Annotated in this window: 107 protein-coding genes and 3 pseudogenes (1 of these 110 only partly in view); 45 read left to right on the top strand and 65 right to left on the bottom strand. The window is 68.8% G+C overall.

Going from position 1 to position 112,898, the window contains the following annotated elements; translation table 11 throughout:
* Positions 1-364, bottom strand: partial view of a DNA topoisomerase IV subunit A gene (parC, locus tag H609_RS0112900; RefSeq protein ID WP_018881548.1) — the 5' end (the start) only. 1,898 nt of this gene lie to the left of the window's left edge; 364 of the gene's 2,262 nt are visible here — the first part of the coding sequence; its start codon is at positions 362-364; the stop codon falls past the left edge of the window.
* Positions 365-507: 143 nt separating this feature from the next.
* Between parC and cls the strand changes: the two genes are divergently transcribed.
* Positions 508-1,929 carry a cardiolipin synthase gene (cls, locus tag H609_RS0112895; protein ID WP_028485109.1) on the top strand — a complete coding sequence of 474 codons (1,422 nt, stop codon included), beginning with the start codon at positions 508-510 and terminating at the stop codon, positions 1,927-1,929.
* Positions 1,930-2,125: 196 nt separating this feature from the next.
* Positions 2,126-5,002, top strand: a complete 2,877-nt coding sequence (locus H609_RS0112890; protein ID WP_028485108.1) for an EAL domain-containing protein — start codon at positions 2,126-2,128, stop codon at positions 5,000-5,002.
* Between the two features lie 7 nt (positions 5,003-5,009).
* On the opposite strand, the gene H609_RS0112885 is transcribed toward H609_RS0112890, so the two are convergent.
* On the bottom strand, positions 5,010-6,740 hold the full coding sequence (locus H609_RS0112885; protein WP_028485107.1) for a diguanylate cyclase domain-containing protein: 1,731 nt from the start codon (positions 6,738-6,740) through the stop codon (positions 5,010-5,012).
* A gap of 158 nt (positions 6,741-6,898) precedes the next feature.
* Between H609_RS0112885 and H609_RS13480 the strand changes: the two genes are divergently transcribed.
* The gene (locus H609_RS13480) at positions 6,899-7,426 is read left to right on the top strand and encodes a DUF3293 domain-containing protein (RefSeq protein WP_038036328.1); all 528 of its coding nucleotides are present in this window, start codon (positions 6,899-6,901) and stop codon (positions 7,424-7,426) included.
* Here the strand turns inward: H609_RS13480 and H609_RS0112875 are convergent.
* Positions 7,423-7,890, bottom strand: a complete 468-nt coding sequence (locus H609_RS0112875) for a CopD family protein (protein WP_018875849.1) — start codon at positions 7,888-7,890, stop codon at positions 7,423-7,425. The genes H609_RS13480 and H609_RS0112875 overlap by 4 nt on opposite strands.
* A gap of 150 nt (positions 7,891-8,040) precedes the next feature.
* Between H609_RS0112875 and H609_RS0112870 the strand changes: the two genes are divergently transcribed.
* Positions 8,041-8,430: a RidA family protein gene (locus H609_RS0112870; protein WP_018878288.1), complete on the top strand. Its 390-nt coding sequence runs from the start codon at positions 8,041-8,043 to the stop codon at positions 8,428-8,430.
* Positions 8,402-10,516 carry an ATP-dependent DNA helicase RecG gene (gene recG, locus H609_RS0112865; RefSeq protein ID WP_081659452.1) on the top strand — a complete coding sequence of 705 codons (2,115 nt, stop codon included), beginning with the start codon at positions 8,402-8,404 and terminating at the stop codon, positions 10,514-10,516. The genes H609_RS0112870 and recG overlap by 29 nt, the downstream gene beginning before the upstream one ends.
* Positions 10,517-10,773: 257 nt before the next feature.
* On the opposite strand, the gene H609_RS0112860 is transcribed toward recG, so the two are convergent.
* The 3 genes from H609_RS0112860 to H609_RS0112850 form a co-directional block, all read right to left on the bottom strand.
* On the bottom strand, positions 10,774-11,316 hold the full coding sequence (locus tag H609_RS0112860) for a DJ-1 family glyoxalase III (protein ID WP_028485104.1): 543 nt from the start codon (positions 11,314-11,316) through the stop codon (positions 10,774-10,776).
* Between the two features lie 31 nt (positions 11,317-11,347).
* A complete protein-coding gene (locus H609_RS0112855; RefSeq protein WP_018867159.1) occupies positions 11,348-12,625 on the bottom strand; it encodes a S41 family peptidase in 1,278 nt (425 codons plus the stop codon).
* Positions 12,626-12,745: 120 nt separating this feature from the next.
* On the bottom strand, positions 12,746-13,927 hold the full coding sequence (locus H609_RS0112850; RefSeq protein ID WP_028485103.1) for a murein hydrolase activator EnvC: 1,182 nt from the start codon (positions 13,925-13,927) through the stop codon (positions 12,746-12,748).
* Between the two features lie 73 nt (positions 13,928-14,000).
* On the opposite strand from H609_RS0112850, the gene H609_RS0112845 reads away from it, so the two are divergent.
* The 6 genes from H609_RS0112845 (at position 14,001) to H609_RS0112820 (ending at position 17,451) form a co-directional block, all read left to right on the top strand.
* Complete coding sequence (locus H609_RS0112845) at positions 14,001-14,336, top strand: helix-turn-helix transcriptional regulator (RefSeq protein ID WP_018867157.1); 336 nt, start codon at positions 14,001-14,003, stop codon at positions 14,334-14,336.
* Between the two features lie 28 nt (positions 14,337-14,364).
* A complete protein-coding gene (locus tag H609_RS0112840) occupies positions 14,365-14,793 on the top strand; it encodes a rhodanese-like domain-containing protein (protein WP_018867156.1) in 429 nt (142 codons plus the stop codon).
* A complete protein-coding gene (gene grxC, locus H609_RS0112835; protein ID WP_018881631.1) occupies positions 14,793-15,083 on the top strand; it encodes a glutaredoxin 3 in 291 nt (96 codons plus the stop codon). Before H609_RS0112840 ends, grxC begins: the two co-directional genes overlap by 1 nt.
* A 106-nt stretch (positions 15,084-15,189) precedes the next feature.
* Positions 15,190-15,714 (top strand): protein-export chaperone SecB, encoded by a 525-nt coding sequence (secB, locus tag H609_RS0112830; protein WP_018867154.1) that lies wholly within the window; start codon positions 15,190-15,192, stop codon positions 15,712-15,714.
* 66 nt (positions 15,715-15,780) lie between these two features.
* The gene (locus H609_RS0112825; protein WP_018878283.1) at positions 15,781-16,773 is read left to right on the top strand and encodes an NAD(P)H-dependent glycerol-3-phosphate dehydrogenase; all 993 of its coding nucleotides are present in this window, start codon (positions 15,781-15,783) and stop codon (positions 16,771-16,773) included.
* A gap of 99 nt (positions 16,774-16,872) precedes the next feature.
* Positions 16,873-17,451: a hypothetical protein gene (locus tag H609_RS0112820; protein ID WP_018867152.1), complete on the top strand. Its 579-nt coding sequence runs from the start codon at positions 16,873-16,875 to the stop codon at positions 17,449-17,451.
* A gap of 23 nt (positions 17,452-17,474) precedes the next feature.
* Here the strand turns inward: H609_RS0112820 and H609_RS0112815 are convergent, their stop codons facing one another.
* From H609_RS0112815 to rluD, 8 genes are all read right to left on the bottom strand, one after another.
* Complete coding sequence (locus tag H609_RS0112815) at positions 17,475-17,759, bottom strand: hypothetical protein (RefSeq protein WP_018867151.1); 285 nt, start codon at positions 17,757-17,759, stop codon at positions 17,475-17,477.
* Between the two features lie 370 nt (positions 17,760-18,129).
* On the bottom strand, positions 18,130-19,788 hold the full coding sequence (locus H609_RS0112810) for a BCCT family transporter (RefSeq protein WP_028485102.1): 1,659 nt from the start codon (positions 19,786-19,788) through the stop codon (positions 18,130-18,132).
* A gap of 56 nt (positions 19,789-19,844) precedes the next feature.
* A complete protein-coding gene (locus tag H609_RS0112805) occupies positions 19,845-20,996 on the bottom strand; it encodes a putative zinc-binding metallopeptidase (RefSeq protein WP_019583930.1) in 1,152 nt (383 codons plus the stop codon).
* 107 nt (positions 20,997-21,103) lie between these two features.
* A complete protein-coding gene (locus tag H609_RS0112800; protein WP_028485101.1) occupies positions 21,104-22,414 on the bottom strand; it encodes a hypothetical protein in 1,311 nt (436 codons plus the stop codon).
* A 68-nt stretch (positions 22,415-22,482) separates the two neighbouring features.
* Positions 22,483-22,848 carry a 5-carboxymethyl-2-hydroxymuconate Delta-isomerase gene (locus H609_RS0112795; RefSeq protein WP_028485100.1) on the bottom strand — a complete coding sequence of 122 codons (366 nt, stop codon included), beginning with the start codon at positions 22,846-22,848 and terminating at the stop codon, positions 22,483-22,485.
* 139 nt (positions 22,849-22,987) lie between these two features.
* Positions 22,988-25,570 (bottom strand): ATP-dependent chaperone ClpB, encoded by a 2,583-nt coding sequence (gene clpB / locus H609_RS0112790; RefSeq protein WP_017940397.1) that lies wholly within the window; start codon positions 25,568-25,570, stop codon positions 22,988-22,990.
* A gap of 190 nt (positions 25,571-25,760) precedes the next feature.
* Positions 25,761-26,543 carry a peptidoglycan editing factor PgeF gene (pgeF, locus tag H609_RS0112785; RefSeq protein ID WP_028485099.1) on the bottom strand — a complete coding sequence of 261 codons (783 nt, stop codon included), beginning with the start codon at positions 26,541-26,543 and terminating at the stop codon, positions 25,761-25,763.
* Entirely contained in the window at positions 26,536-27,495 is a 960-nt protein-coding gene (gene rluD, locus H609_RS0112780; RefSeq protein ID WP_028485098.1) for a 23S rRNA pseudouridine(1911/1915/1917) synthase RluD, read from the bottom strand. The genes pgeF and rluD overlap by 8 nt, the downstream gene beginning before the upstream one ends.
* Positions 27,496-27,574: 79 nt before the next feature.
* On the opposite strand from rluD, the gene H609_RS0112775 reads away from it, so the two are divergent.
* Entirely contained in the window at positions 27,575-28,417 is an 843-nt protein-coding gene (locus H609_RS0112775) for an outer membrane protein assembly factor BamD (protein WP_028485097.1), read from the top strand.
* A 278-nt stretch (positions 28,418-28,695) separates the two neighbouring features.
* On the opposite strand, the gene H609_RS0112770 is transcribed toward H609_RS0112775, so the two are convergent.
* The 12 genes from H609_RS0112770 to H609_RS0112715 all read right to left on the bottom strand — a co-directional run bounded on the left by H609_RS0112770 (position 28,696) and on the right by H609_RS0112715 (position 39,194).
* Complete coding sequence (locus H609_RS0112770) at positions 28,696-29,034, bottom strand: P-II family nitrogen regulator (RefSeq protein ID WP_017940393.1); 339 nt, start codon at positions 29,032-29,034, stop codon at positions 28,696-28,698.
* A gap of 420 nt (positions 29,035-29,454) precedes the next feature.
* Positions 29,455-31,149 (bottom strand): NAD+ synthase, encoded by a 1,695-nt coding sequence (locus tag H609_RS0112765; RefSeq protein WP_028485096.1) that lies wholly within the window; start codon positions 31,147-31,149, stop codon positions 29,455-29,457.
* A gap of 7 nt (positions 31,150-31,156) precedes the next feature.
* The gene (sucD, locus tag H609_RS0112760) at positions 31,157-32,026 is read right to left on the bottom strand and encodes a succinate--CoA ligase subunit alpha (protein WP_018878278.1); all 870 of its coding nucleotides are present in this window, start codon (positions 32,024-32,026) and stop codon (positions 31,157-31,159) included.
* A complete protein-coding gene (sucC, locus tag H609_RS0112755; RefSeq protein WP_028485095.1) occupies positions 32,023-33,183 on the bottom strand; it encodes an ADP-forming succinate--CoA ligase subunit beta in 1,161 nt (386 codons plus the stop codon). Before sucC ends, sucD begins: the two co-directional genes overlap by 4 nt.
* Positions 33,184-33,253: 70 nt before the next feature.
* On the bottom strand, positions 33,254-33,634 hold the full coding sequence (panD, locus tag H609_RS0112750; protein ID WP_026280257.1) for an aspartate 1-decarboxylase: 381 nt from the start codon (positions 33,632-33,634) through the stop codon (positions 33,254-33,256).
* A gap of 265 nt (positions 33,635-33,899) precedes the next feature.
* Positions 33,900-34,778 (bottom strand): pantoate--beta-alanine ligase, encoded by an 879-nt coding sequence (gene panC / locus H609_RS0112745; protein ID WP_018867138.1) that lies wholly within the window; start codon positions 34,776-34,778, stop codon positions 33,900-33,902.
* A 15-nt stretch (positions 34,779-34,793) separates the two neighbouring features.
* Positions 34,794-35,588 (bottom strand): 3-methyl-2-oxobutanoate hydroxymethyltransferase, encoded by a 795-nt coding sequence (panB, locus tag H609_RS0112740; protein ID WP_018881638.1) that lies wholly within the window; start codon positions 35,586-35,588, stop codon positions 34,794-34,796.
* 35 nt (positions 35,589-35,623) lie between these two features.
* A complete protein-coding gene (locus tag H609_RS0112735) occupies positions 35,624-36,274 on the bottom strand; it encodes a deoxynucleoside kinase (RefSeq protein ID WP_018867136.1) in 651 nt (216 codons plus the stop codon).
* Positions 36,271-36,813 (bottom strand): 2-amino-4-hydroxy-6-hydroxymethyldihydropteridine diphosphokinase, encoded by a 543-nt coding sequence (gene folK, locus H609_RS0112730; RefSeq protein ID WP_018875868.1) that lies wholly within the window; start codon positions 36,811-36,813, stop codon positions 36,271-36,273. Before folK ends, H609_RS0112735 begins: the two co-directional genes overlap by 4 nt.
* Entirely contained in the window at positions 36,810-38,237 is a 1,428-nt protein-coding gene (gene pcnB / locus H609_RS0112725; RefSeq protein WP_028485094.1) for a polynucleotide adenylyltransferase PcnB, read from the bottom strand. The genes folK and pcnB overlap by 4 nt, the downstream gene beginning before the upstream one ends.
* A 52-nt stretch (positions 38,238-38,289) precedes the next feature.
* Positions 38,290-38,757, bottom strand: coding sequence for an NUDIX hydrolase (locus H609_RS0112720; RefSeq protein ID WP_017940404.1), 468 nt, complete (start codon positions 38,755-38,757; stop codon positions 38,290-38,292).
* Complete coding sequence (locus H609_RS0112715; protein ID WP_017940403.1) at positions 38,754-39,194, bottom strand: RNA-binding S4 domain-containing protein; 441 nt, start codon at positions 39,192-39,194, stop codon at positions 38,754-38,756. Before H609_RS0112715 ends, H609_RS0112720 begins: the two co-directional genes overlap by 4 nt.
* A 115-nt stretch (positions 39,195-39,309) precedes the next feature.
* Between H609_RS0112715 and H609_RS0112710 the strand changes: the two genes are divergently transcribed.
* A complete protein-coding gene (locus H609_RS0112710) occupies positions 39,310-39,999 on the top strand; it encodes a glutathione S-transferase family protein (protein WP_028485093.1) in 690 nt (229 codons plus the stop codon).
* Positions 40,000-40,976: 977 nt separating this feature from the next.
* On the opposite strand, the gene fur is transcribed toward H609_RS0112710, so the two are convergent.
* On the bottom strand, positions 40,977-41,402 hold the full coding sequence (fur, locus tag H609_RS0112705; RefSeq protein ID WP_017940353.1) for a ferric iron uptake transcriptional regulator: 426 nt from the start codon (positions 41,400-41,402) through the stop codon (positions 40,977-40,979).
* Between the two features lie 98 nt (positions 41,403-41,500).
* On the opposite strand from fur, the gene H609_RS0112700 reads away from it, so the two are divergent.
* Positions 41,501-41,863: an outer membrane protein assembly factor BamE gene (locus H609_RS0112700; RefSeq protein ID WP_017940352.1), complete on the top strand. Its 363-nt coding sequence runs from the start codon at positions 41,501-41,503 to the stop codon at positions 41,861-41,863.
* A gap of 45 nt (positions 41,864-41,908) precedes the next feature.
* On the opposite strand, the gene H609_RS0112695 is transcribed toward H609_RS0112700, so the two are convergent.
* The 3 genes from H609_RS0112695 to H609_RS0112685 are packed head-to-tail and all read right to left on the bottom strand — an operon-like array spanning position 41,909 to position 44,089.
* Positions 41,909-42,262, bottom strand: coding sequence for an RnfH family protein (locus tag H609_RS0112695; RefSeq protein WP_051074742.1), 354 nt, complete (start codon positions 42,260-42,262; stop codon positions 41,909-41,911).
* Positions 42,263-42,290: 28 nt separating this feature from the next.
* A complete protein-coding gene (locus H609_RS0112690; protein ID WP_018878811.1) occupies positions 42,291-42,731 on the bottom strand; it encodes a type II toxin-antitoxin system RatA family toxin in 441 nt (146 codons plus the stop codon).
* The gene (locus tag H609_RS0112685) at positions 42,731-44,089 is read right to left on the bottom strand and encodes a sodium-dependent transporter (protein ID WP_017940349.1); all 1,359 of its coding nucleotides are present in this window, start codon (positions 44,087-44,089) and stop codon (positions 42,731-42,733) included. The genes H609_RS0112690 and H609_RS0112685 overlap by 1 nt, the downstream gene beginning before the upstream one ends.
* 197 nt (positions 44,090-44,286) lie before the next feature.
* Here H609_RS0112685 and smpB point away from each other — a divergent pair, with 197 nt between their 5' ends.
* Entirely contained in the window at positions 44,287-44,766 is a 480-nt protein-coding gene (smpB, locus tag H609_RS0112680; protein ID WP_018879902.1) for an SsrA-binding protein SmpB, read from the top strand.
* Between the two features lie 363 nt (positions 44,767-45,129).
* Here smpB and H609_RS14315 read toward each other — a convergent pair.
* The 4 genes and pseudogenes from H609_RS14315 to H609_RS0112665 form a co-directional block, all read right to left on the bottom strand.
* Positions 45,130-45,335 (bottom strand): annotated as a pseudogene (locus tag H609_RS14315) (hypothetical protein).
* A 394-nt stretch (positions 45,336-45,729) separates the two neighbouring features.
* A complete protein-coding gene (dnaQ, locus tag H609_RS0112675) occupies positions 45,730-46,440 on the bottom strand; it encodes a DNA polymerase III subunit epsilon (RefSeq protein WP_028485092.1) in 711 nt (236 codons plus the stop codon).
* A gap of 11 nt (positions 46,441-46,451) precedes the next feature.
* Complete coding sequence (gene rnhA, locus H609_RS0112670; RefSeq protein ID WP_018867128.1) at positions 46,452-46,913, bottom strand: ribonuclease HI; 462 nt, start codon at positions 46,911-46,913, stop codon at positions 46,452-46,454.
* Complete coding sequence (locus tag H609_RS0112665) at positions 46,906-47,667, bottom strand: hypothetical protein (protein ID WP_028485091.1); 762 nt, start codon at positions 47,665-47,667, stop codon at positions 46,906-46,908. The genes rnhA and H609_RS0112665 overlap by 8 nt, the downstream gene beginning before the upstream one ends.
* Here H609_RS0112665 and H609_RS0112660 point away from each other — a divergent pair.
* Positions 47,666-49,246 (top strand): LysM peptidoglycan-binding domain-containing protein, encoded by a 1,581-nt coding sequence (locus H609_RS0112660; protein WP_026280509.1) that lies wholly within the window; start codon positions 47,666-47,668, stop codon positions 49,244-49,246. The genes H609_RS0112665 and H609_RS0112660 overlap by 2 nt on opposite strands.
* Before the next feature lie 91 nt (positions 49,247-49,337).
* Here the strand turns inward: H609_RS0112660 and H609_RS0112655 are convergent, their stop codons facing one another.
* The 8 genes from H609_RS0112655 to H609_RS0112620 form a co-directional block, all read right to left on the bottom strand.
* Entirely contained in the window at positions 49,338-50,762 is a 1,425-nt protein-coding gene (locus H609_RS0112655) for an MBL fold hydrolase (protein ID WP_028485090.1), read from the bottom strand.
* Positions 50,763-51,203: 441 nt separating this feature from the next.
* Positions 51,204-52,535, bottom strand: a complete 1,332-nt coding sequence (gene hflX, locus H609_RS0112650; protein WP_018878744.1) for a ribosome rescue GTPase HflX — start codon at positions 52,533-52,535, stop codon at positions 51,204-51,206.
* 18 nt (positions 52,536-52,553) lie between these two features.
* Entirely contained in the window at positions 52,554-52,808 is a 255-nt protein-coding gene (hfq, locus tag H609_RS0112645; RefSeq protein ID WP_018141991.1) for an RNA chaperone Hfq, read from the bottom strand.
* A 127-nt stretch (positions 52,809-52,935) separates the two neighbouring features.
* A complete protein-coding gene (miaA, locus tag H609_RS0112640) occupies positions 52,936-53,904 on the bottom strand; it encodes a tRNA (adenosine(37)-N6)-dimethylallyltransferase MiaA (protein WP_028485089.1) in 969 nt (322 codons plus the stop codon).
* Positions 53,904-55,796: a DNA mismatch repair endonuclease MutL gene (gene mutL / locus H609_RS0112635; protein WP_028485088.1), complete on the bottom strand. Its 1,893-nt coding sequence runs from the start codon at positions 55,794-55,796 to the stop codon at positions 53,904-53,906. The genes miaA and mutL overlap by 1 nt, the downstream gene beginning before the upstream one ends.
* A gap of 115 nt (positions 55,797-55,911) precedes the next feature.
* The gene (locus tag H609_RS0112630) at positions 55,912-57,219 is read right to left on the bottom strand and encodes an N-acetylmuramoyl-L-alanine amidase (RefSeq protein ID WP_051074658.1); all 1,308 of its coding nucleotides are present in this window, start codon (positions 57,217-57,219) and stop codon (positions 55,912-55,914) included.
* Positions 57,220-57,433: 214 nt separating this feature from the next.
* Positions 57,434-57,916 (bottom strand): tRNA (adenosine(37)-N6)-threonylcarbamoyltransferase complex ATPase subunit type 1 TsaE, encoded by a 483-nt coding sequence (gene tsaE / locus H609_RS0112625; protein WP_018876126.1) that lies wholly within the window; start codon positions 57,914-57,916, stop codon positions 57,434-57,436.
* Entirely contained in the window at positions 57,913-59,400 is a 1,488-nt protein-coding gene (locus H609_RS0112620) for a bifunctional ADP-dependent NAD(P)H-hydrate dehydratase/NAD(P)H-hydrate epimerase (RefSeq protein WP_028485086.1), read from the bottom strand. The genes tsaE and H609_RS0112620 overlap by 4 nt, the downstream gene beginning before the upstream one ends.
* 56 nt (positions 59,401-59,456) lie before the next feature.
* Between H609_RS0112620 and queG the strand changes: the two genes are divergently transcribed.
* The 3 genes from queG (at position 59,457) to H609_RS0112605 (ending at position 64,037) form a co-directional block, all read left to right on the top strand.
* Positions 59,457-60,587 (top strand): tRNA epoxyqueuosine(34) reductase QueG, encoded by a 1,131-nt coding sequence (gene queG / locus H609_RS0112615; protein ID WP_028485085.1) that lies wholly within the window; start codon positions 59,457-59,459, stop codon positions 60,585-60,587.
* A gap of 121 nt (positions 60,588-60,708) precedes the next feature.
* The gene (locus H609_RS0112610; protein WP_028485084.1) at positions 60,709-63,141 is read left to right on the top strand and encodes an EAL domain-containing protein; all 2,433 of its coding nucleotides are present in this window, start codon (positions 60,709-60,711) and stop codon (positions 63,139-63,141) included.
* 104 nt (positions 63,142-63,245) lie between these two features.
* Positions 63,246-64,037 carry a ferredoxin--NADP reductase gene (locus H609_RS0112605; RefSeq protein ID WP_018876122.1) on the top strand — a complete coding sequence of 264 codons (792 nt, stop codon included), beginning with the start codon at positions 63,246-63,248 and terminating at the stop codon, positions 64,035-64,037.
* A gap of 18 nt (positions 64,038-64,055) precedes the next feature.
* On the opposite strand, the gene H609_RS0112600 is transcribed toward H609_RS0112605, so the two are convergent.
* Together H609_RS0112600 and H609_RS0112595 are read right to left on the bottom strand one after the other, a co-directional pair.
* Positions 64,056-64,667 carry a DNA-J related domain-containing protein gene (locus tag H609_RS0112600; protein ID WP_028485083.1) on the bottom strand — a complete coding sequence of 204 codons (612 nt, stop codon included), beginning with the start codon at positions 64,665-64,667 and terminating at the stop codon, positions 64,056-64,058.
* Positions 64,664-65,071 carry a YchJ family protein gene (locus H609_RS0112595; protein WP_369773674.1) on the bottom strand — a complete coding sequence of 136 codons (408 nt, stop codon included), beginning with the start codon at positions 65,069-65,071 and terminating at the stop codon, positions 64,664-64,666. The genes H609_RS0112600 and H609_RS0112595 overlap by 4 nt, the downstream gene beginning before the upstream one ends.
* A gap of 131 nt (positions 65,072-65,202) precedes the next feature.
* Between H609_RS0112595 and H609_RS0112590 the strand changes: the two genes are divergently transcribed.
* Entirely contained in the window at positions 65,203-66,048 is an 846-nt protein-coding gene (locus tag H609_RS0112590; protein ID WP_018876120.1) for an SDR family oxidoreductase, read from the top strand.
* Between the two features lie 965 nt (positions 66,049-67,013).
* Positions 67,014-69,791: a valine--tRNA ligase gene (locus tag H609_RS0112585; protein ID WP_028485081.1), complete on the top strand. Its 2,778-nt coding sequence runs from the start codon at positions 67,014-67,016 to the stop codon at positions 69,789-69,791.
* Positions 69,792-70,026: 235 nt separating this feature from the next.
* Here H609_RS0112585 and H609_RS0112580 read toward each other — a convergent pair whose 3' ends face one another.
* Both H609_RS0112580 and H609_RS0112575 read right to left on the bottom strand, forming a co-directional pair.
* Positions 70,027-70,698, bottom strand: coding sequence for a YdcF family protein (locus H609_RS0112580; RefSeq protein ID WP_028485080.1), 672 nt, complete (start codon positions 70,696-70,698; stop codon positions 70,027-70,029).
* Between the two features lie 10 nt (positions 70,699-70,708).
* Positions 70,709-72,067 (bottom strand): NAD(P)/FAD-dependent oxidoreductase, encoded by a 1,359-nt coding sequence (locus H609_RS0112575; RefSeq protein WP_018865743.1) that lies wholly within the window; start codon positions 72,065-72,067, stop codon positions 70,709-70,711.
* Positions 72,068-72,240: 173 nt separating this feature from the next.
* Between H609_RS0112575 and H609_RS0112570 the strand changes: the two genes are divergently transcribed.
* The 13 genes and pseudogenes from H609_RS0112570 (at position 72,241) to H609_RS0112510 (ending at position 83,466) form a co-directional block, all read left to right on the top strand.
* Positions 72,241-72,513, top strand: a complete 273-nt coding sequence (locus H609_RS0112570; RefSeq protein WP_026279160.1) for a phosphopantetheine-binding protein — start codon at positions 72,241-72,243, stop codon at positions 72,511-72,513.
* Entirely contained in the window at positions 72,510-73,124 is a 615-nt protein-coding gene (locus tag H609_RS0112565; protein ID WP_018878773.1) for a hypothetical protein, read from the top strand. The genes H609_RS0112570 and H609_RS0112565 overlap by 4 nt, the downstream gene beginning before the upstream one ends.
* A gap of 17 nt (positions 73,125-73,141) precedes the next feature.
* Positions 73,142-74,470: an AMP-binding protein gene (locus tag H609_RS0112560; RefSeq protein WP_028485079.1), complete on the top strand. Its 1,329-nt coding sequence runs from the start codon at positions 73,142-73,144 to the stop codon at positions 74,468-74,470.
* 14 nt (positions 74,471-74,484) lie between these two features.
* Positions 74,485-74,820, top strand: a complete 336-nt coding sequence (locus H609_RS0112555; protein ID WP_028485078.1) for a hypothetical protein — start codon at positions 74,485-74,487, stop codon at positions 74,818-74,820.
* On the top strand, positions 74,817-75,716 hold the full coding sequence (locus H609_RS0112550; protein ID WP_018865748.1) for a lipid A biosynthesis acyltransferase: 900 nt from the start codon (positions 74,817-74,819) through the stop codon (positions 75,714-75,716). Before H609_RS0112555 ends, H609_RS0112550 begins: the two co-directional genes overlap by 4 nt.
* 58 nt (positions 75,717-75,774) lie before the next feature.
* The gene (locus H609_RS0112545) at positions 75,775-76,320 is read left to right on the top strand and encodes a LolA-related protein (protein ID WP_038036326.1); all 546 of its coding nucleotides are present in this window, start codon (positions 75,775-75,777) and stop codon (positions 76,318-76,320) included.
* A gap of 14 nt (positions 76,321-76,334) precedes the next feature.
* Entirely contained in the window at positions 76,335-78,719 is a 2,385-nt protein-coding gene (locus H609_RS0112540) for an MMPL family transporter (protein WP_019559085.1), read from the top strand.
* 69 nt (positions 78,720-78,788) lie between these two features.
* A pseudogene (locus tag H609_RS13475) lies at positions 78,789-79,987 on the top strand (beta-ketoacyl-ACP synthase).
* Positions 79,984-80,763 carry a beta-ketoacyl synthase chain length factor gene (locus tag H609_RS0112530; protein WP_028485076.1) on the top strand — a complete coding sequence of 260 codons (780 nt, stop codon included), beginning with the start codon at positions 79,984-79,986 and terminating at the stop codon, positions 80,761-80,763. Before H609_RS13475 ends, H609_RS0112530 begins: the two are co-directional and overlap by 4 nt.
* Before the next feature lie 31 nt (positions 80,764-80,794).
* Complete coding sequence (locus H609_RS0112525) at positions 80,795-81,256, top strand: hypothetical protein (protein ID WP_019584111.1); 462 nt, start codon at positions 80,795-80,797, stop codon at positions 81,254-81,256.
* A complete protein-coding gene (gene fabG, locus H609_RS0112520; RefSeq protein ID WP_028485075.1) occupies positions 81,253-81,975 on the top strand; it encodes a 3-oxoacyl-ACP reductase FabG in 723 nt (240 codons plus the stop codon). Before H609_RS0112525 ends, fabG begins: the two co-directional genes overlap by 4 nt.
* Positions 81,976-81,982: 7 nt before the next feature.
* Positions 81,983-82,711, top strand: coding sequence for a glycosyltransferase family 2 protein (locus tag H609_RS0112515; protein WP_028485074.1), 729 nt, complete (start codon positions 81,983-81,985; stop codon positions 82,709-82,711).
* Positions 82,712-83,070: 359 nt separating this feature from the next.
* Positions 83,071-83,466, top strand: a complete 396-nt coding sequence (locus tag H609_RS0112510; protein ID WP_018865756.1) for a hypothetical protein — start codon at positions 83,071-83,073, stop codon at positions 83,464-83,466.
* A gap of 274 nt (positions 83,467-83,740) precedes the next feature.
* Here H609_RS0112510 and H609_RS0112505 read toward each other — a convergent pair whose 3' ends face one another.
* Positions 83,741-84,214 carry a YhcB family protein gene (locus H609_RS0112505; RefSeq protein ID WP_026279162.1) on the bottom strand — a complete coding sequence of 158 codons (474 nt, stop codon included), beginning with the start codon at positions 84,212-84,214 and terminating at the stop codon, positions 83,741-83,743.
* Positions 84,215-84,320: 106 nt separating this feature from the next.
* Here H609_RS0112505 and H609_RS0112500 point away from each other — a divergent pair, with 106 nt between their 5' ends.
* Together H609_RS0112500 and H609_RS0112495 are read left to right on the top strand one after the other, a co-directional pair.
* Entirely contained in the window at positions 84,321-84,872 is a 552-nt protein-coding gene (locus H609_RS0112500) for a hypothetical protein (protein ID WP_018879928.1), read from the top strand.
* Positions 84,873-84,878: 6 nt separating this feature from the next.
* Positions 84,879-85,508, top strand: coding sequence for a hypothetical protein (locus H609_RS0112495; protein ID WP_019584109.1), 630 nt, complete (start codon positions 84,879-84,881; stop codon positions 85,506-85,508).
* A gap of 223 nt (positions 85,509-85,731) precedes the next feature.
* Here the strand turns inward: H609_RS0112495 and dacB are convergent, their stop codons facing one another.
* The 3 genes from dacB to efp form a co-directional block, all read right to left on the bottom strand.
* Complete coding sequence (gene dacB, locus H609_RS0112490; protein WP_028485073.1) at positions 85,732-87,141, bottom strand: D-alanyl-D-alanine carboxypeptidase/D-alanyl-D-alanine-endopeptidase; 1,410 nt, start codon at positions 87,139-87,141, stop codon at positions 85,732-85,734.
* A 156-nt stretch (positions 87,142-87,297) separates the two neighbouring features.
* Positions 87,298-88,263 carry an EF-P lysine aminoacylase EpmA gene (gene epmA / locus H609_RS0112485; protein WP_018879931.1) on the bottom strand — a complete coding sequence of 322 codons (966 nt, stop codon included), beginning with the start codon at positions 88,261-88,263 and terminating at the stop codon, positions 87,298-87,300.
* Between the two features lie 24 nt (positions 88,264-88,287).
* Entirely contained in the window at positions 88,288-88,851 is a 564-nt protein-coding gene (gene efp, locus H609_RS0112480) for an elongation factor P (RefSeq protein ID WP_026279163.1), read from the bottom strand.
* Positions 88,852-88,928: 77 nt separating this feature from the next.
* Here efp and epmB point away from each other — a divergent pair, with 77 nt between their 5' ends.
* The 3 genes from epmB to H609_RS0112465 all read left to right on the top strand — a co-directional run bounded on the left by epmB (position 88,929) and on the right by H609_RS0112465 (position 94,053).
* On the top strand, positions 88,929-89,957 hold the full coding sequence (gene epmB / locus H609_RS0112475) for an EF-P beta-lysylation protein EpmB (protein ID WP_028485072.1): 1,029 nt from the start codon (positions 88,929-88,931) through the stop codon (positions 89,955-89,957).
* Between the two features lie 134 nt (positions 89,958-90,091).
* Positions 90,092-91,984 (top strand): hypothetical protein, encoded by a 1,893-nt coding sequence (locus H609_RS0112470; protein WP_018879934.1) that lies wholly within the window; start codon positions 90,092-90,094, stop codon positions 91,982-91,984.
* Positions 91,981-94,053 (top strand): EAL domain-containing protein, encoded by a 2,073-nt coding sequence (locus tag H609_RS0112465; RefSeq protein ID WP_018882470.1) that lies wholly within the window; start codon positions 91,981-91,983, stop codon positions 94,051-94,053. Before H609_RS0112470 ends, H609_RS0112465 begins: the two co-directional genes overlap by 4 nt.
* Positions 94,054-94,545: 492 nt before the next feature.
* On the opposite strand, the gene dnaJ is transcribed toward H609_RS0112465, so the two are convergent.
* The 4 genes from dnaJ to hrcA all read right to left on the bottom strand — a co-directional run bounded on the left by dnaJ (position 94,546) and on the right by hrcA (position 99,649).
* Positions 94,546-95,694, bottom strand: a complete 1,149-nt coding sequence (gene dnaJ, locus H609_RS0112460) for a molecular chaperone DnaJ (protein WP_028485071.1) — start codon at positions 95,692-95,694, stop codon at positions 94,546-94,548.
* A gap of 121 nt (positions 95,695-95,815) precedes the next feature.
* Positions 95,816-97,747 (bottom strand): molecular chaperone DnaK, encoded by a 1,932-nt coding sequence (gene dnaK / locus H609_RS0112455; RefSeq protein WP_028485070.1) that lies wholly within the window; start codon positions 97,745-97,747, stop codon positions 95,816-95,818.
* A 137-nt stretch (positions 97,748-97,884) separates the two neighbouring features.
* Positions 97,885-98,469, bottom strand: coding sequence for a nucleotide exchange factor GrpE (grpE, locus tag H609_RS0112450; protein WP_018865768.1), 585 nt, complete (start codon positions 98,467-98,469; stop codon positions 97,885-97,887).
* Positions 98,470-98,590: 121 nt separating this feature from the next.
* Positions 98,591-99,649 (bottom strand): heat-inducible transcriptional repressor HrcA, encoded by a 1,059-nt coding sequence (gene hrcA, locus H609_RS0112445; protein ID WP_018876094.1) that lies wholly within the window; start codon positions 99,647-99,649, stop codon positions 98,591-98,593.
* 400 nt (positions 99,650-100,049) lie between these two features.
* Between hrcA and H609_RS0112440 the strand changes: the two genes are divergently transcribed.
* Together H609_RS0112440 and recN are read left to right on the top strand one after the other, a co-directional pair.
* A complete protein-coding gene (locus tag H609_RS0112440; RefSeq protein WP_028485069.1) occupies positions 100,050-100,928 on the top strand; it encodes an NAD(+) kinase in 879 nt (292 codons plus the stop codon).
* Positions 100,929-100,935: 7 nt separating this feature from the next.
* Positions 100,936-102,597 (top strand): DNA repair protein RecN, encoded by a 1,662-nt coding sequence (gene recN, locus H609_RS0112435; RefSeq protein WP_028485068.1) that lies wholly within the window; start codon positions 100,936-100,938, stop codon positions 102,595-102,597.
* Positions 102,598-102,695: 98 nt separating this feature from the next.
* On the opposite strand, the gene H609_RS0112430 is transcribed toward recN, so the two are convergent.
* The 4 genes and pseudogenes from H609_RS0112430 to H609_RS14060 form a co-directional block, all read right to left on the bottom strand.
* The gene (locus H609_RS0112430; RefSeq protein WP_028485067.1) at positions 102,696-103,178 is read right to left on the bottom strand and encodes a gamma-glutamylcyclotransferase; all 483 of its coding nucleotides are present in this window, start codon (positions 103,176-103,178) and stop codon (positions 102,696-102,698) included.
* Positions 103,179-103,186: 8 nt separating this feature from the next.
* On the bottom strand, positions 103,187-103,699 hold the full coding sequence (locus tag H609_RS0112425) for a YcgN family cysteine cluster protein (protein WP_018865773.1): 513 nt from the start codon (positions 103,697-103,699) through the stop codon (positions 103,187-103,189).
* Positions 103,692-104,393, bottom strand: coding sequence for a hypothetical protein (locus H609_RS0112420; protein ID WP_028485066.1), 702 nt, complete (start codon positions 104,391-104,393; stop codon positions 103,692-103,694). The genes H609_RS0112425 and H609_RS0112420 overlap by 8 nt, the downstream gene beginning before the upstream one ends.
* A gap of 120 nt (positions 104,394-104,513) precedes the next feature.
* A pseudogene (locus H609_RS14060) lies at positions 104,514-104,756 on the bottom strand (DnaJ domain-containing protein); the annotation flags it as partial.
* 156 nt (positions 104,757-104,912) lie between these two features.
* Between H609_RS14060 and H609_RS0112415 the strand changes: the two are divergent.
* From H609_RS0112415 to H609_RS0112405, 3 genes are all read left to right on the top strand, one after another.
* A complete protein-coding gene (locus H609_RS0112415) occupies positions 104,913-106,043 on the top strand; it encodes a hypothetical protein (protein WP_028485065.1) in 1,131 nt (376 codons plus the stop codon).
* 90 nt (positions 106,044-106,133) lie between these two features.
* Positions 106,134-106,349 (top strand): hypothetical protein, encoded by a 216-nt coding sequence (locus tag H609_RS0112410; protein WP_018865776.1) that lies wholly within the window; start codon positions 106,134-106,136, stop codon positions 106,347-106,349.
* A gap of 53 nt (positions 106,350-106,402) precedes the next feature.
* Complete coding sequence (locus H609_RS0112405) at positions 106,403-106,840, top strand: hypothetical protein (protein ID WP_018865777.1); 438 nt, start codon at positions 106,403-106,405, stop codon at positions 106,838-106,840.
* A 249-nt stretch (positions 106,841-107,089) separates the two neighbouring features.
* Here H609_RS0112405 and H609_RS0112400 read toward each other — a convergent pair whose 3' ends face one another.
* A complete protein-coding gene (locus tag H609_RS0112400; protein WP_019584100.1) occupies positions 107,090-107,767 on the bottom strand; it encodes a tetratricopeptide repeat protein in 678 nt (225 codons plus the stop codon).
* A 206-nt stretch (positions 107,768-107,973) separates the two neighbouring features.
* Between H609_RS0112400 and H609_RS0112395 the strand changes: the two genes are divergently transcribed.
* Positions 107,974-108,228 carry a hypothetical protein gene (locus tag H609_RS0112395; RefSeq protein ID WP_028485064.1) on the top strand — a complete coding sequence of 85 codons (255 nt, stop codon included), beginning with the start codon at positions 107,974-107,976 and terminating at the stop codon, positions 108,226-108,228.
* A gap of 96 nt (positions 108,229-108,324) precedes the next feature.
* Here H609_RS0112395 and H609_RS0112390 read toward each other — a convergent pair whose 3' ends face one another.
* The 6 genes from H609_RS0112390 to H609_RS14415 all read right to left on the bottom strand — a co-directional run bounded on the left by H609_RS0112390 (position 108,325) and on the right by H609_RS14415 (position 112,748).
* A complete protein-coding gene (locus H609_RS0112390; protein WP_018876089.1) occupies positions 108,325-108,513 on the bottom strand; it encodes a hypothetical protein in 189 nt (62 codons plus the stop codon).
* 229 nt (positions 108,514-108,742) lie between these two features.
* Positions 108,743-110,881 (bottom strand): TonB-dependent receptor domain-containing protein, encoded by a 2,139-nt coding sequence (locus H609_RS0112385; protein ID WP_019584099.1) that lies wholly within the window; start codon positions 110,879-110,881, stop codon positions 108,743-108,745.
* Between the two features lie 233 nt (positions 110,882-111,114).
* A complete protein-coding gene (hemP, locus tag H609_RS14055) occupies positions 111,115-111,288 on the bottom strand; it encodes a hemin uptake protein HemP (protein ID WP_018865782.1) in 174 nt (57 codons plus the stop codon).
* A complete protein-coding gene (locus H609_RS0112375; protein ID WP_018865783.1) occupies positions 111,285-111,701 on the bottom strand; it encodes a biopolymer transporter ExbD in 417 nt (138 codons plus the stop codon). The genes hemP and H609_RS0112375 overlap by 4 nt, the downstream gene beginning before the upstream one ends.
* 3 nt (positions 111,702-111,704) lie before the next feature.
* Entirely contained in the window at positions 111,705-112,454 is a 750-nt protein-coding gene (locus H609_RS0112370; protein WP_018865784.1) for a MotA/TolQ/ExbB proton channel family protein, read from the bottom strand.
* A gap of 42 nt (positions 112,455-112,496) precedes the next feature.
* Positions 112,497-112,748: an energy transducer TonB gene (locus H609_RS14415; RefSeq protein ID WP_051076889.1), complete on the bottom strand. Its 252-nt coding sequence runs from the start codon at positions 112,746-112,748 to the stop codon at positions 112,497-112,499.
* Positions 112,749-112,898 lie beyond the last annotated feature (150 nt).

The following is a 112,898-nucleotide window of genomic DNA, read 5'->3' as shown; positions in this document are numbered from 1 at the left end:
TGGGATCGTCCGGCGAGCCCCAGTTGCCCTGCCCGTCGACGAACGGGTAGCGGTAGGAGAAGGGCTGCGCCATCAGCACCATCGCCTCGTAGCACGCCGAGTCGCCATGCGGATGGAATTTGCCGAGCACATCACCCACGGTGCGCGCGGACTTCTTGTACTTGGCCGTGGCCGAGAGCCCCAGCTCGCTCATGGCGTAGATGATGCGGCGCTGCACGGGCTTGAGCCCGTCGCCGATGTGCGGCAGCGCACGGTCCAGGATCACGTACATGGAGTAGTCCAGGTACGCCTTCTCGGTGAAGTCCTTCAGCGGCAGCTGCTCGCCGCTGTTGGCGAACAGGCTGGGGGTCTCGATATCGCTCATCGGCGCTCTCGCGAATGATGGGTGGCGCGGGCTTTTACCCCGGACCGGGCCCGCGTACTGTAGCGGGCACGCGCCCGCCATTCCACGGGGTCACGGGAAAACCGCCGAACCGGGGAGCGGAGAAGCCCCGGAGGAGTCCGTTCGTGCTGGATACAGGCTGGATCGCCAGTATCGCTGCCGTCGCCGTGTTTGCCCTCGCGGCGATCAGCGTGGTGCACGCCCTGCTGCAGCGCCGCGACACCGGGACCATCATCGCCTGGGTCGGGCTGATCGTGCTGCTGCCGCTGGGCGGCTCGGTCCTGTACTGGCTGTTCGGGGTCAACCGCATCCGCCGGCGCGCCCACGCCCTGCGCGAGGGCTATCTGATCGCCGACCCGAGCGCCGGGGGCGCCACCCTGAGCGAGCCGCCGGAACGCTGGCAACGCCTGCTGCACTCCGGCGACCGACTGAGCCCTTTCCGCCTGGTCGGCGGCAACGCGATCGAACCGCTGTTCGACGGCGACCGCACCTATGCCCGCATGCTGGACGCCATCGACAGCGCCCGTCACAGCATCACCCTGGCCACCTATATCTTCGACTACGACCGGGTCGGGGAACGCTTCGTGGACCGCCTGCAGCAGGCCCAGGACCGTGGCGTGCAGGTGCGCGTGCTGATCGACGCCATCGGCGCCCGCTACAGCCGCCGCAACACCCTGCGCCGACTGCGCCGAGCGGGGATCCCGGCCACCACCTTCATGCCGGTGCACCTGCCACGCAGTCTGGCCGCCTTCAACCTGCGCAACCACCGCAAGATGCTGGTGATCGACGGCCGCCAGGCCTTCACCGGGGGCATGAACATCCGCCGCGGCCACAGCCACGCCGATCCGGGCCCCCACCCGATACACGACCTCCACTTCGAGCTGCGCGGCCCCGCCTGCACGCAACTGCAGCGGGTGTTCACGGAGGACTGGCAATTCGCCACCGGGGAACGTCTGGACGGCCCGCGCTGGTTCCCGGATACCGTTGCCCCGGCCGGGGCCCGTGCCTGTCGCGGCCTGCCGGACGGCCCGGACGAGGACTTCGAGGTCCTGAACTTCACGCTGCAGTCGGCCCTGGCCGAGGCCCGCGAGCAGGTCACCATCATCACCCCGTATTTCCTGCCGGACGTGACGCTGACCGGCGCGCTCAAGGCCGCCGCCCTGCGGGGCGTCCGGGTCGACATCCTGATCCCGGCCCGGAGCAACCTGCGGCTGGTGGAATGGGCCAGCCGCCCGCAACAGGGCGAGCTGCTGGAGCGCGGCTGCCGCCTGTGGCTCACCCCGCCGCCCTTCAACCACGCCAAGCTGATGCTGGTGGATCGCGAGTGGGCCCTGGTCGGCTCCGCCAACTGGGATCCGCGCAGCCTGCGCCTGAATTTCGAGTTCAATCTGGAATGCCTGGATGCCGGCCTGGGTGGCGAACTGGCCAGCTGGGCCGACGCCCTGCGCGCGCAGTCGCACCTCCTGACCCTCGACGAGGTCCGCGCCCGTCCGCTCCCCGCGCAGCTACGCGACGGAGCCGCCCGCCTCCTCACTCCCTACCTGTAACGCGGGGCGACACTCCCCGGCCGGCGTGCAGACAGCGTTAGCCGGCCCCCATGCACCGCCCCCCCGAATGGGGGCGGCGGCCTGCGGTCTTTTGTACTGTAGGCGATGTCACGCGAATACCCGACGGGGCCCGATTCGCTTCGCCGCAGGGGAGTAAAGGGATGTTACGACGCGCGGAAACCGCAAAGGGACATCGATGAACGGGGTCCTGGTGCCGTCGCTCTATCTGGCCGCCGGCCTGGCCGCCTACGCCAGTCTGAGCCACCTGCTGCACAGCCGCCAGAGTGCGCGGCGCACCGAGCACCGCCTGTTCGCCACGATGTGCGCCCTGATGGTGGTGGTCGCCATCGGATCGGCCCAGACCTACCAGGCCGACAGCGTCGCGGCCTACACCCGCGCCCTTACCCTCAACATCTACCTGCTGGCCCCGTTCTACGTCCTGTTCGCCGCCTTCGTCGCGGCCCATACGCGGACGCCCGCACGCGGCCTGATGACCGGACTGCTGGTACTGCTGGGCATCACGTGGGTGGTCAACACCCTGCAGCCCTACAGCATGCAGTACCGCCACATCGAGGAGTTGCGCATCCTCGAGCTGCCCTGGGGCGAGAACGTGGCCCTGGCCGTGGGCACGATCAGTCCCTGGTTCGGCTTCGGCGTCCTCGCGGTCTTTCTGGTGTTCGGCTTCGCGCTGGTCACGTTGATCCGGCATTACCGCCGCCACCGCCAGGCCACCACCCTGCTCCTGCTGGGCGGGATCGGGGTCTTCGTACTGTTCACCACTCAGGGCGTGCTCGCCCGTGCCGGCGTGCTGGAGATGCCGCAGCTCGCACCGTTCGGCTACGTGGTGATGGTGGTGATGATGAGCCTGGTGCTGAACCGCGAGACTGGCGAACGCCTGCGCGACTCCGAGAGTCGCTTCCGCGCGCTGGTCGAGCAGTCCCCCATCGGCATCCAGGTGCTCACGCCGGAAGGCGAGATCCGCCAGACCAATGCCGCCTGGGAACGCATGCATGGCAGCGACGCCTCCCGCCCGGGCGGGAACGTCCTCGAGCGCCCGGATCCGATCGACCAGAAGCTCCTGGAACCGCTCGCGGATGCCGTGCGCGGGCACTACCGCGAGATCGGCCCGCTGGCCTACACCCCGCCGGCGCCTGCCGACACCGGGACCGGGGAAGGCCCCGCCGGCCCGCCCGGGGAGCGCTGGCTACGGGGCTGTATCTACCCGTTGCAGGATACGCAGGGTGAGGTGCAGGACGTCATCGTGATGCAGGAGGATGTGACCGCCGCGCACCGCAGCGAGGATGCCCTGCGCCTGATCGCCGAGGGCCTGCAGGCACGCTCGCGCGAGGAGTTCTTCCAGCAGCTGGTGCTCAAGCTGAGCAACCTGTTCGATGCCGACTATGCCCTGATCGGCATGGAAGACCCGGAGCACCCCGGCGTCGTCGAGACCGTCGCCCTGTGCGCCCGAGGCCGGATCGTCGACAACCTGCGCTACGACCTCGCCGAGACACCCTGCGAACGCGTGCTGGAGATCGGCACCTGTATCTATCCCTGCGACGTGCAGCAGCGTTTCCCGGAGGATGCAATGCTGGTGGAGATGGATGCCGAGAGCTACCTCGGCGCCCCGTTGCTGGACAGCCAGGGGACGCTGCTCGGGCATATCGCGATGGTCAACCGCCATCCGGTCGAGGATGTCGACAAGGCGATGGAGATCCTCGGGATCATGGCCGACCGCGCGGGCGCGGAACTGGAGCGGCTGCATACCGAGGAGCACATCCACGCGCTGGCCTACCACGACGCCCTGACCGGGCTGGCCAACCGTACCCGCCTGCACGACGACCTGACCCGGCATATCGAGGAGGCCGTCGTGGGGGACCTGCACGGTGGCCTGATCCTGATCGACCTGGATCACTTCAAGACCATCAACGATGCCCTCGGTCACGCGGTGGGCGACACCGTGCTGGGGGCCGTCGCCGAACGCCTGCGGGCCCATGCCCCGGAGGGCGCGCTGATCGTCCGCCTGGGGGGCGACGAGTTCGCCGTGGTGCTGCCGCCCCGCGATGGGGCCCGCGAGGCACTCGAGTCCGACCTGCACGCCATCGCCGAACGCATCCTCGAGGCCCTGCAGCGACCCATCGTGATCGGCGAGCGCACCTTCGGGGTCGGGGCCAGCCTGGGCTGCGTATGCTATCCGGATGCCGGCGAGAGCTCGGCCGATGCCCTGCGCCACGCCGATATCGCCCTGTACCAGGCCAAGCGGGCCGGGCGCGGCGGCGTGCAGTTCTACCGCCATGCGCTGCAGGACGAGGCCCATGCCCGCCTGCAGATCGAGGACGGTCTGCGCCAGGCGGTGGAGCGCGGCCAGCTGGACCTGCACTACCAGCCCCAGCTCGATGCCGCCGAACGCCTGATCGGCGCCGAGGCCCTGCTGCGCTGGCGGCACCCGGAACTGGGCGCGGTTGCGCCGGACCTGTTCATCCCGGTCGCGGAGGAGACCGGCCTGATCCATGGCATCGGCAACTGGGTCCTGGACCATGCCCTGGAACGCCTGTCGCAGTGGCAGCAGGCGGGGCTGCGTCCGCCGCGCCTGGCCCTGAACCTGTCACCGTGGCAACTCTCGCGCCCCGATTTCGTCGACCAGTTCCAGGCCCGCCTGCGCCACCACGGGGTTGACGCCCGCACCGTGACCCTGGAGGTCACGGAATCCGGACTGCTGCGCGACCTGCCGGATGCGATCGCCAAGCTGGGCGCGCTGCAGACCCTCGGCGTGCGCATCGCGCTGGATGACTTCGGCACCGGGTACTCGTCGCTGGCCTATCTGCGCGACCTGCCGGTGGACGAACTGAAGATCGACAAGTCCTTCGTGCAGGGGCTGCTGGCCGGTGGCGACCGGACCCTGATCGAGAACATCGTGGACATCGCCCGCAACATGGAGCTGGACGTGATCGCCGAGGGCGTGGAACACGCCGAGCAGCGGGACCAGCTACTGGCGCTGGGCTGCACGCGCTTTCAGGGGTTCCTGTTCAGCGAGCCCCTCGCCGAGGAGGCCTTCACCGCCCGGCTGCGGCAATAGCACCGGTTCAGTCGCGAGCGGACGGGTCCTCCAGCCCGCACCCCAGGGCGCCCCGCCGGCGCAGCGCCAGATCGGTTGCGCGCACCGCCGCCTCGGGACACTCGTGGTACAGCACGATACGGCTGCCACCCTCTTCCTTGGCCAGATACATGGCGCGGTCGGCACGCTGCAGCAGGGTCTCCGCGTCGTCGCCGTCCCCGGGATAGAGCGCCGCCCCCATGCTGAGGCCCACGTACACCGCTTCGCGGTTCACCTCCACCGGTTCCTCGAAGCGCTCGATCAGCTTGAGGCCGACACCGGTGACGGCATCGGGATCACGGACATTCTCCAGCAGCAGCACGAACTCGTCGCCACCCACGCGGGCGACCACATCGCTCTCCCGCACCCCCTCGCGCAGGCGCCGCGCCACGGTCACCAGCATCACGTCCCCGGCATCATGCCCCAGGCGGTCATTGATCGGCTTGAAGCCGTCGAGATCGCAGACCACCAGGGCCAGCCCGGTGCCCGTCCGCTGGGCCCGGCGCAGGGCCTGCTGCAGATGCTCCTGCAACAGGCTGCGGTTGGGCAGGCCGGTCAGGGAGTCGTGGTGGGCCTGATGCCACAGGCGCTCCTCCGAGGCCTTGTCGCGGGTGATGTCGCGCACCATGCCCAGCACCTGCACGGCCCGCCCCTCGGCATCACGGTCGATCTCGCCCTCCACCCGGACATGGCGGACCCCGCCGTCCCGGCGCACGACCCGGTGATCCACCCGGTAGAAATTCTCGCGGTCCAGGGCCTCGTTGGTCGCGCGCCGCACGCGGGTGCGATCATCCGGGTGGATGGCGCGCATGTACGCCTCGAAACCCGCACTCTCGGTGCGCGGATCGAGACCGAACAGTTCGAAGACATGCGACGACCAGTTCATGCGCTGACCCCGGATATCCCAGTCCCAGTAGCCGGCCCCGGCGATCCGCTGCGCCTCTTCCAGGCGCTCGGTGGTCTCCTGCAACGCCGCGGTGCGCCGGGCCACGGCGGCCTCCAGCCCGGCCTGCGTCTCGCGCAGACGAGCCTCGACCTGCTGGCGGCTCTCCAGCTCCTGGCGCAACGCGGCATGATCGCGCCAGATCCGCCGGCGCACGCGCACCCACATCAGCAGCATGATCAGGACCGTGATGCCGGTGGCGATCAGCGTGATCTGCTGCGCCTGCTCGTGACGCCGGGCCATGGCGGCCACCGCCTCCTCGTTGTCATGCTCGAAGGCCTGCAGGATGGCTTCCATCTGCTCCAGGACTTCCTCCTGCACCGGCATCGCCTCGGCATACAGGAGGGCCAGCGCCTCGCTGCGCCCACCGGCGAGGGCGATGTCCACGAGTTCGGACAGGATCGGAGCCCCGGTCGCGGTCAGCTCGCGCAGCTCCGCCAGCAACGCGGCATCGCGCGGGGTCCGGGCCAGCAGCTCGGCGCCCGCTCGGGCCTCCAGAAAACGTTCGGCCAGTTCGCGAAACTCCCGCTGGTAGCGGTCCTGCAGGGCCGGATCCTCGGCGCTGATGACCAGCGAGGCGCGCAGCATGCGCTCGCGTACCAGGCTGCGCATGCGGTGCACGCGATCCACCTTCTGCACGTATTCCTCGGTCAGGGCCTGGACGTCGTACTGCAGTTGCTGCACGCGCAGCCAGCTGGCCATGGCGACTACCGCGACCAGCAACAGCACCACGACAAAGGCACTGGTCAGACCGGGGACGACAGGACGCGAGGGCATGGCTGCTCAAGCCACCAAGGATACGGGCCACGCCCCATACGCACGCAGGCCGGTTGCCGGCGAAACCCCGCAAACCGCTGTCGCATCCTTGACGCGCATCCCGTTCCCCCTGTTTGATCGATCGCATCTGCACGATCCAGCCGCGAGGGTGCCGCGAGATGTCCACCAATACAAGCGCTGACGCTGCCGACCCTGCCCCGGGGCGCGCGGAATGCGCCCCGACCAGATCGCGACGGGCTGAACTGGAACAGGCCTACCGCAAGGCGCGGTACTGCGTGGAGACCGCGGACGGTTCATGGGTGCTGCGCATCGACCGGGCAGCCGAGGAGGTGGCGGCCTGGATGGCGAGGCAAGGCACCCACCGCCTGATCGTGCTGACCGCCTGCAACCCGGGCAGCCAGCCGCTCACCGAGGAAGAGAACCAGCGACGCCAGCGGCGGCTGGAGCGGGCCGTGACGGAACAGGGCCTGCGCGCCTGGCCGGCCTGCAACCGCGACCCGCGGGGCCACTGGCCGGACGAGCCGGGCCTGGCGATCGCGGACCTGCCCGAACACCTGCTCGCGCGCTGGCTGGAGACATTCGGCCAGAACGCCGCCGTGCTGCTGGAGCCGCCCGCACCGCCACGACTGATCTGGAGGGCCGGACAGACCGGCCGTCCTGTGCCCCCGCCAGGGGATGCAGATTAGAGCGGCAGGCGCCCGCCGGAGGCGACCACGATCGTCGCCAGGCCGATCAGGGTATTGATCCCGACCAGGATGCGGATCTGCCCCAGCCGGCGCAGGCCTTCCTGGGCGTCATCCGCGGCAATGGCCTGGCGCATGCGGCGAAACGGCGCGAAGAACACGTGGGCGAAGATCGCCATCATGATCAGGCCCAGCAGCAGCATGGTGTGCACGCTGGGATGCACATCCCCCATGCCGCCGAACACGCCGAAGATCATGTAGAAGCCGGTCGCCAGGATCACCAGCACCGAGGCCCAGACCCACGGGAAGAAACGGGCGAACACGCCCTCCCAGAGCTTCAGCCGGGGCATGCCCTCGAGCTGCTGCCCCGCCACCGGGCGCAGGAACATGTAGGCGAAGAACATGCCGCCCACCCAGATCACCACCGCCAGTACATGCAGCACATTCGCCAGTGCGTATCCCGTCATTGCCTGCTTCCTCTGTGTCGTTGTCCGTGTGCCGCGCAGTGTATCCGTCCGCGCCCCGGTCTGCCGAGTCCGCGGACACCCCACACGAGCGTCCGGATCAGTAGAATGGCGCCATCCGCGACAATCTATCCGGCCGAACAAGGAGCCCGCATGTCCCGCGAGATCATCCAGACCGATAACGCCCCGGCCGCCATTGGCCCCTATTCCCAGGCCGTGCGCGCCGGCGACACCCTGTACCTTTCGGGCCAGATCCCGCTGGATCCGGCCACCATGGAACTGGTGAGCGGCGGCATCGAGGACCAGATCCGCCAGGTATTCGCCAATCTCCAGGCCGTCCTGGAGGCCGCGGGCGCGAGCACCGCGGACATCGCCAAGCTGAACATCTTCCTGACCGACCTGACCCACTTCCCGCTGGTCAACGAAATCATGGGCGAGGTCTTCGGCGAGCCCTACCCGGCACGCGCCGCGATCGGCGTGGCCGCCCTGCCCAAGGGCGCCCAGGTGGAGATGGATGCCATCGCCTGGTGCCCGCGCGGCTGAGCAGCCGACGCGAGCCCCTGCGGTGGACCTGCAGGCCCCGCTGACCACCCTGAAGGGTGTCGGCCCGGCGGTGGCCGAGCGCCTGGAACGCCTGGGCCTGGCACAGGCCGGGGACCTGCTGTTCCACCTGCCCCTGCGCTTCGAGGACCGCACCCGGCTGACCCCGATCGCCGCGCTGCGCCCGGGCCTGGCCGCGCTGTTCGAGGGCCGCGTCACCCATGCCGAGGTGGTGCACCGCCGCCGGCGCATGCTGGTGGTCACCCTGGCCGACGACCAGGCGCAGATCCTGCTGCGCTTCTTCCACTTCGGCGCCAACCAGCAACGGCGCCTGGGCCCCGGCACACGCATCCGCGCCTTCGGCGAGCCGCGCGGCCTGCCCGGGGCGCTGGAATGCGTGCATCCGGAGCTCCAGACCGTGGGGGATACCCCGCCCGCGCTGGAATCGCACCTGACCCCGATCTACCCGACCACCGAGGGCATCTCGCAGAAGCTGCTCCGCCAGCTGGTCGCACACGCCCTGCCGGGCATGCAGGCCCTGCCCGATCTGCTGCCGGAGCTGTCCCGCCAGGGCCTGCCCGGGCTGCACGCCGCACTGGAACAGCTGCACCATCCCCCGGCGCGGGCCGATGCCCTGGGCGAACTGGATACCGCGGAGAACCGCAGCCCGGCGCGCACCCGCCTGGCGCTGGAGGAGCTGTGCGCCCACCAGCTCGCACGCATGCAGCAAAGCCGGACCCCACAGGACGCGCGCGGCGCCCCGGTCATCCAGCCGCCCGGGGCGCTGTGGCAGCAACTTCGCGAACAGCTTCCGTTCGCGCCGACCGGCGCGCAGGAACGCGTGACCGCCGAGATCTTCGCCGACCTGGCGCGACCGCAACCGATGAACCGGCTGGTGCAGGGGGATGTGGGCTCGGGCAAGACCCTGGTGGCAGTCGCGGCCGCACTGGCCGCGGTGGAGGCCGGCTTCCAGGTCGCCTTCATGGCCCCCACGGAGCTGCTGGCGCGCCAGCACGGGCGCAACCTCGCCCAGTGGCTGGAACCGCTGGGGATCGCGATCGCCTGGCTGGGCGGACGCCAGACCGCGAGCGAACGCGGCCAGCTGCTCGCCGAACTGGCCGCGGGCCAGCGGCAGGTCGCCATCGGGACCCACGCCCTGTTCCAGGAGGAGGTCCGCTTTCACCACCTGGGGCTTGCGATCATCGACGAGCAGCACCGCTTCGGCGTGCACCAGCGCATGGCCCTGCGCGACAAGGGCAACGGGTACATGCCGCACCAGCTGATCATGACCGCCACGCCCATCCCGCGCACCCTGGCCATGGCCCTGTATGCGGAACTCGCCAGCTCGGTGATCGACGAGCGCCCGCCCGGGCGCACGCCGGTACGCACCGCGCTGATCAGCCACGAGCGCCGCGACGAGGTCATCGAGCGCATCCGCGCCGCCTGCGGCTCCGGCACCCAGGCCTACTGGGTCTGCCCGCTGGTGGAGGAGTCGGAACAACTGGAGGCGGAATCCGCGGAGGCCACCGCCGAACGCCTGCGCGAAGCGCTGCCGGAACTGACCATCGGCCTGGCCCACGGACGCATGAAGGGCCCCGAGCGCGACGCGGTGATGGAGCGCTTTCGCGCGGGGGCAATCGACCTGCTGGTCGCCACCACGGTCATCGAGGTCGGCGTGGACGTACCCAACGCGAGCCTGATGATCATCGAGAACGCCGAGCGCATGGGACTCTCGCAGCTGCACCAGTTGCGCGGCCGGGTCGGGCGCGGCAATACCGCCTCCGCCTGCGTACTGCTCTACCGCCCGCCACTGGGCGAGACCGCGCGCGAGCGCCTGGAGGCGATGCGCCGCACCGACGACGGCTTCGAGATCGCCGAGGTTGACCTGAAACTGCGGGGGCCGGGAGAACTGCTGGGCACGCGCCAGACCGGCGATCGCAGCTTCCGCGTCGCCGACTGGACCCGCGATCAGGACCTGCTGGACGAGGCCACCACACTGGCCGCACGAATCGAGAACGACCCAGCCCGCGCCGGCGCCCTGATCGAACGCTGGCTGGGCAGCGCCACCCGCTACGCCACCGTGGGGTAGGAATTCACCACGAAGCCCACGAAGGCACGAAGGAGGTCAACCTCAAGAGCGGCTTGAACCACAGAGATCACGGAGGACACAGAGAAACATCAGAATTGCGGAGCACCGTCAATGATCGGTGCATCGACAGGGATGCAGACCCCGGCAATCCCGGCATCCTTGAGTGATCTTCTTTTCTCCGTGTCCTCCGTGCCCTCTGTGGTGAAAAGCCCTTGACCTTCTTCGTGCCTTCGTGGGCTTCGTGGTCGAAACATCCCTCAGGGCCTCAGGAGCGGGCCCTCGACGGCGTCGCGGGCGTCGCGGCCGGCGAGCTGTTCGATCAGGGTCAGGGCGAAGTCCATCGCGGCGCCCGGGCCGCGGCCCGTGATCAGGCGGCCGTCCACCTCCACCGGGGCGCCGGTGGACGGGATCCCGGCGTCATCCAGCGCGCCGGTGAAGGCCGTCACGCGCCGGCCTTCCAGCAGACCGGCCTCGGCCAGCGCCTTGGGTCCGGCGCAAACCGCCGCCAGGTAGCCGTCGCGCTCCGCCTGCGCCCGCAGGAGTCCCTGCACCCGGGCATCGTCGCGAAGGTGATTGGCCCCAGGCAGACCACCCGGCAGGACGATCAGGTCAAAGGCCGCATCCAGCACCTGGTCCAGGGTGGTATCCGGCTGGATGACTGTTCCGCGCGAGCAGGTCACCGGCCCGGGCTCCAGCCCGGCCACGGTGACCTCGAATTGCGCGCGGCGCAGCAGGTCGATGATGGTGACTGCCTCCAGTTCCTCGGCCCCGGCAGCCAGGGGCACCAGTACGTTCGGCATCGGTTCTCCGTCGATCGCGACCCCGCCGCGCTCAGCGGCGGTTGTAGAAGTTCAGGCCCTTCAGCAGGTTCAGCGCCTCGCTCAGGCCGTAGTCGCGCTCGGCCAGGGCCTCGCCATTGTCCTCGTCATCCGCGTCCACCGACTCCGGCAGACCGTCCCGGCCCATGCGGGCGCCGCCGTTCTCGCTGTCACTGCGCTGCACCACCAGTTGCTGCAGGCGGATGTCCGGCTCGATCCCGTCCTCGTTGATCGCGCGACCCTCGGGCGTGAAGTAGCGCGCGGTGGTCAGCTTGATCCCGGTGTTCTGGGTCAGCGGCAGGATGGTCTGTACCGAGCCCTTGCCGAAGGTGTTCTGGCCCATGACGACGGCCCGCTTGTGGTCCTGAAGCGCGCCCGCCACGATCTCCGAAGCCGAGGCCGAACCGCGATTGACCAGCACCACCATCGGCGCGCCCTTGAGCACGTCGCCCGGCGAGGCCTGGTAACGGAACTGCGAGTCCTCCAGACGGCCCTCGGTGTAGACGATGAGGCCGTCCTCGAGGAACGCGTCCGAGACTCCCACGGCCCCGTTCAGGATGCCGCCCGGGTTGTTGCGCAGGTCCAGCACCAGACCCTTCAGCTCGCCCTGCTCCTGCAGGTCCTCGACCGCCCGCACGAGATCGCGCGCGGTGCGCTGCTGGAAGTTGCTGATGCGCACATAGCCAAATCCGTCCTCCAGGATCTCGGAGCGCACGCTCTGCACCTGGATCACATCCCGGGTGATGGTGATCTCCATCGGTCGGTCCTCGCCATCGCGCAGCACGGTCAGGGTGATGTCCGACCCTTTCTCGCCGCGCATCTTGGCGACCGCGTCGGACAGCGACATGCCCTTCACCGACTCGCCGTCCAGGCGGATAATCAGATCACCGGCCTCGATCCCGGCACGGCTGGCGGGGGTGTCGTCGATCGGCGCGATGACCTTGACGAACCCGTCTTCCATGCCCACCTCGATCCCCAGGCCACCGAACTCGCCGGAGGTGCCGACCTGCATGTCCTCGAAGTCCTGTTCGTCCAGGTAGGCCGAGTGCTGGTCCAGACCGGACAGCATCCCCTGGATCGCGTTGTCCAGCAGGTCCTTGTCGTCGACCTCGGTGACGTAATTGCGCTTGATGCGCATATACACGTCGGTGAAGCGCTGCAGATCCTCCACCGGCAGGGCGGATTGCGCGCCATTGTCGCGGTCGGCGTAGACGGCCACCGAGACACTCAGCATGACCCCGACGACCAGTCCGACGATCAGGGCGTATCCGGTGCGACAAGACTTGCTCATTACCTTTCCTCGTTACGTGAGGTGATCAGTGTGAGGATGGTAGCACCGGCAATGTGATGGGCGCCTGAATGCAGGCGCTCCATCCGCCTTTTGCCGGACCCCGGTCTCACTTCTCTCTGTCTACTGAGAGGGCCACCAGCCCTCGGGGTTCAATGGTCCGCCGTTATGCCGGATCTCGAAGTAGAGTCCGGGCGCGATCGCCTCGCTGCCCGCGCCGGCCACGGCCAGCTGCTCGCCAGCGCCCACCGTTGCGCCTTCTGCCACCAGGATCTCCTCCACATTGGAGTACAGCGTCAGGTAGCGCTCGCCGTGATCCACGATCACCAGGAAGCCGTAGCCCTGCATCCAGTCGGCGTAGACCACCTGCCCGTAGTGCACCGCACGCACCGCCGCGCCGTTCTCGACCTCCAGCACCGTGCCGCGCCAGCGCGAGCGCAGGCGACTGCCACGGGAATCATTGAAGCTGCGGATTACCCGGCCGTCGGCCGGCCGCGGGAGTTCGCCCTGCAGCTCGGCGAAGGCCACGTCGGGTTGCGCGGGGGCGGAGTTCCCGGGGGCCTCGGCGCGCGCCGCGCTGCGCGCCTCGACCTCCTCGATCACCGCCTCCAGCGTCTCCGCGTTGCGCTGCAGGCGTTCCAGCTCCAGCGCCTCGTCCTCGATGGCCGCCTCCAGTTCCGCCATGGCCTGGCGCTGGCGCGCCTCTTCGCGTTCCAGGTCCGCGACCGCGGCGCGCGCCTGTTCCTCCTGTTCCGCCAGGACCGCGCGTTCCCGCGCCAGGGCCTCGCGCTCCGCCTCCAGCCCCTCGATCCGGTCGCGCAACGACTCCAGCGCCTGCTCCCGGGCCTCGCGGATACGCACGGCGAACGCCACCTGGTGGCGATCGTCCCCGCCCTGACCGTTCAGGCGCCCGACGTGGCGTTCGCGCTGCCACTGGTCGCGCACCAGCCGGGCCGCCGCGCGGCGTTCCGTCTCCAGGCGCTCCCGGGCCTCTTCCACCCGCGCCTCCTGGTCGGCGACGACCGCCTCCTGGCGCGAACGCGCCTGCGCCAGCTCGCGCAACTCGCGGCGCGAGTCCTCGGTCCCGCGCGCGGCATCCGCCAGCAGGGCCTCCAGTTCCTGCAACGCCGCGTAGCGCTCCTCCTGGGTGCGTTCCAGGTCCTGGATCGCCTCGCGGGTCTCGCGCAGTTCAGCCTCGGGTTCCAGCGCCAGGGCCCCCGGGGCCAGCAGCAGACCGGCCAGCACTCCGCACCAGAACGGGGCGCGGAGGCCATATGGATGACTCAGGATTGCGCAGATTCGCATATCGGGGTACGTTTAGGTTCTTATATTCTGACCCGGTTGCGAGGATTTCCCTCGCTCGCAAGAGAGGTATGCCGTGAGCCACGAAACGGTTGAAGACGATCTGTCCGTCGAAGACGGCCTGATGTCCCAGGACGAGGATATCGAACGGGCCTCGCGCTCGCTCAAGGCCATGTCCCACCCGCTGCGCCTGAAGATCCTCTGCATTCTCGGCGATCGCGAAATCAGCGTACAGGAAATCGTCGACCAGGTCGGGACCTCGCAGAGCAACATCTCGCAGCACCTGGGCATCCTGCGCGACAAGGGCATCCTCGCCACGCGCAAGGATGCCAACCGGGTCTACTACCGCGTGGGGGACTCCCGGACCCTGCGCCTGATCGGTATGATGCAGGACGTTTTCTGCAGTTCCTGACAATCACCCCTCCGATCCGGTCTCCCGAATGCTTGAACGCCTGCCCGAATTTCTCGCCAATCACCCGATCCTGACCGGCGCCCTGCTGGCGGTGATCGGGATGATCCTGTTCGTCGAACTCCGACGCCTGAACCGCAAGTACCGCTCCCTGTCGCCGGCCGAGGCGGTGCGCGTGATCAACCAGGACGACGCCCTGGTGCTGGACGTACGCGAGGACAGCGAGGTCGCGGCCGGCCGCATCGGAGGCGCCAAGCACATCCCGCTGGGCAGCCTGAAAAAGCGCATGGGCGACATCGAGAAGTACAAGGACAAGCCCGTGGTGGTCTACTGCCGCAGCGGCAACCGTTCCGCCAGCGCCGCGCAGCAGCTAACAGCGGCCGGGTTCGAGGACGTGGTCAACCTGCAGGGCGGCATCCAGGCCTGGCAATCGGCCAACATGCCCATCAAGAAGAAGTAATGCAGTTCGAAGTCTACTCCAGCGGGCGCTGCCCGTTCTGCCTGCTGGCCCGGCGCCTGCTCAACCAGCGTGGCTATCCGTTCGCGGAATACGCCGTCGACCGCGAACCGGGCCTGCGTGCCGAGATGGAGCAACGCGCCGACGGCCGTACCTCGGTCCCGCAGATCTTCCTCGGTGAGACCCACATCGGCGGCTTCGACGAACTGCAGGCGATGGACAGCAGTGGCGAACTGGCGCGCCTGGCCGCCGCGGCAGGGGTCGAGCCGACAGCCGCCGGCAGTCCCGGATAACCGGCAGCGCCCGCACCACCGGGCAGCGCTTCCGGCCACCGCACCCGCAAGGCGCGCGCATCCCCTTACAATGCCCCGATTCAAGACGACTGCGAGATAGAACATCATGGCTGAAGAGAACTCCCCCAACAGCGGCAACGGCGCGGCCCAGGGCGAACAGAACGACCGTCCCGATTTCTCCATTCAGAAGGTCTTCATCAAGGACCTCTCGTTCGAGGCGCCGGACTCCCCCGAGGTGTTCATGCGCGAGTGGAAGGGCGAGACCAACATCCAGCTGAACACCAACGCGCGCCCGATCGACGAGGCCGCCGGGGCCTTCGAAGTGGAACTGGGCCTGACCGTGACCACCGAGTCCGACGGCAAGACCGCCTACCTGGTGGAAATCAAGCAGGCGGGCGTCTTCATCGTGCGCAACTTCCCCGAGGACCAGCGCAATCACCTGCTGGGCGCCTACTGCCCCAACGTGCTGTTCCCGTTCGCCCGCGAAACCGTCGCCGACCTGGTCCTGAAGGGCGGCTTCCCGCAGCTGCTGCTGCAGCCGGTGAATTTCGAGTCGCTGTACGCCCAGCACCTCCAGGAGCAGAAGCAGCAGGCCGGCGGCGAGCAGACCGCGCCCAGCCAGCAGGCCTGACGCCAGGCCCCCGAAGGACCTGGCGTACCGACGCGAGCGCGTACATGAAGCATGGGGTTTCCTAGGATGCGCATCGCGGTCCTCGGCGGCGGCTGCTGGGGCACGGCGCTGGCCCTGCATGCGGCGCGGCTGCATGCCGACGTGGCCCTGTGGGTACGCGGCGATGACACCGCCGCGCGCCTGCAGGCCGAGCGCGAGAATGCCCGCTACCTCCCCGGCCACCGCTTCCCGGACAACCTCCGCGTCAGCGCCGACCCCGCGATCGTCGACGGCCGCGATCTGGTCCTGATCGCCGTCCCCTCCGGCGCCTTCCGCGCGACCCTGCGCTGGCTGGCCCCGCGGCTGGCGCGCGGACAGGTGGTGGCCTGGGCCACCAAGGGCCTGGAGACCGCCACCGGCGCCTGGCTGCACGAGATCGCCGAGCAGGAACTGGGTCCGGAACACCCGCCCGCCCTGATCTCGGGCCCCTCCTTCGCCGCCGAGGTCGCGCAGGAGCAACCGACCGCACTGTCCGTGGCCTCCACCGACGAAGGCCATATGGATCGCCTGGTGGAGGCGCTGCACGGGCGTTCCCTGCGTCTGTACCGCAACACCGACGTCATCGGCGTGGAGCTCGGCGGGGCCCTGAAGAACGTGCTGGCGGTGGCCACGGGCATCGCCGATGGCGCCGGGTTCGGCGCCAATGCCCGCGCCGCCCTGATGACCCGGGGGCTGGCCGAGATCCAGCGCTTCGGCGCCGCGGTGGGCGCCCGCCCTGCCACCCTTACCGGCCTCTCCGGGCTGGGTGACATGATCCTCACCTGCACCGACAACCAGTCGCGCAACCGCCGCCTGGGGCGGATGCTGGGCGAGGGGGTGGACCTCGAGACCGCCCGCGCACGGGTCGGCCAGTCGGTGGAGGGCGTGGAGACAGCCCGGGTCGCCGTGGTGCGGGCCGAGGCACTGGAGGTGGAGATGCCGATCTGCGCCGAGGTACACGCCGTGCTCTACCAGGGCCGCCCGGTGCGCGACACCGTGCGCCGCCTGCTGGAACGCGACCCCACGCGCGAAGAGGGCTGACGCAGCGCCGGTAAAACCCTCGCGCGGCACCCGCACAATCGCCCCGCGCCCCGGGTTGCGGCTACCGTGGCGCTACACGTGAACGCAACGGAGGCAGGGATGAGCAAGGCCTGGAAGGAACTGGACCTGGAGGGCGGCGGCCTGCAGTCCATCAATGCCAAGCTCGCCAGCGAGATGCGCACCCGGCCCGCGGCCTACGCCGCGTGGGTCCTGTTCCCGCTGGGCCTGCACCGCTTCTACCTGCGCGAACCGCTGGGCGGCGCCGGCTTCCTGGCGCTCACCGCGATCACCCTGGCCCTGGCCTTTTTCGTACCCGCCCTCTGGTGGCTGCTACCCTTGGGCGCCGGTGTGCTGTGGGCGCTGGTGGACCTGTGGTGGATCGACCGCCGGGTCACCGACTACAACAAGGAACTGCGCAAGCAGGTCTTCCTGCGCAAGGGACACAAGCCGCCGCAGGACTACCGCGGCCGCTACACCAGCGACGAGGATGCCCGCCGCGAACTGCAGGAGTATCAGCGCATCAAGGACGCCGAAAAGCCGGGCCAGTCCGGCCAGGCCGGCGCCAGCGACCGTGACCGCGACGTGGGCGGCAAGCGGCGCATGCCCAGCTTCAACGAGCAGGAAGCCATGCTGCGCCAGATGCGCAAGGACCGGGGCGAAGGCGGCGACAACGGCTGACGCCGGCGCGCCGCCAGCCCGGATCAGTTGTCGCCGGGGCGCCACACGCCGCTGGCTTCCTGCGGCGGCGGCGCGGCCTGCTTGCGACTCTCCACGTCCACGAACACCGACTCGGTGAACTGCGACAGCTGCTTCAGGTATTCCTTGCGCTCGTTCACCGACTCCGGCATCTGCGCGACCATGAACCCGGTAATGGCGCTCAGGTACTGGACGGCCACGATGGGCTGTTGCGCCTTCGGATCCACCTCGGTCAGCACCTCCTGGACCTTCTGGATCAGCTCGCCGGACAACTGCAGGGTATCGCTCATGGGGCTTCTCTCGCGGTTCGGTTGACGATGGGCGCACAGGCTACGGCAAGCCCCGCCCACCCGAAAGTGGGCGCAGGATGCGCGGGCCTTTCTCCTCTACCCACCGCCCATTTTGTTTACCACGAAGCGCACGAAGGCACGAAGAAAGGCAACTTCAAGAGCGATTTGAACCACAGAGGACACGGAGGACACTGAGAACATCAGGGTTGGACGGAAGCGTGTGTCGATCGGCCTGCAGCGATCCACGTGGTCCCTCGTCATGCACGGCCCTTGGCTTGTTTTCTCCGTGTCCTCCGTGCCCTCTGTGGTGCAACGATTTTGCCCTTCTTCGTGCCTTCGTGGGCTTCGTGGTGAAAACTCGGGGCGCAGGTCAGGAGCGCCGGGGCACGTCGTCCTCGTCGCGGGCCTCGGGGGCGTCGTCGTCCACGTCGAAGTCCTCGTGGACGCGGTCCGGCGGGATCGTCCACGGCTCGCTCGGCGCGACCGTGTGCTCGCCCGGGCGCGGTGCGTAGCGCTCGTCTTCGAGCCCGCGCATCAGGCCCACCACCATCATCAGCATCACCAGCGAGAACGGCAGCGCCGCCAGGATGACCGCGTTCTGCAGGACCTCCAGCCCGCCGGCCAGCAGCAGGACCCCGGTCACAAGCCCGATCATCGCCCCCCACAGGATCAGGTGGATCGCCCGATGCTCGGTGGATCCATGGGCCAGCAGGGTATTGATGACCACGATCCCGGCATTGGCGGAGGTCAGCAGGTAGGTCGCAATCAGGATCGTGATCAGAATCGCCCCCGTCTTCGCAATCAGCCAGGGCTCCAGGGTCTCCATGGTGGCGAAGGTCGCCATGGTCAGGTCCTCGGACACGCGCTCGGCGATGTTCGCGATGCCCTCGACCTCGGCATGCAGGGCCGTGCCGCCCAGCAGCGCGAGCCAGAAAAAGGTGATCAGGGTCGGCACCAGCAGCACGCCCATCACGAACTCGCGCAGCGTGCGGCCGCGCGAGATGCGCGCGATGAACAGCCCGACGAACGGCGCCCAGGCCAGCCACCAGCCCCAGTAGAATACCGTCCAGTCGGAATGCCACTCGTCCATGTGGTGGGCATGGGTGTACAGCGAGAGCCCCAGCAGGTTCTGCAGGTAGCTGCCGCTGGACTGCACGACCAGCGCCAGCAGGTACTGGGTCGGCCCTGCCACCAGCAGCAGTCCCAGCAGCGCGACACTGAGCCAGAGGTTGGCCTGGCTGACCCGCTGCACCCCCGCCTGCATCCCGGTCACCACGGACACGATCGCAACCACCGTCAGCAGCGCGGTCAGCATCAGCAGTCCGCGGTGCCCCTCCAGGGAGAGACCGACGGTGTGCGCCAGCCCGGACTCCAGTTGCTGGATCCCCAGGCCCAGCGTCGTCGCGATCCCGAATACGGTGGCGATGATCGCCAGCAGGTCGACCAGGTCTCCCGGCCAGGTATGACTGTACTTGCCGATCAGCGGGTGCAGGGCCGAGCGCAGGGCCAGAGGCTGACCCTTGCGAAACCCGAAGTAGGCCAGGATCAGGGCCAGCAGAGCGAACACGCCCCAGGCATTCAGCCCCCAATGGAAGTAGGTCAGGACCATGGACATGTCCGCGGCCGCGGCCCGGTCGCCATTGTCGATCAGGAACGGGTTCCCGCCGTAGTGCGACAGCGGCTCGGCCACCGCCCAGAACAGAAGCCCCACGCCCATGCCCGCGGCGAACAGCATCGACAGCCACGACAGGGTGGTGAATTCGGGGACCTCGTCGTCACGCCCCAGACGCACATTCTTGTAGCGCCCGACCCCGAGCCAGACCACCATCACCAGGAAAAAGGCCATGACGACCACGTAGTACCACTCCAGCAGCGGCGTCACGAAGGTACGCGCATCGCCCACCACCGCGCCCAGCTGCTCGGTGCGATACACCCCCAGCAAGGCGATGATTACCACCAGGATCAGCGCGAGCGGCGCGACACGCGGATTCAGGCCCTTGAATGGGCCACGGGTGGCAACGTTGTACATCGGGTGTCCTTTGGCTTGAGTGGGGGCGCGCCGGACCGCACGCCCCCGATGTGCGCTCAGGTACCGGTGGCACCCGCCGGCGCGGCACGACAATCCGTGCGGAAATCCTGAATGACCTGATGCACGAACGCCAGCTTGGCGATGGCGGTGGCCGTCAGCACAAAGGGATAGACATGCGGATGGCCCATGCTGCGGTTGAGGCTGTTGAGGGCGCTGACCAGCGGCAGCCAGTGCTCCATCAGCACATCGAAATCCGCCGCGGCATAGGCATCGAAGGCCGGTGCATCGGCCTGCGCGCCCAGCCGTGCCGACGGGCCGGCACCGGGCACGATGTCCATGTTGTAGGCGGACGCCGTATCCAGGGTATCCACGATGTGCAGGTAGTGGGCCCAGGTCTCGGCCCAGTCCTCCCAGGGATGGGAACTGGCATAGGCGGAGACGAACGAGGCCTGCCATTCGGCGGGCGGCCCCTCGGCATAATGGCGTCGCAGGGCTTCGTCATAGTCCGCGCGCTCGTCGCCGAAGCACTCGCGGAAGGCGGCGTGCCAGGGGGTATCGCGGATCAGGCGGTCCCAGTAGTAGTGCGCGGACTCGTGGCGGAAATGGCCGAGGATCGTGCGATAGGGTTCGGCCATCGCCTCGCGCATGCGCTCGCGGACCGCCGGGTCGGCCTCGGCGATATTCAGGGTAATGAGTCCGTTCGCATGACCGGTGACCACGCCACCGCCCTCGCGGAACTCGGGGGCCGTGTCGGCCAGGAAGTCGAATGCGATCCCCTTGGGATCATCACGGCGCGGCACCACCGGCAGACCCAGACGCAACAGCCCGTAGACCAGGCGCCGCTTCTCCGTCTCCAGGCGCTCCCACAGGCGCGCATTCCCGGGGACACTCAGGTCGGGTATGGTCCGATTCAGGCGACAGGCCACGCAGAACGGGTCGGCGTCGCCATGCGGCACCATCCAGTTGCAGATCGCGTCCACCGCGTAGTGGCGACACTGGCGGTACAGCGCCCCGTCCGGCTCGTCCGCCACGCGCCACAATCCGCCGGGCACCGGGTGCCCGCGGGCATCCGTGGCCTCTCCTGCCGGCGCCAGGGCCGACACCTCCAGACGATCCGGGAGAAACCCCAGCCGGTGACCACAGCGTGTGCAGTAGGTGTTGTCGAAATACACCCCCTGCCCACAGAACTCGCACTCGAACAACTGCATCGCGTTCCCCGTTGAACCGCCCGCCCGCTCAAAGCGCGGCCGGGTTGCCCCAGACTACGCCGATTCCGCTGCCCCGTCGCGGTGCAGAGGCCGCCGCGGCGCGGCCATTACCGATCCTCCACCCGGGACAGGAGTTCCTCGACCCGCTCCAGCGCCAGCGGATGCGACAGGATGCCGGCATGCGTGGTCGCCACACCGAAGACCGAGGCCGCCTCGCGCTGGGCCGGCGGGTGCAGCATGCTGGCCAGCGTGACCACCCCGTCCGCGGTCGCGCGCGCCCCCCCTTCGCCGCGCTGGTAGCTGAACACCAGATGCATCTCGGTTGCCCCCGCACCCGGAAGCGGAAACAGGCCTTCCAGGAAATCGCTGCCCGGCGCCATGTCGCGCCAGGCCGGGATCACAACCGGCGAGCGATCCACCCCCTGCTGCGCCCGCTCGTGCCCGGCCCAGGGCGTGGACAGGGTGATCATGACAGGCACCGGTGCCGCCGCCTCGCGCCGGGCGCGCTCGTTCAGGAAACCCCGGGCCACCAGCCCGCCCATGCTGTGCGCCACCACCGGCAGCGACTTGACCCCGTGACGCACTTCCAGTTCCTCCACCACCTGTGCCAGATGCGCTGCCGCCGACTGCAGTGGCAAACCGGAGGCGTAATAGTAGAACCACGGCTGATAACGCTCGCGGTCCAGAACCTCCAGCAGCCCGGCAAAGTCCCGCGGCGAGCCGTTCATCCCGTGCACGAACAGCACCGGCGTCCGCGTCGGGTCATGGGGCTCGAGGAAATACACGCCCGCGTAACCGTCCATCACGAAGTCCAGGGGTCGCCATTGGCTGCCCCGCGCCACCTCGGACGCAAAACGCGGGTCATCCAGATGGGTAATCGCGCCGAAGGCGGTCACCCGCCCCAGGCTCAGCGGCAGATCGCTGGCGCCCTCGGCACCCACCAGGCCGCGCGTTGCCGGCAGCGCAACCGGGTGGGTCAGGCGATGGTCCCCGTTCACGCGGATCTCGATCCCGGTCAGCCGCCCGCCGGGGCCACAGTCCAGCGCCTCGCCACCGGCCACATACTGGACCGAGGCACCGGCGGGCTGGGCCCGATCACCCTCTTCGTCGCGGAAGGCCAGCACGCGGTAGCGACCCGGCTCCAGGCCGAAGAACCAGCTCCCGCCCTGGGCGCTGACGACGTGATCCACCGGCTCGGGCACCCCGGCACCCGCGACCGGCTCGCGGAATACCGCCACCACATAGGGCCCCGTCCGACCGGCCTCGGACGCCGTCGCGTCCGGCCCCACCGTGCCGCTGATCACACAGGCCCCGCCCATGCGCGCAAGCTGTTCGCGCGCATCCAGCAGCGAACACCCCGCCAGCGCGAACCCCAGCGCCAGGACCGCAACCAACCGTACCACCGTCATCACGAACATCCCGTTCCGTCCTTCCTGCCCCCGAGTGTAGCGGTCCGCGCCGAGCGACTCGCCCCGCGCGCCGGATTTCAATCCGGGCGGTCCCGGTCTCCGGACCGCGGATCGTGCCGCGCGTAGCTCGCCGCCTCCATCTCGGTCACCTCGACGGTGATCACCGCCTCCCCGACCCGGTCCTGCAGGGCGCGCAGGACCGCCTCGCTCAGCGCCTGGCGCTGCGCCAGCGAACGTCCGGACTTGAGACTCACCTCGACATGCACGAAGGGCCGCACCGCACCCCCGACCCGATACTGCGCCACCGGGTGGGCGCGCACCTTGATATGCGATTCGGGGAACAGCCCCGATGCGTGCGCCGCCTTATGCACGGCGTCCAGCCAGACGGCCACCTCCGGCCCCGCGGCCAGGTCCTGCGAGTATTCGACGATCAGATGCGGCATACCCAAAGCTCCCTCGGCGTGCGCGGCGCGGCTCGCAGGCCGCATTGCGCCGGGTCCGCAATGGTGTCGCAACACGGACCCGGCATGAAAAAGGCCCGCTCGGGGCGGGCCTTGTCACGGGTGCAGGATAGCGGACGGATCAGGCCGCGGCCGCCGCCCGGGTGAAGGCCAGCTGCTCGCCGGCCATGTCCACCTCGATGGTGTCGCCGGGGCCGAACTCGCCGGCCAGCAGCGACTGCGCCAGCGGGTTCTCCAGCTGGGTCTGGATCGCCCGCTTGAGCGGGCGCGCCCCGTAGACCGGGTCGAAGCCCGCGGCCCCCAGGTGATCCAGCGCGGCGTCGGTGATGGTCAGGCCCAGGTCGCGCTCTTCCAGCCGCTTGCGCAGGTACTGCAGCTGGATATCGGCGATCGCGCGGATCTGTTCGCGCTCCAGCGGATGGAACACCACCACGTCGTCCACACGGTTGATGAACTCGGGACGGAAGTGCTGCCCGACGATCTCCATCACCGCGCCCTTCATCGCCGCGTAGTTCTCCTCGCCGGCCATCTCCTGGATCTGCTGCGAGCCCAGGTTGGAGGTCATCACGATCACCGTATTGCGGAAGTCCACGGTGCGGCCATGCCCATCGGTCAGGCGGCCGTCATCCAGCACCTGCAGCAGCACGTTGAAGACATCCGGGTGCGCCTTCTCGACCTCGTCGAGCAGGATCACGGAGTACGGCTTGCGGCGCACGGCCTCGGTCAGGTAGCCGCCCTCCTCGTAGCCGACGTAGCCCGGGGGCGCCCCGATCAGCCGCGCCACGGAGTGCTTCTCCATAAACTCGGACATGTCGATGCGCACCATCGCCTCTTCGGTGTCGAACAGGAACCCGGCCAGCGCCTTGGTCAGCTCGGTCTTGCCCACGCCGGTCGGGCCAAGGAACAGGAACGAGCCGTTCGGGCGGTTCGGGTCGGACAGGCCCGCCCGCGAGCGGCGGATGGCGTTGGCCACCGCGCGCACCGCCTCGGACTGGCCGACCACTCGGTCACCGATGGCCTCTTCCATGCGCAGCAGCTTGTCCTTCTCGCCCTCCAGCATCTTGGAGACCGGGATGCCGGTCCAGCGCGAGACGACCTCGGCGATCTCCTCGTCGGTGACCTTGTTGCGCAGCAGCTGGGTCTCCTGGCTCTCCATCTCGTGAGCCATGGCGAGGGACTTCTCCAGGTCCGGGATACGGCCGTACTGCAGTTCCGACATGCGCGACAGATCCCCGGCGCGGCGGGCCGTCTCCAGCTCGGTACGGGCGCGCTCGAGCTCTTCCTTCAACTGGGCCGCCCCGGAGACCGAGGCCTTCTCGGACTTCCACACTTCTTCCAGGTCGGAGTACTCGCGCTCCAGGCGTTCGATCTCCTCCTCCAGCGTGCCCAGGCGCTTCTTCGAGGCGTCGTCGGATTCCTTCTTCAGGGCCTCGCGCTCGATCTTCAGCTGGATCAAGCGCCGTTCCAGCCGGTCCATGGACTCGGGCTTGGAGTCGATCTCCATGCGGATGCGCGAGCTGGCCTCGTCGATCAGGTCGATCGCCTTGTCCGGCAGCTGCCGGTCGGTGATGTAGCGCTGCGACAGCTGTGCGGCGGCGACGATCGCCGGGTCGGTGATCTCGATCCCGTGGTGGACCTCGTAGCGCTCCTTCAGCCCGCGCAGGATGGCGATGGTGTCTTCCTGCGTGGGCTCGTCCACCAGCACCTTCTGGAAGCGGCGCTCCAGCGCGGCGTCCTTCTCGATGTTCTGGCGGTATTCGTCCAGCGTGGTCGCGCCGATGCAGTGCAGCTCGCCGCGCGCCAGGGCCGGCTTGAGCATGTTACCGGCGTCCATCGCGCCCTCGGCCTTGCCGGCGCCCACCAGGGTGTGGATCTCGTCGATGAACAGGATCACGCGACCCTCTTCCTGCGACAGCTCCTTGAGCACGGACTTCAGCCGCTCCTCGAAATCGCCGCGGTACTTGGCCCCGGCCAGCAACGCCCCCAGGTCCAGCGCCAGCACGCGCTTGTCCTTGAGCCCCTCCGGCACCTCGCCGTTGATGATGCGCTGCGCCAGGCCCTCGACGATCGCGGTCTTGCCCACACCCGGCTCGCCGATCAGCACCGGGTTGTTCTTGGTGCGCCGCTGCAGCACCTGGATCGAGCGGCGGATCTCCTCGTCGCGCCCGATTACCGGGTCCAGCTTGCCCTGCTCGGCGCGCTCGGTGAGGTCGATGGTGTACTTGTCCAGGGCCTGGCGGTTCTCCTCGGCGTTCGGGTCGTCCACCTGGGCCCCGCCGCGCATGTCCTCCACAGCCTTCTCCAGGGAGTCCTTGTTGGCGCCAGCGTTGCGCAGCATCTCGCCGACACCGGCCTTCTCGTCGATCGCCGCGAGCAGGAACAGCTCGCTGGGGATGTACTGGTCCTTGCGCTCCTGGGCGAGCTTGTCGCAGACGTTCAGCATGCGCCCCAGGTCGTTGGAGACATGCACCTCGCCCGCGGCGCCTTCCACCTTCGGCAGGCGATCCAGCGCCTCGCCCAAAGCGGAGCGCAACTGGCGCACGTTGGCGCCGGCGCGGTCGAGCACGTGACGGATCGTGCCCCCCTCCTGGTCCAGCAGGGCCAGCAGCAGGTGGGACGGCTCGATGAACTGATGGTCGCGGCCAACCGCGAGCGACTGTGCGTCCGCGATGGCGGACTGGAATTTGGTGGTCAGGCGATCCATTCGCATTGGGAAACCCCTCGGTCGAATCTTGTTGAACTGACACCAACGTTGGGGACAATCCCCCCGGCTTCAAGGATAGACGCGCGGAAACCGCTACGCGGGGCCAGAGCCGAGGCTCGCCGCGAAACCAGCGTCGGGGTGTATCCAGCGACTGCCACGGCCCCTGGCAGGGCCTCGCCGTGACAGGTGGCTATCGCGCGGGGTCGGGGGCGAACCACACGAGCGTGCCCATGCGGCCGGTCGCTCCGTCGCGACGATAGGAATAGAAGGTCTCCGCCTCGGTGAAGGTGCAGCGGCCCCCGCCGGCGACCTGCGCCACACCGGCCCGCTGCAGCCGCTGGCGCGCCAGCCGGTAGAGATCCGCCAGCAGGCGCCCCCCGGCACCGGGCCGAAACGCGGCATCGGCCTCCGGATCCTGCGCCCGGAAGGCCTCGCGCACCTCGGGCCCGACCTCGAAGGCGACGGGTCCGATGGCAGCCCCCATCCAGGCCCGGATTGGCACACCTGGCCGCAGGCCGTTCAGCGCCAAGATCGTTGCCTCCAGCACCCCATCGGCCAGCCCACGCCAGCCGGCGTGGGCCACCCCGACCGCCGCGCCGTCCACTGTCGCCAGCACCACGGGCAGACAATCGGCGGTCTGCACGGCGCAGATCGCCCCCGGCCGGTCGCTGACCACCGCATCGGCCTCGGGCGTATCGCCCGCCTTCAGCGCCGCCTGCAGGGCATCGGCGGTGATCACGGTCGTCCCATGGACCTGGCGCGGCCAGGCGATGGGCGCGGCGCACCCCAGGGACTGTTCCAGTCGGCGCCGGTTTTCCGCCACGTGATCCGGGGCATCGCCAGTATGCAGGGCCAGATTCAGCGCGGCCCAGGGCCCGGTACTGACGCCACCCGTCCGGGTCGTCTGCAGCGCGTGCACCCCGGCCGGGAGTTCCCCGGGCCCGGGTTTCAACAGCGGCAGGGCCTCAGACATCCCCGTCCTCCCGGGCATCGGCGCGCAGGGCCGCGAGCAGGGCCTCGAAATCCTCCGGCAGCGGGGCCTCGAAGGCGCAGGGCTCGCCCGTCTCCGGATGCTCGAACTCCAGGCGGGCCGCATGCAGGGCCTGGCGCTTGAAGACCGCGACCGTCGCCTTCGCCGCGTCGCCCATGCCCTTCACCGGGCGCGGACGACCGCCGTAGGTCAGATCCCCCACGATCGGGTGGCGGATATGTGCCATATGCACACGGATCTGGTGCGTGCGCCCGGTCTCCAGACGTACGTTCAGCAGGGTGTGCGCGGGAAAGCGCTCCGCCACACGGTAATGCGTGACTGCGGGCTTGCCGGCCGCGGTCACGGCCTGGCGCTTGCGATCAACCGGATGACGCCCGATCGGCTCGTCGATGGTGGCCCCGCTGATCACTCGGCCCTGGACCAGGGCGCGGTACTCGCGGTGCACGCTGCGCGCCTGCAATTGGCGCACCAGGGCGGTCTGGGCCTCGGGCGTACGCGCGACCACCATCAGGCCGGTGGTGTCCTTGTCCAGGCGGTGGACCACTCCGGCGCGCGGCAGCTGCGCCAGCTCCGGGGCGTGGTGCAGCAGGGCATTGACCAGCGTGCCGTCGCGATGCCCGGCCGCCGGGTGGGCCACCAGCCCGGCCGGCTTGTTGACCACCAGCACCGCGGCGTCCTCGTACACGATGTCCAGCGCAATGGCCTCGGGCCGGGCCTCCAGCACCGGCGCCTCGGGCGCCGTCAGCTCGACCCGCTCGCCCCCGCGCACCGGCGTGCGCGGGCGGGGCGAGCCACCATCCACCCGCAGCGCGCCCTCCTTCAGCCACTGGGTCAGCTGGCTGCGCGAGTACTCCGGGAACAGCCGCGCCAGCGCGGCATCCAGGCGCTGTCCCGCCGCTTCTTCCGGCAGACAGGCCTCCCGCGGTTCACTCATTGCGCGGCCTCCCGCTCGTCGCCACCGGGGCTTGATGTTGTAGAATCCCTGCACTTCGGTTCATCTGTGAGGCCTCGCCGTGATTTCTGTCCCGCACCTGTCGCGCCTGCTCGTCGTTCTGATTGTGGCGCTCGTGGTCGCCGGCTGTGCCGGGCGCGAAGACCCCACGCTCGGCTGGTCCGCCAGCCAGCTCTACGGCGAGGCCAAGAACGCCCTGAACGAGGGCAACTACGACCAGGCCGTCGAATACTACGAAAAACTCGAGGCGCGCTATCCCTTCGGGCGCTATGCCCAGCAGGCGCAGATCGAGATCCCCTACGCCTACTACAAGGCCGGCGAGCCGGAACCCGCCCTGGCCGCGGTGGACCGCTTCGTGCAGCTGAACCCGCGCCACCCGAACCTCGATTATGCGTACTACCTGCGCGGGCTGATCAACTTCAACCGCCAGCAGGGCTTCCTCGCCAACCTGTTCCCGCGCGACCCCGCCGAGATGGACCCGGAGCCCTTCGACCAGGCCTTCCAGGACTTCGACCGCCTGATCCGCGAGTTTCCCGACAGCCGCTACGCCCCGGACGCCTACCAGCGCATGATCTACATCCGCAATGCGCTGGCCGCCTACGAACTGCGGGTGGCCGAGTTCTACATGGAACGCACCGCCTGGGTCGCCGCCGCGCAGCGCGCCCGCAACGTGGTGGCCGTATACCCCGGCTCCGAGGTCATGCCGAAGGCCCTGGCCGTGCTGCATCGCGCCTACACCGAGCTCGGCCTGGACGATCACGCCGAGAACACCATGACCGTGCTGGAGCTGAACTACCCGGACGCCGCCGTGGCCGTGCGCGCGGGCGAGCCGGTGGAACTGGAACGCGAGGAACGCCGCGGCCTGTGGCGCGTGATGGACCGCATCCCCTTCCTCACCAACTGAGTTGGCACCTCCCGGCGCTGTTTGGACTCACCACGAAGCACACGAAGGCACGAAGAAGGGCAAGGTCAAGGGCGTTTGCACCACAGAGTGCACGGAGGACACGGAGAAAATCAGGGCTGCAGGGCAAGGCGCATCGAGCTCCGTCTGAGTCATCGAACATCACCAATTTAGGCCTTTCTCTGTGTGCTCCGTATCCTCTGTAGTGAAAAGGCTTTTAACCTCCTTCGTGCCTTCGTGCGCTTCGTGGTGAATCCAAGCGACGCCGAAAGGCAGGTCGCTCAGAGGGCCTCGCTGCCCTCTTCGCCGGTGCGGATGCGGACCACGCGCGACATATCCGACACGAAGATCTTGCCGTCCCCGATCTTGCCGGTGCGCGAGGCCTTCACGATCGCATCGATGCAGGGGTCGACCCGGTCGTCGTCCACCACCAGTTCCAGCTTCACCTTGGGCAGGAAATCGACCACGTATTCCGCGCCCCGGTAGAGCTCGGTGTGGCCCTTCTGGCGCCCGAAGCCCTGGACCTCGGTCGCGGTCATCCCGGCGATACCCATCTCGGTCAGGGCCTCGCGGACATCTTCCAGCTTGAACGGCTTGATGATCGCCTCGATCTTCTTCATGCGAATCCCTTTGGTTGTGCCCGCTGCGCAGGCGCTTGTCTCACCCCTGAAAGTGTATCAAACCCCCGGGGCTGCGCTGTGGTCCTCGCCTTCTCGCGACGTTCGACGCTGCTTGGAATCGACCACGAAGCACACGAAGGCACGAAGAAGGGCCAGGTCAAGGGCGTTTAACAGGAAGACGGGAAGGCTGGAAGAGGGCCTGTGGTTGATCGGGGAAGTCCTTTCCGGTCCGCAATATGCCGCCGTTTCGGATACGTCGGACGGAGCGAGGCACCGAGTCAGTATTGTCGGGGCCCTAAGACCGCAGCCCGGGACACCCCATTCAGAACCTTCGGTACTTCCTGTCTTCCTGTGAACCGTCCTTGACCTTCTTCGTGCCTTCGTGTGCTTCGTGGTGAACTCTGCGCGCGTCGGCGCGGATCAGTCCGGGCGGTAGCCGGAGGTGATCGGGTAGCGCCGGTCGCGGCCGAAGGCGCGCGGGCTGACCCGTATTCCGGGCGCGGCCTGGCGGCGCTTGTACTCGGCGATGAACACCATGCGGGCGATGCGCTCCACCGTGGGGCGGTCAAAACCCTGCGCGACGATCTCGGCGACGGACCGTTCCTGTTCGACAAAGGCCTCGAGGATCGCGTCCAGCACCTCGTACGGCGGCAGCGAGTCGGCATCCTGCTGATCCGGCGCCAGCTCCGCGCTGGGCGGACGTTCGATCACCCGTTCCGGGATCGCCGGCCCGCGCGTGTTGCGCCAGCGCGCCAGGCGATACACCCACTGCTTGGAGACATCCTTCAGCGGCGCGAAACCGCCATTCATGTCGCCGTACAGCGTGGAGTAGCCCACCGCCATCTCGGATTTGTTGCCCGTGGCCAGCAACAGCTTGCCGCTGCGGTTGGACAGCGCCATCAGGAGCACGCCCCGGGCGCGCGCCTGCAGGTTCTGCTCGGTTACGTCCCCCGCCCCGGCCGGATACGCGGACAGGGCATCTCCCAGCCCCGCCATGAAACTCTCGACCATCGGTTCGATCGCGATCTCGTGATACTCCAGTCCCAGCAGCCGGGCCTGTGCCTCGGCATCCTCGATGCTGATCGAGGCGGTATAGCGATAGGGCATCATCACGGCCGTGACCGCCGCCGGGCCCAGGGCGTCGGTGGCCAGCGCCGCGGTCAGTCCGGAGTCGATCCCGCCGGACAGGCCCAGCAGCACCCCGGGAAAGCCGTTCTTGGTCACGTAGTCGCGGATGCCGATCATCAGCGCCTGGTAGAGGTCGCGGGCATCGGCCTCGTCCGGTTCCGGACCGGGGTCGGTCAGCGTCGGCCGGATGCCGCAGGCGGACAGGTGCAGGTGCTCGTCGCGGGGGTGCAGAATCGGACCCTGCACCCCGCGGCGCGCCTCCACCTGCCCCAGGCCGGTCGCCCAGGCCGGCAGCACGGCCCGCGCGCCGTTGACCGGATCCTGCACGAAGGAACGACCGTCAAAGACCAGCTCGTCCTGGCCACCTACCTGGTTCACGTAGACGACCGGGCAACCGGTCTCGGCGACGCGCTGGCCCACCACGCGCAGGCGTTCCTCGGCCTTGCCGCGGTGGTAGGGCGACGCGTTGAGATTCAGCAGGAGCTCGGCCCCGGCGGCCCGCGCCGCGGTCGCCGGGGCCGGCTGCCAGATGTCCTCGCAGACCGTCAGTCCGACCCGCCAGCCGTCCAGTTCGACCACGCAGGCCTCGGTGCCGGCGACGAAGTAGCGCTCTTCGTCGAACACCGAGTAATTGGGCAGGACCTGCTTGGCATAGCGCGCGATGCAGGCCCCGTCGCGCAGCCAGAGCGCCGCGTTGATCAGGCCCGCCTCGCCGTGCACCGGGGCGCCCAGGATCACATCGATACCCCGCGCCGCCTCGGTGATCGCGGTCACCACGCGCTCCACGCCCAGCAGAAACGCCGGACGCAGCAGCAGGTCCTCCGGCGGGTAGCCGGTGACCGCCAGTTCGGGGAACACCACTGCGCGGGCGCCGCCGGCGCGGGCCTGTTCGATCGCCTCGAGGATGCGGTGGCGGTTGTCCTCCAGACCGCCCACCACCGGGTTGATCTGGGCCAGGGCCAGACGCAGGGGCGAATCGGCGCTCATCCGCGGATCAGACCAGTGCGGACTGCATCGCGGCGCCCAGTTCCGCCGGGCTCTCGGCCACGGTCGCACCGGCCTCGCGCAGGGCGGTCATCTTCTGCGCCGCGGTGCCCTGACCACCGGCGATGATCGCCCCGGCATGGCCCATGCGCCGGCCCGGCGGTGCGGTGGCGCCGGCAATATAGGCGGCCACCGGCTTGTCGAATTCGTCCGCGATAAAGCGCGCGGCGCGTTCCTCGGCGTCGCCACCGATCTCGCCCACCATCAGCACGCCGTCGGTCTCCGGATCCTCGCGGAACAGGCGCAGGCAGTCGACAAAGTCCAGGCCCTGGATCGGGTCACCACCGATGCCCACGCAGGTGCTCTGGCCCAGTCCAAGGTCCGAGGTCTGCTTGACCGCCTCGTAGGTCAGCGTACCCGAGCGCGAGATGATGCCGATGCGCCCGCGGCGATGGATGTAGCCGGGCATGATCCCGACCTTGCAGGCATCCGGGGTGATGATGCCCGGGCAGTTGGGGCCAATCAGGCGCGTCGGGCTGCCGGCCAGCACCTGCTTGACCCGGACCATGTCCTGTACCGGGATGCCCTCGGTGATGCAGACCGCCAGCTCGATCCCGGCGTCCGCCGCCTCGCAGATCGCGTCCGCGGCGAACGGGGCCGGCACGTAGATCATACTGACGGTCGCGCCGGTGGTCGCCACCGCGTCGGCCACGGTATCGAACACCGGCCGATCCAGATGGGTCTGCCCGCCCTTGCCGGGGGTTACGCCCCCGACCAGGCGGGTCCCGTAGGCGATGGCCTGTTCCGAGTGGAAACTGCCCTGCTTGCCGGTGAAGCCCTGACAGATCACCTTGGTGTCGCGGTCGACGAGAATGCTCATGCCACGGCCTCCACTACGGCCCGCGCTGCCGCGTCCAGATCAGCGGCCGGGATCACGTCCAGGCCCGAGTGCGCCAGCGCACTGCGGCCCTGCTCGGCGTTGGTGCCCTCCAGGCGCACCACCACCGGCACCTGGACCTGCACCTCGCGGATCGCGGCGATGATGCCCTCGGCGATCAGGTCGCAGCGCACGATGCCGCCGAAGATGTTGACCAGTACGGCCTTCACCGAGGCATCGGACAGGATCAGCTTGAAGGCCGCGGTCACCCGCTCCACCGTCGTGCCGCCACCGACATCCAGGAAGTTGGCGGGTTCGCCGCCGTGGTGCTGGATCAGGTCCATGGTCGCCATCGCCAGGCCGGCACCGTTGACCATGCAGCCGATGGAGCCATCCAGGCGGATGTAATTGAGGTCGTGCTCGTGCGCCTGTTCCTCGGCCGGGTCGCGCTGGCGCGCGTCGCGCTCTTCGAACAGCGCCTTCTGGCGGTAGGCTGCGGAGTCGTCGATGGTCAGCTTGGCGTCGATCGCCAGCAGCCGGTCATCGCCGGTCAGCACCAGCGGGTTGACCTCGAGCAACTGGGCATCGAGCTGCTGGAACAGGGCATGCGCGTTGGTCACCAGCTGCGCCATGGCCTTGGCGGCGGCGCCGGCCAGGCCCAGGGTCGAGGCCACCCGGCGGCCATGAAACGGCATTACCCCGGTGGCCGGATGGATCGGCAGGGTCACGACCGCCTCGGGGCGCTCGGCCGCCAGCGTCTCGATATCCATGCCGCCCTCGGCGGAGACCACCAGCGCCAGGCGCTCGCGCGCGCGGTCCACCAGCATGGCGAAGTAGAATTCGCGGGCAATATCCACCGCCGGCTCCAGCAGCAGCTGGTCCACCGGCAGCCCCTCGGGGCCGCTCTGGCCGGTGACCAGGCGCGAACCCAGCAGGTTCTCCGCCGCCGCGCGCGCCGCATCGAGGGAATCCGCCATCACCACGCCGCCGGCCTTGCCACGACCGCCGGAGTGGACCTGGGCCTTGACCAGCACGCGCTCGGTACCCAGCGCCTGCCAGGCGCCGGGTAGTGCATCGATCGCGGTGATCACCTGACCGTCGGGAACGGGGATGCCGGCGTCGCGAAAGCGCGCCTTGGCCTGAAATTCGTGGAGATTCATGGGCGTCGAGGATAGCGGCGCGCCCCCGGCCCGACAACTGCGGGCGGGCCGTGCGCGGAGGAGAGGGAAATCAGGCGGCCTGGACCGGGATGCCGTGACCGGTGCGAATGATCCGGTTGGCGGCGTCGAGATAGACCAGGTCGGGGGTGAATTCGCGGGCCTCGGCGGCCTCCATCTGAGCATAGGCGCAGATGATCACGCGATGGCCCACCGCCGCCTTGTGCGCGGCCGCGCCATTGACCGAGATGATGCCGGAACCGGCCTCGCCCTCGATCGCGTAGGTCGTGAAGCGCTCGCCATTGTCGATGTTGTAGATCTGGATCTGCTCGAACGGCAGGATGCCGGCCGCCTCCAGCAGGCGGGTATCGATCGCGCAGGAGCCTTCGTACTCCAGCTCGCAATGCGTGACCCGGCCCTGATGCAGCTTGCCTTTCAGCATAGTGACAACCATACGGCGAATTCCCGGCTTGTACCTCGGAAGGGCGGAAAATTATCCGCGATCCCGGCGACCACGGCAAACCCGCCCGTTCAGGTCAATGTTTTTCACCACGAAGCCCACGAAGGCACGAAGAAATTCAAGGGCCATTCACAGGAAGGCTGGAAGACAGGAAGGGATTCTTGATTGGCGGTGCGTAGACGATCAAGGGCCATCCAGCCCTCTTCAAATCTTCCCGTCTTCCTGTGAACGTTCTTTGCTTCGTGGTTGCCAAAAAGGATCAGGCCGGGCGGGTGCGGACGTTGTCGATCAGGCGCACGTCGTCCAGCCAGGCGGCGGACAGGACCACGAGGTCCTGCTCCGCCAGCGGTACGCCCGAGGCCGGTTCCAGCAGGTCCTCGGCGCGGCGGATGGAAAGGTACTCCGGATCGAAACCGGCCTCGCGCAGTCGTTCGCAGGCCCGTCCCTCGACCTCGGGGATGCGGTCGGCGTCGAACACAGTGGCGGTACGGCAGACCATCGCGACCTCGTCCAGCACCCGCTTGAGTTCGGGGGCTACCGCACGGGCGGCCTCCGACAGCTGATGGTTGCGCGAGCTGAAGGCCAGACCGTCCGCCTCGCGCACCGTGGGGATGGCCTCCACCCGGGTCGGGATGTCCAGCCCCTGCACCATGCGCTCGATCAGCTTGAACTGCTGGAAGTCCTTCTCGCCGAACAGGGCCAGGTCCGGGCGCACCAGGTTGAACAGCTTGGTCACCACGGTGGCCACCCCGTCGAAGTGCCCCGGTCGGTAGTCCCCCTCGAGGATCTCCGACAGCCCCGGCACGACCACGCGTACCGGGGGCATGCCGTCATCGGGATACATGTCCTCGTTGCTGGGGCAGAACAGCGCATCCACGCCGGCATCGGTCGCCAGACGGGCATCCTCCTCCAGGGTGCGCGGATAACGCTCCAGGTCCTCGGCGCGATCAAACTGCAACGGATTCACGAAGATCGAAACCACCACCCGCTGGGCGCGCGCCCGCGCATGCCGGATCAGGGTCAGGTGCCCCTCGTGCAGGTTGCCCATGGTGGGCACCAGCGCCACGGTGCCGCGCCCCTTGCGCGACCACTCTCGATGCATGGCCACCAGCTGTGGCCGATCACGCAGGATTCTCATGCTCGGGCTTCCGTGTCAGGTAAAGGTATGGACGCCGGATTGCGGGAACGCCCGGGTCCGCACGGCGTCGCAGTAGGCGCGTACCGCGCCTTCCAGGGAGCCCCCCTCGGCGAGGAAATCCCGCGCGAAGCGCGGCGGCTCGGGGGTCAGGCCAAGCACATCCGACAGCACCAGCACCTGGCCGTCACAGCGCGGACTGGCACCGATGCCGATCACCGGCACCCCGGCGCTGCGCACGATGGCATCGGCCAGGCTCTCCGGGATGCCCTCCAGCAGCAGGGCCTGCGCCCCCGCACTCTCCAGGCGCGCGGCCAGGGATTCCATCTCGGCCGCCGCCTTCGGATCGCGCCCCTGCACGCGGTGGCCACCAAAGCGGTGAACGGCCTGCGGCGTCAGCCCAAGGTGGGCGCAGACCGGAATGCCGGCGGACACCAGGCGTTCCACGATCGGCACCTCCACCGCCCCGCATTCGACCTTGACCATGTGCGCCCCGGCCCGCAGCAGTGCCCCGGACTGGGCCAGGGCGGTGGCGACATCGACATCGCCCAGAAACGGGATATCCGCCATGATCAGGGCGTTCTCGCTGCCGCGCGCCACGTTGGCGACGTGATAGACCATGTCGTCCAGCGTCACCGGCAGGGTGGTCGTGTGGCCCTGCACCACCATGCCGAGCGAATCGCCGACCAGGATCACGTCGACCCCGCAGCGGTCCAGCAGCCCGGCGAAGGCCGCGTCGTAGGCAGTGAGGCAGGCGATCGGCTCGCCGGCCTGCTTGCGCCGGGCCAGGGTGTTCACGGTAATCGGCCGCATGTTCATGCCTCCCGGGCAGTCCGGCTTGCCACCCTCTAGAGCGAGATGGGCAACGGGTTGAAGTAGTGCCGCCCGCCCTGGATCGGCTCCAGAAACTGCACCAGCTGGTCGAAATCGGCCGGGTTGTTCACCCAGTCAATCTCGGTGGCGTTCACAATCACGAGCGCCGGCCCTTCGAAATGATAGAAGAATTCCGCGTAGGCGGCGTTCAGCCGTTCCAGGTAACCGGCCTCGATGTGACGTTCGTACGGTCGTGCCCGGCGGCGGATGCGCTCCTGCAGCACGTCCACCGGCGCCTGCAGGTAGATCACCAGGTCCGGCCGCGGCAGGCCGCCGCGCAGGTGCCGGAACATCTCGCGATAGATCTCCAGCTCATCGGGGTGCAGGTTCAGCTCGGCGAACAGCGGGTCCTTGTCCATCAGATAGTCGGACACGTGCCGCTGCTCGAACAGCCCCTTCTGCGCCACTGGCGTCAGCTGGCGCACGCGCTGCACCAGGAAGTGCAGCTGGGTCGCCAGGGCATGCTTGTCCGGCTCCTGGTAGAAGCGGTCGAGGAACGGGTTCTCGTCCGGCGCCTCGAAGATGCCCTCGGCCTGAAGGTGCTCGGCCAGGCGTTTCGCCAGGCTGGACTTGCCAACCCCGATCGGCCCCTCGACCGCGATGAAATCGAAATCGCCCAGGCTCATCGGCGTCCCTCCGCCGCCGCGATGCTCACCTCCGGCTCCGCGATCGGAATCAGGCTCGCGCCGTCGAAGCGCCGCGCCAGCCCCTCCAGCGGGCCCGCACCCGGGATCTGCAGACCAGGCGCCAGCTCCAGCAACGGCAGGACCACGAAATCACGCTCGGCGATGCCGGCATGCGGCACCTGCAGGCCCGGCAGATCCAGCGACTGTTCACCGAACAGCAACAGGTCCAGATCCAGAAGCCGCGGCCCCCAGCGGCTGCCGTCGCGCTTGCGGCCGCAGGCGCACTCGATTGCCTGCAGACCCGCCAGCAGGTCCAGCGGCTCCAGACGGGTGTGCAGCCGGGCCACCGCGTTCACGTAGTCGGGCTGGTCCTGCGGACCCATCGGCGGGTTGCGGAACAGCCGGGAACGCCCGGTCAGGCGCGTCTGCGGCAGTTCCTGCGCCAGACGCTCAAACGCCTCGCGCACCTGTGCCTCGGGCTCGCCCAGGTTGGCCCCGATCCCGATGAAGGCCTGCACGCCGTGATCGGCCGTGCTCACTCGCCACCCCCCGCATCCGGCTTCGGGGCCGGTCCAGTGTTATCGCCACCCCCCTTGCGACCCCGGCGCCGACGGCGGCCACCGCGGCGCGACTTGCCCTTGGCACCCGACTTGCCGTCACCTTTGGGCCCCTTCGGGGCTCCGGCCATGGCCTTCTGGCCGGCCTCGTCCTGCTCCTGGATCTCGGTCCACCAGCGGCACAGCTCGGGGTCGGCATCGCCGGCACGGGCGCGCAGACAGAGGAAGTCGTAGCCGGCACGAAAACGCGGATGGGTCAGCAGGCGCAGCGCGCGGCCGCCCCGATGGCGCTCCAGGCGCGCCTGCAGTTCCCAGATCTCGCGCACAATCAGGCTGAAGCGCTTGGGGATAGAGACCGTCTTCACCTGCCGATCGAGCACCTCGGCCATCGCCTGTTGCCAGGCCGGGATCTCCTGCTCGCCGTCGTCGATCCGTTGCGCCGCGGCCACCTGCACCGGTGCCCACAGGATCGCGGCATAGAGGAAGGCCGGGTTCACGCCCAGCCCCTCGTTGATGCGCTTGTCGGTGTTCAGCAACGACTCGACCAGGAACTGGCGCCGCTCGGGACCGACATCCGGATCGGCAAAGCAGTCCGCCGCCTCGGGGAACATCGCCTCGAACAGGCCAAAGCGCTCGAGCTCGTCCAGGCAGGTCACCGCCGCGCCGCTGTGGAACAACTTGATCACCTCGTCGAACAGCCGCGCGGGCGCCACGGTCTGCATCAGCGAGGCCAGCTCATGGATGCCGGCCTCGACCTCCGGCGCGATGGTCAGCCCCAGTTTGGCGGAGAAGCGCACCGCCCGCAGCATGCGCACCGGGTCCTCGCGCAGCCGGGTCTCGACGTCGTCGCCGATCAGGCGCAGCACGCCCGCGCGCAGGTCCTCGACCCCGCCGGTGTAGTCCAGCACCGAGAAGTCTTCGATGTCGTAGTACAGGGCGTTGACGCTGAAGTCGCGGCGGATCGCGTCCTGCTCGATGGTGCCGTAGCGGTTGTCCCGCAGGATGCGGCCTTCCTCGCTCAGTGCCACCTGGCCCTCGTCCCCGGACTCGTCGTCATGCGGGGCGCGAAAGGTCGCCACCTCGATCATCTCGCGCCCGAACAGCACATGCGCCAGGCGGAAGCGGCGCCCGATCAGGCGACAGTTGCGGAACAGCCCGCGCACCTGCTCGGGCGTCGCGTCGGTGGCCACGTCGAAATCCTTCGGTTCGCGGCCCAGCAGCAGGTCACGCACACCGCCGCCCACCAGACAGGCACGGTAACCCGCGTCGCGCAGGCGATAGAGCACCTTCAGGGCGTTGTCGTCGATCGCCGCGCGCGAGATCCCGTGATCCGCGCGCTCGTAGACACGCGGTTCCGGCAGCTCGCTGTCGGGTCGAGTCGGGGTTGCGGGGTCAGCCTTTGTCACGCGATACCGTAGCGGTGGTCGAAAGCGCCGTATGGTAACAGCTTGGCCGGCTTCATCCCGCTTTTCGCACCGGGCGTGGCGCGGCGGTTTCACCGGTCAGACGCCAGCGGCGGTAGTCATCGAGGATGCGCCGGTGATCGAACACCAGGACCGGATCCGGATCCTCCGGGTCCAGCCAGGCGCAGTCGGTGGCATCGTCGGCGGCCTTCGCCTCGCCCCGGCCACGGGCGATATAGACCGCGCTGACGGTATGCCCGCGCGGATCGCGCTCCGGGTCGGAATAAACGCCCAGCAACACCTCAAGCTCGACCTCCAGCCCGGTCTCCTCGCGCGCCTCGCGCACCGCGGCATGCTCGGCGGACTCGCCAACGTCGACGAAGCCCCCGGGGAGCGCCCAGCCATGCGGGGGGTTGCGCCGCTCGATCACCAGCACCCGACCGGGCTGGGCCGGATGACGGATCACCAGATCCACCGCCACACGCGGGGTCACCGGAGGGCCACTGCCTTCGAGGGATGTCACTCGGATTCGCTCCTGTCGCTGTCATCCTGGCGAATAAAACGGCGAATCTTGCGCCGCTCGCGCTTGTCCGGCCGGCGGCTGGGCGCACTGTCCGCCACCGCGCGCTCGGCCCGGCGGCGCTCGCTTTCCGCCTCGCGCCGGGCCTGGCTCTCCGGGGTCTCCTCGTACAGAGCCTGTGCCTCGCGGGCCGGCCGGCGCTGCTCGTTCAGCCCCACCACGTCCAGCTCCCAGACCTGCGGGCCCCGATGGATCGTCAGGCGGTCACCGGGATGCACGCGCCGCGCCGGCTTGCAGCGCTCGCCGTTCACGTGGACCTTGCCGCCGCCAACCGCTTCGCTGGCCAGCCCGCGCGTCTTGTAGAAACGCGCGGCCCACAGCCACTTGTCGATCCGCAGCCCGGCGCTGGGCGCCTCGTGGTGGCCGCTACCCCTGGCCAAGGCTTCCCCGGGCCTGCGCGAGGGGGGACAATGCGCAACCTTTCCAGGCCAGGCACCGACGTTCCGCGGTCATCCGGACCGTGACCTGCCCCGACCCAGGACGCCGAGGACCCTCATGAATCTGCCGCATCTGCACCTGATCAGTTTCGCCATCTGTCCGTTTGTCCAGCGTAGCGTGATCACGCTGAAATACAAGCAGGCCCCGTTCGAACTGAGCCTGATCGATCTGGCCGACCCGCCGGAGTGGTTCCGCGCGCGCTCGCCGCTCGGGAAGGTGCCGGTGCTGATCGTCGACGACGACACCGTGCTGTTCGAGTCGGCGGTGATCAACGAGTATATCGATGCCATCACCCCGCGCGCCCTGATGCCGGCGGACCCGCTGGAACAGGCCCGCACCCGGGCGTGGATCGAGTACCTCTCGGAACAGACCTTTGCCCAGTATCACTGGATGACAGCCGCCACCGAGGACGCCTTCGAGCTCGCGCGGCATACGGCCGCGCGCGGGCTGGAGCGCCTGGAACAGCAGATGACGCGGGATGATCGCCTGGCCACCCCGGATTTCTCGCTGATCGACGCGACCCTGGCACCGATCCTGATGCGCTATGCGCTGCTTGCGGACCCGGACAGCCCCTGGGAGGCGGAGGCGTTTCCACGGCTGGCGCAGCGCTGGGAGCGGCTGCGCGAGATGCCGGCCGTGCGGGACTCGGTCCCGGCCGACTTTGCGGCCCAGCTGGCCGACTATCTGCGCAAGCAGGAAGGCTACGCGCCGGCGCATTTCGCGGCGCAGCTCGACGGGTCCGCCTGACCCGGGCTTTTCCCGACCACCCACCCCTGGGGTCGCGCCCGGTTCGGCATCGGACATGCTGGCTGCCTACGGTCTACCACCTGCCTCGTTGAGGCTGGTCCTGGTTCGTCCTCAGTGTTTACGGTGCCTCCGGTCCGCCGCCTGCCAGGCGCTGACTCGCCAGCGCGCCCCGAGGTACTTTCTTGCTTGCCCAAGAAAGTACCCAAAGAAGGGCACCCGGATTTCGCCCGGGAACCTCGCTCCGGACGTGCTGGGCCGGCGGCGCTGAACTCGCTGCGCCTTCGGCTCCGCTCAGACATCCAGCGCCTTCTCCCGGCCCATCACGCCCTCCACGAGGGGCTCCATACGGGAGAGGAAAGTCAAGACAGAAGGTATTCCAGCCCCACGACACAACAATAGGTATTGCCATCCGAAAGCCTCCGGCGCCCGCGCCGCGGGCGCGGCACGCAACGGCCGAAGGCCGAGCGTGCCCTAGATGTGCGAAGACCTAGCCTTTACCACTGGCTAGACCGTCGGGACCGCCGTTGTTTTGACCTGCCTCCCCGTTGTCGTCGCGCCGAGTGGAGAGGGTTTTCGCGGGGTCAGAGGCGCTGGATGTCTGAGCGGAGCCGCAGGCGCAGCGAGTTCAGCGCCGCCCGCGAAAACCCTCGGAGCGAGGGAAACCCCGGCCCGCGCAGCGGGCCGGGGTCGCGGCAGTCGGGCGTGTTTCTTGGGTACTTCTTTGCACGAGCAAAGAAGTACCTCGCGGCGCGCTGGCGAGTCAGCGCCGGGCAGTATGCGGACCGAAGGCACGTAAACACCGGATGCAGAACCAGGACCAGCCACCACAGGGCAGACGGCCGGACGAAGGCACCTTAAACTCCAGAGGCCGAACCAGGCCTAGCCACAGCAACGCACGCAGCCGAATCGGAAGCTACTGAATACCCGCGGCGGAACCGGTGCCAGCCGGTCCGCGGTGAGCAAAACCCCGATCGCGGTCAGGCCGGGCGGTGGGGACAGGCGTGGTCGTTACAGTCGCCGTACAGGACCAGGGCATGATCCTTGATGGAAAAACCGTGGTGCTGGGCCACCTCGCGCTGGCGCCGCTCGATCGTCTCGTCGAAAAACTCCTCGACCCGCCCGCACTGGTTGCACACGATATGGTCATGGTGGCCACCACGCTCCAGCTCGAACACCGCCTGATTGCCCTCCAGGTGCAGACGACAGACCAGCCCGGCCGCCTCGAACTGGGTCAGCACGCGATACACCGTGGCCAGGCCGATCTCCTCGCCGGATTCGAGCAGCTCGCGATAGATCGCCTCGGCCGTCAGATGCCGGGTCTCCGAAGTCTCGAGGATCTCGAGGATCTTCATCCGCGGCAGCGTGACCTTGAGTCCCGCCTTCTTGAGATTACTGGTTTCCATTGCCTGTTTTCCCGGTCCGATCCGCTTGAGAGCGGCGGGACGCTTTGGTGTACCATGCGCGTTCACGGCCCACCAGACGCCGAGGACCGCCCGCTCAGATGATCAAGATTCTCATTTCTATCGCCGTGGCCGCAAGCCTGCTGAGCGCCTGCGGCGGCCTCAACCAGTTCCGTCTGGATGTACAACAGGGCAACGTGATCGACCCCGTCCAGGTGGCGCAGATCCAGCCCGGCATGACGCCGCAGCAGGTCCGCTTCCTGATGGGGTCGCCCCAGCTGGAGCCCGCCTTCCGCGCCGACGAGCGCTGGGACTACGTCTACTACCGCCGCCCGGGCTTCGGGGCGACCGAGCGCCAGCGGGTCACAGTGCATTTTGCGAATGGCGTGGTCAGCCACGTGGATGCCGACATCCCGCAGCCGGTCGCGCTGGACGAGCACCCGGTGGACATGGACAACGACTGACGCTCGCCTGCATCCCCGAAGTGCCGCGGGCTCACAGGGCTCTCGCTATTCCTCCGCGTTCTCCGGCCCTGCGTCCTTCTTCGATTCGCCCCCGGCTTCCGCGTCTCCCTTGCCCGGCTTCTTCTTGCGCCCCTTCCCGGCGCGCTGGCGGCGCACCTCCTTCGGGTCCGCGATCAGCGGACGGTAGATCTCGATGCGGTCACGCGGCCGCAGCACGGTGTCGCGCCGGGTAATCTTGCCGAAGATCCCGACCTTCGCATTCTCCAGGTCGATCTCCGGAAACTGCAGCTCGATCTCGGACTGGCGCAGCGCGGTATCCACCGTGGTGCCCTCGGGCACCACCAGCGGCAGGATCACCTGGCGGTCGGGGCGCGCATAGGCCACCTCCACGCGGATCATGCCGTCCGCGGCGGCCGGGGCCACGGGACTATCCGGCACCGTGGACCTCGCGCGCGCGCTGGACAAAGGCATCGACCAGCGAATTGGCAATCTGGTTGAACACCGGCCCGATCGCGAAGGCCATGATGCGGTTGGCGAACTCGAATTCCAACTCCAGGGCGATACGGGTCTTGCCGCCCTCCACCTGGCTGAAGGTCCAGGTCCCGTGCAGTCGCCGGAACGGTCCGGAGACCAGGCGCATGTCGATGCTCTCCGGGCGTTTCAGGGTATTGCGGGTGGTAAACGACTTGTGCAACGCGCCCTTGGCCAGTTCGATCGTGCCTTCCACCTCGTGCTCGCCGCGCGGGTGCGCCGACGCACTGCGACAGCCCGGCAGGAATTCCGGATAGGCATCGACGTCGTTCACGAGATTGAACATCTGCTCCTGGGTGTAGGGCACATCCGCGTAGCGGCGAATCTTCGAGGCCATCAAATCAACTCCACCGCACGCAGGAAGACAAACAGGATCGCGACCGGAGCAACGAAGCGCACCAGGAAGTACCAGACCTGATACAGAGCCGGGTGCTTCATGCGCAGCTCGGACTGCACCGAGCGCTCGGTCATCCGCCAGCCCACGAAGATCGCGATCAGGAAGCCGCCCAGCGGCAGCAGGATGTTGGCCGTCACGTAGTCCAGCAGGTCCAGGATGCCCATGTCGAACAGGGTGTAGTCGGACCAGACGTTCAGCGACAGCAGCGCGCCAATCCCCAGGAACCAGGCCCCGATGGCGATCATCGCGGTCGCCATCACCCGGGTCAGACCCATGTTCTCGACCAGGAAGGCGACCGCCGGCTCGATGATGGAGATCGCCGAGGTCCAGGCCGCGAACACCAGCAGCACGAAGAACATGGTGCCGAAGTACAGTCCGCCCGGCATATCGGCGAACGCCAGCGGCAGGGTCACGAAGATCAGCCCCGGCCCCTGCTCGGCCGACAGCCCGGCCCCGAGCACGATGGGGAAGATCGCCAGCCCGGCCATGATCGCCACCAGGGTATCCGCCCCGACCACCGCCGCCGAGGTGCGCGCGATGGACGCCTCGCTCTGCAGGTAGCTGCCGTAGATCATGATCGCGCCCATCCCGAGACTGAGCGTGAAGAAGGCCTGGCCCATCGCCAGCAGCACCGCATTCGCCGACAGCGCGGAGAAATCGGGATACAGCAGGAACTGCAGGCCGGCGAAGAACTGACCCTCGACCATTGCATAGCCGACCATCACCACCAGCATCACGAACAGCAGTGGCATCAGGATCGTCACCGCCTTCTCCAGGCCCGACTGCACCCCGCGCGCGACCACCATCGCCGTCATCACCATGAAGATGGTGTGCCAGGCCAGCAGCGCCTCCGGGTCCGCCAGCATGTTGCCGAACATCGATTCGGAACCGTCCGCGTCCAGCCCGAGGAAGCCGCCCGTGCCCGATTTGAAGACGTACGACAGCGACCAGCCGGCCACCACGCTGTAGAAGGACAGGATCAGGAACCCGGCGAGGACCCCGATCCAGCCGATCATCCCCCAGGCGCGCGTGAGCCCCTCCTCGCGCGCCAGGGCGGACATCGTGTTGATCGGGCTCTGGCGCCCGCGCCGCCCCAGCAGGATCTCCGCCATCATCACCGGCAGGCCGATCAGCAGGATGCAGCCCAGATACACCAGCACGAAGGCCCCGCCGCCGTTCTCGCCGGCGATATAGGGGAAGCGCCAGATATTGCCGAGGCCGACGGCCGAACCGGTGGCCGCCAGGATGAAGGCCAGGCGGGTCGTCCATTGCCCGTGGATCGAGGTCGTGGCAGGCATCAGTGGCTCCTTTGTGAGCGGAGACGGAAGGCGTGTGCGCGGCCATCGCGCCCGGGCAGCGCCCGGGCCCGGGCGCACAGCGCGTCGCCGAGTCCGCCGGAATTGTGGGGCAGCGGGTCCTCAGGCTCAACTTTCACCACGGATGCAGGCCCATGCCGACTGCTTCGCCGCGCCGCCTGCAGTACACTGCGCGGGTTATGGGAAAGAAGAAGAAACAAGGCGGCGACAACTCCAGCACCATCGCGCTCAACCGCAAGGCGCGCCACGATTTCTTTATCGAGGACCGCCTGGAGGCGGGGCTGGAGCTGGAGGGCTGGGAGGTCAAGTCCATGCGCGCCGGGCGCGCGCAGCTCAGCGAGGCCTACGTGCTGCTGCGCAACGGCGAGGCCTTCCTGTTCGGGGCCCACGTCACCCCGCTGCCCACCGCCTCCACCCATATCAACCCCGACCCCAGCCGCACGCGCAAGCTGCTGCTCCACCGCTCCGAGATCAACCGCCTGGTCGGCGCGGTGGAACGCAAGGGCTACACCCTGGTACCGATGGCCCTGTACTGGAAGCGTGGCCGCGCCAAGCTCGAGATCGGGCTGGCCAAGGGCAAGAAGGAATTCGACAAGCGCGCCGCCAAGAAGGACAAGGACTGGGAGCGCGAGCGGGCGCGGATTTTGAAGCACAACTAACGCCGCTGCACCCCGCCCGCCGTCCCCGTTCCGGCTCGCGCCGGTCGCCCCGGCCCCATCCCTCGCCGTTTACGGTCCCTTCGTCCGGCCGCCTGCCTCGTGGTGGCTGGTCCTGGTTCGTCGTCTGGTGTTTACGGTGCCTCCGGTCCGGCCCCTGCCTTGTGGTGGCTGGTCCTGTTTCGACATCCGGTGTTTACGTGCCTTCGGTCCGCATACTGCCTGGCGCTGACTCGCCAGCGCGCCCCGAGGTCCTTTCTTGCTTGCCCAAGAAAGGACCCAAAGAAGGGCACCCGGATTCCGCCCGGGAACCTTGCTCCAGGGCTCTCGGGCCGGCGGCGCTGAACTCGCTACGCTGCGCTTCGCTCAGACATCCAGCGCCTTCTTCCGGCCCGAGAACCCTTCCGCAAGGGGCTCCATACGGGGAGCGAAGGTCAAAACAGCAGCTATTCAAACGCCACGACACCGCAATGGGCATTGCCGTCCGAAAGCCCCCGGCGCCCGCTAGCGGGCGCGGCACGCAACGGCCAAAGGCCGAGCGTGCCCAAGATGCCCGAAAGCCTAGCCATCATCCACTAGCTATATCGCTGGGATAGCCGTTGTTTGGACCTGCCTCCCCGTTGTCGTCGCGCCGAGTGGAGAGGGTTTTCGCGGGATGAGAGGCGCTGGATGTCTGAGCGGAGCCGCAGGCGCAGCGAGTTCAGCGCCGCCCGCGAAAACCCTCGGAGCGAGGGAAGCCCCGGCCCGCACAGCGGGCCGGGGTCGCGGCAGTCGGGCGTGTTTCTTGGTGACTTCTTTGCACGAGCAAAGAAGTCCCTCGGGGCGCGCTGGCGAGTCAGCGCACGGCAGTATGTGGACCGGAGCCACCGTAAACACCAGACGACGAACCAGGGCCAGCCACCACGAGGCAGGCGGCCGAGCGAAGGCACCAGAAGGCCGGAGCAGCTCCGCCGCCGGACGACGGAATCAGGCGTTGGCGCGCCAGCGGCAGGTGCCGCCGGCTGCCTCGTCGAGGGTCTGCAGGAGCGCCTCGTGCGCCGCCTGCTCCTCCGGCGTCGGCTCGATCACCGGAAGCGGCTTGCCCGAACGCCGCGCCTGGACGGGCCCGGCCGCGGCGTCGCCGTCACCCCCGGCATCCAGCGTCAGCGCCACCTGCCCCCCGGTCATCGCCAGATAGACATCCGCCAGCAGCTCGGCATCCAGCAGCGCCCCGTGCAGGGTACGCCCGGAACCGTCCACCTCGTAGCGCTTGCACAACGCATCCAGGGAGTTGCGCGCCCCGGGGTGCATGCGCCGCGCCATCACCAGCGAATCCAGCACGGTGCAGACCTCGGCCACCTCGGCCGCCGGCGCCGCATCACCCAGCAGACGCAGTTCATGGTTGATGAAGCCGACATCGAACGGCGCGTTGTGGATGATCAGCTCCGCACCACGGATGAAATCGACGAACTCACCGGCCACGTCAGCAAAGCGTGGCTTGTCGGCGAGGAATTCGTTGGTGATCCCGTGGACCTCGACAGCGCCGGCGTCGATCTCGCGGTCCGGCTGCAGGTACTCGTGGAGCTTGCGCCCGGTGGGCCGGCGGTTGTCCAGCTCCAGACAACCGATCTCGATGATGCGGTGGCCGTCGGCAGGCTCCAGGCCCGTGGTCTCGGTATCCAGCACGATCTGGCGCATCGCGTTACCCCTCAGTTCTCGATCGGTTCACCGGCCAGCAGGGCGTCGATGCCCGCATTGGCCAGTTCATCGGCACGTTCGTTCTCCGGATGGCCGCTGTGGCCGCGCACCCAGTACCACTCGATATCGTGACGCTGGGCCTGCGCGTCCAGCGCCTCCCACAGGTCGCGGTTCTTGACCGGGGATCCGCTGGCGGACTTCCAGTTGCGCCGTTTCCACCCGGGCAGCCACTCGGTCACGCCCTGCTTCACATACTTGGAATCCGTGACCAGTTCCACCTTGCAGGAGCGTTTCAGGGCCTCCAGCGCGCGGATGGCGGCGGTCAGTTCCATGCGGTTGTTGGTGGTCTCCGCCTCGGCGCCGTAGAGCTCGCGCTCGCGCCCGCCGAAGCGCAGGATCGCGCCCCAGCCGCCGGGACCGGGATTGCCGCGGCAGGCCCCGTCGGTATAGATGTACACACGTTCGTCAGCCATGCGTTCGGCGGGCTCCGGAATGATCGGTGCGCGAGGATACCAGCCCCGGCCGCATCGCGGGGTTGGGCATCGCGAAGCGGAACCGCTGTGCCGGGCGCAGGGGCATGTCCACACGTTTGTGGGCGACGGTCAGGATCATGCTGGCCAGCGGTGGCAGGCCGCGCAGGGTCCAGGCGTCCATGGTCGCCAGGCGCTTTTGCCAGGCGGCGGGCAGCCCCGGCGGGAGCAGGCTCAGGCTCCACTGATCGAGGACCTCCAGATCCGCCGCCTCCAGCAGCTCGCGATACTGGCGCCGGCGCAGTCCCTCGGGCACCGGTGAGGCGCGCACGCCGTTGCGCCCAACGTGCTGCAGGCGGTTGCCCTCCAGCAGAAACACGCGCCCCTCGGGTTCCAGCACGCGGGCCGCCTCGGCCACCACCGCCTCCGGATGGTCGCTCTGCGCGCAGGGATGGGCCAGCACGATGCGCCGGGCGCAGTCGGACTCCAGTGGCCAGGCCTCCGGGTCCATGCGCAACACCGGATGCGTCGAGGCAATGCGGACCAGCGGCGCCTGCAGGGCGTCGCTGTCCTCCAGGATCGGCACCGGGGCCAGCTCCACGGCCAGGTCGCCGGGGCCCGGGTCACCGTAGCGACGAATGCGTTCCAGAAAGCGCTCGCGGACCCTGCGCCCCTGGGGCTGGGCGTACCAGTGCGCCAACCAGTTCAGGAACGGGTCTTGGTGATCCCCCATCTCTGGTTTATCCTCCAGCGCCATGAAACTACGCCTCCACTCGCGGCTGACCACCGCCATGACCCTGGGCCTGACGGCACTCTTCGCCTCTGCCTGTAGCCTACACGACTCCGAGCGCACGCTGGATACCTCGGCGGCGGATCAGCCCATCGTGGAACCGCGCACCACCGAGGATGTGCAGGCCGCGATGGAACGCCAGAGCCGCGACGCCGCACAGCGCGCCGCCGAGACGGATGACCTGTGGGAGCGCGCGCGCCTAGGCTTCGGCTTCAACGATGCGCTGGACCACGAACGCGTGGAGCGCTACATCCAGCACTACCGCGACCACCCGCGGATCATCGAACACAGCACTCGGCGGGCGGAGCCCTTCGCCTACTTCATCCTGTCGGAGATCGAGGCGCGCGACATGCCTGCCGAGCTCCTGCTGTTACCGATCGTCGAGAGCGGCTTCGTCGCCCAGGCGACCTCGCGCAGCCGCGCGGCCGGGATCTGGCAGTTCATGCCGGCCACCGGCGACTACTTCGACCTCGCGCGCGACCACTGGTACGACGGGCGCCGCGATGTCTACAAGTCCACGCTGGCCGCGCTGGACTACCTCCAGGCCCTGCACCGCCGGTTCGACGACTGGTACCTGGCGCTGGCCGCCTACAACTACGGCCAGGGCAACATCCAGCGCGCGATCGACCGCAACGCCGCACGCGGCGAGCCCACCGACTACTGGAGCCTGGACCTGCCCGCCGAGCCCACCGCCTACATCCCGCGGCTGCTGGCCCTGCGCCACCTGTTCCTGGACCCGGACAGCCACGACATCGCCATCACGCCCATTGCCAACGAGCCGGCCCTGGAGATGATCGAACCCGGTCGCCAGGCGGACTTCTCGCTGATCGCGGAACTCGCCGACCTGGACACCGAGACCCTGAAGCAGCTCAACCCGGGCTATCACCGGCACGCCACCCATCCCGGCGGCGCGCAGCACCTGTTCGTCCCGCGCGAGGCCCTTCCGGTCCTCGAGACCGCGCTGGAGACACGCGATGACGAACCTCTGATCCGGTTCCGGGAGTACACCGTGCGCATGGGCGACAACCTGGGCCGGATTGCCGAACGCACCGGCACCCGGGTGGCGGTGCTGCGCGACATGAACAACCTGAACGGCGACCTGATCCGCGCCGGGCAGACGCTGCGCCTGCCAGCCAGCGCCTCCGGCGAGGACACCCCGGTACAAGTCGCCGGCGACAACGGCCAGCCCGCCGAGGATTACGAGGTCCAGCCGGGTGACAGCCTGTGGCATATCAGCCAGCGCACCGGCATGTCCATCGGGGCGCTGCGCGCCGCCAACGGTCTGGAGCCAGACGCGATCCTGCGCCCGGGCGACACCCTGAAGGTCGTGCGCGCCGATCCCGAGCGTGGCCCCGATGGCCGGCGCGTCGAATACGAGGTCCGCCCCGGCGATTCCCTGTCGACCATCGCCCGTCGCCACCAGGTCAGCATCGGGGACCTGCGCCGCTGGAACGGGCTGAACGGCGACGGCATCCGCGCCGGCGAGACCCTGACCCTGTACCTGGCCAGCGCCGACCGGGAGACCCTGGCCCAGGGCGACGCCTGAAACAAGGCGCCCCACGTAAAAGCCCCGGGCAGGACCCGGGGCTTTTACGTGAGAAAGCGGGCGGCGCCTGCCGCCCGCGCGACACCGGAGATCAGGCGGCCCGGCGATCGCCCTCGCCGCTGGCATCCACTCGGTTCCAGGCCTGCATACCGCCCACCACGTTGTACACCTGGTGGTAACCCAGGCGCTGGAGGATGGATCCCGCCACGGTGGACCGGTAGCCACTGCCGCAGACCACCGCCACCGGCTCGGCCTTGTCGATCCCGGGGATGCCGGTGCGGGTATCGGCCACCGGCTGATTGACCGCGGCCTCCGCATGGCCGGCCTCGAACTCGGAGACGGCCCGAACATCGACCAGGCGCAGGCGCCCGTCGGCGATCGCGGTCTGCGCCGCCGGGGCATCCAGCTGGGCAAGCGTGGCCAGGGGCAGCCCGGCACTGGCGTATGCCGCCATGCCGCCGCGGACAAAGCCCTCGATATAGTCACGGCCGGTGCGTACCAGCTGGCGCACGGCCTGCTCGATCACCGCGGGATCCCCGTTCCGGTCCACCAGCACGATCGGGGTATCGTCCGGCGTGACCCAGCCGGCCCAGTTGGCGAAACCGCCGTCGATGCCGATGCCCAGGGCCCCGGGGATATGGCCGCCCCCAAAGGCCAGCGGATCGCGCAGGTCGATCACTGTCACCTCCCCGGCCGCGGCACGACGCGAAACCGCGTCCGGGTCCAGGGCCGTCATGCCAGGCAGCGGGATCACCGCCTTCGGCCCCTCGGAGTTGATCCGCTTGTTGCGCGGATAGAAATCGGGGATCGGCGGCAGCCCGTTCAACAGCTGGTGCACAAAGGCGTCCTCGTCCAGCGACGGGTCCAGGTACGGGTTGGTCCGACGCTCGTAGCCGAGCGTGGAGACCGGCCGACCGGCCATCCCGGCGCCACAGGCCGAGCCCGCACCGTGGCCCGGATGCACCTCGACCCCGTCAGGCAGATCCGCCAGCTTCTCGCGCACGCTGTGGAACATCTGCCGCGCCAGCGCCTGCTTGGCCTCCTCGCCGAGCAGGTCCGGCCGACCCAGGGAGCCTACGAACAGGAAGTCGCCGGTGATGATGGCGATCGGATCCTTACTGGAGCGGGCCCCGTCATAGACCACGAACATCAGGTGTTCCGGGGTGTGCCCCGGTACATGGCGGGTCTCGATGCGCACATTGCCGAGCTGGATCGCATCCCCCTCGACCAGGTCCTCGTGCGGGAACTGCACCTGGAAATACTCACCCGCATCGTGCCCGGACAGCAGCAGACGGGCGCCGGTCTTGTCCGCGAGTTCGCGGGCGCCGGAGGCGAAATCGGCGTGGATGTGGGTATCCATCACGCGGGTGATGCGATAGCCGTTGCGTTCGGCATAATCCAGGTACACGTCGACGTCGCGCTGCGGATCGATCACGGCGATCTCGCCGCTGCCCTGGCAGCCGACCACGAAGGAATGCTGGGACAGACCGGGATCGACAAAGCGTTCAAATATCATGCGGAACTCCTCGCGTTGGCTTTTGCATGAATGTCCGACTATTTTGGTCAGGTATTAGCGCAAAAGTTCCTGGCCACGCGACCCCGCACACCGGGAGCGCCCTCGATCCGCCGGCTGTATCCACCACGAAGCTCACGAAGGCACGAAGGAGGTCAAGGTCAAAAGCGTATTAACCACAGAGGACACGGAGTTCACGGAGAAAATCGAAAGATCTTCAGCCGATTAGATGGGAGCCGGTGTGTTCAACCCCGCTCGGGTGAGCGGCGAAGCCCCTGAGTCAGGCTTGACCAGAATGGCCCCTTCTCTGTGTCCTCCGTGCCCTCCGTGGTGCAATCGCCCTTGACCTTCTTCGTGCCTTCGTGAGCTTCGTGGTGACTCTTGCTGATCGACAGAAGAGGAAGCGCTTGGCGATGGCGATCGGTGCCGAGGGCCGCGACTGGGTTACGCGGGGGTATCGGATTCCCGAGGTTCCAGGCGGGTCGCCTCCGGGTCCAGGCCCGCGGCGCGGAAGAGCTGTTCGAAGCGGCGTTGCGGCAGGTGCAGGCGGAGCTGGATCGATCCGTCCGGCGTGGTCTGTTCGGCCTCCACGGCCTTTTCCTCGTAGAGCTGGGCACGCAGCCGACCGGCCGCGGCCGGCAACTCGAACCAGCCCTGGGTCATGGACTCGGTAAAGGTCTCGGCCAGGCGCTGTTCCAGGCGCGCCACGCCCTCGCCGGTACGGGCCGACAGCCAGAAGGCGTCATCCGCCAGGCCGAAGCGCTCGTCCGGATCCTCGGCCGGGTTCTCCAGCTGGTCGATCTTGTTGTAGACCCGCCAGCAGGGCACATCCTCGGCACCGATCTCCGCGAGGACCTCCTCGACCTGGCGGATGCGCGCATCGCGCTCCGGGTCGGCGGCGTCGATCACGTGCAGCAGCAGGGCCGCCTCGCGGGTCTCGGTCAGGGTCGCCTTGAAGGCAGCGACCAGCTCGTGCGGCAGGTCGCGCACGAAGCCCACGGTGTCGGCCAGGATCAGTGACTGGTGCGGCGCCAGGTCCAGGCGCCGCAGGGTCGGGTCCAGGGTCGCGAACAGCTGGTCCGCCTGATAGACGTCGGAATGCGTCAGGCGATTGAACAGGGTGGACTTGCCGGCGTTGGTGTAGCCCACCAGCGAGACCGTGGGGATCTCGTTGCGCAGGCGCGCCTGACGGCCCTGTTCACGGGTGCGCTCCACTTTCTCCAGGCGCCGCTCGATATGCTTGATGCGCCCGGCCAGCAGACGCCGGTCAGTCTCCAGCTGGGTCTCCCCCGGGCCACGCAGGCCGATCCCGCCCTTTTGCCGCTCCAGGTGGGTCCAGCCGCGCACCAGGCGCGTGGACATGTGGCGCAGCTGCGCCAGCTCCACCTGGAGCTTGCCCTCGTGGGAACGGGCGCGCTGGGCGAAGATGTCGAGGATCAGCCCCGAGCGGTCCAGCACCCGGCACTTCAGGTGGGCCTCGAGGTTGCGTTCCTGGCTGGGCGACAGGGCGTGGTTGAAGATCACCACGTCGGCGCCGGTGGCCTCCACCGCCTCGCGGATCTCGTCGGCCTTGCCGGCCCCGACAAACAGTTTCGGGTGCGGCCGGTCGCGGGAACCCCGCACCACCGCCTGGATCTCGGCCCCGGCGGAACGCACGAGCTCGTCGAACTCCTGGACCTGGGCCTCGATATCGGGGTTGTCCCCGATGTTCAGCGCGACCAGGACGGCCGCGTTGCCAACGGCGGCCTCGCCGCCGCTCTCCGGACGCTCAAACAAGCCGGGGACCCGTCGTCATCAGGACTCGGCCTCCGCGGAGGCGGCCGCCTCGCCCTCGAGATTCATGTTCACCTGCCGGGCCGGGACGATCGTGGAGATGGCGTGCTTGTACACCATCTGCGAGACCGTACTGCGCAGCAACACCACGAACTGGTCGAAGGATTCGATCTGCCCCTGCAGCTTGATCCCGTTCACCAGGTAGATGGAGACCGGGATGCGGTCCCGGCGCAGCGCATTCAGGAAGGGTTCCTGCAACATTTGCCCTTTGGCCATCGGTGCGTTCCTTGATCGTTATTATTGGTTCGCGAGCCGTGCGAACGACTCTTTGCCGGCCCGCCGGTCGGCTTACCTGAAGCGTAGCATACCGGCTGCGGGTCGCCGTTCAACGCCCGGTCCGGCGTTATCCGGACGTCACCGCCGTCGCCGGCGCAGTACGAGCCGCGTCGATCGCCTCCAGAGCCTGCGACAGATCCGCGTGCTCCGCGTTCAGCCGCGCATGCAGCGGAAAGCGCCGCAAGCCGGTGAGCTGGCGCTTGGCCAGTTGCCGGGTCGCGGCGACGGCGCGTTCGCGAAAGGTCGCAAAGTCGTACTCCCCCGCCAGCCACTGCCAGCCCTGGCGATAGCCCACGGCCCGCTGCGACGGGTGCTCTGCGGTCAGTCCGGGCCGCCGGGTCAGGGCCATCAGCTCGTCGACGAATCCCGCCTCCAGCATCGCGTCGAAGCGCTGGGCGATCCGCGCCCGCAGGCGCTCCCGGTCCTCCGGCCACAGCGCCAGCGAAACCCAGCCGGACGGGACCTGCGCCGCCGCCCCCTGCTGGAAGCTCGACAGCGCACACCCGGTCGCCGCGTAGACCTCCAGCGCGCGCAGGATGCGTTGCGGATCGTTCGGGTGGATGCGCGCGGCGGCGGCCGGGTCCACGACCTTCAGCTCGGCGTGCAGGGCCGCGGCACCCTCGTGTTCCAGACGCGCTCGCACCGAGGTGCGCACCATCTCCGGCACCGGCGGGATCGCATCGAAGCCGTCCAGCAACGCGCGCAGGTAGAGCAGCGTCCCGCCCGCCAGCAGGGCGATCCGGCCGCGCGCATGGATCGCATCGATCGCGGCGCGGGCATCGCGGGCGAAATCGGAGGCGTTGTAGGTGTCCTCCGGGTCGCGGATATCCAGCAAGTGGTGCGGAGCCCGGGTCCGCTCGGCCGCATCGGGCTTCGCCGTGCCGATATCCATGCCGCGGTAGACCAGCGCGGAATCCACGCTGACGATCTCCGCGTCCAGGGCCTCGGCCAGCGCCAGCGACAGCGCGGTCTTGCCGCTCGCGGTGGGGCCGGCCAGCAGCACGACTGGCGGCCGCCCCCCCTCCAGTCCGGCCATCAGCGCCCTCTCAGGAACAGCCGGTCCAGTGCCGGATGATCCAGTTCCACCCAGGTCGGGCGACCGTGATTGCACTGGCCGGAGCGCTCGGTGGCCTCCATGTCGCGCAGCAGCTGGTTCATCTCGGGCAGGGTCAGGCGCCGCCCCGAGCGCACGGAACCGTGGCAGGCGATGGTACCCAGCACCGCGTTCATCGCGCCCTCGGCCCGATGGCTGTAGCCCACCGCGGCCAGGTCGGCCAGCACGTCGCGCACCAGCTGGGCGGTGTCCTGTCCGCGCAGCAGGGCCGGCGCCGCGCGCAGGGTCAGGGCCTCCGGGCCGGCCCGGTCCAGCTCGAAGCCAAGCCCGGCCAGGAGGTCGGCGCGTTCCTCCGCCAGCTCCGCCTCGGCCGGGGTGACCTCCAGGGTCTCCGGTACCAGCAGCGGTTGCGAGGTGACCCGCGCCCCCTCCCACTCGCGCTTGAGGCGCTCGTAGGTGATGCGCTCGTGGGCCGCGTGCATGTCCACCACGATCAGGCCACGGGCGTTCTCGGCCAGGATGAAGGTCTCGGCCACCTGGCCCAGCGCGAACCCGAGCGGCGGCATGGAGTCGGCATCCGGGTCCGTCGCGGATGCCGACGGCGCGGCGGCCGACGGCTGTTCGTAGGCGGCTGGCCGGGCCTCGGCCACCGCCGACGCCCCGCGGAACTCGGCCCAGGCCGCGCCGAAGCCCGGGTCGCGCCCGGACGGCTCCGGTCGCGCTTCGCGGGGCGGCGCGTACCCGCCATACCCGCCACCGGTGCCCGGCACGCCGAGCCCGGACAACGGGCGGTCCGTCGGTACCGGGCGGGACGCCTCCTGGCCTGCGAAGGCCGGCGCTCCCCGCGACTCTGGCACCGCGGCGGCATGCCCGGCGTCCCCCGGGCGCAGGCCCGCCAGCGCCTTGTGCAGGCTGTGGAAGATGAAGTCGTGGACCATGCGCGATTCGCGAAAGCGCACCTCCTGCTTGGTCGGGTGCGCGTTCACGTCCACCTGGGTCGGATCCAGCTCCAGGTCCAGTACGAACATCGGATGGCGCCCATGGTAGAGCACGTCCTGATAGGCCTTGCGCACGGCCGCGGCCAGCACGCGATCGCGGATCGCACGGCCGTTGACGAAGAAGAACTGCTGGTCGGGCTGGGCCCGCGACTGGGTCGGCGAGCCGAGCCAGCCGGACAGCGCCAGCCCGGCGCGCTGCTCGTCCACCGGCGTCGCGTGCTCCAGGAAGGCATCGCCCAGCAGGGCGCGTACTCGTTCGGCCGGGTCTTCGGTGGCCGGCAGGTCCAGGGTCACGCGATCATTGTGACGCAGGGTGAAGGCCACCTCGGGGCAGGCGACGGCCTGGGTGCGGATCACGTTCTCGCAGTGGTTGTATTCGGTGCGTTCGGTGCGCACGAATTTGCGCCGCGCCGGGACGTTGAAGAACAGGTCGCGGACCTCCACCGTCGTGCCCACTGGGTGCGCCGCCGGTGCGGCCTCGCGAAAGACGTCGGAGCCGTCCCCGGTCAGGCGCCAGCCATTGCGCTCGCCGTCGACCATGGAGGTCAGCGAGAGCCTGGATACGGAGGCAATGGACGGCAGGGCCTCGCCGCGGAACCCCAGGGTGTGCAGGGCCTCGAGGTCGTCCATGCAGGCGATCTTGCTGGTGGCGTGGCGCGACAGGGCCAGCGGCATCTCGTCGCGATAGACCCCGCTGCCGTTGTCGCTGATCTGGATCAGCCGGACACCACCCTGCTCCAGGCGCACGTCCACTCGCGTCGCGCCGGCGTCCAGGGCGTTCTCGAGCAGTTCCTTGACCACCGAGGCCGGGCGCTCGATCACCTCGCCGGCCGCGATCTGGTTGATCAGTTGTTCGGAGAGCTTTGCGATCGCCACGGGCGACACCTGGGGACAGAAAACCGGGTGCCTAGCCTAACCGGGGCGGCGCCGGAGTGCCTAGCCGGCGACTGGCCGATACCCGCAAGACGTGACAGGTTGCCCGGGGAGGGGCTTACGAGTCGCGCGGGATCTGCAGGATCTGCCCGGCGTAGATGCGGTCGTCGCGCACGTTGTTGGCCGATCGCAGATCCGCCAGCGACAGGCTGTAGCGATCCGCGATCCCGGAGAGGGTCTCGCCCGGGCGGATGATGTGCTGGTCCGGCTGGCCGTCGGCGATCAGGGTGCCCGGGCGGGCATGGGTGGAGAAGTACGAACGCAGGCCGGTCAGCAGGGCATCCGCCAGCGAGTTCTGGAAGCTGGCGCTGCGCAGCTTGCGCTCCTCGGAGGGGTTGGAGATGAATGCCGCCTCGACCAGGATCGACGGCACATCCGGCGAGCGCAGCACCGCGAAGTTGGCGCGTTCCACTTCCGGCTTGCGCACCTTGCCCACGCGGTGCAGCTCCGCAATCATCCGCTCGGCCAGGGTGTTGCTGGCCTCCAGGCTGCCGCTCTGGGCCAGGTCCAGCAGGACATTGGCCAGGGAATCGTCCTTGCCGTTGATCGGCACGCCGCCCAGGCTCAGGTCCGCCTGGTTCTCGCGCTGGGCGAGGAAGCGCGCCGCCTCGCTGGAGGCCCCGCGCTCGGACAGCATGTACACCGAGGAACCCTGCACGCTGCGATTGGCGATGGCATCGGCGTGGATGGAGACGAAGACGTCCGCGTCTGCCTTGCGCGCCCGCTCGATGCGTTCGCGCAGGGGCAGGAAGTAGTCACCGCTGCGGATCATCACCGCCTGCATGCCGCGCTCGTTGTCCACGCGCTCGGCCAGGCGCTTGGAGATCTGCAGCACCACATCCTTCTCACGGGTGCCGGCCGGGCCGATCGCGCCCGGGTCGTGCCCGCCATGGCCGGCGTCGATCGCCACCACGACATCGCGCAGGTTCTCCTGTGAGCGCCCGCGGCGGGAGGACCCGTTGTTCTCGGCCGCACGCGGGGCCGCGGGGGCATCCCCGGCCGTCAGGTCCAGCACCAGGCGGTGCGGGGCCCCCTGCGCCGGCATCAGCACGAAGCTGCGCGGCTCCACCGGCTTGCGCAGGTCGAAGACCACGCGCAGGTCGGAGCCGTTGCGCGCGGCATGGCGTACCGCCTTGATCGCCGAGCGCGGGTTGTCGCTGACCGCCAGATCCTCCACCGCCCGCGCGTTTTCGAGGTCCACCACCAGGCGGTCGGGGGACTGCAGGCGGAACATGGAGTACTCGGCCTCGCCATCCATGTCGAACACCAGGCGCGTGGTGTCGCCATCCACCGACATGCGGACCCGCTGCACGCCGGTACGGGCCAGGGCGGGCAACGGCATCCCGACCAGCCCCAGGGCAGTCATGGCGCGCAGCAGCTGGCGGCGGCGCAGATCCGGCAATGTTGGTTGGCCCACGGCGATTCCCTTTGTAATCAGGGGTTCTGACTACATTGTGGACGCTTTTTCTGGAAAAGCAATAGCGATTTTCGTTCTTTATGAGCGAGATATCGCTCGTTTTGCGCGTGGAGGGCCAACTCTGGAGCCCGCTCCCCCTGGGTGCGATCTCTCAACAGGCGGTTTACGAGGCAACGCCCTGGTCGCGCAGGGCCTGGCGATAGGCCTCGGCGAGCGGGCCCTCCAGGCGGAGTTCGCGCCCTTCCTCCCCGGCCGCGCGGTGCGCCAGACGCACGACCAGATCCGGCGCCGGCAGCCAGCCGGCACCGCGTTCCGGCCACTCGACCAGCCACAGGCCCTCGCCCCCGAAGGCCTCGCGCACGCCCAGGTATTCCAGTTCCTCGGGGTCGCCCAGGCGGTAGAGATCGAAGTGCAGGACCTCGCGATCCGCCAGCCGGTACGGCTCCACCAGGGTGTAGGTAGGGCTGCGCACAGCACCCGCGTGCCCCAGCCGGTGCAGCAGTCCGCGTACCCAGGTGGTCTTGCCCGCGCCAAGATCCCCCTCGAGAAACACGATGTTCGGTTGATCCAGCGCCGCCAGGGCCGCCCCGGCCGCCTCGGTGGCCTCCAGGTGCGGCAGTACCAGCGGGTCGGATGCCGCGCTCATTGCCCACCCCCGGCGGCGGCCGGCAGGGCATCGGCCAGGTCCCCGGCCAGCATGCCGCGGGCCCCGCCCAGACGATCGCGCGCCACCCGGGCGGCGGCACAGTGCCAGGCCGCCCCGGTCTCGGCCGCGCCGCGCGCATCCGCGCCCTGCGCCCGCAGCGCCGCGATGATACCGGTCAGGACATCGCCGCTACCGGCGGTGGCCATGCCCGGATGCCCCCCGGTCACGCAGGCCAGCGGCCCGGCATCCGACGCGGCCGCCACCAGCGTGCCGGCCCCTTTCAGCAGCACCACGCCGCCCAGGCGTTCGGCCAGGGCCCGGACCTGCCCCGGCCGATCGGCCTCGATCGCCGCGCGGTCCGCCCCCTGCAGGCGGGCCGCCTCGCCCGGGTGCGGCGTCAGCACCCAGTCCGCGGCCCGACGCGGCGCCTCGGCCAGGAGGTTCAGGGCATCGGCATCCACCACCCGGGGCATCTCGGCATCGGCCACGGCCAGCCACAGGCCCCGGCCCCAGGCGTCCAGCCCCAGCCCCGGACCCACGGCGACCACATCGACCCGGCGCATCAGCGCCTGCAGTTCGCCCGCATCGCGGACGCCCTGCACCATCAGTTCGGGGCGCTCCAGATTGGCCCAGGCCGCGTGTTCCGGGTGAGTGGCCAGGGTCACTCGCCCGGCGCCGGCGCGCAATGCCGCGGTCGCGGTCAGCCGGGCCGCGCCGGAATACCCCGGCGCGCCGCCCACGACCAGCACATGCCCGCAATCCCCCTTGTGCGCCCCCGGGCGTCGGGGTGGCAGCCCCCGGGACCAGTCCGAGGGGCCGACACGGCGCGCCACCGGGGCCACGCCGTCGAAGATCGCAGGGGGCAGGTCCAGCGGCGCGACCTCCACGGCGCCGACCACGTCCACCGCGGGGCCCGTATGCAGCCCCAGCTTGTCCGCGATCATGGTGAGGGTGCGCTCGGCCCGCACCGCGCGTCCCAGCACCCGGCCGCTGTCGATGTCCACGCCCGAGGGCGCATCGGCCGCCAGGATCGGGGCGCCGTTCGTGTTCAGCCGCTCGATCAGTTCGCCGTAGGCATCCGTCAGCGGGCGCTCCAGGCCGATCCCGAACAGGCAGTCCACCCAGACCTCCGCGGCCGCCGGGTCGAACGATTCCAGCGTGTGGACTTCGCCCCCACCATCACGCCAGCGGGCGTGGGCACGGCGGCCATCGGAATCGGGGCGGGCCCGCGACGGCCCGCCATGGACCCGGACCTGCAGCCCCGCCTCGGCCGCCAGCCGGGCCAGGACGTAGCCATCGCCCCCGTTGTTGCCGGGCCCGCAGACAATGCCGATACGACGGGCCTGCGGCCAGTGACGGCGCAGGGTGTCCAGCAGGGCCTGGCCGGCCCGCTCCATCAGCTCGCCCGGCGCCACCCCCGGCTGGGCCAAACCGGCGGCATCCAGGGCGCGCATGCCCGCGTTGTCGAACAGTGCGCTGGTCAATGCTTGTGGGTCGGGTTCATGATTCACGCCATTACCTCCGTCGCGGAAGCCAAATCGTGCCTCAGCGCCTCGATCCACGCCAATGCACCGAACTGGCCGAACGTATCCGTACGTGGGGCGGCGAGTTGGGCTTTCAGGCCGTGCGCATCGCCCCCGCCGAGGTCCCCGCGGAGGATCGCCGGCACCTGGATAAATGGCTCGCGCAGGGTTCGCACGGCGAGATGGGCTGGATGGCCGAGCGGGCGGCCCTGCGCCACGCCCCGGATGCCCTGGTCCCGGGCGTACAGCGCATCATCAGTGTCCGCATGGACTACTTCCCGCCGGCCAGCCGGCGTCCGGCCATCCAGCTGGCCGGGCAGGACCGCGCATATATCTCCCGCTACGCCCTGGGACGCGACTATCACAAGCTGCTGCGCAAGCGCCTGACCACTCTCGCACACCGCATCGAGGCCGAGGTGGGCCCGTTTGGCTATCGCGCCTTCACCGACAGTGCCCCGATCCTCGAGAAGGCCCTGGCCGCCCGGGCCGGGCTCGGCTGGATCGGCAAGAACACCAATCTGCTCGCGCGCGAGAGCGGTTCCTGGTTCTTTCTCGGGGAGCTGTTCACCGACCTGCCGCTGCCGGTGGACGAGCCGGCGGGCGAGCACTGCGGCCAGTGCACCGCCTGCCTGGAGGTCTGTCCCACGCAGGCCTTCCGCGGCCCGTATGACCTGGACGCCCGGCGCTGCATCTCCTACCTGACCATCGAGCTGAAGGGTTCCATCCCCGAGGATCTGCGCCCGCTGATCGGCAACCGCATCTACGGCTGCGACGACTGCCAGCTGGTCTGTCCGTGGAACCGCTTTGCCGAGGTCTCGGCGGAACCCGACTTCATCGCCCGCCACGGTCTCGACAGCGCCAGCCTGGTCGAGCTGTTCGCTTGGGACGAGGCGACCTTTCTCGCCCGCACCGAGGGCATGGCGATCCGCCGCATCGGCCATCCGCAGTGGCTGCGCAATCTCGCGGTGGCCCTGGGCAACGGCCCGGCAACCCCGGAGGCGGAGGCCGCCCTCGCCGCCCGTGCGGACCACCCGTCGGAACTCGTGCGCGAACACGTGGCCTGGGCCCGGGAACAGCTGCGCGCGCGCCGCGGCGCGGTGCCCCCGTCGCCGGAGACCCTGTCCCGGCTGACCCGCGCACCCCGGTAGCCGAGTACTCCGGTAGTCCGCTCGGCGCAGGTTGCCAGCATCGGCGCGACCGGCGACACTCGGGGGCCAAACGCAGCGTCCCCCCGGGCCCCGCCCACCACGAAAGGCTCCGTTCCTCGCCATGCCCGACCACCCGGACACCACGCGCTACCAGCGGATCTTCGAACAGGCGCCCGAGGCCCATCTGGTCCTGGACCGGCGCGGCGGGATCGTCGCGGGCAACCAGGCCGCCTGCGAGCTGCTGGGCTACACCCGGGCCGAACTGACCGGCGGCGTGCACATCACCGACCTGGACCTGCAGGCCACCCAGGACGATGTGGACGCCGCCCATTCGGACCCGGACAACCGCCTTCCCGCCCACTTCGAGAGCCACTACCGGCGGCGCGACGGCAGCGAATTCCCGGCCGAGGTCCACATCAATGCGATCCGCACCGACGGCGAGATCGAGGTCTTCACGACCTTCCGCGACATCACCCGTGAACGTCAGTCGGAACAGAACCTCCGGCGCCTCGAGACCCAGCTCGGGGCCACCGTGCGGCATGCCCCGCTGATCCTGTTCGCGCTGGACGCCGACGGCCGATTCACCCTCTCGGAGGGGGCCGGCCTGCACGCCCTGGGCCTGAGCCCCGGCGAGGTCGTCGGTCGCGACTTCCGCGAGGTCTATGCCGATCACCCCGACACCCTCGCGGCCGCCGAGCGGGCCCTGGCGGGCGAGGCCTTCCAGTTCGAGGACTCGGTCAACGGGACCCACCTGAGCGTTTCCTGGATCCCGCTGAAAGACAGCGACGGCGTACTCGGCGTCGCCTGGGACATCACCTCGCTGCGCGCCGCCGAGGCGGCTACCGGGGCCGAGCGCGACCGCCTGCTGACCACCCTGCAGTCAATCAGCGACGGCGTCATCACCACCGATACCGCCGGACGCCTGACCTACCTCAATCCCGCGGCCCAGGTCCTTCTGGGGGTCGACGCGACCGCCGCCCAGGGCCAGCGCGTGGACGAACTCCTGGATCTCGAGGACACCCGCACCGGGGCGAGCGTGCACCACCCGGTGGAACAGTGCCTGAAGCTCGGCGCGAGTACGGAGTCGCCCGAGCGCATCCTGCACCGGGCCGACGGCGCGATCCGCGTGGTGCGCATGCTGGCGTCTCCCTTGCAGCGACCGGACCGGGCCTCCCAGGGCGTCGTGATCGTGCTCCACGACCACACCGAACTGTGGCAGATGACCCAGCAGCTCAATCACCAGGCGAGCCACGACGACCTGACCGGCCTGTGCAACCGGCGCGAATTCGAGCGACGTCTGGAGGAGGCCCTGCGCACCCTGCAGGGGGACCAGACCCCGCACGTGGTGTTCTACATGGACCTCGACCAGTTCAAGATCATCAACGACACCTGCGGGCACCAGGCCGGCGACGAGCTCCTGCGCGAGCTGTCCGAACGCCTGCTGCACCTGATCCGCGAGAACGACACCCTGGCCCGCCTCGGCGGCGACGAGTTTGGCCTGCTGCTGTGTCACTGTCCGCTGGAGCGCGCGGAGGCGATCGCCCAGCGAATACTGGAGACCGTCCAGGCCCTGCGCTTCCAGTGGGAGGGCCGGCGCTTCGATGTCGGGGTCAGCATCGGCCTGGTCCCGGTCGGCGGCCCGGAACAGACCCTGCCCGAGGTCCTCAGCCAGGCGGATTCCGCCTGCTATGCCGCCAAGGAGAATGGCCGCAACCGGATCTACGTCTGGCAGCCCACCGACCAGGCCCTACGCCGGCGGCGCGGGGAGATGGAATGGGTTGGCCGCATCCGCGCGGCGCTGGACGAAGGGCGCTTCGAGTTGTTCGGCCAGGCGGTGCATCCGCTGGGGCCCACCGATCCGGACCTGGCCCATGTCGAGGTGCTGATGCGCCTGCGCGACGAGGAGGACCGGTTGATCCCGCCGGGCACCTTCATCCCCGCCGCCGAGCGCTATCACCTGATGCCGGACATCGACCGCCACGTAATCGACAGCGCCTTCGCGATGCTGTCGCGGCATCGCGCGGCGCACGCTGACGGCCCCCGCTGCGACCCGACCGTCGCGATCAACCTCTCGGGCCAGTCGCTGGCCCAGGAGAGCATGCTCGAGTTCGTCGCGGAGCGCCTGCAGCACTACGCGATCCCGCCACAGTGCATCATCTTCGAGATCACCGAGACCGCGGCGATCAGCCACCACGAGCGGGCCCAGAGCCTGATCCGCACCCTGCGCTACATGGGCTGCCGCTTCTCCCTGGACGACTTCGGCAGCGGGCTGTCGTCCTTCGGCTACCTGAAAAACCTGCCGGTGGACTTCATCAAGATCGACGGCAGCTTCGTGCGCGACATCGCCCACAACGCGGTGGACTCGGCCATGGTCACGGCCATCCACCGTGTCGGCCACGTCCTCGGCCTGCGCACCATCGCCGAATGCGTGGAGTCCGAGGCCACCATGGAACGCCTGCGCGAGATCGGCCTGGACTTCGTGCAGGGCTTCTACCTGTCGCAACCCACGCCCCTGGAGCAGCACCTGGAACCCGCGGACAACGCCAGCCACTGACCCCTTATTTCTGAGTGTTTTCCTTGGTTTTTGCCGGCGCTTTCGCGGCCGCGGCCGCGACTTGCTAGCGTATCGACAAACCAGAAACGGAAAGCCACGCACCCATGCCGTACTCGGAAGAACGCATTACCTCCACGCACCGCTGGTCGGACAAGACCTTCAGCTTCACCACCACGCGACCGGAGGGGCTGGAGTTCAAGAACGGGCAGTTCGTGACCCTGGGCCTGCGCCCCGAGGGCAAGTTGATCCCGCGTGCCTACTCGATCGTCTCCGAGCCCGAGGCCGAGGAACTGGAGTTCCTGAGCATCCATGTGCCGGATGGCGCGCTGACCAGTCGCCTGGCCGAGGCCGGCCCGGGCGACTCGATCTGGATCAACACCAAGGTCACCGGCTCGCTCACCTTCGACTACGTGCAGCCGGGCCGCACCCTGTACATGCTGGCCACCGGCACCGGTCTGGCCCCGTTCATCTCGCTGATCCGCAGCCCGGAGCTGTTCGAACACTTCGAGAACGCGGTGCTGGTGCACAGCGTGCGCACGGTGGAAGAACTGGCCTACCGCCAGGAGATCGAGTCGCGCATCAGCGACCGCCTGCGCTACGTGCCCACCGTGACCCGCGAAAACCACGACTTCGCCTGCCCGATCGCGCAGCAGCCGTACGACAACAACCAGCGCGGGGCCGACATGTTCCGCTCCGGCGAACTGAGCCGTATCCTCGACCTGCCCCCGGCCGATCCGGAGCAGGACCGCGTGATGCTGTGCGGCAACCCGGCCATGAACCGCGAGATGAGCGAATGGCTCACCGAGCACGGCTGGACCCAGACCAACTACAAGGGCGTCGGGACCTTCACCGTCGAGCAGGCCTTCGTGACCACCATGTCCGACTCGGACGACTGAGTCCGCGACGGGCGGCGCTCAGGCCCCCGCCAGCAGGATCCAGCGCGCCTCGTTTATCCGCTGCAGGGTTGCCGTGTCGCCCCCGCGATCCGGGTGGTGGCGCTGCGCCATGCGGCGGTACTGATGGCGGACCGTGTCGGCGTCCACGGGGTCGGCCAGCTCCAGCACCGCCAGCGCCTGGTCGCGCCGCTCATCCCGCCCCATGCGGGCCCAGAACTCGCCCAGAAGCGCCTCCACCGCGGCCGCATCCATCCGCTCCAGCTGGGTCAGGTCCAGATAGTAGGCACGCAGCGGATCGTGTGGCGCCGGCAGGCCCGCCGCCCCCGGTCGTGACCCGCCCTCCGCCGGTTCGATCCCGATATCCAGACAGTGGATGCGCACCCACTCGCCTTGCGGCAGCAGCCCGTCGCGCAGCCGGTACAGGCAGTGAAACAGCAGGAAGTGAGTCTGGAACAGGCTCAACGGTTCGCGCAGCCGCGCGGCGGCAAAAGGTGCCACCCCCGCGTCGCGCAACTGCGCGATCAGGGCGTGCTCGGTCAACCCGGATGGCCGCGCCCGCAGGCACTCCAGTACCGGTTCCAGCAGCGCCGCCGCCACCGGCGCCCCGGTCGTCTCATCCGCCTCGATCATGCGCCCGGAAACTCGCCGTCGACATACACCCAGCGCCCATCCTCGCGGCGAAAGTGGCTGCGTTCGTGCAGGCGCACCCCCTGGCCACGCACCCGCGAGCGGGCAACGAACTCGACCCAGCCCTCCCGGTCCTCCGGCCCCCCGGCCCCGGTCGCGCGGATCGTCAGCCCCAGCCAGCGCTGGTCCGGCTCCAGCATCAGGGATTCCGGTCGCGTCTCCGGGGCCCAGGTGGCCAGAAGATAGTCCTCGCGCCCCTCCACGAAGGCGGCATAGCGCGAACGCATCAGCGCCTCCGCCGTTGGGGCCGCGGCCGCACCGTCCAGAAACGCCCCGCAGCAGGCCGGCCGGTCCCGCCCGGACCCACAGGCGCATGTACCCCCCTTCCTGCGGCTGGCCTTGCCCAAGCGATACCCCCCTCATCGAAGTCCCCGCCAGCATGCCCGAGCCATCGCCCGGGGTCGAACCCTCACATTGGGGCTGGTCTTTCACCTGTGGAAACGTTAGGTTGCGAAAGCACCCAAGGGAACGCTGATTCATGGCCAACATCCTGATCATGGGCTGCGGCGATCTCGGCTGCGGCGTCGGAGAACAGCTCGCCGCGGCCGGCCACACCGTCTGGGGCCTGCGCCGCCAGCCGGAGCGCATACCGGAGCCGATCCAGCCGCTGGCCGGCGACTTCGCCCGCGCGGACGCGCTGCCGCCGCTGCCCCCGGCGCTGGACACCGTCTATTTCATCGCCACCCCGGGCGAGTTCACCGAGGCCGCGTACCGCCGCGCCTATGTCGACGGCCTGCGGAACACCCTGGCCGCGTTGGAACAGGCCCAGCAGCACCCGCGCCGCATCGTGTTCGTCTCCAGCACCTCGGTCTTTGGCGCCGACGACGGGCGCTGGGTGGACGAGACCAGCCCGGCCGAGCCCACCCGCTTCTCCGGGCGCTGCCTGCTGGAGGCCGAGCAATTGCTGGCCGACAGTCCGTTGGCCGGTGTGGTCGTGCGCTTTGGCGGCATCTACGGGCCGGGGCGCGAATATCACCTGCGCAAAGTGCGCGAGGGCATTCGCGGCCAGCACGAGGCGCCGGTCTGGACCAACCGCATCCACCGCGACGACTGCGTGGGGCTGCTGACCCACCTCTTCCACCTGGACGACCCCGAGCCGCTTTATCTGGGGGTCGATGACGAGCCGGCGTTGCGCCACGAGCTGCTCGGCTGGCTGGCGCAGGAGATGGAGCTCGATCCGCCGGGGACGCCGCCGATGCCGGCCGGCGAGGTCTGCGGCAAGCGCTGCCGCAACGAGCAGCTGCATGCCAGCGGGTATCGCCTGCGCTATCCCGACTACCGCACCGGCTATCGCGCCCTGCTCGACCAGATCGCCACCACCTGACCCAAGCCCTCACGCCTTGCAGGCTGAGCCCCGTCGGCCCTTGATGTTTCGTGCTTCGTCTGGCCGCCTGCCCTGTTGTGGCTAGGCCTGGTTCGTCCTCCGGTGTTTACGTGCCTTCGGTCCGCATACTGCCGTGCGCTGACTCGCCAGCGCGCCGCGAGGTACTTCTTTGCTCGTGCAAAGAAGTACCCAAGAAACACGCCCGACTGCCGCGACCCCGGCCCGCTTCGCGGGCCGGGGTTTCCCTCGCTCCGAGGGTTTTCGCGGGCGGCGCTGAACTCGCTACGCCTTCGGCTTCGCTCAGACATCCAGCGCCTCTGATCCCGCGAAAACCCTCTCCACTCGGCGCGACGACAACGGGGAGGCAGGTCAAAACAACGGCGGTCCCGACGGTCTAGCCAGTGGATAAAGGCTGGGTCTTCGCACATCTTGGGCACGCTCGGCCTTCGGCCATAGCGTGCCGCGCCCGCATGCGGGCGCCGGGGGGCTGTCGGACGGCTAGGCCGTTGTTGTGTCGTGGGGTCGGAGTGCCTTCTGTCTTGACCTTCCTCCCCCGTCTGGAGCCCCTCGCGGAGGGCGTGATGGGCCGGCCCGTTTTCCATAAATTCGGGGCGCTGGATGTCTGAGCGAAGCCGAAGGCGCAGCGAGTTCAGCGCCGCCGGCCCGAGGGCCCTGGAGCAAGGTTCCCAGGCGGAATCCGGGTGCCCTTCTTTGGGTACTTTCTTCGGCAAGCAAGAAAGCCAGTTGTTGATCAAAAACGGGCGCGGCGCGCTGGCGAGTCAGCGCACGGCAGTACGTGGACCGAAGGCACGTAAACACCGGAGGACGAACCAGGCCTAGCCACAACAGGGCAGGCGGCCAGACATAAGCAACGTAAACACGATAGCGGACAGCGGGCGATGAGCGCGCCGCGCCGTTATAATGCGCGGCTTTCCCCACATTCCGACCCGAGCGCGCCCGCGATCATGGACAAAAGCTTCGACCCCAAGAGCATCGAGCAGACCCAGTACGAACGCTGGGAGGCCGCGAACATCTTCGCGCCGCCGGAGTCGGGCGAGGCCAACTACTGCATCCTGCTGCCGCCGCCGAACGTGACCGGCACGCTGCACATGGGGCATGCCTTCCAGCACACCCTGATGGATACCCTGATCCGCTACCGGCGCATGCACGGCGACCGCACCCTGTGGCAGGGCGGTACCGACCATGCCGGGATCGCCACGCAGATGGTGGTCGAGCGTCAGCTCGCCGCCGACGGCAAGGGCCGCCACGACCTCGGGCGCGAGAAGTTCCTCGAGGCGGTCTGGGACTGGAAGGGCCAGTCCGGCGGTACCATCACCCGCCAGATGCGTCGCCTGGGTGATTCGGTGGACTGGTCGCGCGAGCGTTTCACCATGGACGACGGACTGTCCCACGCGGTGCGCGAGGTCTTCGTGCGCCTGCATGACGAGGGCCTGATCTATCGCGGCAAGCGCCTGGTCAACTGGGACCCGGTGCTGCACACCGCGCTGTCCGACCTGGAGGTGCTGTCGGAGGAGGAAAACGGCCACCTGTGGCACTTCCGCTATCCGCTGGCCGACGGCTCGGGCCACCTGACGGTTGCGACCACCCGCCCCGAGACCATGCTGGGCGATACCGCCGTCGCGGTGCACCCGGAGGACGAGCGCTACCGGCACCTGATCGGCAAGACGATCCGGCTGCCGCTGGTCGGGCGCGAGATCCCGATCATCGCCGACGACTATGTCGAGGCCGAGTTCGGCTCCGGCTGCGTAAAGATCACCCCGGCGCACGACTTCAACGACTACGCGATGGGCCAGCGCCACGACCTGCCGGTGATCAATATCCTGACCATCGACGCCTGCCTGAACGACAACGTGCCCGAGGCCTACCAGGGCCTGGACCGCTATGAGGCTCGCAAGCGGGTGGTCGCGGATCTCGAAGCCGAAGGCCTGCTGGAGAAGATCGACGACCACAAGCTGATGGTCCCGCGCGGCGACCGTTCCGGCACCGTGGTCGAGCCCTACCTGACCGACCAGTGGTACGTGAAGGCCGGCCCGCTGGCCGAACCGGCGATCAAGGCGGTGGAGGACGGCCGCATCCGCTTCGTGCCGGAGAACTGGTCGAAGACCTACTTCGAGTGGATGCGCAACATCGAGGACTGGTGCATCTCGCGCCAGATCTGGTGGGGCCACCGCATCCCGGCCTGGTACGACGGCGATGGCAACGTGTACGTCGGGCGTTCCGAGGACGAGGTGCGCCAGAAGCACGGCCTGGGCGCCGAGGTGGCGCTGGAACAGGACGAGGACGTGCTGGACACCTGGTTCAGCTCGGCGCTGTGGCCGTTCTCCACCCTCGGCTGGCCGCAGCAGACGCCAGAGCTCAGGGACTTCTACCCGACCAGCGTGCTGGTCACCGGCTTCGACATCATCTTCTTCTGGGTCGCCCGCATGATCATGATGGGCGAGCACTTCATGGGCGACGTGCCGTTTCGCGAGGTCTACGTCACCGGCCTGATCCGCGACTCGGAGGGCCAGAAGATGTCCAAGTCCAAGGGCAACGTGATCGACCCGATTGACCTGATCGACGGCATCAGCGCCGACGAGCTGGTGGCCAAGCGCACCCAGGGCCTGATGCAGCCGCAGATGGCGAAGAAGATCGAGAAGACCACGCGCAAGGCCTTCCCCGACGGCTTCCCCGCGTTCGGAACCGATGCCCTGCGCTTCACCCTCGCGGCGCTGGCCACCACCGGGCGCGACATCAAGTTCGATCTCGGCCGCATCGAGGGCTACCGCAACTTCTGCAACAAGCTGTGGAACGCCTCGCGCTTCGTGCTGATGAACGTCGAGGGGCAGGACTGCTCGGCGGCCACCGACACGGCCGAACACCGCACCCTGGCCGATCGCTGGATCCTCGACCGCCTGGCCGCCACCGCAGCGACCGCCACGCAGCAGCTCGACGCCTACCGCTTCGACCTCGCCGCGCAGACGCTCTACGAGTTCACCTGGCACGACTACTGCGACTGGTACCTGGAGCTGACCAAGCCGGTCCTGAACGACGTGGCCACGCCGGAGGCGGTCAAGCGCGCCACGCGCAATACGCTGGTCACCGTGCTCGAGGCCCTGCTGCGCCTGCTGCACCCGGTGATGCCGTTCATCACCGAGGCGATCTGGACTAGTGTGAAGCCACACGCCGGGATCGGCGACGACGTCGAGTTCCTGGTGCAGTGCCGCTGGCCGGCGCAGGACGGCTTCCCGCGTGATGCCACCGCCACCGCCGAGCTCGACTGGGTCAAGGACTTCATCACCGGGCTGCGCCGCATCCGTGCGGAAATGGACATCGCCCCGGGCAAGCCGCTGCCGGTACTGGTGAAGAACTGGACCGACGCCGACCAGGAACGCTACACCCGCCACCGCGGCCTTCTGGAATTCCTGGCCAAGCCGGAAAGCGTCACCTGGCTGGACGCCGCCGACGAGGCGCCGGAATCGGCGATGGCCCTGGTCGACGACATGCAGCTGCTGATTCCGCTGGCCGGCCTGATCGACAAGGACGCCGAGCTGGCCCGCCTGGACAAGGAGATCGGCAAGCTCGACAAGAACCTCGAGCAGAGCGAAAAGCGCCTTGCCAACGCAAGCTTCGTCGACCGCGCCCCGGCCGACGTGGTGCAAAAGGAACGCGACCGCGTCGCCGAGATGCACGCCACCCGCGACCAGCTCGCCGCCCAGCGCGAACGCATCCGCGCGATGTGAGGGCCTGTATTCACCACGAAGACACGAAGAAGGTCAAGGGCGAAGGGCGTTTAACAGGAAGTCGGGAAGACCGGAAGAACGAACAGGGACTAAAGGCGCTGTCCAGATGCCACCGCCTTGGGCGCAGCCCGCTGCACAGCTAGGCCAACCACCGTAAACCCTTCCCGTCTTCCCATCTTCCTGTAGATGTTTTTCCGGTTTTCTTCGTGCCTTCGTGGGCTTCGTGGTGAACAACTCAGGTGATGCGTTCGAGCATGCCACGGTGGCGGATGAGGCGGGCAAAGCCGCGGCCCACATGGTACCAGTGCAGCATCCAGGCCTCCCGTGCCAGCCGGGCCGCGGACACCCGCGAGCCCAGCTCGGCCGGACAGGGACAGACGCGCAACCCCATGCCACGCGCCATCGCCGCCGACCGGGCGAGATGGAAGCGGCTGGTAATCAGCACCAGCGGCGCGTCGTCATGCGGCTCCCGCGCCAGCAGGTCACGCGCGTTGCGCAGGTTCTCCAGGGTGTGCCGGGAGGCATCCTCCGTCTGGATACGCTCGGCCGCAATGCCGTGGCGGCGCAGAAATGCGGCGCCCGCGGCGGCCTCGGTCGGGCCCTGCGGGGACGTCTGCCCGCCCAGCACGAGGATCCGGGCCTCGGGGTTGCGCCGCGCCAGCCGCACCGCGCGCAACAGGCGCAGACGGTACCCCGGACCTGGCGCCCCGGCCTCCAGTTGCTGCCCCAGCACGAGGATGCACCGGCCCCTTCCGGGACAGCGCAGCTGACGTGACCAGCGCAGGGCATGGGTCCACAGCAGCAGCCAGGACAGTCCGCCGGTTGCCAGGATGATCAGGTTCGACAGCGCGAAGGTCGCCAGGCCATCCGCGCCGATGCGCCCCAGTCCGACCCGTGCCGCACCCACGCGAGTCCGCTCAGGCCTCGTCTTCGGGGGTCGTGCCGCCGGTGAAACGCAGCCGCGCGTTGCGCCGGCGCCGCGCCCAGAAGTGCAGGGCCCGCGGCAGATTCAGCGCCATCTGGGTGTAGTACACGGCCTTGAAAGCGCGCAGCGACCACTGCACGCGGGTGTTGCGGTAGACATCGCCGGCCAGCAGGGAGATCACCGCCTGCTCCATGCCCAGGGTGTTGCGCGGCCCCATGAACAGCTTGCGCATCACCGGGCTGTTGAAGCGGTAGATCAGCCAGGAGAAGCGGCGCACGCCCCGGCGAACGTCGCGCTCGAACGCCCGCAGGTAGCGCCCGGCGCGCGCCGGACGCGCGAGGCAGCGGTCCACCGCGTCCGCGGCGCGAAATCCCCCCGACATCGCGATATAGACCCCGCTGGAGAACACCGGGTCGACAAAGGTAAAGGCATCGCCCACCAGCAGGTAGCCCGGCCCGTGGGCCTGACGCGAGCGGTAGGAGAAATTGCCGGTGGCATTCACCGGACCGGCCAGTTCCGCGCCCTGCATGCGCTCGAACGCCGGGGGACACAGCTTCAGCGTCTCCCACAGGAACGCCTCCGGCTTGGTCCTGCGCGTCTTCAGGTATTCCGGAAAGCACACCGCGCCCACGCTCATCGCACCGTCACGCAGCGGGATCATCCAGATCCAGCCATGCTGGAACCAGTAGATACTGATGTTGCCGGCATCCCGCCCGGGACGCCGCGGCACATTATTGAAGTGGCCGAAGATGGCCGCGCTGTTGTGCTCCGCGTTGCGCGTCTTCAGATCGAGGCGGCGCGCCAGGAAGGTATCGCGCCCGGAGGCATCGACCACGAAGTCGGCCTCGAACTCCAGCGTGTTCCCGGCCGCGTCGCGCGCGGTCACCTGCTGGGTCCCGCCGTTCGCCGGGTCGGCCAGGGCCACATCCGAGACCGTCACCTCCTCCAGCACCCGGACCCCCAGGCGCGCGCTGTTCTCCAACAGCAGGTGATCGAACTCCGAACGCCGCACCTCGTAAGCCGAAGCGGGGGTATCGTCGTTCAGGGCACGTTCGAAGTAGTAGGTGCGCGGCGCATCGGGCGCCTCGGGGATGGTGAACTCGGCCCCATGCTTGGGGATGCCGAGGGTCGCGACCGCGTCGGCAATCCCCAGCTCCTCGAACAGCGGCATGTTCATCGGCAGCAGGGATTCGCCGATGTGGAAACGCGGATGCCGGGCCTTCTCCAGCAGCACCACGTCGCGACCCTTCTGCGCCAGCCGGGAGGCAACGGTGGAACCGGCCGGACCGCCGCCAATGACCAGTACCTGACAGCGACCGTCCGTTCCCGCGTTCTCTACCGCTTGTTTCAAATGCTGTCTCCACTGGCCATCCGGGCGCCCAAAACGGCGACCCGAACCGGTCGCGAGGGTACCACGACCCCCAAGGTGTGGGTATCATCGGCGCCCAGCAGGGTGACCGCCACGCGAAGTGGAAGTTCGCGGGCGGTCACAAAACCGCACATCACGACACCCCGGGGGAACACGTGGCATCGCAAACAGCGTTCGAACAGGAAGTCGCCCAACTGATCGTCGACAGTCTCAATCTGGAGGACGTGACGGCGGGGGAGATCGAGCCGGAAGACGCCCTGTTCCGCGACGGGCTGGGTCTGGACTCCATCGACGCCCTGGAACTGGCCCTGGCGATCTCGCGCGCCTACGGCGTCCAGATCCGTTCCGACGACGAGAACAACCGCCAGATCTTTGCATCCCTGCGCGCCCTGAGCGCCCACATCGAGGCGAACCGAGCCGCGTCGTGAACACCCCGCTCGCCGCCAGCGTGGCCCTGTGCTATCCGGTCGCGGTCGTGTTCGGCGTGGCCTTCGAGGTCCCCTTGCTGCCACTGGCGATCCTGGCCGTGCTAATCCTGGTGGCGAGCTGGGGGGCCCTGGGGCCCGCCGGGCGGGCCGCGCTGGTCCTGGCGCAGGCCGCCGCCGTCGCGCTGTTACTGACCCTTGGCGCCGGAACCTGGCTGCTGTACGCCATACCGGTCCTGATCATGGGGCTGCTGGCGTGGCTGTTCGCGCGCTCGCTGCGCCCCGGCTCCACGCCGCTGATCACCCGCTACGCCCTGGCCATGGGCGCCTCCGACACCCCCGCGGTGCATCGCTACACGCGCAATCTGACCATTGCCTGGGCGCTGCTGTGCGGTGTCCTCGCCCTGGTCTCCGCCTGGCTGGCATTGTTCGCCTCCGCAACGACCTGGGCGCTGTTCGCCAACGGAATTAACTACCTGCTGCTGGCCAGCCTGTTCCTGCTGGAGTACCCGCTGCGCCTCTGGCTGCTGCGCGACGAGCCGCGCAGCGGTTTCCTGGCCTACCTGATCGAGCTCGCGCGGGTCGATCACCACCGGATGCTGAGGCACCCGTGACGGACCCGACAACGGACATGCGGCCGCTGATTGCCGAAGCCCCGGAACCGCTGGCCCGGATCGGGGATCGCCGGGTCTCGCGCGCGGCGTTCCTCGCCGACGTGCAGGCGCTGGCCGCGCAACTGCCGCCGGCCTGCGCGGCCTTCAATCTGTGCCAGGACCGCTACCACTTCGCGGTCGCCTTTGCCGCGATCCTGCTGCGGGGTCAGACCAACCTGCTGCCGCCCAACCGCGGCCGCACGACCCTGGCCGAGATCGCCGGCCAGTATCCGGATGCCATCGCCCTGGTGGACGGCCCGGACGCCGAGATCGCCATCCCGGTCCTGCGCGTCGCCGCCCGCGGCGAGGCGGGCGAGGCCATGGGCCCCGTGCCCGCGATCCCTGGCGAGCAGACCGCCGTCCTGGCGTTCTCCTCCGGCAGTACTGGCACGCCCACGGCGCACGCCCGCAGCTGGACGGCCCTGCATGCGGTCACCGCCCAGGCCCTGGGGGCCCTCGACCTGGCGGGCCACCCCGGCCCCACCCTGGTCGGCACGGTACCGCCACAGCATATGTACGGCCTGGAATCGACCGTGCTGTATGCCCTGCTGGGGCACACCACGCTGCTGGCCGGGCGCCCGTTCTACCCCGAGGACGTGCGCACGGCGCTGGCCGACAGCGCCCCGGCGGTGCTGGTGACCACGCCCTTCCACCTGAAGGCCTGCCTGCGCGCCGGCCTCGAGTGGCCGTCACCGACCCGCATCCTCTGCGCCACTGCGCCGCTGTCCCCGGATACCGCCGCCCGGGCCGAGCGGGTCTTCGGCTGCCCCCTCGACGAGATCTACGGCTGCACCGAGGCGGGGGCCATCGCCACGCGCCGCACGACCCGCGAGTCCGCCTGGACGACCTATCCCGGGGTGGAGATCCATCCCGGAGACACCGGGCGCGCGTGGGTCCGGGGCCCGCAACACCCCGAGCCTGTGCCGCTTCCGGACCATATCGAGGTGCAGGACACGCGCCTTTTCCGCATGGAAGGCCGTCTCGCCGATCAACTGAATATCGCCGGCAAGCGCGCCTCGCTGGCCGATTTGAACCGGCGCCTGAATGCCATCCCCGGGGTGCTCGACGGCGTCTTCATCCCGCCGGATCCCGAATCGGACACGCACGGCGTCACCCGCCTGGCGGCCCTGGTGGTCGCCCCGAAACGCAGCGAAGCCGAAATCCAGGCGGCACTGGCCGACTGCATGGACCCGCTGTTCCTGCCGCGCCCACTGGTGCGGGTCGACCACCTGCCGCGCTCGGCCACCGGCAAGCTGCCGCGTCAGGTCCTGCTGGACCTGCTCGCCCACCACGGCCAGTGCGCCTGACGGCGCGCCGCCCCATGCAACCGCCGGCCGTCCAGTCCACCATCCGCCGCATCGGGGCCGAGCACCCGTCCCTGCCCGGGCATTTCCCCGGCCACCCGGTGGTCCCCGGCGTGGTAATCCTCGATCAGGTGGCAGCGGTCGCGCGGGCCCACGGTCTCGGACCGGTCGCGGCCCTCCCGCAGGTCAAGTTCCTCGCGCCGCTGACACCGGAGGCCGCGTTCCGCATCGAGATCGACCCGCCCGGTCGTGGCGGGCGACAGGGGTTTCGCGTCGTGGCCGCCGAGAGCGAGCCACCGGTCACCTTCTGTTCCGGCCAGCTGGTCACGCTCCACGACACCCCGGACCCATGAGCCGCGCCTGGTTCCAGCAGGCGGAACGGGGCTCGCCGCTGGCCCTGCGCATCATCCTGTGGGTGGCCCTCAATCTCGGGCGCCGGGCCAGCCGCGCGCTGCTGTACCCGATCACCGCGTATTTCCTGCTGTTCGCGCCGCAGTCGCGGCGGCACAGTCGCAATTACCTGCGCCGGGCGCTGCAGCGCGAGCCGCGGCTGGCGGACCTGGCGCGCCACCTGCACAGCTTCGCCGCGGTGATCCTCGACCGGGTCTTCCTGCTCGCCGGGCAGGATGCCTGCCTCGATATCCGGGTCCACAACCGCGAGACCTTCCTCGAACACGTGGACAGCGGCCGCGGCGCGATCCTGCTGGGCGCGCACCTCGGCAGCTTCGAGGCCCTGCGCGCCCTGGCGGTGGGCAAGTACGACTTCCCGGTGCGGGTCCTGATGTACAGCGACCACAACCAGAGCATCACCCAGGTCCTGGAGGCGCTGAATCCCGAGGTGGCCGCATCGGTAATACCGCTGGGCCGCACCGAGACCCTGATCCAGGCCCGCGAGTGCCTGGACCGCGGAGAGCTGATCGCCACTCTGGGCGACCGCGTCGCCGAGAGCGACAAGATGGTCGCCTGCGACTTCCTCGGCGACACCGCGCTGTTCCCCCAGGGGCCGTTGCTGCTGGCCGCGGTACTCAAGGTCCCGGTGATCCTGTGCTTCGGGCTCTATCGCGGCGGCAACCGCTACGATATCGTCTTCGAACCCTTCGCCGAGACCCTCGACGCCCCGCGCGGGCAGCGTGACGAGATCCTGGCCCAGTGGGTACAGCGCTATGCCGACCGCCTCGCGGCGCGGGTACGCGAAGCCCCCTACAACTGGTTCAATTTCTATGACTTCTGGGACGATGCATCCAAATAGGCGAGGCCACGGCCTTGGCCCGCGTATCCGCCAGTCCGGCATCACGCTGATCCTGGCCTTGGGTCTTCTCGCCCCTGTATCGGCCCTGGCCAACGACACCCTCGGCGCATTGCTGGAAGCCCTGACCACCGAGCGGGCAGCGACCCTCGCGTTCGAGGAGCGCCGCGACGATCCGATGCTGGAGTTCCCGGAGATACGTTCGGGCTCGCTGGCCTTCGAGCCCCCCGATACCCTTACCCGCCAGGTCGACGGCCCGCGGGGCGAGACCGTGCACATCGAGGGCGACACCCTCACCCTGGAACGGCGTGGCTCCAGCCGCGAGATCGACCTGAACGAACAGCCCGCCCTGGACACCCTGACCGGCCTGTTCCGCGCCCTGCTGAACGGCGACCGCGAGCAACTGGGGGCCAATTTCGAGATCGAGCTGACGGGCGACATGGAGGCCTGGACCCTGGAGCTCGTCCCACGGGACCGCGCCCTGCGCCGCATGGTCCCCGAACTGACCCTGACCGGCGCCGGCGACGAACTACGCGAACTGATCACGGTCGAGGCCGGCGGACACCAAAGCCACATGCGCTTCGAGCCGCCACAGTACGCGGACTAGGGAAACACTGATTGATGTGCCCGTCCCGCATCGCCCTGGGCCTGTGGCTGGCCGCGCTCACGCTGGCCACGCTCACGCTGGCCCTGCGCGGCGAACTGGTTACCGACCTGCAGGGCTTTGCCCCGGACCCGGTCAGCGCCGACGGCATCGTGCTGGATCCCGGGGCCGGCCCGGCCGGACGTATGTTGCTGCTGGCGATCGCCGGGGGCGAGGCGCGCGATCGGGCCGCGGCCAGCGATGCCCTGGTCGCCGCTCTGGAGGATGTCCCGGACGTGGCGGGCGTCCACAACGGCCGCCTGGACCCCGACGACCCGGCCCTGGAATTCCTGATCGAACATCGCTACCTGCTGAGCCCGCGAATCCATGCCGATGCCTTCAGCCAGGATGCCCTGCGCGAACACCTGCAGGCGCGCCGCGATGACCTCTCCAGCGCCGTCCCGGAGCTGCCCCGGGAACTGATCCCGCGCGACCCCACCGCCGAGACCCGGGTCGTTCTGGAGCAGCTCGCCACCACCGGCGGCCGGGCAACGACCGGGCCGGACGGGGTCTGGGTGACCCCCGATCGTGAACGGGCGCTGCTGGTGCTGCGCAGCACCGCCGACGGCATGGACCTGGACGCCCAGGCGGCCCTGATCGAACGCACGCGCACCGCCTTCGCCGACCTCGACCCGCCGGAACTGCGCCTGCAGATCGCCGGCCCGGCGGTCATCGCGGTGGAATCGCGGGCCACCATCCGTGGCGAGGTCACCTGGATCACCACCGGCGCCAGTATCGCCCTGGCCCTCCTGCTGCTGGCGGTGTTCCGCCACCCGCATCCGGTCTGGCTGGCAGCCGTACCGCTGGCGAGCGGCATCCTGATCGCGGCGGCGGTGGTCACTACGGTCTTCGGGCACCTGCACGGGATCGCGCTGGCCTTCGGCATCACCGTGCTGGGGATCGCCCTGGACTACCCCTTGCACCTGTTCGCCCATGCGCAGCGGCGCGACAGCCCGCACCCCGGGGACGCACGCCTGGCGCAGGCCGCGCGCGAACTGGGGCCCGTGATCGCCCTGGGCGCTGGCAGCACCGTGCTGGTGTTTGCCCTGATGGCCCTCACCGGCTTCTCCGGCATGGCGCAGCTGGGGCTCTTCGTGCTGACCGGAGTGGCCGTGGCCGCCGTGACCACCCGCTGGGTCCTGCCGGTCCTGGTTCCCGCCCGGTTGCAGCGCGAGGGCCTGCCGGCTCCGAGGCTGCCGGTCCCGGTCGCGCTCGCGCACCCCCCGGCGCTGGCCCGCTGGGGCGTCGCCCTGCTGGCCCTGGCCGCGGTCGCCGTGGTGGCGAGCGCCGATCCGTTTCCCTGGGAAGACCGCCTGTCCGCGCTGCACCCGGTGCCGGAGGAGCAGGTCACACTGGACCAGGAGCTGCGGGGCGCACTGGGGCTACCGGACGTCCGCCACGCCCTGCTGATCACTGCCGACTCCGCGGAACGAGCCCTGCGCGCCAGCGAGGCCCTGGTCCCGGAGCTGGAAGCCCTGCGCGCATCCGGGCTCGTGGACGGCTTCGGCCACCCCGCCGAGGTACTGCCAAGCCGGCAGCGCCAGCAACAACGCCAGGCCGCGCTGCCGCACCCCGATGACCTGCGCGAACGCCTGGCAGCGGCGAGCGCGGATCTCGGGTTCCGCGAGGGGGCCTTCGCACCCTTTGTGGAGGACATCTCGGCGGCTCGCGAGCAGGCACTTCTGGCCCCGGAGACCCTGCCGGACGGCCCCCTGCGCAACGCGCTCGACCCCCTGCTTCAGCCACACGAGGACGGCCAGGGCTGGACCGCCTGGGTCCGCCTGCAAGGGGTCCGGGATGACGAGGCCCTGGCGCGCTGGGCCGCAGACATCCCGCGGGCCGACCTGTCGGAACGGGAGGGGACCGGCGCAGGCGTGCACCACATCGATTTCTTCCGGGCCTCCGAGGAACTGGTCATCGGCTTCCGCGACGAGGCCCTGCAGCGCCTGGCGCTGGGTCTTGTGGCCGTCGCGCTCCTGCTGCTGGTCGCCACTCGGGCCCCGGGGCGCAGCCTGCGCATCCTGACGGCCGTCGGCACCGGCTTGCTGCTGACCCTGGCCGCGCTGATCCTGCTGGGCGTCCGGCTGTCGCTGTTCCACCTGATCGCGCTGCTGCTGATCGCCGGGCTGTGTCTGGACTACGCGGTGTTCTTCAGCCGCCCCCTGCGGGATGCCGCGGCGCGCCTGCGCAACCTGCGCTCGGTCGGCGTCTGCGCGCTGTCGACCCTGGTGGTGTTCGGGCTGCTGGCCCTTTCCAGCCTTCCGGTCCTGCAGGCCCTGGGCCTCACCGTGGTGCTGGGCGTGGTATTTTCCTTCCTCGCGGCGGCCCTGCTGGCGCCCGAGGTCAACCCAGGAAAACACTGATCCAGGCGATGCCGCCTGACACCCATCCACCCGGAATCGCCTCCGGCCACTATCCACAGAACACGCCCCATGGACCCACTGGTCATCACCGCCCACACCCTGACAAGCGCTGCCGGAACCGGGATCGCCGCCAACGCCGAGTCCCTGCGCAACGGGGTCAGCGGGCTGCGCCCCTGCGATCTGGAAAGCGTGAGTCTGGACACCCACATCGGCCGCGTGCCCGGCGTGGAGGCCATCACCCTGGAAGGCGAGCTCGCCCCGTTTCAGTGCCGCAACAACCAGCTCGCCGAACTGGGCCTGCGCCAGGATGGCTTTGCCGACGCGGTGGCGGCCGCCGTTGCGCGCTACGGCGCCGACCGGGTGGCCGTGCTGCTGGGCACCAGCTGGGCACCAGCACCTCGGGCATCGCCGCCACCGAGGCCGCCTACCACCGGCGCGACCCGCAGACCGGGGCCCTGCCCCCGGATTACGACTACCAGCACACCCAGAACATGTTCTCGCTGGCCGATTTCGTCGCCACCCGCTTCGGCCTGTCGGGGCCGGCCCTGGTGGTCTCCACCGCCTGCTCGTCCAGCGCCAAGGTCTTCGCCGATGCCCGTCGCTACATGGCCGCGGGGCTTTGCGACGCGGCCGTGGTCGGCGGTGTCGACAGCCTGTGCGGCATGACGCTGTATGGCTTCAATGCCCTGCAACTGGTGGCCGCGCAGCCCTGCACCCCGCTGGACCGCGACCGCGCCGGGATCTCGATTGGCGAGGCCGCCGGCTTCTTCCTGCTGGAACGCCCCTCGCCGGATACCACGGGACCACGGCTGACCGGTCACGGCGAATCCAGCGACGCCCACCACATGTCCGCCCCGCACCCCGAGGGCCTGGGGGCCGCGACCGCCTTGCAACAGGCGCTGGAACGCGGCGGACGGCGGGGCGACGAGATCGACTACGTGCTGATGCATGCCACCGCAACCCCGGCCAACGATGGCGCCGAGGCCCGCGCCCTGGTGCGCAGCCTGGGGCCGCGCCCGCGCGCCGTGGGCACCAAGGGTCTGACCGGACACACCCTGGGCGCCGCCGGCGCGGTGGGCGTGGCCCAGGCCCTGGCCAGTCTGGACGGCGGCTTTGTGCCACCCACGGCCGGCCTGAAGATGCTGGATCCGCAACTGGACCTCGAGGCCCGCGGCGAGGCGGAACCGCGCCTGGTACAACGGGTACTGGTGAATGCCTTCGGCTTTGGCGGCAACAACTGCAGCCTGCTGCTGGAGGCCGCACCATGAAGGCCATTGGACTCCATGCCGTGGGGCTGCTGGGCCCGGGACTGGACGACTTCGACAGTGCCCGCCCCGTGCTGGCCGGCGAGACCCCACTGGCGAGCCGCGAGGTCCACGTCCCTCCGCCCGGGCTGCTTCCGGCCAACGAGCGCCGACGCACCACCGCCACCATCCGCCTCGCCCTGAAGGTCGCGGAAGAGGCCACCGAAGGGGCCGATCGCAGCCGGCTGCGCAGCGTGTTCGCGTCATCCTCCGGCGACATGGACATCATCGACCGCATCTGCGATGCCCTGACCCAGCCGGAGCCGGTAGTGTCGCCGGTGCAGTTTCACAACTCGGTGCACAATGCCCCGGCCGGCAACTGGTCGATCGCGACCCGCAACCCGGCGCCGGCCACGGCGCTGTCCGGCTACAACGCCAGCCTGGCCGCGGGGCTGCTGGAGGCCGTGACACTGCAGCTGGACGAGGGCGGCGACGTCCTGCTGGCCTGCTACGACGTGCCGTCCATGGACAGCTTCATCCACGTCCGGCCCATCCATCACCCCTTTGCCGTGGCCCTGCGCCTGGGCCCGGTGGACGGCGCACCCTGGCAGCTGCAGCTCGACCTCGGAGGGCCGGCCGCGGCCGACCCCTGCCACAGTGATAACCTGGAGGCGCTGCGCGGGAGCAATCCGGCCGCGCGCGCCCTGCCCCTGCTGGAACGGCTGGTCCGGGGAACGCCCGGAAATGTTACGCTTGAGGCGCCGCTGGGTCGGTCCCTGAACATCCGGGTCGGGCCCTGAACCATCCGCCCGGATCAGGAAGATCCCGCGCATGTCATCCCGACCCGAGACCCTGGATCACGAGGCCATCTGCCGGCTGCTGCCGCATGCCGGCGCAATGTGTCTGCTGGATACGGTGGAGGCCTGGTCCGACACCACCATCCATTGCCGTGCCGAAAGCCACCGCGACCCGGCCAACCCACTGCGCGGCGAGGCCGGGCTGCATGCCCTGGCGGCGCTGGAATACGGCGCCCAGGGCATGGCCGTGCACGGCGCCCTGCTGGCCGATGCCGGGCCGGCGCGCGCCGGCTATCTGGCGGCGGTGCGGGATCTGCAGCTGCAGACCCGTCGCCTCGACAGCCTGGGAGCGGCACTGGAGATCCACGCGGACTGCATCCTGTCGGACCGCAACAGCTCCATCTACGACCTGCGCGTAAGCGCGGGCGCGCAGCCGGTGCTGAGCGCCCGCGCGACCGTCATCCTGCAACCCGCCGACGACGAGGACACCCCGTGACTGCACGCGCCCTGATTACCGGCGGCAGTGGCGCCATCGGCGCCGCCATCGGCCACGCCCTGGCCATGGCCGGCCACGAGGTCATCCTGCATGCCCATCGCAACGCCGCCGCGGCCGAGGCGACCGCCGATGCCATCCGGGCCGATGGCGGCGAGTCCCGGGTGCTGGTGTTCGACATCACCGACGAGGGAGCCTGCCGCGAGACGCTGGAACCCCTCGCGGCCGAGCAGCCGGTACAGATCCTCGTCCACAACGCCGGCATCCACGACGACGCGCCACTGGCCGGGATGCGCCGCGAACAATGGGACCGCCCGATCGATGTCGGCCTCAACGGCTTCTATAACGTGACCCAGCCGCTGCTGCTGCCGATGATCACCACCCGCTGGGGCCGGGTGATCGCGATCTCCTCGGTAGCCGGGCAGATCGGCAATCGCGGCCAGACCAATTACGCGGCGGCCAAGGCCGGCCTGCACGGCGCCATCCGCTCGCTGGCCCAGGAGGTCGCCTCGCGCGGCATTACCGCCAACGCGGTCGCCCCCGGCATCATCGAGAGCCCGATGAGCGAGGGCAGCTTCGATGCCGAACACATCCGCAATCTGGTGCCGATGCGCCGCGCCGGCCGGCCCGAGGAGGTCGCGGGCGTGGTCGGCTTCCTGGCCAGCGACGCGGCCAGTTACGTCTCCGGCCAGGTGATCGGCGTCAACGGCGCCCTCGCCTGATGCGCCCATGAGCACGGTCGTCGCCCTGATCCCCGCCCATAACGAGGCGGCCACCATCGAAGCGGTGGTGGCCGGCGCCCGCACGCAGGTGGACCGGGTGATCGTGGTGGACGACGGCTCCGAGGACGCCACCGCCCGCCTGATCGAGGATCAGGCCGAGGTCCTGCGCATGGACGAGAACAGTGGCAAGGCCGGCGCCCTGTGGGCCGGGATGCAGCATGCCCTGGCCACCGGCGCCGACGCGGTGGTGACCCTGGATGCCGACGGCCAGCACGACACCACCGAGATCCCCGCGCTGGTCGCCGCGTGGCGCGAGACGCCGAACCGGCTGATCCTGGGCGCACGCCTCAAGGGCCGCGAGCACACCCCGCCGCTGCGCCTGTTCGGTAACCGCATGGCCGATTTCTGGATTGCCTGGGCCTCCGGACAGCCGCTGCGGGATTCCCAATCCGGCTTCCGCCTCTACCCGGCCGCCCTGCTGCGGCGCCTGAACCTGGCCCACCACCGGACCCGCGGGTTCGTGTTCGAGAGCGAGGCCCTGATCGTCGCCGAGCGCCTGGGATTCCCGGCCCGGGTGGTCCCGGTACGCTGCATCTACCCGGAAAATCACCGCCCCAGCCACTACCGGCCGACCGCGGATACCCTGCGGATCATCGCCATGGTTGCCGGCCACCTGCTGCGCCGTGGAATGCGCCCGCTGGGGCTGCTGCGGTCGCTGGGCGTGATCCGCCGTTAGGGAGACGCTGATTGAATCGCACGTCCGCGTTGGTGCCCCCTGTTTTCCGAGACAAGGCGCGTCGTGCAGCGGGTAGTGGTTCTACCCGCAAGCGGCGCAACGCAGGATCGGGGAACAGGGGGCACCAACCCCACAAGCCATTGAAAGCAGGGGCTCGGCCGCTTTTGCGTGGGAACGGCGTTGCGGTTCCCTTGTGCAGAATGACTGCACGGCAGTCACCGCGCCTTGTTCGCACGCAAAAGCGACTCGAGCGCGGACGTGCGATTCAATCAGCGTCTCCCTAGACGCACGCCCCGGTGCCCTTGGAAACGACGCTTCCGCAGGTCTACACTCCCCGCGCATCCATTAAGGGAAACACTATGAATACCAAGACGTTGCTGGTGATCATCTTCGCCGCCCTGATCGCGCTGGCGGGCTGCCGCGGCACGGTTCCCGTGCAGGACATCAGCGATACCACGGTCACGAATGTCGACGGCGACCGTCCGAGCGCCGAGCAGATGGAACGCGCGATCCGCACCGCCGGGGCTTCGCTGGGCTGGCGCATGGAAGAGGCCGAGCCCGGGCTGCTGGAAGGCCGGCTCAGCCTGCGCGACCACGTCGCCGTGGTGGAGATCCCGTTCGCTGCGGGCGAATACAGCATCCGCTACAAGGACAGCGCCAACCTGAACTACGAAGACGGCAACATCCACCCGAACTACAACAACTGGATCCAGAACCTGGACAACCAGATCCGCGCCCAGATCTCCGCCCTCTGATCCCGCCCCGCGTCGGGCACACCCCGGCGCGGAGGGCTCCAAGGGCAAGGGCCTTTGTTCACCACGAAGCCCACGAAGGCACGAAGAAAACCCGCTCTGAAGAACCGCTACAGGAAGGGGAGAAGGTCGGAAGGACTGCGAGGGCACGCAACCCATGTGTACGTTGCCTTGCGAGCCACCTTCCCGTCTTCGCGTCTTCCTGTGAGCGCTACTCGGCTTTTCTTCGTGCCTTCGTGGGCTTCGTGGTGATAACAGGTTTTTTCAGTAGCGGCGATCAGTCGGGGCGCGGGCGGTCGTCCGGCTTGCGGGGCTCTTCCCCCGAACCCTTGGCGGCGGGCTCGTCGTCCTGGGCGTCCGATTCGTTGGCGCCGCCGGCGGCCTCGCCCGGGCCGGTCCCGTAGTCGCGGCGCGTCATGTGCGACAGCAGCTGGCCGGCGCGGTCCTCGAGGCGGTCGCGGGTCGGTTTGTCCGCCAGCTCCTCGGCGCTCTGGGCCAGGTGGTGATAGAGGTCGCGGTAGGACCCGGCCATGGTCGCGAACAACGTGGCCGTGCGGTCGAAGTGGTCGTTGACCTGGCTGCGGTAGCGCGTCAGTTCCTGCATGCGCCGATCCAGTTCCTCTTCCAGCTCGCGGATCAGCTTGCGTTCGTCACTGGTCACGCGCCCCACCCAGAAACCCACCAGGGCGGCGATCACGATGGCCAGGATCCCGAGGGCCACCCACAGCCCCACTGCTGTCTGCTCTTCCACCACGACATCCTCTGCAAATGGAGGGGCCATTGTGCCGCAGGCCCCGGTCGAACGCACTTCCGGGCATGCTAACCTCGCCACACAGCCAGGAACCCGGAAGACCCGCATGATCGATCCACAACACGCGCAACAGATCCGCCAGGCCCAGGCCGGCCTGATCAACCTGGTGGTCCAGGCCACCCAGAACCCGGAAACCCGCCGCGAGCTGGAGCCGGTCCTGAACCAGGCCCACGAGGCTGGCTGGGGCGAACTGATCCAGCGCATTCGCCGGGTACTCGACGGCGAGCGCGACCCTTCCCTGCTGCAGGGTCTGGACGACGAGGACACGGTGATCCTGACGGCCATCCTGAACGGGCTGCAGGACCCCTCCACCCTGCCCGACCCGGAGCAAAGCGGAGACCCGGCCCAGGCGGCCCCGGGACTGGCGCAGATGATCCACGGAGCCGCCCGCGGCGATGCCCAGTCGCTGCACTGGCTGTCCCAGATGGCCGAGCAGATGAGCCGCGCCGGGGGCGACATGGCCCGCCTGGGCGGCATTACCAAGCGCCTGGTGGACGGCGAGCGCGACCCCGACGTGCTGTGTCGCGGCATGGGCTCGCAAGGCGAATCGCTGGTGCTGTCCATCCTGTCGGAACTGGGCAAGCTCGAACGCCACTGACCCGACATGCGCCGTCGCAGCGACAACGCGGCCCCGCTACGGCGCCGCTTCCGCCTCCCGCCCTGGCTCCTTGCGGTACTCAGTCTGTGGCTGCTGCAGGGCTGCGCGGCCGTGACGCTGCAACCACCGGACGACCCGGAAGGCCCGGTTACCGTGGCCCTGCTGGACCATGGACGACACTCCAGCCTGATCCTGCCAGCCGGGAGACCGGGGGCCTGGCTGCGCTACTCCTACGGCGACTGGGTCTTCTATGTCGAACGCCGGACCGGGCCGCTCCAGGGGATCTCCGGGTTGCTCGTACCGACCCGCGCCGCGCTCGGACGCCAGGTACTGACCGGCCACGAGCTCGGGCCATCCACGCTGGGGCAACTTCGCGTACCACTGGCGGACTTTTACCTGCTGACGGTTCCGGGGGCACGGGTCGAGGTCCTGCGCGACGAGCTGGAAGGCATCTGGCAAGCGGGATACGAGGAACGCAAGACCTCGCCGGAATGGGACATGGCCTTCGTCGAGCATCCGGAGGCCTACACCCTGCGCAACAACTCCAATCGCATGGTCGCGCGCTGGCTGACGGCGCTGGACGTCGAGGTCTCCCGCGCGCCGATCCTGTCCAACTGGCAGACCGAGTCCCCCTGAGTTCGCAAGGCACTTTTCACCACGAAGCACACGTAGGCACGAAGAAAATTCAGAAAGCGCCAACAGGAAGACGCGAAGATCGGAAGACTCCTGAAAGGCTGCGCAAGCCACAAGGATTGCGCACCCTCTCGCCCCCTGCTGACCTTCGCATCTTCCTGTAAATGCTCTTGCGGGTTTCTTCGTGCCTTCGTGTGCTTCGTGGTGAACAAACTGGGTGCACCCGTCAGAGGTCGTGGGCCCACTCGAGGACGGCGTCCTGCAGGTTGCGCCCCATGCCGCGGTGGGCGCGTGGATCGTTGACCAGCACCACCACCGCCAGGTCATCGCCACCCCGCGTCCGTACATAGCCGGCCACCGCGGACACCTCGTTGAGATGCCCGGTCTTCAGATGCATCCGCCCGCGCAGATCGCGCTGGCTGCCGTTACGGAAGCGGTTGCGCAGGGTCCCGTCCAGCCCGGCCAGGGCCAGCGAGGACTGGAACTCGGGCCGGTGCGGGTGCTGCCAGCCCGCCTCCAGGATGCGGCCCAGCTGGCGTGAGGTCATCCGCGAGTCGCGGCTCAGGCCCGAACCGTTGTCGACCACCATACCCGCAACATCGACGTCCAGCCCGCGCAGGGACTCCAGCAGGGCCTGCTGCCCCTTTTCCAGCGTCGCCGGCGGGGTGAAGTGACGCGCCCCCAGGGTCAGCAGCAGATGCCGGGTCATCACGTTGGAGCTCCACTTGTTGGAGACCCGGATCAGATCCGACAACGGGCGCGAGGTGTGGCGCAGGATCGGTTCGTCGTACAGCACCGGCAGCACGCCGGGGCGGATGTCCCCGGTCAGCTCGCCGCCCCACTGCGACCAATGCAGGCGGAACATCTCGGCATGGTTGGCCTCCGGCGCGAGCACCGAGCGCAGCAGTTCATAGTCGCCACAATTCACCGGGTATTCGCCGGCCAGGGTCACGCGCTGCGCCTCGGGATCGGCATCGAAACGGATCCCGCGCTGCCAGGCGCCGCAGCTGCCCCGCGTCGGCTGCAGGCGATTGACGACATCCAACCCCGGCAGGGGCGGATCCACCGTCACGTCGATCCCGTTCCCGTGCCGCTCCGGTCGCACGCGAAAGCGCTGCGCGTTGGCGTTCACATGCAGGGCATAGGGCAGCTGGTTGTAGGCCCGCAGCGGCTGGTCGTTGAAGGCGGCAGGGTCCCCGGATGGCAGTTCGAAATGCGAGGCGTCGAGGATCACGTTGCCCTCGATACGACGCAGGCCGGTCTGGCGCAGCTGCCCCAGCATACGCCAGTGTTCCTCGCTGACCATGCCGGGATCGCCCGTGCCGCGGATCACCAGGTCTCCCGCCAACACGCCGCCGCGCACCGGGCGCGTCGCCCAGACCTCGGTGGTCCAGGTGTAGTCCGGGCCCAGCTCGTTCAGGGCCGCCAGCGAGGTGGCCAGTTTCATGGTCGACGCCGGGTTGTACGGCTGATCGGCGTTCAGGCGCGCGAGCACCGCCCCGTCCGACATCCGCTGGACCCAGAGACCGACATTTTCCGGCGGCAGGCGCTGACTCTCGATCGCCCGCTGCAGCGGCTGCGGGAGGTGTTCGAACTGTGCCTGCGCCATCAGCGGCGCAAGCCAGAGTGACAGCATCAGACAGAGGGCAATAGCCCACCCGGAACGAACCGGAAGGGGGCCTGGGCGGCGCGCAAAAAGACGAGGGGGCATAGGGGTCCGACCATCCTGCAAACGTGCGGGGCAACAGTCCCTATAGTGTGCCGGCACCCCGGCCGGGACAAGCCCTTCGCGTCACGCTCTCGACCAGGGAAAATCGAGTACCTGATCGAGGCTGGAAACCCCCAGCAACCGCATCAGCAGCCGGTCCACACCCAGGGCCACCCCGGCGCAGTCGGGCAGTCCGGCGTCCAGCGCCGCCTCCAGGTAGTCATCGGGGGGCGGCAGGGGCTGTCCGCGCGCACGCCGGATGGCGATATCGCGTTCGCGGCGGCGGCGAAACAGCTCGGGATCGGTCAGTTCGTGATAGCCGTTGGCCAGCTCCAGGTCGCCCCAGTACAACTCGAAGCGCGCGGCATACCCCGGGGATTCCGGACAGGGACGCGCCAGCACGGCCTGGCTCTCCGGATAGTCGACCACGACGGTCAGCCGGTCCGGCGGGAAGCCCGGGGCAATCACCAGGCTGATCAGCGCATCCAGCCAGCCATCCCGGTCAAGCTCGCCCGCCACCGCGAGCCCGCGGGCCGCCGCGGCCCGTTCCAGCTCCTTGGCCTCCGCGGCGGCCGGGTCCAGCCCGAGGGTCGACCGGAACAGCTCGGCATAGGGGATCACCACGCAGCCGCGGGGCGCGTGCCACTCGCGGGATTGCGCGGCCTGATCCGCGATCAGGGCAACCACCTCGCGCGCCAGGTCCCGATGGTCCAGCCGGTGGCGATACCACTCCAGCAGGGTAAATTCCGGGTTGTGGCGCGGCCCGGACTCGCCGCCCCGGAAGACCCGGGCGATCTGGTAGATATCCGGGGCCCCATCCGCGAGCAGGCGCTTCATCGGGTACTCCGGAGAGGTCTGCAGGTAGCCCTGCTCGCCGCCGGGGGCGCGTGCCTCCCAGCTTTCCAGCATCGGATCCTGCGGGGCGCCCCGGCCCAGGATCGGGGTCTCGACCTCGAGCACCCCGCGATCCGCGAAGAAGGCCCGCAGACCCGCCAGCAGACGGGCCCGCGCCGCCCGGGCCGGCGCCGCGCCCGGCCGCCAGTCACTCACCTCCGAACCCGGGGGCAGATGCGATCAGACGCGGGAGACGTATTCGCCGTTGCGGGTGTCGACCTTCACGGTCTCGCCTTCCTCGACGAACAGCGGGACCTTGACCACCGCACCGGTCTCCAGGGTCGCCGGCTTGGTACCGCCCTGAGCGGTATCGCCGCGCACGCCCGGATCGCACTGGGTAATCTTCAGCTCGGTGAAGGCCGGCGACACCACCGACAGCGGCTCGCCGTTCCACAGGGTCACGGTGCAGATATCCTGCTCCTTCAGCCACTGCCCGGAATCGCCCAGCGCGGCCTCGCTCACGGCATACTGCTCGAAGGTGTCCGGCACCATGAAGTGCCAGAACTCGCCATCGTTGTAGAGATACTGCATCTCGGTGTCCATCACGTCGGCCGCCTCCACCGACTCGCCGGACTTGAAGGTCTTCTCCAGCACCCGGCCCGTACGCAGATTGCGCAGCTTGACCCGGTTGAAGGCCTGGCCCTTGCCCGGCTTGACGAACTCGTTTTCCACGATGGCCTGCGGATCGCCGTCCAGCAGTAGCTTGAGACCGGCCTTGAATTCGTTGGTACTGTAGGTTGCCATTGCGTGCTGTTCCTCGATGATGCGTGGCGCGGGCATACCGCCCCGTCCGGAAACGATTCATGCCCACAAAGCCCGTCATGATAACGCGCGAGCCGCGCGGAACCCAGCCACCCGCGCCGCGTGCCACGCCGGCCTGGCAGCAGGCGCTGGCGCGCGCGGTCGCCGATCCCGAGGCCCTCGCCGCACGCCTCGGGTTGCCGCTCGACGACCTGCCGGGCATGCAGACCGGGCACCGACTGTTTCGCACCCGCATCCCGGAGAGCTACCTGGCGCGCGTGCGCCCGGGGGACCCGCGCGACCCGCTGCTGCTGCAGGCCCTCCCGGATGCCCGCGAGGCCCTGGAGGCCCCGGGCTTCGTCAGCGACCCGGTCGGCGATCACGACGCCCTGGCCGCACCCGGAGTGGTGCACAAGTACCACGGCCGCGTGCTGCTGCTGACCACCGGGGCCTGCGCCATCCACTGCCGGTACTGCTTTCGCCGCGAATTCGACTATGCCGAGCACAATCCGGCCCGGGATGACTGGGCGCCCGCGCTGGAGTACATCGCGGCGCATCCGGACATCCGCGAGGTCATCCTCAGCGGCGGCGATCCGCTGAGCCTCTCCGATACCCGCCTGGCCCGACTGGCCCAGCGGCTGGACGCCATCCCGCACCTGGAACGCCTGCGCATCCATTCGCGCCTGCCGGTCGTCCTGCCGGAGCGGGTCGACGACCGCCTGCTGGATTGGCTCGGTCAGGGGCGGCTGCAACACATCCTGGTGCTGCACGCGAACCACCCGCGCGAATTCGCCGCCCCGGCCGACGCGGCACTCGTCCGCCTGCGCGCCGCCGGCGTCACGCTGCTCAACCAGGCGGTCCTGCTGGCCGGGATCAACGACGATGCCGCCACCCTGATCGAACTGCAGGAGGCCGGCTTCCGCCTGGGCGTCCTGCCCTACTACCTGCACCAGCTCGACCGCACCCGCGGCACGGCCCATTTCGAGGTTTCGGATCGCCGCGCACAAGAACTCCACCGGGCCCTCCATGCGCGGCTGCCGGGCTACCTGGTTCCACGCCTGGCGCGCGAGATCCCGGGTGCATCCGGGAAGACCCTGCAAGCCCCGTAGGCCGGGCGTGAGCAAAGGCCGACGCCTCCCACACCAAAAACACGGTTTGCTGCTACAGTAGCGCCAGACCCGGGGCGTGAACGCGCCCTCCGGAGAGTCCCACGCAACCGGCCCAGCGACCACTGGACACGCCCATGCTGCACGCCCTGCCCGAGCTGCCCGCCCAACCGGCCGGCCCTGCCAGCTTCCCGCACCGGACGCCGCAGGCCCTGCGGGCCTGGTGCGCGGAACTGCCCGGCAGCGAGCCCGAGCTCGGCATGCAGCAACTCGGCGAGGCCCTCGAAGGGCTCAACCAGATCGCGCTGCAGCCCGGGGTTCGCGCCAGCCTGGTGCGCATACTGGAGGACCACCTCCTGCCCCTGTTCCCCGTGCTGGAGCGCCTGCTGCGCCAGCGCCCCCTGCCACTGGGGCGCCGCAGCCGCGATCGTGCCGAGGTCCTCGGCAGCGCCCTGCGCGCTCTGCTCCAGGCCGAACTGCTGGTGGTCCGGGAGCGCATCGACGCCGACGACACCCGGCACGCGGAACGCCTGACCGCGCCCCTGCAGGCCGCCGTCGCGCTGCTGGGCGCGCTCGCCGTGCACCACTGGCGGCTGTATCAGAACCTGCCCTCCGGTCACTGGCAGCAAGTCTACGACCTGCTGCGCCTGGCACGGACCCAGCACATCGCCGACCACGGCCCCGCCACCGACCAGCGCTTCGGGCCGCTGGATACGGACCGCATCGAGGCCATGAGCGCGCGCCTCATGGTGCTGGGAAGTACCGACCCGAACGCCCTGAAGATGGGCGAGATGGACTTGCTGGTTCGCTGGATCAACGCGATCGCGCTGACCTGCACCGCCGCTCCCGACCCGGACCCGCATCCCGACCTGCCGGTGCTGCGCTGCGAGCTCGAGCGCGACCACGCGCCGGGACTGGTCCTGCGCGACCAGCCCGCCGGCGACCTGGCCTGCTTCGTGGAGCTGGGCCCGGCCCTGGCCGCACTGCGCGACGCCCCGGAAAACCTCGAGCCGGTGCAGACCGGCAATGCACAGGCCCTGGCCGAGCATCTCCTGCGCCTATGGTCGCACCTGCCCACCCGGCGGCACAGTCGCGAGCGCGCGGGCGACCTGCAGCAGGTCTGCGTCATGGGACTGGAACGCATCCATGACTTTCTGCTGGCGGAGATGGAGCGTCGCCGTGACGCCGGCGCCCGGGAACTCGACACGGACGAGAACGGCGAGGCCGGCCTGAAGTCCGTGCAGCAGCGTGATCGCGGCGTCAGCGTCTTCGAGATGTCGCCCGCGGCACTGCGGGGGTCGGATCTCGCCCTGGTCGACAGCCCGCCCGCCGCCGGTCGCGACAGCGATCTCCGGCCGCTCGCGGACGACACCCCCGGCCCCGCCGCGACCGCCTGGGAAGACGTCGGGCGCGGCCTCGAGATCGCCGGCCACGACGAACCGACAGGGCCCATCACCAAGCGCCATCCGCCGGAACACTGGCAGGTGGACGACATCGGCGCGGGGGGCGTCCGCCTGTGCCTGGACGCACCACAGCAGCCCTTGTTGATCGGCGACCTGGTCGGGCTGCGCGCCGTGGACGGCCACCGCTGGACGGTCGGGGTGCTGCGCTGGATTCGCTTCGACGATCAGGTCGGCGAACGCATCAGCATCGGCGTGGAGTTTCTTGCCAATCGCTGCCTCCCCATGCAGATCCAGGATTTTCGCAACGGGGTCGCCGCCGGGGTCCCGCAGCCGGGCCTGTTTGCGCCACAACGAACGGATGCCGACGGGGCCGCCCTGTTTCTGCCGGCCCAGGTCTTCGACCACGAAAAACGGGTGGTCTGCTGGCTGAACGACCGCGCCCGCGTTCTGGAACTGGACAGCGAGCGCACGGGGACTACCCTGTTCACCGAGGTGGGCTGCCGCATGACTGCGCTCGAGGTCGGCAGCCCGACCGCGGAATCCCCCGGCACGGAGGCGGACCCCGGCCTCGCGAATGACAACGGACTGTCCCTCACCACCCGCAACCGCGACGACCAGGCCCCATGAACGAGACCATTCGTACCCTCTTCGTTACCAGCAATCCGAACCGGGCGGAAGAGGTCATCAGCAGCATCCGAACCCGCGGCAGTGCGATCCGCCCGGAGCAGGTTTCGACCACCGACGCCCTCGCCGAGGCGCTGGAGAACCGGCGCTTCGACGTGATCGTACTGATCGAACCCGGCCTGAGCCTGGCCCGCGAGCACGTGGACGAGGCCCAGCATGCCTCCGGCCGGCGGATCCCGGTCGTGATCCTGACCGAACGCCCGGAAGCTGAACGCGTGGATGACTACGAGGCCGGTGCGTACGCGGTGGTGGATCACGAACTGCACGAACTGGCCAGCCTCCTCACCATTCGCGCCGCCGAACAGTTCCAGCTGCGCCAGCGACTGGGTCGCATGGACGCGTCGCTGCAGGAGTCCGAGCGCCGCTGCCAGCTGTTGCTGGACAACTCGCGCGACGCCATCGCCTACGTCCACGAGGGCATGCACATCTACGCCAACGCCTCCTGGCGCGAACGCTTCGGCATCGGCGACCCGGAGGACGTTGACGGCCTGCCGCTGATGGATCTGGTCGCGCCGGAGAGCCGCGACGAACTGAAGGGCCTGCTGCGACGCTTCCAGAACGGCGAGGAGGGCGAACAGACCCATCAGGCCTTCCAGCTGCAGGCCTTCGACGGCACTCCGTTCGAGGCCAACCTGCGCCTGTCCACCGCCAGCGTCGAGGGCGAGGCCTGCACTCAGGTCCTGCTGGATTCGGCCCAGGAGGATCCGGAACTGGCGGAGAAGATCGATTACCTGTCGCAGCGCGATCTGGTCACCGGCCTCTACAACCGCCAGCACTTCACCGGCATGATCGAGACCGCGCAGGGCCAGGCCGCGCAGTCGGAGAAGCCCTTCGCCCTGATCACGCTGGCGGTGGACCGCTTCGCGGAAATTCGCGCCAACGTCGGGATGTCCGCCAGCGACCTGCTGCTGGCCGACATCGGCAAGCTGATCGAGGACCAGTTCCCCGAGCCGGCCATCACCGCGCGCCTGGAGGCCGAGCACTTCGGCATCCTGGTGCCGGATACCCGCCGCAACGAGGTGGAGAGCCGCGTCCACGGTCTGATGAAGGCGGTCACCGGGCGCGTGTTCGAGCTCGGCAACGCCTCCACCAACTGCACCCTGTCCGCCGGCATCGTGATCGCCGACGAGACTGCGGTGGATACCGAGGAGCTACTGTCGCAGGCCGACCGCGCACTGCAGGAAGCGGTGGAAGCCGGCGGCGGGACCCACTGCTTCTTCCGCCCGGCCGAGGGCGAGATGACCCAGGCACAGGCCGACCAGCAATGGCGGCTACGCATCCAGGACGCCCTCGATCACGACCGTCTGGAGCTGCTGTACCAACCGATCGTGAACCTGCACGGGGCCGACCGGGCGCGCTATTCGGTGTTCGTGCGGCTGCGCGATGCCGAGGGTCATATCCACGAACCGGAGGCCTTCCTGCCCAGCGCCGAGCGCACGGAGATGGCCCAGCCCATCGACCGCTGGATCCTGAAGACCGCCCTGGGCGTCCTCGCGGAACAGCTGAAGAAGGACCCCGGTACCCAGTTCTTCCTCAAGCTGACCAATGGCTCGCTCGGCGATCCCTCGGTGGTCAGCTGGCTGCACGACGACCTGCACGCCCTGCGCATCCCCGCCGACAACGTGGTGGTGGAGCTGAAGGAACCCACCGTGGTAACCCACCTGAAGCCGGCGATCCACGTGGCCCGGGGCCTGCAGGAGATGCACGGCCACCTGTGCATCGACGACTTCGGCAACGGCCTGAACCCGTTCCAGCTGCTGCAGCACCTGGAGGCGGACCACATCAAGCTGGACCCGTCCTACGTGAAGAACCTGGCCGAAAGCGAGGAAAACCAGCAGCTGATCCGCGAGCATACCGAGGCCGCGCACGCCAAGGGCAAGCAGGTGATCGTGCCGTATGTCGAGGACGCCAGTGTGCTCGCCGTGCTCTACAGCCTGAACGTCAACCTCGTGCAGGGTTACTTCCTGCAGGCGCCGATGCCGGCCCCCACCTTCGACTTCGCCTCGACCTGAGCCCCGCGCGCCCTCACTCCATTTTTCACCACTGAGCGCACAGAGAACACGGAGAAGGGCAATGGACTGTTCACCACGAAGCACACGAAGGCACGAAGAACATCCTGTGCGGGTTCTTGAACATAGGGCGAGTCGTGGCGGTCAACGTTCCCGTATCCGACACTACACTGACCACGAGCACTCACCCACAATCCCTGCCTTTCTCCGTGAACCCTGTGGCCTGCGTGGTGACCCCGCCCTCAGTCTTTCCTTCGTGTCTTCGTGCGCTTCGTGGTCAGCCAACCGCCCTTGACCTGACACACCGGAACCGCCTGTCCCTGATGCACCCCCAACGCTCAGAAGGCCGCGTTGCCACGAGCACAGGTGCGGGAATCACCACGCGGCAAGAGGGAGCCCGTGAGTGAGCGGTCGGGGCTGGCCGTCGTTCTAACGCAACAGGCCCCGGTTTACACCGGGGCCTGTGCGGAACAGCGAACGCGTTTCGGGAAGGGGCTATTTCGACCAGAAGTTCAGGTCCTCGAAGAAGCCCTTCACCCCGTCCACCCAGGACTGCGCCTGCGGACTGTGCTTGGTCCCACCGGCCTGAGTGGATTCCTCGAACTGGCGCAGGAGCTGCTTCTGCTCCTTGGTCAGGTTGATCGGCGTCTCCACCACCACGCGGCAGATCAGGTCGCCGACGGCACCGCCGTGCACCGACTTCACGCCCTTGCCGCTGACCCGGAACTGCTTGCCGGTCTGCGTCTCCGCGGGGACCTTCAGCTTGACCCGGCCGTCCAGCGACGGGACCTCCAGCTCGCCGCCAAGGGCGGCGGTCGCGAACGACACCGGCACCTCGCAGTGCAGGTCCGAGCCCTCGCGCCGGAACAGCTTGTGCGGCTTCACCCGCACCTGCACGTAGAGATCACCCGGCGGACCGCCATTCATGCCGGCCTCGCCCTGGCCGGCCAGACGGATGCGATCGCCCGAGTCCACACCGGCCGGGATCTTCACGTCCAGCGTGTTCTGCTCCTGCACCCGACCCTTGCCGTGGCAGGACTTGCAGGGGCTGGAGACGATCTTGCCGGAGCCCTCGCAGCGCGGGCAGGTCTGCTGCACCGAGAAGAAGCCCTGCTGGATGCGTACCTGCCCGACCCCGTTGCAGGTCGGGCAGGTCTCCGGCGAGGTCCCCGGTTCGGCGCCGGAGCCGTCGCAGGCCTCGCAGGAGACGGTGGTCGGGATACGGATCTTGACCTCGGTGCCGAACACGGCTTCCTCGAGCGTCAGGTCCAGGTTGTACTGCAGGTCGGAACCCCGATAGGCGCGCTGACCGCGGCCGCCTCCACCACCCCCGAAGATATCGCCAAAGATATCCTCGAAGATGTCGCTGAAGCTGGAGGCCCCGGCCCCGCCGCCGAAGCCGCCGGCCGAACCGTCCACACCGGCATGGCCATAGCGATCGTAGGCCGCCCGCTTCTGATCGTCGCTGAGGACGTCGTAGGCGGCGCGCGCCTCCTTGAACTTGGCCTCGGCCTCCTCGTCCCCCGGGTTGCGGTCGGGGTGGTACTTCATTGCCAGGCGGCGAAAGGCCTTCTTGATATCGGCGGCCGAGGCGTCCTTGGCGACGCCCAGCACCTCGTAATAGTCGCGTTGTGACATGGTCATTTCCAGGTAGATCGTTCGCGCGAACGCGGAGTGCCTTCACGCAAACGCCCGGAGGTACCGTGTACCCCGGGCGTGGCGTGTGGTCGAAGTCCGGCGGCGCCAAGGCGCCGCCGGACGGGCATCAGCCCTGCTTCTTCTGGTCGTCGTCGACTTCCTCGAACTCGGCGTCCACGACATCGTCGCCCTGCTGGCCGCTGTCGGCCTGCTCGGCACCGGCCTCGCCCGCGGCGTCCGCGCCCTGGGCATAGGCCTTCTCGGCCAGCTTGCCGGAGGCCTCGGCCAGCTTCTGCGTGGCCTGTTCGATGGCGTCGGCGTCCTCGCCTTCCATCGCGGTCTTGACCTCGGCCACGGCCGACTCGATCGCGGAGCGCTCGTCGTCGGAGACCTGGTCGCCCAGATCCTTCAGCGACTTCTCGGCGGAGTGCACCAGGGCATCGGCCTGGTTGCGCGCCTGGACCAGCTGCTGGAACTTCTTGTCTTCCTCGGCATGCGCCTCGGCGTCCTTGACCATCTGTTCGACTTCCTCGTCGGACAGGCCGGAGGAGGCCTTGATCACGATCTTGTTCTCCTTGCCGGTCGCCTTGTCCTTGGCCGAGACGTTCAGGATGCCGTTGGAGTCGATGTCGAAGGTGACCTCGATCTGCGGCACACCGCGCGGCGCGGCCGGGATGTCCTGCAGGTCGAAGCGACCCAGCGACTTGTTGGCGCTGGCCATGTCGCGCTCGCCCTGCAGCACGTGCACGGTCACCGCGGTCTGGTTGTCCTCGGCGGTGGAGAACACCTGGTTGGCCCGGGTCGGGATGGTGGTGTTCTTCTCGATCAGCTTGGTCATCACGCCGCCCATCGTCTCGATGCCGAGCGACAGCGGGGTCACGTCCAGCAGCAGCACGTCCTTGACGTCGCCGCCCAGCACGCCGGCCTGCACGGCGGCGCCGACCGCAACGGCCTCGTCCGGGTTCACGTCCTTGCGCGGCTCCTTGCCGAAGAACTCCTGCACCGCTTCCTGCACCTTAGGCATGCGGGTCTGGCCGCCGACGAGAATCACGTCGTCCACCTCGGAGGCGGACAGGCCGGCGTCCTTCAGCGCAACCTTGCACGGCTCGATGGAGCGCTTGACCAGGTCCTCGACCAGGCTCTCCAGCTTGGCGCGGGTGATCTTCAGCGCCAGGTGCTTCGGCCCGGTGTTGTCGGCCGTGATGTACGGCAGGTTGACCTCGGTCTGCTGGCTGGAGGACAGCTCGATCTTGGCCTTCTCGGCGGCCTCCTTCACGCGCTGCATCGCCAGCGGATCGCCCTTGATGTCGATGCCCTGGTCCTTCTTGAACTCGTCGACCAGGTAGTCGATCAGGCGATTGTCGAAGTCCTCGCCACCCAGGAAGGTGTCGCCGTTGGTCGCCAGCACCTCGAACTGGTGCTCGCCGTCCACCTCGGCGATCTCGATGATGGAGATATCGAAGGTACCGCCACCGAGGTCATACACGGCGATCTTGCGATCCCCGCGCTTCTTGTCCATGCCGTAGGCCAGCGCGGCCGCGGTCGGCTCGTTGATGATGCGCTTGACCTCGAGCCCGGCGATCTTGCCGGCGTCCTTGGTCGCCTGACGCTGGGAGTCGTTGAAGTAGGCCGGGACGGTGATCACCGCCTCGGTGACTTCTTCGCCGAGGTAGTCCTCGGCGGTCTTCTTCATCTTCTGCAGCACGCGCGCGGAGATCTCCGGCGGGGCCATCTTCTTGCCCTGCACCTCGACCCAGGCGTCGCCGTTGTCGGCCTTCACGATGCTGTAGGAGACGAGCTTGATGTCCTTCTGGACCTCGCCTTCGTCAAACTTGCGGCCGATCAGTCGCTTGGCCGCAAACACAGTGTTCTGCGGATTCGTGACCGCCTGGCGCTTGGCGGACTGGCCGACCAGCACCTCGCCGTCGTCACTGAACGCGACGATGGACGGGGTGGTGCGGGTGCCTTCCGCGTTCTCGATGACCTTGGCCTGGTCGCCTTCCATCACGGCGACACAGGAGTTGGTGGTCCCGAGGTCGATACCGATGATCTTGCCCATGATTGAAATCTCCTGATGCGAAAAAGTGGCGCTGCAGAGCGTCGTTCTCTGCCAACTTGTACGGGAATCTGGGGCCCCGGGCCGGGTTTTCAAGGGGCGATATCCGAGCCGCCCCCTGATCCGCCCGGGTAGCCGGGTCAGGCGCTTTCGTCGATGTTCGGCGAGGTCGGTGCCTTGGAGACCACCACCATGGCCGGGCGCAGTACGCGGTCCTGCAGCATGTAGCCCTTCTGCATGGTCGCCACCACCGTGTTCGGCGGGTGCTCCGGGTCTTCCTGCATGGACATCGCCTGATGGCGCTCCGGGTCGAAGCGCTGGCCGGTCGGGTCCTCGGCCTGGATGCCGAACTTGTCGAAGACCTTGGTCAGGTTCTTCAGGGTCAGCTCGGCCCCCTCGATGATGCGCTCGACATCCTGGGTCTCGCGGGCCGCCTTCAGCCCCATCTCCAGCGAGTCGCCGACCTCCAGCATCTCGGAGGCGAACTTTTCCATCGCGTATTTGTGCGCGTTCTCCAGCTCGCGCTCGAAGCGCCGGCGCTGGTTCTCCAGTTCCGCCTGCGCGCGCAGGGCCTGGTCACGCCGTTCCTCGGCCAGGGCCTCGAGCTCCTGCAGCCGTGCCTCGGTATCGCCCTCGCCGGGATGGTCGCCATCGGCCTCGGGGGCCGCCTCGTTCCCGGTCTCGAGCTCTTCCGGTTGTTCCTGGGGTTCCCGCTGTTCCGACATGCTGGCCTCGCGAATCAATGAAAAGTGAAACCGCCCGCCGGGTCGCCAGCCGGCAGGCGGGGGTATTCGGGTTGACTACTGGGACTGTGGGGGCATCCGTCCGGGTTTCAAGGGCGGCCCGCTACTTCGGGTCGCCCGGCGGCTGATCGCCCAAAGCCGAGCCGAGCAGACGCGCGGTCACGTCCACGATCGGGATTACCCGGTCGTAGGACATGCGCGTGGGTCCGATGACCCCCAACACGCCGACCACCTCGCCATCCACACTATAGGGCGCAGTCACCACCGAGCAGTTCTCGAACCAGTCCAGCCCGGACTCGCGGCCGATGAAGATCTGCACGCGGTCGCTGCGAATGCACTGGTCGAGAATCCCGAGGATCTCCTGCTTTTCGTTGAAGGCCTCGAGCAGCTGCCGCAGGCGCTCCATGTCCGCCAGCTCCTCGTAGCCGAGCAGGTGAGTCTGGCCGGCCACGACCACGTCGTCCGGGTCCTCGTCACCGACCGCCTTCTCGCCCAGATCGATCGCCGCCAGCATCATCGCGTCCAGGTCGTCGCGCACGTCGCGCATCTCGCGCAGCAGCTCGGCTCGCACGGCGTGCAGGCTCTTGCCCGCCAGATGGGCGTTCAGGTAGTTGGCCATGCGCTGCAGCTCGTCCTGGCCGAAGTCGCGCTCCAGCTCCAGCACGCGGTTCTGCACCTCCTTGCCGTCGATGACCAGGATCGCGAGGATGCGTCCCTCGCCCAGGCGCAGAAACTCGATCTGGCTCAGCGCGACGTTGCGATGCCGCGGCAGGCGCACCATCCCGGCCATGCGCGTCACCCGCGACAGCAGGTTGCTGGTGGTATCCATCAGATCCTGGGTACTGGCATTCGGGTCGAAGCCGGACTGGATCGCGCGCACCTCCTCCGGGGAGGGGTTGCGCACCTCCAGCAGGCTGTCCACGAACAGCCGGTAGCCGGCCGGCGTCGGGATGCGCCCGGCCGAGGTATGCGGCGAATGGATCAGGCCCATGTCCTCGAGATCCGCCATCACGTTGCGTACAGTGGCCGCGCTCACGCTGAGCCCGGAGGTGCGGGCCAAGGTACGCGAGCCGACGGGCTGGCCGTCCCGGATGTAGCTCTCGATCAGGGTCCGCAACAGGGTTCGGGCCCTGGCGTCCAGATTGATGAAAGCGTTTTCCATGGGTCGTCAGCGCTCCACTCGGTCGAGTGCCAGAAGGTACCAGTCTTGGATGGTGCCGGAATCGGGTCAAGGGAAACACTGATGAATGTATGCGTTCGCGCTCGAGTCGCTTTTGCGTGCGAACAAGGCGCGGCGACCGCCGTGCAGTCATTCTGCACAAGGGAGCCGCAACGCCGTGCGCGCTCAAAAGCGGCCGAGCCCCTTCAGGGTTGGCGCCTCATGTTCCCCGATCCTGCGTTGCGGCCCGAATCAGTCAACAACGGGCCGGTAGAACCACTACCGGCTGCGCACCGCGCCTGATCTCGGAAAACATGAGGCACCAACGCGAACGCATACATTCATCAGTGTTTCCCTGGAAACCCCGGGTGCAGTCGCGGTCCCTTTTCCGGATAATGCCGGCATGATGCCAGACTTCAACAAGGTCGGGCTGGTCGGCAAGACCAGCGATTCGCGCACCGCCCCGCTGGTCGCCACGCTGGTCGGTCTGCTCCAGGAGCGCGGCCGCCAGGTCTTCATGGAACAGGAGATCGACGGCTTCGAGCGTCCGGAGCGGGTCGGGCTCCTGCCGCTGGAGGAGCTGGCCAGAGCGGTCGATCTGCTGATCGTCATCGGCGGCGACGGAACCCTGCTGGCCACCGCCCGCAAGGTCGCCGATGCCGACACGCCGCTGCTGGGGATCAACCTGGGTCGCCTGGGATTTCTCGTGGATGTCTCCCCGGACACCGCCCCGGAGGAACTGGGCGAGGTCCTGGACGGGGCCTTCGAGCGGGAGCCGCGGGCGATGCTGGAGGCCGAGCTGATCCGCGACGGGGTCACCATCCACCACGGGATCGCGCTGAACGACGTCGTGGTCCATGTACTGAGCGTGGTGCGCATCATCGAGTTCGACACCGCGATCGACGGCATGGACGTCGGCCGGCTGCGCGCCGATGGCCTGGTGGTAGCCACGCCCACGGGTTCTACCGCCTACGCCCTGTCCGCCGGCGGGCCGATCCTGACCCCGCAGCTGGACGCGATGGTCATGGTCCCGGTCTGCCCGCACAGCCTGAACCACCGCCCGCTGGTGGTCAGCGGCCGCTCCACGGTGGAGATCCGCCTTTCCAGTGGCAGCCGTTCCCCGGCCCAGGTCGCGCTGGACGGACAGGAGAACGTGGACTTCGCCCCGGGCGACCTGCTGCGCATCCACCGTCGCGAACAGGCCCTGACCCTGATCCATCCCCGCGAACACCACTTCCTGCGCGTGCTGCGAACCAAGCTGCGCTGGGGCGAGCAGCCCTGATCCCGCCATGCTGCGACTGATCAGCATCCGCGACTTCGCGATCATCGACCAGCTGGAACTGGAGCTGGACACGGGCCTGAGCGCCCTGACCGGCGAGACCGGGGCCGGCAAGTCCATCCTGATCGACGTAATCGGCCAACTGCTGGGCGACCGCGCCGACGCCGGCATGGTGCGGGAGGGGGCCGAGCAGGCCGACCTGTCCGCGGAGTTTGCCCTGCCCGGGCAGGGCCCGGCCGGCACATGGCTGGCCGAGCAGGATCTTGCGGACCCCGACGACGACGCGGTGCTGCTGCGCCGGGTCCTGACCCGCCAGGGCAAGAGCCGCGCCTGGATCAACGGCCGCCCGGTCGCGGTCGGCCAGCTGCGCACATTGGGCGAGTGGCTGGTGGACATCCACGGCCAGCACGCCCATCAGCAGCTATTGCAGCGCGACACCCAGCGCCTCTGGCTGGACGGCTTCCTCGAAGGCGACCGGGTCTCCCACGTGCGCGAGGCCCACACGGCCTGGCGCGAGGCCGCCCGCGCGCTGGAGCAGGCCCGCGAGAGCCAGGCCGACACCTCCGACCGCCTCGACCTGCTGCGTTTCCAGACCACCGAGCTGGCCGAACTGGCCCCGGTCCAGGACGAATACCCGCAACTGCTGGCCGAGCAGAACCAGCTCGCCCACGGCACCGAGGTGCTGAGCGCGCTGCAGACCGCCAGCCAGCAGATCGAGGACGACGCCGGCGTCGATGCCCAGATCGGCCATGTGCTGCACGCGCTGCAGGACGCCGCGCAGCACGACGAACGGGTGAACCCGACGCTGGAGCTGCTGGAGTCCGCGCGCATCCAGATCACTGAGGCCGGCGACACCCTGCGTCGGCTGGCCGACGCCATCGAACTGGACCCGGAACGCCTGGCCGAGCTGGACCAGCGCGTCGGCGAGTACCTGCGCCTGGCGCGCAAGCACCGGGTCGATCCCGAGGCCCTCCCGGGCCTGCACGACGAACTGCAGACCGAGCGGGACGCCCTGGAGAACGGCGACCAGACCCTCGAGGCCCTGGAGGCGCGCGAACAGGAGACCCGTACCGCCTTCGACTCGGCTGCCAAGGCGCTGAGCAAGGCCCGCCAGCAGACCGCCAAACGCATCGGCCAGGCGGTCACCGACACCATGCAGGAGCTGGGCATGGCCGGCGGCCACTTCGAGATCGCGATCGAGCCCGCCGACAAACCGCAGGCGCACGGCGTGGATCACATCGAGTTCCGCGTCGCCGCGAACCCCGGCTCCGCCCCGCAGCCGATGGCGAAGGTTGCCTCCGGCGGCGAGCTCTCGCGTATCGGGCTCGCGCTACAGGTGCTGGCCAGCCAGCAGCAGACCGTACCCACGCTGATCTTCGACGAGGTCGACAGCGGCATCAGCGGCGCGGTCGCCGAGGTCGTCGGGCGCAAGCTGCGCACCCTGGGCGAGCGCCATCAGGTCCTGTGCGTGACCCATCTGGCCCAGGTCGCCGCCCAGGCCCACCAGCAGCTGGAGGTGCAGAAATCGCACGGCAAGGACGGCACCCGCACTGCCATCCAGCCGCTGGACGACGAGCGCCGCGTCGAGGCCCTGGCCCGCCTGATCGGCGGCACCCAGCTCACCGAAACCACCCGCACCCACGCCCGCGAACTCCTGTCCTCCGCCGGTTAGTCCAGCACGAAGGCCACAAAGGACAACACGCAGGATGCGATGAGCGCAGCGGATCGTGGAGCGGGCGCTACAGGATCACCACCGCTGAACCATGCGGTTCAGGACCGCGCCGGCCAGATGCCGTCCGCCAGATGGCGCGCACCGGGTGGCAGACGCGGCATCCAGTAGACCCAGAGGGCCGTGGGACCATCCTCGGTCCAGGCGGGCACCAGGGCCCGGCGATACTCCCCGCGGCCGTCCGGGTGCACACCCTCCAGGGCGTCGACGCGCGGCAGGGCCCGCGGCGGATCGGGCAGGCGAATCCACTCGCCGTGCACAAGCTCCTGCGCCGCATCCGGGGCTGATGGCGCGAGCCCCCGGAAGCGGCGCTGACGCCCCGCGTCACGGGCCGGGTCCTGCCCGGCTTTCAGCAGAATGCTGTCGGCGGCAATCTGCACGGCGGGGTAGCCCACGGGTAAGTCATATAGCGACCCGACAATGGTCGCGGTGCGAATCCGGAGGGCGCTGGAGCAGAACGCCCGGTGGTTGGCGAAGCCCCGCTTCAGCGTCCCGTACACGAACAGGTCGACGAATCCCGCCATACCGATGGCTACTCCTGCGGGAAACGCACTACCGGGCGCCACAGGCGCGCGGACTCCGGCACCTGGCCGGGCCAGTCGACCACGTAGTCGATCAGGGGGAGGTCGGGGGCATCACACTCGCGGATGACCCGGCCGGCCACCGAGACGCGGGCGCGCTTGACCGTCTCCGGATCGCCCGTCAGCAGAGGGTGCCAGGTCGGCAGCGGGTGGCCCTCGAAACGCAGGCGATAGGCACAGGTGGGCGGCAACCAGTGATAGTGGGGCAGGTCCTTTCGGGTCAGCTGGATGCAGTCCGGCACGAAGTCCCGGCGGTTGGCGTAGTCCGAGCAGAAACCGGTCTCGCAGTCGAGCAGGTCGCAGGCCAGCCAGGTAAAGGCCAGCTCGCCCGAGTCCTCGTCTTCCAGCTTGTGCAGGCAGCAGCGCCCGCAGCCGTCGCACAGGGCCTCCCACTCTTCGTGGCTCAGGGTCTCGAGCGGGCGCTCCCAGAACGGGCGGGCATCCGGCGCGGCCGATTCACTCATGATCCCCGTAGTCCTCGCCCAGGCGGCGGCGCCCTTCGTCGCGCAGGCGTTCCACGGTCTGTCCCCAGCGCTCCTGGGTCACGTAGTGCATCAGCACACGCCCGCGGCGCGGGACCAGAATGGCCAGCCCGTCCTCGGGGTAGAGCCAGTAGCTGTGATCGGAGTCCATGCGCAGGCGCTCGCGCGGCTCGCCAAAACGCTGGGTAATCAGGTCCTCGGTCCAGTGGGCGCGCGGTATGTAGCTCATCTCGACGATCGGGACGTTGCCCAGCGATGTCAGGGCGTCGTCGCTCAGTCCGTAGCGCCGGGCCCCGCTGGGCATGGGCCGCTCGGACGTCGTCTCGGCCTCGATCCGGTCCAGCGCCGCCTCATCCAGATCCGGGCGCAGGATCAGGTTGGCCTCGAACGGGGGGATGCGCGCGTTCACGTAGTAGGCCTCCACCGAACGCGAACCGTCGGCATCCACGAACAGGCGGATGTCCGGCACCGGCAGGCGGCCCATCAGGTCGGCCATGGTGGTCTCGCCCAGCACGATGCCCAGCACCCGCGTGCGCTGGCGATCCCCTACCTCGATCTGCCACGGAAGGTCGGAGAACTGCTGACTGCGCATGCCACCCGGGTTGGAGTAGACCCACATGGCCAGCGCCAGGATGACCCCCATCGCCACCAGCCCGATGATCCAGCGTATGCGCATTCCGCGCCCAGGATCATCACTCTTCGAATCAGCCATCTGCCCGAAGGAATCGTCTTTCGCATTCTCCCGATTTTCGGTGGATAAACCTTTCTCCGAGCGATCTATATTTGAGACTTGCCTGCCTGAAGGCCGATCCACATCAGTCTCCCCTGAAAGCATGTAATCGTACGCTGCGCGCTTCTCTGCATCCACGAGTGTCTCGTAAGCCGCTTGAGCTTCTTTGAACTTGGATTCAGCAGTTTCACTACCAGGGTTCCGGTCCGGGTGATACTTCATCGCGATAGATCTAAACGCCGCCTTTATCTCGTGCGTTAATGCGTCAGAGTGGACACCCAACACTTGGTAGTAGTTGCTCTTCCCCATGTCTTGTTCCTTCTGAGCGCAGCTACGCATTCAGCTAACTGAGGGCGCTGAGATTAACGGGCATGTGAATCAACGGTCATAAACATCAGCGTGGCGGGCACTGTGCGGCGCCTCGTATAATGCGACGCTTGCCCGACCACCGGATACCAGCCCGCCATGTTCGCACGTTTGTCTGCCTGGATCACCGCCCGCTCCGTCCCCGGCGAAAGCATCGGACGCATCCTGATCCTGGCCCCGCGGGCCACCCTCGTGACCGCCGCCGACTGGCTGCAGGAACTCGCCGCGGGCGGCGGCCCCATCGCGCTGGGCGTAACCGACTGCCGCCAGGACCGCGAGGCCGAGGGCCTGATCGAGGGCGTGCCGGCGCTGGCCATGCATCCCGAGCTGGCCACGACCCGCCTGGGCCGTCTGCAACCGCGGGCCGTCGTGGTCATCGGCCCGCTACAGGCCGGGGATCATGACTTGGGGCCGGCCCTCGATACGCTCACGGCGCCCCGCATCTGGGTCAACGCCGCGGGCGATGGCGCAACCCGCACACAGTGGGATGCCGTGTTCGCCGTGCGCGAGGGCGCCCGGGACGGCGCCGAGGTGATCGGCGATCCGATCGCCGGCGCGGTGGAACTGCCAGCCCCACCGGAAGGCGACGCCGGATTCTGCGAACGTTTTCGCGAGTACCACGAGAAGGGTCATCCGATCCTGCTGGCGCCCAATACCGGCCCCGGCGAGGAGGCCTTCGCCTTCGCCGTATTGTTCGCAGTACTTCGCAAGAGCGCGGCCATCCTGCTGCTGGCACCCGCCGACCCGGCGCGCCACGAGCCGGTCTATCGCGACGCGATCAAGTACTCGCTGCCGATCATCCGCCACAACCGCTTCATGACCTCCTTCGTGCCGCGCAAGAACCGCGTCTACTACATCGAGGACCCGGAGACCCTGCACGCCGCCTACACCTGCGCCGACATAACCCTGCCGGGTGGCACCCTGGCCGCCAGCGAGACCCCTCCGGACCTGGGTCTGCCACTGGCCTGTGGCAGCGCGGTGATCTGCGGCCCGGCGGAGCACGAACGCCACCCGGATGCCGCCACCCGCCTGCGCATGGCCGCCGAACACACCGGCCTGGTCGCCCGCGGCGAGGACCCCGAGGCGGTGGCCGAGGAGGTGCTTGCGCGCCTGGCGGAAGGGATCGACCCGGCGGCACGGCGCGCACGCCTCGCTGAATGGCAGTCCCGCCAGTCCGGCGCACGCGCCGCGGTGCACGCCCGCCTGCAGGCCCTGCTCGCCCCCGCCTGACCCGGCGCGGAGCCGCCGGGCGGTGAAATGCAACTAATTGATCTATAATCGGGTCAACGAGTTACAGGTTTGCCGGACAGGTTCACGCACATGATCGACGCCAGCCACTCCCTCGCGGGCATCCAGAAGGGCATGACCAGCATGCGCCAGCAGGCCCACACGGTGGCCACCGAGAACGCGGGCAGTCGCGAGAGTATGGGTGCCCAGGTGGGCATGATCGCCAGCCAGAATCAGGTCGAGGCCTCGGTGAAGACCCTGCAGGCCGAGGACCGGATGATTGGCTCGTTGCTGGACGTACGCGCCTGAATCCGGGCAACGCCTGAGAACACGACCTACCAGGAGGCTCGCCGAGTTACGCGATGGAAGTCCCGGTCACCAACCCGTCTGCTGCGGTACCGGTCGGCACACGCCCGACCGGCAGCGACCGGCTGGGCCTGGGGCAGCTCTCCACCCCGGCCGATTTCGATCGCCCGCTGAACGACCCCGAGGCCGGCGAGGCCCGCCGCCCGATCGAGGATCGCGCGGAACAGGACGAGAACCGCCGCGGCGATGCCGAACAGGACCAGGGCCTGGCCTTCCCCCCGCGCTCGGAACAGGAGATGGCCTCGCGGGCCCGGGTCGCGGCCCAGATCGAGGCCTTCCGCAGTAGTGGCAATGACGCCGAAGGGGCCGCGGCGCCGGACGGTGGCGTGCTGGGCGGCGTCGGTGTCGAGGCCCTGCGCCGCCGCGTAGAACTCGCGGTCAGTCTGGCCGGGCCGGCCGAGGAGCCACGCCGCGAACTGAACGTGGTGGTCTAGCCCTCCGCGGAGCGCACGAAGAAGGTCCACAGCGCTTCACAGGAAGGCCCGGAAGATCGGAAGAAGCGCGTTGGGGTCATGACGCAGTGCCCTCAGTCCCTGCGTGACACGCCACCCCCACGCTCTCGTCATCCCGAACACCAACAGCACCGATCAGCCGTAATCGCGAGGCGCGCAGCGCCGTGGCGATCGGCTCGCGAGCTCCCGGCGCTTCCTTCAGGTTGCATCCCTGACAGGCGGCCGTGCCGGCTACTGCAGGCGCGGCGCTGCTTTGGCCTGTGCCTGGTTCTGCAGCCACTCCTGGGCGCGTTCGCCCGCGTGCAGGCGCTCGTCGGGGCTCAGCTCGCGCGCCACGCGCTCGCGGTAACGCGCCGCGCTCGCAATCCCCATCTCCGCCGCGATCGCATACCACTTGAACGCCGACACATCGGAGCGTTCCACGCCCTCGCCCATCGCGAACAGCCGCGCGAGATTGGCTGCACCGCGCCCCTCGCCGGCCTCGGCCGCCAGCAGATACCACTGGGCCGCCTGTTCCGCATCCTGCGGCAGGCCCCGGCCCTCGTCGAACTTGAGCCCCAGGTTGAACATCGCCTGGGCATTCCCGCGCTCCGCGGCAATATGGAACCAGCGGGCCGCCTCGTTGGGGTTCGCCTCCAGGCCGTCCCCCTGCTCGAACAGGACGGCCAGGTTGAAGGCGGCATCCGGGAACCCGGCCTCGGCCGAACGCTGATACCACTGCGCGGCCTCGAGGGGATCCCGCGGCAGGTGCTGCCCCTCATCCAGCAGGACCCCCAGGTTGAAGGCGCACTGCGGGTCCCCGGCCTCGGCCCCCTGCCGCCAGAGGGTCATCGCGGCGGCGTGTTCGCCGCGGGCCCAGGCATTGCGAGCCTGCTCCAAGAGAGATTCTTGCGAAGAGGATTGCGCCATCACTGCCGTCCGGGATTGCCTTTGTCTCACTCTAGCGACCCCGAGAAGGGCCGTCGACAAACCGCACGAGGATGCGTGACAGAAACCACGCCCTGGTCGAAACACAAAGCTGTGATGAATTTCCCGAAACACCGGAGGGGGCTCAAGGGTCAAGAGATGTGAACGCAGTTGCGCGTTTACATCCACCTCAATGGACAGGAGTTTCCATGAAGCATTCCACCAAGATCCTGGCCGCCGCGGCCATCGCACCCTTTGTACTTCTGATGGGCTGCTCCGACGGCGACATGGGCATGGACGAGTTCGAGGAACAACAGATGCAGGAACAGCCCGAGGGGGGTGAAGGCGGCATGCAGAGCGCCCCGCCACCCGAAGGGAGCATGCAGGAGCCGCCGCAGGACGGCGAGATGCAGCAGCCCCCGTCCGATGGCGGCATGGAACCGGAGGGTGACAACAACTTCTGACCCTCGGGCGCCCCGCCGGGGCGCCCCCTCCGAATCAACCAAAAAAGCCCCGGCACGCGCGGCGTGCCGGGGCTTTTTGTTTCGGGTCAGCCGGGATCAGTTGCTGAAGGTATCCTCCATCTCGTCCCCGGCATCCTCCATCGCGTCGCCAGCATCGTCCATGGCGTCGTCGATGTTCTCGCCGGCCTCTTCCGCCGGGCCCTGATTGTCACAGCCCGCGAGGGTCGCGCTGCCCAGCGCCATCATCAGGGCAAGCATCAGAATCGTCAGTCGTGATTTCCACATGGTGTTCTCCTTTACCGTTGCAGTCCGTTCCGGATCATTCCCTACGCACGGGCGGATCACCCGCCGTCGGGACACTCGGCTCTAAGGCCCGGTTGAGCGCCGTTGGTTCGATTCGTTCGGCCCCTGCGCCTGCAAACTGTGATGCACACCCGCGGAAACCGATCCATAAAAAAGGCCGCGGACAACGCCGCGGCCAATCGGAGGCACATGCAAACCCCGTTCGGGGGTCTCAGAAGCGGTGCTTCAGGCCCACCGAGAAGGTGCGCGGCTCATTGGGCCGGGCCCCGTCCGGATACCGCGAGATGATGCTCTGCTCGTCCAGCACATTGGTGGCGCGCACGAACAAGTCGGTATCCTTGCCCAGCGGATATCGGCTTACCAGGTCCAGCGTGGTCAGCGACTCGGTGCGATTGAAGCCGCCCGACGCACGATTACAGCCGTCACTGCTGCAGGTCTCGTCGATGTACTTCAGGATGGCGTAGTTGTTCCAGCCACTGCCATGCTCGAGCCCCGCGCGCAGACTGAACTGGTGACGCGGGATCGCCTGCAGGCGGTCTCCCTTCTGCACACCGGAAACCGCGTTGTCCGCGCTGTATTCGGCGCTGGTGTAGGTATAGCTAGCCTCCAGCGGCGCCCGGAAACGGCCGAGATCCATGCTCGTGGACGTACGCAATTCCAGACCGGAAATCACCGCCTCTCCGGTAGTGAACGTCCCGGAGGTGGATCCGTCCGAGCAGGGCGTGGCGATCGAGCAGTTCTGCACGAAGTCGGAGAAATCGCTGTAGAAGCCGATGGCCTCGACGAAGGCGTTATCACCCTGATAACGGGCACCCAGTTCCCAGTTGGTGCTGGTTTCCGGATCCTGTTCCTCGGTCGCACCGCCGCCCAGGGGGGCAAATCCCCGGTGTACGCCGGCAAGGACCTGCCAGCGATCCGTCACGTCATAGGTAAGCGAGGCCCCGGGCAACCAGATGCTGCTCGAATTGGAACGCCGGGAGTCCACAACCGTGCGCTGCGCGTCGCCGTATTGAGTACGCGAGGTCTCGACGTCCTCGTAGCGCAGCAGGAGGTTGGCGGTCAGCCGATCGTTCACGTACCACTCGTCGGCCACCCAGAAACTCCAGGCCTTGGCATCCTCGAACCGGTTGTTGCTGCCCGTCGGCTGGATCGTATCCTGGTAGACCAGCGAGCCGTTCACCTGGTCATAGATATCATCCGGCTGGAACCGATCCATCTCGTCCTGATGATAGCGGGCACCCGCGCGCAGCCAGTGGTCCCCGAAGTCCATGCTCAACTCGGTCTGGACACCCTCGGAGACATACTCGCGGTTGTTGTTGCGATACGTCAGGTCCGCAACATCCTCCTCGCCCCGGAGGATCCGCTGCGCGGTGGCATCCCCCTGGTTGGCGTCGTCGATAAACGCACTGCCGCCACCAAGTTTGAACCAGTTACGCGCGAACTCGTTGCGGTACAGGGTGGTGGTCATGCGTACGCGATCCGACCAGTCGATGTCGTGCGTCAGGCTCAGCCCGAGGTGATCGTTATTCATCTGGTCGATCTCGGAAAGGCCGTATCGCCGGTTGGGGTCCCGCGCGAAATCCTCGTCGGTCAGACCGAGGTAGGTCTCGTTCGAGGTCTCCTCCGAATACTGGATCTTGGTCTCGATGCTCTGGCGCTCACCCTCCCAGCGCAGTTTTCCGACATAGTCCTGGATGTCGTACCCGGTATCCCGGTTGCTGCGATCGATGTCCTTGAAACCGGCCCCGTCCCGCTGGACCGTCTCGATCATGTAGCTCCAGTCGCCGGAACGGTCGCCAAACATGGCATGCACATCGGTGCCGCCGCGATCGTTCACCACCGCCTCGATGGACCCTTCACGTTCGCGGGGGAGTGGCGTGGACACCAGGTTGATCACCCCCCCGGTCGTCTGGGGGCCATGGCGCAGCAATGGCGCTCCCTTCAGTACCTCGATCTCGTGGATCCGCTTGGCGGTCGGGAAATAGTAGGCCGCCGGGTTGGAATACGGGGCCGGGGCGATCAATACGTTGTCCTCCATCAGCGTCACCTTGCTGCTGCGCCCCGGCGGCGCCGCCCGGATACCGATATTCGGCCGCAGGCCCGCGCCATCCTCCTCCCGCACATAGACACCGGGCACCGTCTTGAGCGCCTGATGGATATCGGTGGTCCCTTCGGTTTCCAGTTGGTCACGCCCGACAACGGCCGCTGAACCGGGCAGCCGCTGCGTCGCGGTCACATCCCCGAGAATCTGGACCGGTGCAAGCCGGGCCTCGGGTTCGGGGACTGTCCCTGGGTCGGCTTCCTGGGCATGGAGCGCGGGAATACCCGCGACCCCGGCGATCGCGAGCACGATCGCCCGCCGTTTCCAGGCGCCGTGGATGGGCGAACGCGTTGCTCGCGGTTCGGTTCGGTGGGTCGGCTGGTGGTTTCGAGCCATGGTGGTCTCCCTTGAATAGCCAGTATCAATACCGCCCGGACGTCGAGACGCCGCGGATCGGTGACGGATTGGAGGCTGGCTGAGGGAGGGGCTCCCCTGGCTGGCAGGTGTCACGGTACGGACCGTGACGGGTGTTTCGTGTGGTTCTACTTGGTCAGGATCAGCTTGTCGTTCGCGGTGCGGCGCAAGGTGTACCACTCGCCACGGTGGCAGATGCGGATCTGCCGCGCGGGTCCCAGCAACTGTTCGCTGGCGATCTCGCGCGGGCCCGTCTGCTCGCGGGCGGCGGGCTTGACCGATTCAGAAGAGCCGGAATTCATCGTTCCCCCTCCGGTTCGGAGACGAAGGCCATGCGGCCCACCCCGGACTGGCGCACCTCGGCCATCACCCGGGCCAGCCGCTCGTAGCGGGTGTCGCGGTCCGCGCGCAGGTAGATCGCGACGTCCGGTTGTGTCTCGAGCACATCGCGCAGGCGCGTCGGGAGCTGCTCCAGCGCAATCGGCTCGTTGTTCCAGTAGAGATCGCCACCCCCGTCCAGCGCCAGGGTGACGCTTTCGGGCAGTTCGTCCACTGGCTCGCTGGTGGCCTGGGGAAGATCCAGATCCACCGAGTGTGTGATCACCGGCGCGGTGATGATGAAGATCACCAGCAGCACCAGCATCACATCCACCAGCGGGATCACGTTCATGTCCGACATCGGCTCGTTGGAATCACCCATGCGTCCGAAGGCCATCGCTCATACCCCCTGATGCAGGCCGTCGTCCGGCAGCGCATGCGGATCGGTACGGCGGTCGCGGGCCTGGCGTGCATTGCCCGGCATCAGGTCAGAGTGCATCAGCAGGGCATGCACATCATGCGCGAAGGCCTCGAAATCCTGGTGCAGCAGACGCTGGGAACGATTGAAGATATTGAAGAATGCGACCGCCGGAATGGCCGCGGCCAGACCGGCGGCCGTCGCCACCAGGGCCTCACCGAGCGGCCCGGCGACCAGGTCCATGGATACCGACGACTCCTGCGAGATGTCGATCAGCGCGCCGTGGATCCCCCAGACCGTACCCAGAAGCCCGACGAACGGTGCCAGCGCCCCGACCGAGGCGAACACGATGTTGCCGGCCTGCATGCGCAACAGCTGGCGGTCCATCGCCTGGCGGATTCGGCGCACCACGTGGTCGTCCAGACGCTGCTCGGCCTTGTCCGAGCCATCCCGCACACCGCGATAGTCGTCGAACGCCGCGAACGCCTCCTGGCCGATCGCCGCCAGCGGACCGCGCTGATCACGGATCGCATCGTGAAAGGCCGGCGCCGTCTGGCTCGCATCAAAGGCCTCCAGCGTCGCGCGGTTGTCGCGGCGCACACCGAACAGCGTGAACAGCTTGCTCGCGGCAATCGCCCAGGTCGCCACCGACATCACCAGCAGGACCAGGAAGACCGCGATCAGCACCGGGTCGCCATGGCGAAACACGTAGAAAACATCGAACTCGTTCATGCAGTCATCCTCGACGGCGCCCCTGCGGCGGGGCTCACGCGTTTATCGAATCGAAAATTCCATTGGCACCAGGACCACGCCCTCCACCGCGCGGCCGCCACGGCGCGCCGGCTCGAATTCCCAGTGCTCGATCGCTGCCTGAGCGGCCTCGTCCAGACGCCGGTGGCCACTGCTCTCCTCCACCGACCAGTCCAGCGGCTGCCCCTGCGCGGAAACCCGGACCCGCAGGAGCACGGTCCCCTCCTCGCCACGACGCAGCGAGATCCGCGGATAGTCGGGCGGCGGATTGCTCAGGTAATCCGCCCCGAAACCCGGCTCCTCGAAGGGCTCGTCCTCCTGCCCCGCCGGCCCACTGGCGGTCGCGCCCGTCTCCGCCTCCTCGTCCCGCTCCGGGGTGAATCCGGCCGGCTCTGGTTCCGGCTCTGGTTCCGGCTCTGGTTCCGG

It is taken from the genome of Thioalkalivibrio sp. ALE17 (assembly GCF_000425605.1).
Taxonomy (GTDB): domain Bacteria; phylum Pseudomonadota; class Gammaproteobacteria; order Ectothiorhodospirales; family Ectothiorhodospiraceae; genus Thioalkalivibrio.
The sequence above is the reverse complement of the archived record's forward strand: the minus strand, read 5'-3'. Positions and strand labels throughout refer to the sequence as shown.

Excerpts from the sequence above, each read along its gene's own strand:
- H609_RS0112890 (WP_028485108.1), top strand. The coding sequence starts at position 2,126 with ATGAACGGGGTCCTGGTGCCGTCGCTCTATCTGGCCGCCGGCCTGGCC.
- H609_RS0112885 (WP_028485107.1), bottom strand. The coding sequence starts at position 6,740 with ATGCCCTCGCGTCCTGTCGTCCCCGGTCTGACCAGTGCCTTTGTCGTG.
- H609_RS13480 (WP_038036328.1), top strand. The coding sequence starts at position 6,899 with ATGTCCACCAATACAAGCGCTGACGCTGCCGACCCTGCCCCGGGGCGC.
- H609_RS0112875 (WP_018875849.1), bottom strand. The coding sequence starts at position 7,890 with ATGACGGGATACGCACTGGCGAATGTGCTGCATGTACTGGCGGTGGTG.
- H609_RS0112870 (WP_018878288.1), top strand. The coding sequence starts at position 8,041 with ATGTCCCGCGAGATCATCCAGACCGATAACGCCCCGGCCGCCATTGGC.
- recG (WP_081659452.1), top strand. The coding sequence starts at position 8,402 with ATGCCATCGCCTGGTGCCCGCGCGGCTGAGCAGCCGACGCGAGCCCCT.
- H609_RS0112860 (WP_028485104.1), bottom strand. The coding sequence starts at position 11,316 with ATGCCGAACGTACTGGTGCCCCTGGCTGCCGGGGCCGAGGAACTGGAG.
- H609_RS0112855 (WP_018867159.1), bottom strand. The coding sequence starts at position 12,625 with ATGAGCAAGTCTTGTCGCACCGGATACGCCCTGATCGTCGGACTGGTC.
- H609_RS0112850 (WP_028485103.1), bottom strand. The coding sequence starts at position 13,927 with ATGCGAATCTGCGCAATCCTGAGTCATCCATATGGCCTCCGCGCCCCG.
- H609_RS0112840 (WP_018867156.1), top strand. The coding sequence starts at position 14,365 with ATGCTTGAACGCCTGCCCGAATTTCTCGCCAATCACCCGATCCTGACC.
- grxC (WP_018881631.1), top strand. The coding sequence starts at position 14,793 with ATGCAGTTCGAAGTCTACTCCAGCGGGCGCTGCCCGTTCTGCCTGCTG.
- secB (WP_018867154.1), top strand. The coding sequence starts at position 15,190 with ATGGCTGAAGAGAACTCCCCCAACAGCGGCAACGGCGCGGCCCAGGGC.
- H609_RS0112825 (WP_018878283.1), top strand. The coding sequence starts at position 15,781 with ATGCGCATCGCGGTCCTCGGCGGCGGCTGCTGGGGCACGGCGCTGGCC.
- H609_RS0112820 (WP_018867152.1), top strand. The coding sequence starts at position 16,873 with ATGAGCAAGGCCTGGAAGGAACTGGACCTGGAGGGCGGCGGCCTGCAG.
- H609_RS0112815 (WP_018867151.1), bottom strand. The coding sequence starts at position 17,759 with ATGAGCGATACCCTGCAGTTGTCCGGCGAGCTGATCCAGAAGGTCCAG.
- H609_RS0112810 (WP_028485102.1), bottom strand. The coding sequence starts at position 19,788 with ATGTACAACGTTGCCACCCGTGGCCCATTCAAGGGCCTGAATCCGCGT.
- H609_RS0112805 (WP_019583930.1), bottom strand. The coding sequence starts at position 20,996 with ATGCAGTTGTTCGAGTGCGAGTTCTGTGGGCAGGGGGTGTATTTCGAC.
- H609_RS0112800 (WP_028485101.1), bottom strand. The coding sequence starts at position 22,414 with ATGTTCGTGATGACGGTGGTACGGTTGGTTGCGGTCCTGGCGCTGGGG.
- H609_RS0112795 (WP_028485100.1), bottom strand. The coding sequence starts at position 22,848 with ATGCCGCATCTGATCGTCGAATACTCGCAGGACCTGGCCGCGGGGCCG.
- clpB (WP_017940397.1), bottom strand. The coding sequence starts at position 25,570 with ATGGATCGCCTGACCACCAAATTCCAGTCCGCCATCGCGGACGCACAG.
- pgeF (WP_028485099.1), bottom strand. The coding sequence starts at position 26,543 with ATGTCTGAGGCCCTGCCGCTGTTGAAACCCGGGCCCGGGGAACTCCCG.
- rluD (WP_028485098.1), bottom strand. The coding sequence starts at position 27,495 with ATGAGTGAACCGCGGGAGGCCTGTCTGCCGGAAGAAGCGGCGGGACAG.
- H609_RS0112770 (WP_017940393.1), bottom strand. The coding sequence starts at position 29,034 with ATGAAGAAGATCGAGGCGATCATCAAGCCGTTCAAGCTGGAAGATGTC.
- H609_RS0112765 (WP_028485096.1), bottom strand. The coding sequence starts at position 31,149 with ATGAGCGCCGATTCGCCCCTGCGTCTGGCCCTGGCCCAGATCAACCCG.
- sucD (WP_018878278.1), bottom strand. The coding sequence starts at position 32,026 with ATGAGCATTCTCGTCGACCGCGACACCAAGGTGATCTGTCAGGGCTTC.
- sucC (WP_028485095.1), bottom strand. The coding sequence starts at position 33,183 with ATGAATCTCCACGAATTTCAGGCCAAGGCGCGCTTTCGCGACGCCGGC.
- panD (WP_026280257.1), bottom strand. The coding sequence starts at position 33,634 with ATGGTTGTCACTATGCTGAAAGGCAAGCTGCATCAGGGCCGGGTCACG.
- panC (WP_018867138.1), bottom strand. The coding sequence starts at position 34,778 with ATGAGAATCCTGCGTGATCGGCCACAGCTGGTGGCCATGCATCGAGAG.
- panB (WP_018881638.1), bottom strand. The coding sequence starts at position 35,588 with ATGCGGCCGATTACCGTGAACACCCTGGCCCGGCGCAAGCAGGCCGGC.
- H609_RS0112735 (WP_018867136.1), bottom strand. The coding sequence starts at position 36,274 with ATGAGCCTGGGCGATTTCGATTTCATCGCGGTCGAGGGGCCGATCGGG.
- H609_RS0112710 (WP_028485093.1), top strand. The coding sequence starts at position 39,310 with ATGAATCTGCCGCATCTGCACCTGATCAGTTTCGCCATCTGTCCGTTT.
- fur (WP_017940353.1), bottom strand. The coding sequence starts at position 41,402 with ATGGAAACCAGTAATCTCAAGAAGGCGGGACTCAAGGTCACGCTGCCG.
- H609_RS0112700 (WP_017940352.1), top strand. The coding sequence starts at position 41,501 with ATGATCAAGATTCTCATTTCTATCGCCGTGGCCGCAAGCCTGCTGAGC.
- H609_RS0112695 (WP_051074742.1), bottom strand. The coding sequence starts at position 42,262 with ATGATCCGCGTGGAGGTGGCCTATGCGCGCCCCGACCGCCAGGTGATC.
- H609_RS0112690 (WP_018878811.1), bottom strand. The coding sequence starts at position 42,731 with ATGGCCTCGAAGATTCGCCGCTACGCGGATGTGCCCTACACCCAGGAG.
- H609_RS0112685 (WP_017940349.1), bottom strand. The coding sequence starts at position 44,089 with ATGCCTGCCACGACCTCGATCCACGGGCAATGGACGACCCGCCTGGCC.
- smpB (WP_018879902.1), top strand. The coding sequence starts at position 44,287 with ATGGGAAAGAAGAAGAAACAAGGCGGCGACAACTCCAGCACCATCGCG.
- dnaQ (WP_028485092.1), bottom strand. The coding sequence starts at position 46,440 with ATGCGCCAGATCGTGCTGGATACCGAGACCACGGGCCTGGAGCCTGCC.
- rnhA (WP_018867128.1), bottom strand. The coding sequence starts at position 46,913 with ATGGCTGACGAACGTGTGTACATCTATACCGACGGGGCCTGCCGCGGC.
- H609_RS0112660 (WP_026280509.1), top strand. The coding sequence starts at position 47,666 with ATGAAACTACGCCTCCACTCGCGGCTGACCACCGCCATGACCCTGGGC.
- H609_RS0112665 (WP_028485091.1), bottom strand. The coding sequence starts at position 47,667 with ATGGCGCTGGAGGATAAACCAGAGATGGGGGATCACCAAGACCCGTTC.
- H609_RS0112655 (WP_028485090.1), bottom strand. The coding sequence starts at position 50,762 with ATGATATTTGAACGCTTTGTCGATCCCGGTCTGTCCCAGCATTCCTTC.
- hfq (WP_018141991.1), bottom strand. The coding sequence starts at position 52,808 with ATGGCCAAAGGGCAAATGTTGCAGGAACCCTTCCTGAATGCGCTGCGC.
- miaA (WP_028485089.1), bottom strand. The coding sequence starts at position 53,904 with ATGGCCGGACTGGAGGGGGGGCGGCCGCCAGTCGTGCTGCTGGCCGGC.
- H609_RS0112630 (WP_051074658.1), bottom strand. The coding sequence starts at position 57,219 with ATGACTGCCCTGGGGCTGGTCGGGATGCCGTTGCCCGCCCTGGCCCGT.
- tsaE (WP_018876126.1), bottom strand. The coding sequence starts at position 57,916 with ATGAGCGCGGCATCCGACCCGCTGGTACTGCCGCACCTGGAGGCCACC.
- H609_RS0112610 (WP_028485084.1), top strand. The coding sequence starts at position 60,709 with ATGCCCGACCACCCGGACACCACGCGCTACCAGCGGATCTTCGAACAG.
- H609_RS0112605 (WP_018876122.1), top strand. The coding sequence starts at position 63,246 with ATGCCGTACTCGGAAGAACGCATTACCTCCACGCACCGCTGGTCGGAC.
- H609_RS0112600 (WP_028485083.1), bottom strand. The coding sequence starts at position 64,667 with ATGATCGAGGCGGATGAGACGACCGGGGCGCCGGTGGCGGCGGCGCTG.
- H609_RS0112590 (WP_018876120.1), top strand. The coding sequence starts at position 65,203 with ATGGCCAACATCCTGATCATGGGCTGCGGCGATCTCGGCTGCGGCGTC.
- H609_RS0112585 (WP_028485081.1), top strand. The coding sequence starts at position 67,014 with ATGGACAAAAGCTTCGACCCCAAGAGCATCGAGCAGACCCAGTACGAA.
- H609_RS0112560 (WP_028485079.1), top strand. The coding sequence starts at position 73,142 with ATGCGGCCGCTGATTGCCGAAGCCCCGGAACCGCTGGCCCGGATCGGG.
- H609_RS0112555 (WP_028485078.1), top strand. The coding sequence starts at position 74,485 with ATGCAACCGCCGGCCGTCCAGTCCACCATCCGCCGCATCGGGGCCGAG.
- H609_RS0112550 (WP_018865748.1), top strand. The coding sequence starts at position 74,817 with ATGAGCCGCGCCTGGTTCCAGCAGGCGGAACGGGGCTCGCCGCTGGCC.
- H609_RS0112540 (WP_019559085.1), top strand. The coding sequence starts at position 76,335 with ATGTGCCCGTCCCGCATCGCCCTGGGCCTGTGGCTGGCCGCGCTCACG.
- H609_RS0112530 (WP_028485076.1), top strand. The coding sequence starts at position 79,984 with ATGAAGGCCATTGGACTCCATGCCGTGGGGCTGCTGGGCCCGGGACTG.
- H609_RS0112525 (WP_019584111.1), top strand. The coding sequence starts at position 80,795 with ATGTCATCCCGACCCGAGACCCTGGATCACGAGGCCATCTGCCGGCTG.
- H609_RS0112515 (WP_028485074.1), top strand. The coding sequence starts at position 81,983 with ATGAGCACGGTCGTCGCCCTGATCCCCGCCCATAACGAGGCGGCCACC.
- H609_RS0112510 (WP_018865756.1), top strand. The coding sequence starts at position 83,071 with ATGAATACCAAGACGTTGCTGGTGATCATCTTCGCCGCCCTGATCGCG.
- H609_RS0112500 (WP_018879928.1), top strand. The coding sequence starts at position 84,321 with ATGATCGATCCACAACACGCGCAACAGATCCGCCAGGCCCAGGCCGGC.
- H609_RS0112495 (WP_019584109.1), top strand. The coding sequence starts at position 84,879 with ATGCGCCGTCGCAGCGACAACGCGGCCCCGCTACGGCGCCGCTTCCGC.
- dacB (WP_028485073.1), bottom strand. The coding sequence starts at position 87,141 with ATGCTGTCACTCTGGCTTGCGCCGCTGATGGCGCAGGCACAGTTCGAA.
- efp (WP_026279163.1), bottom strand. The coding sequence starts at position 88,851 with ATGGCAACCTACAGTACCAACGAATTCAAGGCCGGTCTCAAGCTACTG.
- epmB (WP_028485072.1), top strand. The coding sequence starts at position 88,929 with ATGATAACGCGCGAGCCGCGCGGAACCCAGCCACCCGCGCCGCGTGCC.
- H609_RS0112470 (WP_018879934.1), top strand. The coding sequence starts at position 90,092 with ATGCTGCACGCCCTGCCCGAGCTGCCCGCCCAACCGGCCGGCCCTGCC.
- H609_RS0112465 (WP_018882470.1), top strand. The coding sequence starts at position 91,981 with ATGAACGAGACCATTCGTACCCTCTTCGTTACCAGCAATCCGAACCGG.
- dnaJ (WP_028485071.1), bottom strand. The coding sequence starts at position 95,694 with ATGACCATGTCACAACGCGACTATTACGAGGTGCTGGGCGTCGCCAAG.
- dnaK (WP_028485070.1), bottom strand. The coding sequence starts at position 97,747 with ATGGGCAAGATCATCGGTATCGACCTCGGGACCACCAACTCCTGTGTC.
- grpE (WP_018865768.1), bottom strand. The coding sequence starts at position 98,469 with ATGTCGGAACAGCGGGAACCCCAGGAACAACCGGAAGAGCTCGAGACC.
- hrcA (WP_018876094.1), bottom strand. The coding sequence starts at position 99,649 with ATGGAAAACGCTTTCATCAATCTGGACGCCAGGGCCCGAACCCTGTTG.
- H609_RS0112440 (WP_028485069.1), top strand. The coding sequence starts at position 100,050 with ATGATGCCAGACTTCAACAAGGTCGGGCTGGTCGGCAAGACCAGCGAT.
- recN (WP_028485068.1), top strand. The coding sequence starts at position 100,936 with ATGCTGCGACTGATCAGCATCCGCGACTTCGCGATCATCGACCAGCTG.
- H609_RS0112430 (WP_028485067.1), bottom strand. The coding sequence starts at position 103,178 with ATGGCGGGATTCGTCGACCTGTTCGTGTACGGGACGCTGAAGCGGGGC.
- H609_RS0112425 (WP_018865773.1), bottom strand. The coding sequence starts at position 103,699 with ATGAGTGAATCGGCCGCGCCGGATGCCCGCCCGTTCTGGGAGCGCCCG.
- H609_RS0112420 (WP_028485066.1), bottom strand. The coding sequence starts at position 104,393 with ATGCGCATACGCTGGATCATCGGGCTGGTGGCGATGGGGGTCATCCTG.
- H609_RS0112415 (WP_028485065.1), top strand. The coding sequence starts at position 104,913 with ATGTTCGCACGTTTGTCTGCCTGGATCACCGCCCGCTCCGTCCCCGGC.
- H609_RS0112410 (WP_018865776.1), top strand. The coding sequence starts at position 106,134 with ATGATCGACGCCAGCCACTCCCTCGCGGGCATCCAGAAGGGCATGACC.
- H609_RS0112405 (WP_018865777.1), top strand. The coding sequence starts at position 106,403 with ATGGAAGTCCCGGTCACCAACCCGTCTGCTGCGGTACCGGTCGGCACA.
- H609_RS0112400 (WP_019584100.1), bottom strand. The coding sequence starts at position 107,767 with ATGGCGCAATCCTCTTCGCAAGAATCTCTCTTGGAGCAGGCTCGCAAT.
- H609_RS0112395 (WP_028485064.1), top strand. The coding sequence starts at position 107,974 with ATGAAGCATTCCACCAAGATCCTGGCCGCCGCGGCCATCGCACCCTTT.
- H609_RS0112390 (WP_018876089.1), bottom strand. The coding sequence starts at position 108,513 with ATGTGGAAATCACGACTGACGATTCTGATGCTTGCCCTGATGATGGCG.
- hemP (WP_018865782.1), bottom strand. The coding sequence starts at position 111,288 with ATGAATTCCGGCTCTTCTGAATCGGTCAAGCCCGCCGCCCGCGAGCAG.
- H609_RS0112375 (WP_018865783.1), bottom strand. The coding sequence starts at position 111,701 with ATGGCCTTCGGACGCATGGGTGATTCCAACGAGCCGATGTCGGACATG.
- H609_RS0112370 (WP_018865784.1), bottom strand. The coding sequence starts at position 112,454 with ATGAACGAGTTCGATGTTTTCTACGTGTTTCGCCATGGCGACCCGGTG.